The following is a 115,343-nucleotide window of genomic DNA, read 5'->3' on the forward strand; positions in this document are numbered from 1 at the left end:
TTAGAGAATTGATTAACCCTGCAATCACTTCGAATCGCATATAACCAAAAGTACGGGATTTATCTGCGGTGCGGCGACCAAAGCGAAAGGCTGCGTAAGCTAAGCCTAATGCAAGTGCATCTGTCATCATATGTCCTGCATCCGCAAGAAGTGCCAGTGAACCAGATATGATTCCTCCTGCAGCTTCGACGAGCATGAAACTAAAAATAATGAAAAATGAAATTAGAATTTTTTTTTCATTTCCACCATTCGCTTCAGGCGCATGGTCATGATCGCTATGGCTGTTATGGATATGATTGTGATTATGTCCCATAAGGACCTCTACATTATTAAATTGCTTACATATGAATATATGTTCATATGTTTATTTTGTCAAATATGTTTATGTTAACTGTTCTATTTTATTATTGATCAAAATATTTAAAGTCTGATGTACTTCTATCTATATAGTCTTTTATAAAAAAAACCACACATCCATGCCATTTTCATGCATGAATTGTGTGGATCTTTTACTATGGGTATATATTAGATTTTATCAATCAGATACATATACTCAATATCTAAAACATGAATTATTCAACAGTGACAGATTTAGCCAAATTACGCGGTTGGTCTACGTCAGTACCACGTAAAACAGCAACATGATAAGACAACAACTGTACTGGCACACTATAAACAATCGGCGCTAACCATCCGTTGACTGCAGGTACATTAACAACATGTTGGCGATCTTTATTGACGATTCCACTGTTCTCATCGGCAAACACAAATAATTCACCGCCACGCGCTTGAACTTCTTCCATGTTGGATTTGAGTTTATCCAACATATCATCATTCGGTGCAAGAATAACCACAGGCATATCATTGTCAACCAAAGCCAATGGACCATGTTTCAATTCGCCAGCAGCATAACCTTCAGCATGGATATATGAAATTTCTTTAAGCTTTAAAGCACCTTCCAAAGCGATCGGGAATTCTGTACCGCGACCCAAGAATAAACAGTGTTGTTTCTCTTTGAACAGGTCTGATAAACGTAAAATTTCTGCATCATTTTGTAAGGTATCAAGAATAACCTTTGGAATATGCCATAACGCAGAGGTAATTTGTTCAATAGATTCTGCACTGATGCTTTGTTTAACTTGACCCAGTTTTAGCGCTAACAACATCAAAGCTGCAAGCTGAGTGGTAAATGCTTTGGTTGAAGCAACACCAATTTCAGGACCAGCAAGGGTTAAAAGATGATGGTTGGTTTCACGAACCATTGACGATGTTGCAACGTTACAAATGGTCATGGTGCAAATATTTAAGCCTTTTGCCTGCGCGCGTTTTTGGGTGTCACGCAAGGCGGCTAAAGTATCCGCTGTTTCACCTGATTGTGAAATACAGATATACAGGGTGTTTGCTACAATCACTGGCGAGCGATAACGGAACTCGCTGGCAATTTCAACTTGGCATGGCAAATCGATCAGTTGTTCAAACCAATATTTTGCAATCATCCCCGCATGGTAGCTGGTTCCACAAGCAAGAATTTGAATTTGTTGGACATTTTTAAAATCAACTTCAGCATTTTGTAAAAAGTCTTCACGCAATGCATTGCCATTTAAGGCTTGAGAAATGGTTTGCTGAATTGCTTCAGGCTGCTCATAGATTTCTTTGAGCATATAATGTTTGTATTCACCTTTTGATGCATTGCTTACTGCGGCATCTAACTCCTTAACAGGACGCTTAACCAATTGATCTTTAACAAAAACCTCAATAGTTTCACGGGTTAAACGTGCAATATCACCTTCTTCAAGATAAATAAAACGATTGGTGACAGGTAAAAGCGCCAATTGATCAGAACTGATAAAGTTTTCGCCAATACCTACACCGATGACTAAAGGTGAACCTTCACGCACAGCGATCAATTCATCAGGAAAATCAGTATGTACGATACCCAATGCATAAGCACCTTTCAGTTGAGGAACAACCTCTTCAACTGCTTTCAGTAAACTTGGCGTTGATTTGAGTGCTTCAGAAATTAAATGTGCAACAACTTCAGTGTCTGTTTGTGAAGTGAATACATAACCAAGTGCTTCAAGATCATCTTTGAGTTCTTGGTAATTTTCAATAATACCATTATGTACAACAGCCACATGCCCAGAAATATGTGGATGGGCATTATTTTCAGTAGGTTTACCGTGAGTTGCCCAACGCGTGTGCGCAATACCCAGGGAACCTAAAATATTTGATTCAGAAATTGCCCCTTCTAAATTGGCAACTTTACCAACACGACGTTCACGCAAGATTTGACCTTGGTCAACAAGGGCAACACCAGCAGAGTCATAACCACGATATTCAAGGCGCTTTAGACCTTCAATTAAAATATTTGTAATGCTTCGTTCAGCAACGCCACCAACAATACCACACATATTAATATCCTCTTATTTCTTGACCTTTTGGGGACGTTGATAATTTTCTTTAGAAATTTGTTTTGCACGTTCAAATGCAAGACTGTTGTCAGCGACGTCATGGGTAATCACAGAACCAGCACCTGTGGTTGCGCCATGACCAATCTTGATTGGGGCAACCAGAGAATTATTGGTGCCGATAAAGGCATTATCACCAATGATTGTTTTGTGCTTATTGGCACCATCATAGTTACAGGTGATGGTACCTGCACCAATATTGGAGCCTGCACCAATTTCGGCATCACCTAAATAGGTAAAATGATTTGCTTTTGAGCCTAGACCAACTGTGGAGTTTTTAACTTCTACAAAGTTTCCAATATGCACTTCGTCTGCGAGTTGAGCGCCTGGACGAAGGCGTGCAAATGGACCAATCAATACATTCGAACCCACCACAGCATCTTCAAATACGCTATACGCTTGAACTTTAGTGCCTGCAGAGATTTGAGTATTTTTAATCACACAGCCTGCACCGATTTCAACACCATCACCAAAGCTACAATTGCCCTCGATAATCACATTGATATCGATACGAACATCATTACCTACACTGAGTTGACCACGTAAGTCAAAACGTGATGGATCGATTAAATGCACACCTTGTTGCATCAATTGTTTGGCTTGATGATTTTGGAATTCTCTTTCTAAAGCTGCAAGTTGGATACGATCATTAACGCCTTCAACTTCAAATGCCAATTCAGGTTGAATTGAGGCAATTTCCATTCCGTCAGTCAATGCCATTGCAACGATGTCAGTCAGGTAGTATTCACCTTGCGCATTGTCATTACTGAGTTGAGGTAACCATTCATGCAGTTTGGCATTGCTGACACAGTAAATACCTGTGTTAATTTCTTTAATCTGGCGTTGTTCTTCAGAAGCGTCTTTATGTTCAACGATTGCTTGAATTTTTCCATCTTTACGAACAATACGTCCATAACCGGTTGAATCTTCAAGCGTCAATGTAACTAAGCCAATACCTGTTGTCGTGGACACATCGATTAAACGTTGCAAGGTAATGTGTTGCACACAAGGTACATCACCAGAAAGGATTAACGAAATTCCATCTTTAGGTAAAACAGGTAAGGTCACTTTAACGGCATGCCCTGTACCCAATTGCTCAGTTTGTTCTACCCATTCAACGTTTTCTTGTGCAAATGCCTGTTGAACCAGATCACCGCCATGCCCAAAAATGGTAATAATATTTTTTGCTTGTAATTGTTTTGCTGTTTCAATTACATGACCGAGTAATGGACGTCCTGCTAAAGGTTGAAGTACCTTCGGTAAACTTGAGCGCATACGCGTTCCTTTACCCGCCGCAAGAATGATCACAGTTGTAGACATATCACACCTAACAGATCTGGCTTAAGCCATTTTAAAATATAAATAAATCATGATACATATTGCTGCCCAGACCCCTGCAATAATGTCGTCGAACATGATGCCAAAACCGCCATCGACTTTTTCATCAATAATGCGAATTGGCCAAGGTTTCCAAACATCAAATAAGCGGAACAATGCAAATCCAACCACCACCCATATCCAATTCATTTGTCCAATATAGATCAAGGGAAGAAATGTAATAGATTGCCCTGCAAACTCATCCCAAACGATTCGACCATCATCATGCACATGAATAATGTCTGCTGTTTTTCCACAAATCCAGATGCCGACCAAAGACATAATGATGATTGCCAATATGGCGCCATAAAAGCCAATTGCAAGCCAAATGGGGATAAACAATAGGGCAAAAGCAGAGCCAAAAGTGCCTGGTGCTTTGGGTGCTAAACCAGAACCAAAGCCTACACCACAGAACACAATAAAGCGTTCTGCCCATGTCATATTTTTAAAGACAATCGGAGGTTTATGCAAAGTGTTGGTACCCTTGAAGTTGCAATGAATGGTCTGAGCCATCTTTCTCAAATGCAATGCCACATTGTTGTGTAACTTTTCCAATAATTGTAGTGCTTACATTGGGTTGTAATTGCAAAAGTTTATCATAATTTTGCATACTTATTGTAAAGCATAATTCATAGTCATCTCCGCCAGCCAAAGCATATTTCCATTGCTGATTTTCACTTAAATCCCTTAAAGCAGGATTAATCGGGAGTTGATTTAAATTAATTTTAGCACCGACCTTAGAAGCGTCCAAGATGTGCCCAAGGTCTTGAGCTAAGCCATCTGAAACATCAATCATGCTTGACGCTAAACCTTTGAGCATTGCGCCAAGTTCACAACGAGGCGTTGGGTAGTCTAGACGTTGTTGAAGGGGATGCCCTAAATGTTGTAGTGCAAATGCGGCATCACCTATAGAACCACTGACCACAATCAGATCATTCACTTGTGCTTGCGCACGCGTCACAGCTTGACCAGTTTCAATCCAGCCAAGTGCGGTTACGGTGATGGTCAACTGAGGGCTTTGTGTGGTGTCACCACCAATTAAACGTACCCCAAATTGATCACAACAATCATATAAGCCCTGACTAAAATCTTTTAGCCAGTCATGATCGATTTGGGCTAAGCTCAATGCCAGAAGAATGCTATGCGGTTTTGCACCCATGGCAGCAATGTCTGAAAGATTGACAGCGACAGATTTCCAACCAATGGCATGGGCAGAAGTATCTAAGGGGAAATGCCGTCCTGCGACAAGTGTATCTGTGCAAATCACCAGTTGGTGATTTAAAGGCGGGGTGAGCAGGGCTGAGTCATCTCCAACACCTAAATCAACATCAGACTGTTGCTGACGATTGAAATAGCGTTCAATAATTGAAAACTCAGCCATGTAAAAACAACTTATTTCGCTTGTTGTTTTTCTGCTTCACGCAGGCTTGTTGCTAAACGGTCTAATACACCATTGATGTATTTGTGACTGTCCGCACCACCAAAGTGTTTTGCCAATTCAATGGCTTCATCCAGTACCACGCGATATGGAATTTCAAGATGATCTTTGAGTTCATATGCGCCTAAACGCAATGTAGCAAGTTCTACACCGTCTAATGCATCAATCTCACGATCAAGTACTGGAATGAGTAAAGCATCCAATGCTTCATGGTTTGCGATCACAGTAGTGAGCAACTCATGATAATAGCTCAGATCCACTTTATGCATAGCATTTTCAGCACGTGTACGTGCTTCGATTTCATGCACTGGGTTGTGGCTCATTTGCCATTCATAAATCCCTTGTACAGCAAAGCGACGTGCTTTACGTTTCGCTGCATAAGTAGCTTGGAGTGTTTGCGACATGCTTTAAATTGCCTTTAACAGGTTAACCATTTCAATTGCAGTAAGGGCAGCTTCACCACCTTTATTACCTGCTTTTGTACCAGAGCGTTCAATCGCCTGTTCAATACTATCCGTAGTCAATACACCATTAATTACAGGTAAACCAGTATCTAAACCAACTACACCTAAACCTTTGGCACATTCACCTGCAACGAAGTCGAAATGTGGTGTACTTCCACGAATCACTGCGCCAAGTGCGATCACGGCATCAAACTTACCTGAAGCTGCAAGTTTTTTAGCGACAACAGGAAGTTCCCATGCGCCAGGTGCATGAACGACAGTGATATTATCGTCGCTTACACCATGACGATGCAATGTATCAATTGCACCTTCTAATAAATGTTCAACAACAAAGCTGTTAAAACGACCAACTAAAATCGCGTAACGGTCTTCGCTCGCGAGATGTAATAAACCTTCAATTCGGCGAATCGCCATAGCAACCTCGATAATTTTACAGATAAGTTATTTTACAGATTTCTTTGATCAAATGCTTTCTTTCATGGAATCACCCAAATCAAAGAGGTCAATTGAAACAATTATGAATCAATCTCTTGTTCAGCGGTAATATACTCAACCACTTCCAGATTAAATCCTGATAATGCATTGAAACGGAGTGGCGAGCTTAGCAACTTCATTTTTTCTACGCCTAAATCACGTAAAATCTGAGCACCTACACCAATCGTTTGATATTGCTGAGAAAGTGCGGCATTTGATTTGGTCGGCTTTGGTTTGCCCAATGCTTCTAACGCTGGACCTAAATCAGATAAATGACGTTGCCCGATCCAGACCAATACACCACGATCACTATGGGCAATCGTTTTCAGTGCTTTATCTAGATTCCACGCAGGCTCACCATCTTTTTTATTCAGTTTAAGTAAGTCGCGAGCAGGATTGAAACCGTGTACACGTACAGTGGTTACACCTTGTTTAGGTTCACCTTTCACCAAAGCCAAATGAATATCTGGGTTACCGATTTCACGGTAACGGTAAAGATCAAATGTTCCATATTCAGTATCAATGTTTTGCTGATCCAAACGTTCTACCGTTTGTTCATTGGTCATCCGATAATGGATGAGGTCTGCAATCGTGCCAATTTTCAAACCATGTTTTTCTGCAAACACTTCGAGATCTGGACGACGTGCCATTGTACCGTCTTCATTGATGATTTCGCAGATCACTGAAGCTGGTTCTAAGCCTGCCAAACGAGATAGGTCACAACCTGCTTCGGTATGCCCAGCACGGTGAAGTACACCACCTGGTTGAGCCATCAATGGGAAAATATGACCTGGTTGTACAATATCAGAAGGTTTGGCATGTGCAGCAACCGCAGTCTGAATGGTATGTGCACGTTCTGCCGCGGAAATGCCTGTTGTAATACCGTTTGCCGCTTCAATTGAAAGCGTGAAGTTTGTGCTGTGTTGAGCACCGTTGTGATCGACCATCAACGGTAAATCCAATTGCTTACAGCGATCACGACTCAAGGTCAAGCACACTAGACCACGTGCATGTGTAATCATAAAGTTGATGTCTTCAGGACGTACATGTGTTGCAGCAATCACCAAATCGCCTTCATTTTCACGATCTTCGTCATCCATCAGGATAACCATTTTCCCTGCACGGATATCTGCTACAAGCTCTTCAACGGTATTGAGCGGCATCAACCTTCACCTTTTTGTTCTGTCGTGTGACATTTTCATTGGATTCATTCGGCACATAGTCTAACGCGTTTTTACGTATTTTGCCTATGCTTATCATCTTCCTTTACCGCTCATAGTTATACACAAGCTTATAGGGGTATGAAAAGAGAAGGAAAATTGATTTATGCAGATTTTGAACAAACATTAAACGCTTATTTCGAAAAAAATAAGATGAGCTTATGAGTATTAAAGCAAGTAAAAATAAAAAAGCGCTCTACCTTTATGGGTAGAACGCTTTTATGCTGATTTGAATCATAGGTCTGAAACAGGTTCAGAACTGACGTTTTGTTTTTTTCCTTTTAAAATTTCTGTACGAATATTTTGTGCAAGCTCAGCACACTCATTATTCATTCCATTAATCATAAAGGCGTGGCGTGTCAGTACATTGGTAGGATTTGGCAAAGCGACCAATTGATAGCAATCACCAATATGTTTGAGTTGATCATTGCTTAAGTATAGTGCCATTTCTTTAGCGATTAAATGATTCACCAAACGTTCTGCTGCATGTTTAGCATCCAACTGCATTGCTTCTACAGAAGTGGTCACGGCACAGCGTGTTTGTAAAACGAAGCGTTTGTCTTCGCGATAACGTTTGTACAGAACCTCAGACAGCAATTGGAACACTGAACCAATCATCAGTATGGATTGTGCAGCATCGGGCTTTTCAGCATCAATACTCAAGATCGCCCCGTGTTGATTAAACGCTTGATGAATGACGAAATCTTTAGAATTGAGTTTGAAATGTTGTGCACAAAGTTCAATGCTTTTATTCAGGAAAATCTGACATAAGTTAAAATAAGGTACAGATACAGATTGATTGACGGTATTCATCAATTGTTTTGGATCATAATACTGAATATTCAATGCAAGAATTTCTTGATCATCATCGACAGCAGAAGTGACCGCAACTTTAGGTTCAGGTTTAACTTTGTTTTGAGCCTGTTGCTGTGCCTGAGCAATTGCTAAGGTGCGATTGGCTTTTTCAGCCTCCAAAGCTTCTGTTAATTGTTGAATTTCGTGTTTTAAGCGCGCCTCATTATTGATACGTGCCAAATATTCACTACGCGTTGGGCGTGCAATTGCGCGATAAGCCAACCAAAGAAAAGCGTGGATCAAAAGTGAAACTAAAATCGCAAGCCATTGGGTCCGTAAAATTTCACCAATACTCGGTTTGATTAACGTAATTTCAATCGTTCCGACTTTTTTCTCGTTCTGCAATGCATCACGAACAAACACTTCACCTTGGCGAGTTTTTGCCATGCCACTGGTTGCAAGCACTTGTTTTTTAGCATCAAGTATTCGAATTGAAGCAACGCTTGGATTGGTCGCATAACGATTTGCCAACAGTGCCAATGAAACTGTATTTGCAGGTTCAAGCTCAGACAGACTGTCTGTGACCAGTTGACTGGTCATCAGTTGCCCTTGACTGGCACGGTTTTCATTTAACTGATGTGTTGTTGCAACTACCAATAAAAAGGTATGAAATGCAAAACTTACAATAAGTAGGCTAGCAAATAGCCCTTGTCTTGGCGCATTCAACGTAAACTTCCAAAGCAAAAAATTTCGATTTCGATTATGATTCTTCCAATTGTTGTAGCTCAGACCCGAGTCAATTCATGCGAGAAATCATTCTTATTTCATTTTTAGGACCTGACCAACCCAATCAGTTTACTCGATTAATGCAAGTGTTGTCCGTACATTCTTTGCAAATATTAGATGTAGGGCAGGCGGTCATTCACAATCAATTGACATTAGGTATTGTAGTGTCGTCAAACGACCAGACTGCAACAGCTTTAGCAATGAAAGACATCCTTATTTTAGCACATGATATTGGTCTTACCGTTCGTTTTAAACCAATTTCAGGTACAGAATATGACCAATGGGTAAGCGAAGGTGGGCGTACCCGCTATATCGTGACGGCATTGGCACCTGAATTAACTGCTGCACACTTACAAGCTGTAACAAATATTGTTTCAAGTCAGGGATTTAATATTGAAACAGTGACTCGTTTGTCTGGTCGTCCTGAGCGTGGTGGGCATCAAGATATACTCAAACGTTCATGTGTCCAATTTGGTTTAAGTGGACAGATGCTAGATGCACAAGCGATGCGTGCAGCATGTTTACGTCTTTCGGCTGAATTAAACATTGATGTCGCTGTGCAGGAAGACAATGCTTACCGACGTAATCGCCGTTTAGTTTGCTTTGATATGGACTCAACTTTAATCGAACAAGAAGTCATTGATGAGTTGGCGAAAGAAGCAGGTGTGGGAGACAAGGTTGCTGAAATCACCGAACTTGCCATGCAAGGTGAATTGGATTTTCAGCAAAGCTTCCGTGCACGTGTAGCCTTGTTGAAAGGCTTAGATGCTGAGGTTTTACCAAAAATTGCCGCACGTTTAACCATTACTGAAGGGGCGGAGCGTTTAATTTCTACCCTGAAGTCTTTGGGCTATAAAACTGCAATTTTATCGGGTGGTTTTCAATATTTTGCAGAATATCTACAAGAGAAATTAGGTATTGATGAAGTTCATGCCAATATCCTTGATGTTGAAAATGGTCAAGTCACAGGTGAAGTGAAAGGACATATCGTAGATGGTGCACGCAAAGCGTATTTATTGACTGAATTGGCTGAAAAAATGGGAATTTCACCAGAGCAGGCGATCGCTGTGGGTGATGGTGCAAATGACTTGCCGATGCTGTCTATCGCTGGTTTAGGCGTGGCATTCCGTGCTAAACCTTTGGTTCGTCAAAATGCCAATCAAGCCATTTCAAGTGTTGGTTTAGATGGTGTACTTTACCTCTTGGGTGTTCATGATAAAGACCTCACTCGTGCTTAAATGCTTTTAATAAGATTGCCGGAACATGAAAAATAGCGACATAATGTCGCTATTTTTGTTTGAAAATGAACCACTTTGCTGTCATCAAATCTAAATAATACTTTTTGAAAAAGAGATTCGTTTTAAAACTTAAATTTTTTTATTTCTATAGAAAAACAACATGTATTTTTTTGTAATGACACTGCATGATTGATGGCAATTAGATTTTGAGAAAAACAGGATTCTTAAAAAATGTAATGACAAATGCATGTTGCGACAAAGTGTGTCGTTTACCCGAAAAACAGCACTTTCCTTCTCATAAAAACCATACATAATGCAATGCATAAGCTTCTATAAGATGGTTAAAGAAAAATTATAAAGCTTGAACTTGTTGTGAAACACCACTTAGACGGTTTATGAGAGACATCATTTTGACGGAGGTTGTTATGGTATCAGCGACATTTGCAACATTGATTGGATTCGCTCTAATTGCTGCAGCGTTGGCTACTGTTTTCTTTTCCCCTTATCGTCATTGGTTAGGGTTTATGTTTGCGGGTATGATCTTCTGGGGCACTCTAGAAGCAATGCGTTACAGCGTACAGAATATTTTCGATCTTTCGGTAGCATATAGTTATTTAACAGCAATCATGCTTGCAATGTCTGCATTGATTGCGTTGTTATTACGTGAAGACAGCCGTGCCCAAAAAGCACTGGCAAATCGTCAATATATTGAACATACCCCAGTCTATGAAGATGAATAAGTATTGAGTGAACAGAATGACAACATGCAAACCAAGATAACAATAGTGACTTTAATTACACGAAAAAAATCAATTTAGACATTTTAAGGTATATCAAAATGGTATACCTTTTTTCAGTTTATACTTTGTTCTCAAAGCCATGTCTAAGAATTGACAAGTTATGCTAGGATGAGCAAATTCGGATCTAATTTAAAAAACAACAGGCTTAAATGTCATGAAACTTTCTGCAATTCCAGTTGTGAAGTTACCAATCGTTGATGCAAGTACAGATCCATTGGATTTACTTGTATTGGGTTTAGCGCTTCGTATGAAACAATTGGCGCGTACCAGCCCAAAATTTATTGAATTGACCCATGATCGTCAGTTCCGTATCCAGATTGGTACAGACTTAGGCGTGGCTCGCCAAATTATTGTCAATAACGGTCAAATTGATACAGTTTCAGGTGCTGAACAAAAAGCGGATTTCGTTTTACAGTTTGCTGACAGTGATCAAGGTGTGAAAACTTTGGTCAAAGGTGATCCAACTGCATTTATGACGGGTATGCAAAACGGCACGATTAAAATGGAAGGTGATTTTAGTTTGCTGGTGTGGTTTAACCAAGTTGCTAAGTTAATCCCACCGAAAGTACCAAAACCTGTCAAAGAAAAAATCAAATTGGCACGTCAGTTCTTAAAGGAAAAGACAGGTCGATAATTGTTTTTAAAACATTAAAAAAGCCCATTCGGGCTTTTTTAATGTTTTAAACAGTGATTTTGTGTTGTGTATGTGAGCTTATTCGACCTCTAGGTTGAAGGTCACAGGTCCGTCATTGACCAAATGCACTTTCATATCTGCGGCAAAGATTCCTGTTTGTACATTTTCAAATTGTGATTGCGCATATGTAACCAATTGTTCATACAGTGCTTTGGCTTCAGTGGGTGGCATTGCTGGTCCAAAGTCGGGACGCAAGCCTTTTTGCGTTTGCGCCATCAAGGTAAATTGCGAAACCAGCAAAAGTCCACCATTGGCTTGGCTGACGTTCCAACCCATTTTTCCTTGTTCATCATCAAAAAATCGATATTTTAAAATCTTATCAATCAGTTTTTGACCCTTTTCAAAGTTATCCTCTTTACCTAAACCTAAAAAAACCAAAATTCCTGTTTGGATCTCTCCTGTGACTTGACCATCAACCACGACTTTGGCTTCTAACACTCGTTGTAATAATGCACGCATAAGAACAATAAGACTAAAATATGATAAGACCATTCTAACAGTTATAGAACAGCAAGATTGTCTAAAACAGCCCAATTTTAAAACATTATAAATATTTGAATAAGCATGGCTTTTGTTTGATTATTCAGCATTTTTCGATATGAAAAAGACCTTGTTGTTCGATTTTTAAGCACTGTTAAATTGCAAATATAGCCATTCACAGCGAAATGATTACGTTATGCACTTCAAAAATATGCTTTAATAAAAAAAGCATAGCGAAATTACAAACAGATATGGCGCCAATCATTCAATCTTTGCTGGATACCGATTTATATAAATTTACCATGTTGCAAGTGGTACTGCATAAATTTCCCCAAACTCACAGTGTCTACCATTTCCGTTGCCGTAATCTGGATGATACCGTTTATCCATTAACGGATATTTTGGAGGATTTGAATGAACAATTGGATCATCTTTGCTTACTAAAATTTAAAGAAGACGAATTACAATATTTACGCAGCATGCGTTTTATCAAAAGTGATTTTGTTGATTATTTAGAATTATTCCAACTGAAACGCCGTTTTATTAAAGCGGGTATAGATGAAGAAGGTCGTTTGGATATTTGGGTAGAAGGTCCAATGGTTCAAGCGATGATGTTTGAAATTTTTGTTCTTGCGATCGTCAATGAGCTTTATTTTAGCCGTATTCGCAATGATGAGGTGTATGCTGAAGGCGAACGACGTTTACAAGCCAAAGTTGAGTTATTAAAGAAACTTGAACAGCAGCAACAGACGGATAAGCCCCCATTCTTGGTATCTGACTTTGGTACGCGTCGTCGTTATAGCTTGGACTGGCAGCGACATGTCATTCAAACGTTCCATGCAGCGGTACCCAATGTTTTCAGAGGAACCAGTAATGTTCTCTTGGCAAAAGAATTAAATATTTATCCAATTGGAACAATGGCACATGAGTTTTTGCAAGCTTTCCAAGCTTTGGATGTGCGTCTAAGAGATTTTCAAAAAGCCGCTTTGGAAACTTGGGTACAAGAGTATCGTGGAGATTTAGGTATCGCCTTGACCGATGTTGTTGGTATGGACGCATTCCTGCGAGATTTCGATCTGTATTTTGCCAAACTATTTGATGGTTTGCGCCATGACAGTGGTGATCCTTTTGAGTGGGGTGATAAGGCGTATCATCATTATCGTAAATTAAAAATTGATACCAAAGCGAAGATGTTAACCTTTAGTGATGGTTTAGATATCGAAAGAGCTTGGGCATTGTACCAATATTTCAAAGACCGTTTCCAAGTCAGTTTTGGTATCGGCACCAATTTGACCAATGATATGGGACAAACTCCATTGAACATTGTTTTAAAATTGGTGGAGTGCAATGGTCAGTCTGTCGCGAAAATTTCTGATAGTCCAGGAAAAACCATGACAGATAATGATACATTTTTGGCTTATCTGCGACAGGTCTTTGAAATACCAGAAGTTGTCGAAGCATAGAAAATTCTTATCTGATTTTTTGCTAAAAGAATGTGAAAAATCAGCTTATTGGGAAAAAACACTGTGCTAAGATCATGCATATTCAGGGTCTTAAAATAGAAAAACTTATGACTACACCTGCCTTTAATTTTGAATTACTCATCGAAGCAGAACAACTCGTGCCTTTTTTAGGACACGATAAGATTCGTATCGTCGATTTGAGTCGTAGTTCTGTCTACGAACAATTGCATATTCCTCATGCTTTACATGTTAAACCACAATTGTTGGTAAGACAGGAAGAACAAGCTTCAGGGCTTTTACCTGATGAAGACGGTTTAAATGCGTTGATTGAATATTTAAATATTTCGCCTGAGCATCATGTTGTGGTTTATGACGATGAAGGAGGCGCTTGGGCTGGACGTTTGATTTGGAATTTGCATTGCCTTGGCTTTTACAATACCAGTTTATTAAATGGCGGTATTCATGCATGGTTGGCAGAAGGTTTTCCAACCTCATCTGACGTTGAAGTGTTTGAACCAGTAGAAACATTGGTTCCAGTCAATTTAAATCACCTTGAGCAACATCGTATTGAATATGCAAAATTGTTGGAAAAGGTTCAGCAACAAAGTATTCAAGTCTGGGACTGTCGGACATCCGAAGAATATACAGGACAACGTTTGGCAGCTAGACGCGGCGGTCACATTCCAAATGCACAACATTTTGAGTGGAGTACTGCAATTAATCGTCAAAATCATTTAAAATTGCATCCTCTAGAGCGCACGCAACAACGTTTAGAACAATTAGGCTTTCAATTTGATCAACCTGTGGTGGTGTACTGTCAGTCGCATCATCGTTCAGGCTTGGCTTATATTTTAGGTCGGTTACTGGATTGGAATATTCAAGCCTATGATGGTGCGTGGAGTGAGTGGGGCAATCGCCTCGATAGTCCAATTATTACTGGAGAATCACCTGCGTGAGTCTTACATCAAACTTAAAAAAACAAATTTTTATCCAAGCTCAAAAAGTTGTTCCACAGCAACAACTCAGCCGTGTCGTAGGTAAAGTTGCAGCCAGTGAAAATCCGATTATTAAAAATATAGCGATTCAAGCGTTTAAAGCTCAGTACGGGATTGACCTGTCGATCGCTGAACAAACGGATGCATTGAAATATAAGTCGTTTAATGAATTTTTTACGCGTGCCTTAAAACAGGGTGTGCGTGAAATTGATACAGACCCGAGTAGTATTGTTTCTCCTGCTGATGGTGCAATTTCACAGTTGGGTAAAATTAAAGATGGAGATATTTTTCAAGCCAAAGGTCAGAGTTTTACTGTAGACCAATTGATTGGTGACCCAAAGTTGGCTGCACCTTTTGTGCAAGGTGAGTTTGCCACAGTGTACCTATCACCACGCGATTATCACCGTGTGCATATGCCATTCGCAGGAACACTGACAGAAACTTTATATATTCCAGGTGAATTATTTTCAGTCAATCAAACCACGGCTGAAAATATTCCGGGCTTGTTTGCACGTAACGAACGTATGGTGTGTTTGTTTGATACTGAACTCGGTCGTATGGCTGTTGTTTTAGTGGGTGCGATGATTGTGGCAGGTATTGAAACTGTGGCAACGGGTAAAGTGAAGCCAACTGGGCGCTTAGAATTAAATCATCATGAATTAGCACTAGAAAAAGGTGCTGAGCTTGGACGTTTCTATTTAGGCTCAACTGCAATTGTATTGTTTGAGCAAGATAAAATGAATTGGGATGCACAATTTAAAGCCAACTCTGTTGTTGTGATGGGTGAAGCTTTAGGGCATACACTTTAATTTGCTTTATTTATAAGGGGTTGTGTTTTTTCATGTAGGAAATACAACTCTTCTTAAATGTTACAGTTGCCTATATAAAACCAAACGTCAAAATAAGTTAACCTGAGTTCGATAAAAATCCTTGATGAAAGATGATGCAGTCAAACCGCCTGATTATTCATACAAGTGATTTGGATGATTCATTTATTTTGTACTTTTGAATCATAGATGGTCTTGCGATCGTGAGGCGACATGGATGTTGCCATGTTGAGCGGGGGTATGAGGATGTACCCCTCGCTCAACGAAAGATTTTTGTCACTTTTCTCACCCCTTTTTTTATTTAAGCACGTTCTTGTTCATATACCCCTGCTAAACATGGCGAGCCACAGGCTGATCCAAAAAATGGATGAAAACCCAGCAAGAATACGGCAAAACTTATTGTTTTTCAATGAGTTGATATGTGGTTGCATCGAACTCACATTATTTAAATTATGTCGAACTCACGTTAAGTGGATAATATTTATTGGTCTCATATAAAACTTGTTTTAGTTTTTAGAATAAATCAAAATCCATGTGCTTTTAAATAAGACAGTTTTAAAGCCTTTGCATCTGCTAAAGCGTTGTGTGGGTTTTGAGAAGGTACATGAGTTTCGATCGGATCTTGCATCCAAAGTTGCATGGAAAGTGGTGGTGTTCGTATACATTTTCCTGCTGAAAGCACTAAACTCCGCATAAATAAAGCGAAATCTTCAGGCCAATCTGCAATGATTTCAATCTGATCATATTGAAATAGAAAAATCTGCAAACGACTTTGGAATTTTTTGAATTGAATGGGTGGTTGGTTTAAACGTGGTATCACATGATCGTTTACCCAAGGTACAGGGTTTGGGCATTCTAAAACTTCATAAAAAGATTGATGCTGTTCATCGACCAATGCCAATGAAATCAGTTCACCACCAAAACCATTAAATTCACAATCTAAAAATAATTTCATTTGAATTAATCAAAAATCAGCCTGCAAAATCAAGGCGCTCTTTCGGGAACACCACTCTAAAAACTGAACCTTGGTTTTCTTTAGAATCAATTTCAAGATAAGCATTATGTTGCATTAAAACATGCTTTACGATCGCTAAACCTAGACCTGTTCCACCTGTTTGTCGACTTCTCGCACTGTCTACACGATAAAAACGTTCAGTTAGACGTGGAATATGTTTGGGATCAATCCCAATGCCTGTGTCTTCGACTGTAAAATAACCATGTTCAGTGTCATCATGCCAACCAATCGTCACAGTACCGCCTTTAGGTGTGTATTTAATGGCATTGGTGATTAAGTTACTGAAAGCACTGGCGAGTTCTGCATCTGAACCAATCAGGTCACAATGACTGTCAATATCCAGATTTAAAGTATGTCCATAATCGACGTTATAGGCTTGCGCATCATCAAAAAGCTGATTCATTAAATTGGGCATATCAATAATTTGATTTTTCGCGACCTGTTTATTGCCTTCTAATCGCGAAAGTAACAATAAATCATTCACCAAAGCATTCATACGTCGCGTTTGTGACTGCATCTGTTCAAAGGCGCGTTTCCAACGAGGATTTAGGTCTTCTTGGTCGGTAAAAGTTTCAATATACCCACTGAGTACAGTCAAGGGGGTACGAAGCTCATGTGAGATGTTATCGACAAAGTCTTTACGCATCTGCTCAAGATTATGCACACGGGTTACATCATAAGCGACCAACAAGCGACTTTCACTGCCAAAGCGAGTCAGTTTGATTTGTACATAATGTTCTTCATAGACCGAAGACTTTATTTTTATACCATCAGGTGATTGGTCAATATTATTAAAGTATTCAATAAAACTCGGCTGGCGGATAATGGTTAAAATATTACGACCACGATCTAAAGGTTGAATACCTAAAAGTTTTTCCGCAGCAGGGTTCCACCATTCGATTTGATGAAGTTCATCTGTTAAAACGACAGCTTCAGCCAAAGCCACTAAGGAGGATTGTGCACGATCAATCAAACCAACCATTTCAGCTTGAACAACGCGTTCTTGGCGTTGTGCGCGATAGACATTAAATAGAAGCGCTCCCCAAATACCTTCGAGATTTGGCGGAGAATCATAAGGACGGTTCGAAATCCATTCATTGACCAAATACAAAGAGCGCAATTGAAATATAAAAAAAACGGCAAAACCGATGGAAATACAAATCCAAAAATAACCGATCCCTAAACCAATAAATCCGCCAATCACCAGTAAAAAAGCCAACAGGCGTAAGTCTTGTTTTGCAAACTCCCATAAACTGCTGTAGCGAAACTTTTTATGTTCACGTGCAAGATCTGGGACGGGATAGGGTTCATACATAGAAATTTATTTACCTTAAGAGTGCTTAACCTATAGCGACATCTGCGCGCGTAGAGAAGCGATAACCTGTTCCACGAACAGTTTGGACATAGCGATCTGCGCCATAAGGTTCAAGTACTTTGCGTAAGCGACGGATATGCACATCGATGGTACGGTCTTCAATATAAACATTTCCACCCCAAACTTGGTCAAGTAATTGGGCACGTGTATAAGCACGTTCTGGATGGGTCATAAAGAAAGCCAACAAACGGTATTCTGTTGGTCCCATATCTAAAATACTGTCACCAAAACTTACTCGTTGGCTGACAGGATCAAGCACTAAGCCGTTCGCATCAATGGTTTTTTCACCACTCAATGCATTGGCACGACGAAGTACAGCTTTGATACGAGAAACTAATTCCCGTGTTGAAAATGGTTTGGTCATGTAGTCATCCGCACCTGCATCAAGACCTTGAACTTTATGGTCTTCTTCGCCACGTGCAGTTAACATAATCACTGGAATTTCTGCTAGATTCTCATCTCGTTTTAAGCGGCGACACAAATCTACGCCACTTACACCACCGGGCATCATCCAATCGAGTAAGATTAATGATGGTCGTTGGTCTACGATCATTTGATGTGCTTGTTTTGCATCTTCAGCTTGCAGGCATTGAAAACCTGCCATATCCAGTGAGGTATGGATCATTTCTCGAATCGGAAGCTCGTCATCGACGATTAATATATAGTCATCTTTCACAACGCAATATCCTATGTATGAACGGTGTACCGTCTTTTATTTATGACAGGCTTATTACAAAGATTAATTATGACAGTATCATTGCAAAAACAAGATGTAGACGAATTTTTGCAAAAAAATGTGACAAAAAATAGGCGATGTGATGAAAATTAGATGACATTTTTAAATAATCTTTGCAGCTTCAGCTTAAAAAGAACATCAAATTGGTGACTAAAAATGCAAATATGACAGTTTGATGACACTGTTATACTTACTTCACACTACTCAAATCAGTCTAGGGCTGAGGAGCAAAGGTATTAATCAATGACACAAAGACCACTTCACATGCTGAAACAATTTCGTCTAAGGACTGTTTAAAACCACCCATCACCCAACGCACAGCAATTTGTGTAACATAACCATTTAGACCAGTCGCAACCAGTGAAATTTCCTGTTCACTTCGTTCAATATGCGGCATCATCAGCGTCACAAAAGAGTGAATTAAGCGATCAAAACGTCCCATAGTTTCGTGAATAGTCGCATGATTATGTAATTCTTGAACCAGCATGGCATCGATATAAATAATACGAGCAACACGTGGGTCATTTTTTAACATGGTAAAAATCGCTATCAAACCGCCTTTGATCATGTTTTTAGGCTCGGGCGCACCTTGCATCACGCCTTGCATCACGGTTTGTTGTAACTGTTCAATCAATTGTAAAAAAATAACTTGAAACAGTTCCTCACTCTTTTTAAATGACTCATAGAAGTAGCGTTCAGTAAGTTTTGCTTCATTACAAATATCTTTAACAGTCACGGAAAAGAAACCATGTGTTCCATATGCCGCGATGCCTGCTTCAATCAATTTTTCGCGACGGGCGAGCTTTCTTTCAGACAAGGACATGCCTTTGAATTGGCGTTCTTTTGTGGTTTTATTTATGGTTTTCTTTTCAGTTAAGCGAGATTCAGTCATTGTAAAAAATTACTCGTGTCATGTTCGATTGTCACAAAGAAGTGGTTATTTTAGCAATAAAAGTCATTGAAACCTATTTAAGATTTTTTGTATAAAAAAACAACTGCTCATTCACAATATAATATTGACAATAGTTATTGTCAAAATTATATTGAGCAGGTGAGCTGCACATTATCAGTATTATTGTGTGCGGATTTTAATAAAGGATAGACAATGAAAAATTTTAAAAACAAAGTCGCTGCAATTACAGGTGCTGGCTCTGGTATGGGACAACAGCTTGCGATTTTACTGGCAAAAGCAGGCTGTCATTTATCAATCAGTGATGTGAATGAAAAAGGTTTAGCAGAAACGATCGAATTGGTTAAGCCTTATAATGTTCGTGTTACTTCAAAGAAAGTGAATGTGGCAAATGTTGAGGAAATGCGTACATGGGCTGCTGAAACCGTACAAAATCATGGCTCTGTGAACATGATTTTCAATAATGCTGGTGTTGCTTTAGGTTCGACGGTAGAAGGCGCGACCTATGAAGAGCTTGAATGGATTATGAATATCAATTTCTGGGGTGTGGTATACGGAACCAAAGAGTTTCTACCATATATCAAGAAAACAGGTGATGGTCATATTATCAATATTTCAAGCTTATTTGGTCTAACGGCTCAGCCGACGCAATCTGCTTATAATGCATCAAAATTTGCGGTACGTGGTTTTACTGAATCTTTACGTCAAGAATTAGATATCGAAAACTGTGGTGTATCTGCATTATGTGTACATCCAGGTGGTATTCGTACCAACATTGCCAATGATGCACGTATGAATGACAGTTTACGTTCTTTGGGCATGAATCCTGATAAGTCAGCAAAAGCATTTAATAAATTATTACGTATGCCTCCAGAAGATGCTGCTCAACAAATGCTTGATGCGGTGCTCAAAGATAAACGTCGTTTATTGATTGGTAATGATGCAAAAACGTTAGATTTGATTCAGCGGATTTTACCAACGGGTTATCAAAAATTGACAGGTTTTGCGACCAAATTTAGTAAAAAATTAGAACCAAAATAAACCTTTCTATAAAAAGCCGTCAAATTTGGCGGCTTTTTACTTTCTCAGGAAATGTGTCAAGTTCCTTGATTGATAAAAAAATCTTCATACTTTTACTGTACCGATCATCTACAGATTGGGATTGATAAAATAATTTGTTAGACTGACTCAGAAAATATTAAATTTTTTATTTTTATTATAAAGATAATTTGAATTGAGCATTTTATGAAAAAAGCCATTTTAAGCCTCAGTATAGGTATGATTTTATTTGCATCACATTTAGCCTATGCGTCTACTGATCAAGAGAATGCCAGTATTTTAGACAGCATTGCAGGTGTACCAGAGCATTCAAGCCCTGATCCAGCAGACGATAGAGCGCTTTATAGAGCAGAAGTGGAGCGACTCTATCCACAATATATCAAAGAGGACGAAGGGGATCAGTTATATTCAACTTTCTTAGCAGATTATCAATATAGAAAATTTTGGTCAGCATATTTTGATCGCTCTATACAATATTTAGATTTATATCAAAGCTCAATTCAACAAGAGCAATTGCGTAAAATCGATCCTGAGCTTTCTAAGCTGGATGCGATGTTATATGCAGATTTAACCCGTATTTATCAGTCACTTGATCAGATTCAAAATCACTTAAAACCCGTGATTGATTTTAACCGTGTGATTGTCGATCAGATTAAATTTGATCAACCTTATCCATTGCTGGACGAGGAACAAGGCAGTGCCTATCGTTCGGCATTACGTAACATGAATGATGTTCAGAACGCAGAGAAAAAACAACTCGTTTTACTCGCCCAAATGATCGACCAGTACCAAGATCGAGTAGATGAATTTGCAAAGATTGTGTCAAAACGCGTAAAAAAACAGCATCAGAAAAATATCGATGTGTTAAATCGAAAAGTGGCATTGATTGGGCATTATTTATCTGCCCAACTGCAAGGCTACGATGCATTTAAGGCGACTTATAGTGTATTAGATTCCTATGATGCTGAAGCGCATCCAGTCTATGCTAAAAAATACCAACATGCTGCGCAATCTGAGCAGAACTTAAAAAAAGTAAATGCGATCATGGCGGCGATTGCTCAAGAACAAAGTCCAGATACAGCGTCATCTGAAGCGCCAGATCAGGTCGGGGCTTTACAGGATTCTAGTCAATATTGTGATTATTTATGGAATGGTGAAGAAAGGGATGAGATTGCAGGTTACTTAGGAAAAACCCAACAGCAATATATTCGGGATTGTCAGGAACAAAAGACCAAGATTCAACAATTTTATAAAAGTCAGGTCTTTTTGGAAGCTGTCCCACAGCAAACTGTTACTTTACCCAATATGAATGCAATGGGAGATTTTCGTCGATATGGGGATGATCTTTACTATACCGAAACAGAGAAAAATGCAGTCTATCGATTTAATCTTGTTTCATTCAAAGAGGAACTGCTTTACCAATATGCTTTAGCTGATGATGAAAGTGGTTGTATGCACAATATGTGCCGTGGTGTGGGGGCAACCGATGTGGTGTTAAGCCACGATGGTCAAATTATCTATGTAGCATCTTTAGATTATGACCAAGTTTTTGCAATTGATTTAAAGACCAAGCAGATATTGCAAAAGTTTAAAGTTGAACGTTATCCACGCAAACTATTATTGGATCAACAGGGTGAAAATTTATATGTTTACAATGGTGTAGGGAACAGTATTTCACGCATCCAGTTGAAATCAGGCAAAATCACTACAGCCGCATTGCCAGCAAATTATCAGGAACACTTTTGTCGTGAAATCGATATGGTATTTGAACCAGACCAAAAAAGTATTCGTATTTTAGGTGATTGGGCAAATCGTCCTTTTATCTATATGAATACTGCCGATTTAAGCTTTTTTGAACTGAATTTTGATGTACCACAAAAAGTGCTCTATACAGTCGATGACTATCGTTCAGTGGTGGAGTTTTATCAAGACTCGGAAAATCAGATCGGAATTTATGACCAACGGATTGCAGATTTGGTCAGTGTGATCAATGTGCAGGATGCACCCTCTCAAGATCAAGATGAGCAAGAAGACAATCGCTATACTTATCGAGATGTCTATACCAGAAGCATACCAGTGATGATGGGATATTTAGCGGATCAATATTTTTATTATGCTGAGAAGGCAAACTTTAATCGATTTAATTCATTAAATAGTGCCTTAGATCAGCAAGACTTAGATATTTATCTGCTGAATCTTGTTGACCAAACTCAAGAAAATCGCCAAAAAGTAGCATTTAAACTGCCGAGCAAACCTCAGCACATCGAACTGCTGGAAAATGGCAAAATTTTAATCTTGTTTGCTGAAAGCTATCTCAATGATCAGAAAATTTTACCGCAAGCCTTAGTCTTTGATCCAAATGATCCTGCAACGCAACAAGTCTTTGCACGCAATAAAACCAAACGCTTAGCACAATCGGAACTGAAAGTGATCAAGCTTCATCAAGAAGATTAAAATCATTTTGGGGTGAGATCATCATGGCTGATTTAAATGCATGAGCACAGGGCTGATGCATTTAAATCAAAATTTCGATGGTTTTCTTTTTCCAGACGAATTGATAATACAGACCTTGCATTACACAGAGGCTGAAAAAGGTTAGCGCAAGTGCATACCAGATGCCTTGTAAACCAAACCACTGACTAAATAAATAAGCACAAGGCACTTCGATCAGCAAGATCGATAAAATGTTAAAAATCATCGGCACAGTGACCGTACCACTGGCACGCATGATGGAGGCAAAAATGGCACTTGCACCAAAAAATATAGTCGACCACAACACAATAAATAACAATTGCTGACCCAGTTCAATCACGGATGGATCGGTAATAAACAACGCCATCAAATATTTTGAACAAATATAGGCCAACAGTACCAATGAACCTGTAATCGCAATATTGCTGACCAGCGCTGTACGGGTTACTTTTGCCAGCAATTCGGATTTGCCTGCACCAATGGCTTGTGCTGCAAAGATTGAGCCTGCAATCGCAATGGATAAGGCAGGAAATTGAATATAGTTGAGCACTTGGTTGACTGCACCATAGGCGGCTGTGGCATGTGCACCATGTTGGTTGACCAGTCCGATCACCACCAAACCTGCAACAGAGTTGGTGACCATTTGAATACCTGTCGGTATGCCTAAACGTAAAATACTGCGACTAAACTGCGGGTGAAAGCGCACATGTTCGATTAATGCCACATCGGGCTTCAAAGCATGGTCTTTTTTATTTAAATAGACAATCAGAAACGCGAGGGTAGAAATAAAACCTAAACCACTGGCAATCGCTGGGGCAATAATTCCTAGTTTTGGCATACCCAAATAACCCCCAATCAATACAGGAGTCACGATCACACCGACAATAATGGTGAGGCTGGAAGCCATAAGAGGTGTGGTGCTGTCACCGACCCCACGCAAAATGGAGGTATAGGTGATATAGATAAACAAAAATGGGCTACTCATTAACATCCATTGCACATAAGGTAGTGCAAGATGCATGATTTTCGGGTCGATTCCCAATAACAATAAAATCTGCTTCGCGAAAAGCACGCCTAAAAAGGCAATAATGGTTCCGCCAATCAAAGTCATAAATAACAATGCGCCAACAATGGTACGCACTTTTTCAATATCTTTGGCGCCCCAAGCTTGTCCCACCAACACAGTTGCCCCTGTCGAGAGACCAATCACAAAAGCCAGCAATAAAAATAGGATCGGAAAAAAGACTGAAATCGCAGCAATTGCTTCAACACCCAGCATTTGCCCGACAAAAATAGTGTTAATTGTCCCTGACAGATTTTGCAATATATTGGTTAAGATCAATGGACCCAAGAAGATTAAAAAAACCTTCCAGAATTTGGGTTGGTGGAGCATGTCGGGACGAGCTGGCATCTTTTGTTCTACTGTCTATTTTCGAGTATCTTTATCTTATTGATAATATACAACTACTCAGTAAAAAGCCTGAGTATTTGAGTAACTCAAGCTTTATTTTATGAAAATTGAGAATTTATTCGGTTTAAATTCGATTTAAAATTTCACATGCATGTACTAAAGTTTGATCTTTTTTGGCAAAACAAAAACGAATTAAACGTAAGTTTTCAGGGGCTTTCTGATAAAAAACAGAGACTGGAATCGCCACGATTTTGTGTTCTTCCGCAAGGAATTTGCACATCTCGACATCATTTAAATCTGGACGAATTTGGCTGTAGTCAACATTTTGGAAAAACGTTCCTTTGGATGGAATAAAGCTAAATTTTGAATCTTGAATACCTGAATTAAATAGATCGCGCTTTTGTTGATAAAAACTGGCTAAGCTATCGATATGTTCAGGGTGCTGTTGCATAAAATTGGCAAGTGCCATTTGTACAGGTGTGACACCACAGAAGTTGGCAAATTGATAAATTTGACGAAACACCTTCATCAGCTCAGGCGAGGCAATGCAATAACCGGTTTTCCAACCCGTCACATGAAAGGTTTTTCCAAAAGAACCCACGACAAAACTACGATCTCTAAGCGCTGGAAATGACAACGCTGAATAATGCTTTTCGCCGTCAAAAATCAGGTGTTCATAAACTTCATCTGAGAGCACGATGATATTTTTATCTTGAATCAGTTCAATTAAATTCAGCCAGTCTTGTTTAGACCAAATCGCGCCTGTTGGGTTGTGCGGGGTATTTACGATGACCATTCGGGTTTTATCAGTGATTGCAGATTTGACTTGATCCCAATCTACAGAAAACTCAGGTGCGTTGAGTGGAATATGAACCGCTTTGCCACCAACCAATTGTACGCTAGGTGCATAACTGTCATAGCTTGGATCAAAAATAATCACTTCATCGTCTTGGTGGATGATGGCCTGTATGACACTGAAAATCCCAATCGTTGCGCCTGGTGTGATGGTAATTTCTGTGAGTGGATCGAGCTGTAATTGATCTCGCTTATGAAAAAGTTGCGCCAATTGTTGTCTAAGCTGCAGTAAGCCATCACCCGCTGCGTATTGGTTAAAACCATCTAATGTAGCTTGGCTCAGCGCCTGTAGTAATGCAGGCGGTGCATCAAAGTCAGGAAAGCCTTGTGATAAGTTTAGCGCATTGAGTCGTTGTGCCATTGCGGTCATGATACTGAAAATGGTGACGCCTTGAGCAGGGAGTTTGGAGTGGATTTCGATCATGACCAGACTGTTTTAATGAGGTTTATAGGTATGAGTGTAGCAGGTGATTTTTAACAGCAAAATAGGTTGTTGTGATTTGTGGTGGATCGGAAGGAGTTTGATAGAAGGTAAATTAGAACTAACTTTTGAAATATTTTATTACAATATATACTAAAAGAATTTAAGGTAATCTGAATAGTGGGAGGCCTATAATTTAAAGGGAGATGTAGACTTCGTATAAGAGATTTTATGTTAAATAGTTTTTTATCTTTTTGATAAGATATATTGAAATATAAATTTTTTTGCATGGTGATTGCTTGGTTTCTTCTTTAAAAGATTCAATTTCGAATTCTGGTTTTTTAATAATAGATAATGTTAATAGTATGGATGATGTTCTAGATATAACACAAAGTTTAGGCGAAATTCGTACTTTAAATAAAAAAGATATTCAGATAATACAACCATCTACAAAAGAGAAATCTAAATCTAAATCATTCAGCTATTTTTATGGTTTTGAAGACTTTCCTCTACATAACGATACTGTTTTTTGGGAGCAACCAGCAAGATATATCATTTTTTATATGCAAGAAAAATCAAATACAAGCACTATTATTTTAGATAGAAATGAAGTAAAGAGAATTTTAAATATTTTTTTTAATAAGAAACCTATTTTCCTGAAGAAAAAGGAAACAGGAATTTCTTATAGTTTTCCTTTACTTGGTAATAGTAATGAATATATTTGCTATGATCCATGTTACATGAAACCAATTAATGATGATGCTAAGCTTTTTGTACAAGAACTTGAAAATAGCGTCTCTAAAGCAGTACCTATTCAGTGGATTGGAAATCGATTAGTTATAATTGACAATTGGTATGTTCTTCATGGGCGAAAAGCAGTTGATTCTGCTAATTTTGATAGAAAATTATTTAGATTTTATAGAGCATAAAAATGAGTTGGGAAAAAGCTGATTTATGGCCAAAAGCTGTACTTTATATGGAATATGCTTCTGCTGTTGATAAAGATAGTCCTCAATTTGGATTATGGTGTGCTTTATCTTTAGAGATATTAGCAAGATCAGCTATTGCAAATATAAATCCTGTTTTACTAGCGGAGCCAGATAGGGATCATAAGCATTTACTAAATATACTTGGGCTAAGTAGCTTGCCAGGGCATTCTGCAAAATCAATCGGAACAGTACAAGTTTTATCACTTTGTAAAATATTAATCCCTAATTTTTTAGATGAGGATTTTAAATTTTCTACGTCATTTGCAAATATGAGAAATGAAGAGCTACATACAGGATCAGCAGTATTTGCGACACAAAAATCTTTTCAATGGGCTCATAGTTTTTATAGATGTTGCAAGATTTTAGCTGAAGCCCAATCTGAATCATTAGAAAGCTTATTAGGAAATGATGAGGCTTTATTTGCAGCAGAGATACTTAACAAAAAAGATGATGCTATTCTTAAACAAGTAAGACAATTAATTACATCTTATCAGACGGTTTTCGATGCTAAGTTACAAAGTGAAAAAGATGATTTGGCTAAAGCTGCTGAGGACAATAGTAATAAGCTGAGTTCACAAGGCCATCATCGAGTGACCTGTCCAGCCTGTAAATCAATGGCGACAGTGACAGGAAAAGCGTTTGGAGCAGAAAGAGTAATTAATGAGGAGGATAGTATTGTAACAAAGAGAACTGTTCTTCCAACTGATTTTGAATGTACTGCATGCGGATTAAAAATTAGTGGTTATGGGATATTAACAGCAATAGGTCTTGGTGATAGTTTTACTCATAGAACAGATTATACCCCACAAGAATATTATGAATTAGTTGATCCTAATGATTTCGATGCAATGAATTATTATGCTGAAGAACATGGATTTTATCATTTTAGTAATGATTAATAATTGCTAAAAAGGGAAGCTAATAACTCCCTTTTTATCGATGATTCTTTAATTCTTTCAGCATTGCACCCGAAGAATCTCATTCATACAAGTTTGATAGCCCTTACCTTAAATGTCTTTAAAGCAGAAAAAGAAGGAAAGGCATTAGCGAATGCTGCTCTTAATTTGTAATTTTGGGATTTAAGCCAAGAAATAAAAAATAATTATTTCTTGGCTTTTATTATTTATTTCAAAAAATCAGTTTTACGTTAACTTATGGAATATCAAAAATGGTTTGCCATTCAGAAGGATTACCCATAGAAAACTGATCATCTTCAGAATTAGAATCCCATGCACCAAAAAAGTCTTCAGTCATACCTTCAGTCATAGTGAAATGTAATGGTTGAGGGCTTGGCATTTTTCGCATTAAATAGGACAACCGATATGCATCTTCGTTGTCAAAAAAAGAAAAACCATCGATAGCTATGTGGGCTATTTGGGTTGCATGAGAATCATCAAGAATAACAAGGCTTTCTTTAGGGGCATATGTGTCTAAGGCTTGACGTAATAGCTCGGAGTTAAATTGGGCTACTTCTGCAAGGATTGTTAATATCTGTTCAAGATCGAGAGTGTTTGATAAGTTTGAATCACCACTTGATGGAATACGATAAGATATTAATTCCCGTTGAGCCTTCAATTTTAATGTTTTTTGTTTGAAGTCTTCTGCTACCTGAAAGTTAAATCGTCCTAACCAACCAAAAGCTAGGTTAATAGCTTGAGTATGTGAAATGGTAATAATTTTACCATCATTCCAACATTCCGTTGGTAAAGTATAAACTATAGCTCGGGCAAGAGATAAAACCGCATAATATTCAAAATATGAGTTTGCTAAACGCATGTTTTTTTCGGTAGAAAATTCTAGAGCTTTTAAAAGAGCTGTAGCATTTAAGATCATTTTTGTTGATAGATAATGTCGGCAAGACCATTCTGAATTTAATTCAGGCGTCCACTTTTTTGCTAAAGTATTTTCATATGCACTAGAAATTTGTTTTTTAACAGTACCCAATTTAGCGGATTCGCATAAGTCTAATAATTCACGATAATCATATAATAAATTCATTTCATACCTAATCTTTAATTTTATATTTATCAATTATATACAATTTACAATATGAATATCTTCATATAAAAAAATATAGGTAATAAAAATTAAGTTTCTCTAAAATTAACATAATACACCTTATACGAAATGCTTTAAATTTCTCTATAAGCATCAATATCTTAGTCAAAGCCGTTCTAGAGTTCAGCGCACTGGAACGGCTTTTTAGTGATTCTTCATGTTCTGCACTTTATTAGTCAAATTGTTACAATGTTTAAAAGTATTTAAATCTTTTATATTACTCAATATTTTCAGCATACGATGTCAAAACATTGAACTTTATAACGCCCATACTTATAACTTAGTGACCAGTCTTTTTACTTCTAAAGGCTTGTCCTGAGTATTAGGCACATGTCCAAAGAAATATTTCTCTTTACTTTGAAAGAAAACATCAAAGCTTTGGCTCATAAATGAATCACACTGGCTTTGTTTCTGATAAATCACTGCTAATCGATTGATGTAATGATTGATCCAATCCGCTTCATTACTAAAAGCTGAGTAGTCTTTGAAGTCTCTATTAAGATGTTGTAAGTCAGTCATTGTGCCATTGCGGTTATGATACTGAAAATGGTGACACCTTGAGCAGGAAGTTTGGAGTGGATTTCGATCATGACCAGAATGTTTTAATGAGGTTTATAGGTATGAGTGTAGCAGGTGATTTTTAACAGCAAAATAGACTGTTGTGGTTTGTGGCGGGGAGGTGACTGTCCAAAGTCTAAATTAACGGTGTTTACAAAATTAGTGGCTACTCAAGTCGAAAAAATGGAAGCTTAAAACTTCCATTTTTTATTTGAAACAAGACTTAAGCGTGTATCCAAAATAATAAGATTTACAGGGCAGTTTAGTATCTACGACCTTGCTTGAAGATTCTGAATACACGAAAAATTATTTTCAAATTGAGTCAATATCAACCAACAAGAAGTTGATAAATTTACTTTAGGATAAATTAGAAGTAATAGTGTTGTTGATACTCTAAAGTTTGTAAATCTAAACGATCACCACTACTAAATTGAATAGATTCAACCTGATACTGACTACCCTTAGCAGCATCTTTAATCGTAATTTGATCTGTAGATCCTTTTACTGAAATCACTTGATTTGAGCCAATATACGAAACAATTAAATCATCTATATTAATATCTTTACCGAATTTAATAGTATCGTTACCTCCAGTCTCCTGAATAATATCCTTACCAAAACCTCTTTCAAATTCGTAGGTTTCGTTACCTGCACTACCAATCAATTTATCATTGCCTGTTCCACCATTTAGAACATTAAATAAGCCTCCAGTAGCTTCTAGAGTATCATCTCCTCCAAATCCATAAAGATGATTGCTTCCAGTATTTCCTTTAATTATGTTATTCAATTCGTTACCTGAGCCAGAAATGTCTGTATTGCCTGCTAATGTAAGATTTTCCACATTTTTTGTTAGAAAAAAATGCTTAGCTGAACTAATGACAGTATCAATACCTTCATTATTATGTTCTAAAACAAAATCAGAGTTTGATTGAACATAATAGGTATCATTCCCCTTACCCCCAACCAAAACATTAACTCCTGATCCCCCATCTAGAATGTCATTACCCCAACCACCAAATAATAAGTCATCTCCTTTACCACCGTATAACTTATCATTGCCTATTCCACCATTTATGACATCATTACCATTTTTTCCAGTTAATGTTGCACCGAAAGGAGATAATGTAGAAATCACATTGGTATTAGGATTAAGGAAATTAGTCACTACAGCAACTGGTCCAGCTAAATCACCCACATATGCATAAGCAATTTGAGTAAGTGTATTGACCAATTGATCTTTAGAAGAAAAACCGTTTTGAAATACTTCTCCTTGTATTAATAAATCAATATAATTCAGACCTTCTTTTGTGAATTGACTGATTACATCAATTAAACTTGCTCCACTTTTTAGCGTTTCCTTAACCACATCACCTAATAATTCTAAATACCATGATATGGGACGACTATCTCCACCATTTAGTTCTGAAGTATCAACACCTAAGATGTGATCTAAAAGACCAAAAGGTGTAATCCCAGCCCAATCTGAAAGTGTGCCACCTAAATTTTGAAGTGCTTGAGTTGCATCCATATGTACAAGACCAAATGTTCCTGCTGCACTTGGAACATAACCAGCAGGAATTATAAGATTGCCATCTGTATCATTCACGCCATACAGTAAATTATCAGCAAGCGTTTTAACTAAAATATTCGATGCTTTATAAAATTCACCATCCGCAAAATAAATCCCTTTATCCCCTAAAGCTTTTTCAGTGCCTAATCGTACATATTGGTAAAGAATATTTGTCGGATCTGCTGTTGCAACAGCCTCAGCCACATGGAACCAATTGAGAGTACCTGGATCGATGCCTTCTTTGCCTTTTAGGTCATTAGCAATTAATGAATAAATTGGGCGCCATAAATTATTAACATATTGCGAAGGAGCTTGCTCAAATTGCTGATAGAGTTCAGCCACTTTGTTTAAAACATTGGAGCTTACTTGATAACTTGTTTGTCCATTTTTTTCGTATATTAGTACATGTTCAGCTTGGCTTTGATTTCCCCATTCATTTTCATAATGGTTCTTTTGAGCAGGTAAAGTTCCTCCAATAGCTTTTCCAGTATTAACAATAATATTTGAAATTTGATTAATAAAAGCATCACCAGCCTTATGTATGCTTTCGAAACCTTTACCAAATATATTATTACCAGCAAGACCTAATGGAGCGACTGTATTCAACAAATCATTCGCAAGATTAGTTCCACCAATTAAGGCATTACCAATTACTTCGCTAGGAACATTTAACAAACCTTTAGTTGTAAGCTCTTTATCTATCCATTCATTTTTGAAATGTGTATCAGTAGGTTTTACTGTTGCACCTAAAGAAACACCAATATTTGATACAACATTAGAAATTGAATCAATAACTTTATCACCCACTACATGAGCAATTTCAAATGGAGCACCGAAAATTTTATTTCCTGCTAAACCAATTGGAGATGTAATATCAAGAATAGTATTAATGGTATTTGCAGCAGTGACTAACCCATTGGCTACTAGTTGAAGTGGGATAGTAAATACTGAACTAAATTTGAAATTTGGTAAGTATTGATATGTATTAAATAATTTCATGTGATTACCTTTTATTAATTTTAAATAAACAAAAAAATAAAGCAGCACGATAGTCACATACATCTCAAAAAGGTGTTTTATTTCTGTAAGACAATTTGGATATAAATTTATATAGATGAAAAATTATAAATCGTAAGAATTTTAATTTTTTATATGATATATAACATAGTTATTGAACTAATATTTTATTTTAAAAATAATAGACATAAATGTATTTTAAAATAATATATCTTTAAGGTTGAAGCATTAAAATAGTTAAAGAAGTTCATAAGTTATTTATTAATTTGGAGTTTTATTTAAAAAAAACATCTAAAAAATTGGATGCTATTTGAAAAAAAAGCTTGGTGATAAAATTCAGAAGTTATTTTTCAGTTGTTTAATATCATCTTATTATAGTAAAAATTTTTCAATACAAAATCTACAATCTATTACGGATAAAAAGATTTTTTATAGAATTGGTATAATATGTTTCACATGAAATTTTTTAAATTTTATTTTATATATCAATTGATTGTTAAAAAATTTCTTTATAGTATTTAGTAAATTGAATCGGATTATTAGTTGATTTTTTATTTGAATTCTTAGAATTTCTAAAAATTCATAAATTCTTTTGTTACTAAATATTTTCAAATATACAATATCAAAACATCGAACTGTATAACGTCAATACTTATGGCTTAGTGACCAGTCTTTTTACTTCTAAAGGCTCATCTTGAGTATTGGGCACATGGCCAAAGAAATATTTCTCCTTACTTTGAAAGAAAATATCAAAGCTTTGACTCATGAGTGGATCACACAGGCTTTGTTTCTGATAAATCACTGCTATTCGATTGATATAATGATTGATCCACTCCATTTCATTGTTAAAAGCTGAGTAATCTTTGAGATCTCTATAGAGATCCTGTAAGTCAGTTGATATGTTTTCAATATTAGGGTGAAACAGCCAAACAGATATATCTAGTGGTTCAACGGCAACTAATTTGTATGGTTGTAATGGGTCAAATCGTTCGACTTTATAAAGTTGAGCGCCATTATTACTATAACTTGAACATAATAATTTCGTATTTTCCACTTGGTAATAATTTGTACCAATTTCTAACTCTCTCATCTGTCTTGATGTTTTAAGGCATTGAGGAAGTTTATGAATATCGGATTGAGCTAATTTTTTAAATAGCTCTACAGACCTATGAACAACATGAGCTTCGCCTGTACCTGTAATGATACCGTTATCCCACGAATAAATTTTTGAAGACATTTCTACATTCAATTGATTTTCCATAGATTCTTTCAAAATAACTTTTTTATTATCAGCAGCAATGACCACACTGTCATTTAATTGTATTGCGACGATAAAAGTCATACTTTTACCCTAAATTTTGAATTATTGATTTTTTATATTAAACTAAAATTATAAACTATTTTATAAAAACTTAATAAATGGTGGGTTTATGGCAGGTGGTTCACAAATTATTATCAATAAAAATGGCGTCACAATCATTACTCCAGCAAAGTTTGAAGTAAAAGCTGGACAGCATGTTTTTAAGAGTGGGGCTGAGGTTGGGGTAAATATTCAAGGCTTACCTGCACATGAGGTATATAACGAAAAGTTTAAAATACTTACACCTTCTGGTGAAGAGATGTCTAATGTTGAATATAAAGTTTCGAGTAATGATCAAAATTTTACATCAATAACCGATCGTAAAGGTTTTTCCAAACGTGTAAACACAACATCTGAGCAGAGTTTGGACGTAGATTTAAATTGGATTTCTTTAGAAAAAGAAGATGAAGAGGGCTAAATATAATGGGAAGCCTTGGGTGGGAAGGAAATACAAATACAGAAGAAAATAGTTGTAAGACACTACAGTGTGATTGCTTAACGTTCTGGGAAATACACCAACAAGAAGCAATGAAACGTGTTTCTAATTTACAAAATGGCAAAAGAAATTCATATAAAATAGAGCCAGGTTATGAGGCAAGGGCAAGGCGTATAGCTTCTGTTTATGCCAAGATATATTTAGAACAAGAAAATCATGGAAATAAACAATTGATTGGTCGGTACTATTGGATGGGGCTTGGCGCGTTCGCTTCAAAAACTGTTGCCGCTGTATTTAAACATGGCTTGACAACATGGGGCTATAAATGGGTTCCTATAGGTCTTATTCGTGATCCAGTGCATTCATTTGCAAAAGGCAATTTGTGGTTGTTCATGGATATTGCGCCTTGGCATTTTGCATGGAGTATGTCTTCAAAATCATTTGATGATTGTAAAGAAAAGAGAGATGTGGCGAAGTTTACTCATATCAAAGAAGAGGTTCTAAATATTCCTTGGTCAAATTGTTTGTCTATTATTCAGAATTTAAAGTGTACCGATGAAATAAGAACTGCTTTTTCACTACTTTTAAATATTGATGATGTTTTTAAAAGAAACGGAAAAACGAGGAAAGAAAATTTTAATAAAGCTTCTACGATTTTATTTGATCATCTTCTCGCGATTGCGGTACAGGAGCAGCGTAATATTTTACAAGAGTTGGTATGGAAAGACTGGAAGGTTGAAGCACAAGCGACTTTACAACGCTATACAAACTTACCTGATAGTACCTTAGTACTATCAAGTGATTATTCTGTGAATGCAGTTAAACCTATTAGGAAATCTCAGACTATTTTGCCTAGTGCGTATAATAAGCAAAGTATTGAAAAAACTTATCAAGGACGGCACGCTGGTGTGCTCGATAAATTGTCTGAAACTGTATATAGCGAGCCCTCAGCAACAACTAAAGTTGCAAATTATGATAGTCGTATGGATTGGATTAAAACCGCGGCAAGGAAATATCATCGTTTAATGCTGGATGATAAAGGACGTTCTTTTTTAGAAAATGAACTGGGAATTATTGCAGGATGGGGGGATAGTAAAGCCGACTTTATCATTAGAAGAGACAGTAATGATGGGAAAATTTAAACATTCTACTTATTCCATAATTATTATTTTTATATGTGGGTACTTACTCACGGCATGCCAACCAAAGGCAAAAGACATCGAGAATAACGCAATGAATCAAAAGACTTATATTTTACATTTTGGTCAACAAGGTGTTCAAGATTTTTCGAAATATAATGATGGACAGGTAGATCATCAACCAGCAGGCGCGAGCTTTAGAGAATTAGATTTTTCTCCTCCTAGTCTAGGTCAAATTAAAATAGAAAATGGAGCAAATAGCCTAGTCATTGACCATGTTTTTTCCGTACTAGGGACACAATGGAATACAACTGATGGAATTCAAATATTTGATATTGATGCTGGTTTAAACAAGGAAGAATTAGTAAGCCCTGAACAAGCATATCAAGGCTATGTTGAGTTAATGAAACGCTTAAATCAAGCCGAATGGAAAGTATATTTTTTAAGAGATGAAGCTAGAATAGCAAAACAAGATAATATTCCGTATTTGGCTGAAGGTCGTAATATTATTGATCCAACTTATATTTTTAATTTTGAAGAATGGACAAAAATAATTAATAGTATCCCTGCTAGTTCTTTAGGGTATCGTTTATATGCAAATGGTATTTACTTAGATATTAGTTTAAATCGAACGAAAAAAAATAAAGATGGTAAAGAGCAATACATTGTACGCTATAGCTTTCAAACAGTTCGTTACAATGAAAGAAATCTAATGTCTGATACTGATAAGATGACACCTCAAGAATTAGAGAATGCATTCAAACAAAGTTTAATTAAAGATAAGCGTTATAGAGAGCAAGAAGAAAGGAAAGCAATTTCCAAAGGTTATCATATAGATGAGAGTTATATCGATCCTGATGTTTGGTTGTATGTTAAATAGTTGATTTTATTCGTGTTAAAAAGTTTTATTTATGTGATCTTTATATTAATGTATTGGTCAGAATCGTTTGTAGGTCTAGTATAATAAACCCCTAAACGAATAAGGATTTAATCATGTTTTTTAAAATTCTTATCGTTCTTATCATAGTAGTTATAACAAATTCATGCTCAAACATATCTTCGCAGAATTATGAAATAAAAGTAGATGTTATCTTTGATAAATCCATAGATAATAAAGATTTAAAAGTTTTGGTGAATCCGTATGGATATCTCTTAGATGGATATGAGTTAAAAAAATATATAGGAAAAACTAACAATTATACTGTTTTATTTAAAGAAGGAAGAATGCAAAATTATAAAAAAGAAGATATAAATACTTTTAGTGATTATTATATCTACGCAAAATATAAAAATCAGTATGCAAAAATGAAATATACCAATAGTTTGGTAATGGGAAGTAATGAAACTGATATAAGAATTTTTATTAATATCTTTGATAACCTAGTGTATTTATCTTCAAGTGAAACTGTTTTAAGCCCCGAAGCTATTCATCAAAATTCATTTAAAAATAAACAAGATTTTGATCAAGTTGATACAAAATTTTTAAAAATTTTGGATGATTTAAATTAAGAAAGGTATTTAAGTTGTATGAAAATATTAATTTTGATAGTCATATTCTTATTAGGATGTTCAGAAGATATCAAAGAATCTACTCGCTTAAATTTTAACGTGGAAGATCAAGCAAGTTCAGAAAACTTAAATATAAATTTATATACGTATAAAAACTATTTAAATTCAAGGTGGTATGGTTTGGTTAAGAAAGAAACCATTATTAACCAAGGGAAATTGGTAAAAAATTCTTCACTAAATTCAAATATTTTTTATTATGAGTTTTATATATTTACACCTGAATTTAATAAAATTCAGCATACAGAAAATATTTTTAAAGACGTAAATGTCGAAAATGACTATGTTTTTGCAAAAGATCATTTAAGTTTTAAAGTTTATAAAAATAAAGAGTTATTTAGCGATGGTATTTTGTATTACAAAAACTTTGAAAACTCTGGAGTAAAAAAATTTACTTACTATGATCCGAACAAAGCAAAGTTTGAACTTACACAATTAGAGCCTGAGACAATTGCGACTCTAGAATCTATGACATTTGAAGAGTTGTTAGAAACAGACAAGCTATTAAATAAAGATATTTTAAAATTAAAAAATATATCTATGAATGAAAAGAAGAAATTAATAGAAGTACATAGTTTGAAAAAATTTGAAAATTGACATCTTAACTGCATTTATATAACACAGAAGTCTTTAATCATTTTAATATCACACTACAAATCAGCAAACACACTAAGCAATTTCAGTCTGTCCCACATGATGATAAGCACGATTAAAATAAACCAAGCTTTGATCATGTTGGCTCTGTTGAATCGCAACAATACGACAAATCAGGATCGTATGCGTGCCAACTTCTTGCATTTGCTCAATTTCACAATCGAAATTCACCAAAGCATCTTTTAAAACAGGTGCGCCGGTTTCTAACTCGGTCCAAACACCATGTTTAAACCTTTCTTCTGGGCTTAACTTAGACGAAAAAGCTTTAGAAATATGCTGATGATGTGCGCTGAGTACATTGACAGTTAAAATTTTATTTTCAATAAAATGTGCGTGTGAACTAGATGCCTTATTCATACATACCAGTAAGGTCGGTGGTGTATCAGTCACGCTACATACAGCTGATGCAGTGAATCCGTAACGACCCGACAAGCCCGTTGTTGTAATCACACTGACCGCACTGGTGAGCAAAGACATTGCATCTCTATAGTTTTTTGCTTCAATCATTACATCATTCCTAAATTGAACCGTACCACTTTTAGATTTAGCGATACCTTGCTATTGCGTCTTGTCGACCATTTTAACTGGATCAGATATGCGTAGGGCGGATAATTACACAGGATTAAAAATGGGGGTTATCAGTTTGCGTAGAAATATATATCCAAACAAACTGAAATGGTTCCCCTTTATACCGAATACTACGAATGAAAACTAGCGAGAAAGCTCTTTACGCACAATTTCTGTACCTGCACTTAGGGCATTCAGTTTACCTCGTGCGACTTGACGAGAGAGTGGTGCCATTCCACAGTTGGTTGAAGGATAAAGCTTATCCGCATCGACAAACTGCAGTGCTTTACGCAGTGTATTGGCAACTTCTTCTGGCGTTTCTATGTTGTTGGTCGCAACATCAATCGCACCCACCATCACTTTTTTACCACGGATCAATTCAATCAAATCCATGGGTACACGAGAGTTTTGACATTCTAAAGAGACAATATCGATTTTAGACTGTTGAAGTTTAGGGAATGCCTCTTCATATTGGCGCCATTCTGAACCCAACGTCTTTTTCCAATCGGTATTGGCTTTGATACCATAACCATAGCAAATGTGCACCGCTGTTTCACATTTAAGTCCTTCAAGCGCTCGCTCTAAAGTTGCAACACCCCAGTCGTTAACTTCATCGAAGAATACATTAAATGCAGGCTCATCAAACTGAATAATATCTACACCTGCGGCTTCTAACTCTTTCGCTTCTTCATTAAGAATCTTGGCAAATTCCCAAGCCAGTTTTTCACGGCTTTTATAATGCGCATCATAAAGCGTATCAATCATGGTCATTGGACCAGGCAACGCCCATTTAATCGGTTGCGAGGTTTGTTGACGTAAAAATTTCGCATCTTCAACGAAAACTGGTTTTTGACGAGACACTTCACCTACGACTGTAGGGACACTCGCATCATAACGATTACGGATACGAACAGTTTCACGTTTCTCAAAATCGACACCATTAAGGTGTTCAATAAAAGTCGTTACGAAATGCTGACGAGTTTGTTCACCATCACTGACGATATCAATACCCGCGTGTTGTTGCTCTTGCAATGACAAACGCAAAGCATCTTGTTTACCTTCAATTAATTGCTCATCTTGTAATTTCCAAGGTGACCAAAGTTTTTCAGGTTCTGCAAGCCAAGACGGTTTTGGTAAGCTACCAGCAGTTGAAGTCGGTAATAAAATTTTCATAATCGATATCTTGTCTATCTAGGTTATACAGCAACGTAGTTTGAAGACCACTGCTCAAGGATGCTTTTGTACGGCTTGATGAATTGTTCTTCAGTAAATTTGCCTTGCTTAATGGCCAACTGGCTGCGCTCTTCTCGGTCATACACAATACGGGTCAGTGAATAATCCTGATGCTTTAAGCTTGGTTGATAAGTCTTTCCAGCAACAGAGTTCGCATTGTAAATTTCTGGGCGATAAATTTTTTGGAAAGTTTCCATGGTGCTGATGGTACTGATCAACTCAAGGTTGGTGTAATCACTGAGTAAATCACCACGGAAATAGAATGCTAATGGCGCAACACTATTCGGCGGCATAAAATAGCGAACCTGCAAACCCATTTTTGCAAAATACTCATCTGTTAGAGAGTATTCATCTTGTTGATATTCAACGCCTAAAACAGGATGTTGATTTGCAGTTTGGTGATAGGTTTTGCTGCTAGAAACACTCAAACAAATTACTGGTGCTTTACTAAAATTATCTTTATAAGTATTCGAATGAACGAATGAATTAAAAATGTTACCGTGAAGCTCACCATAGTTGTCTGGAAGGCTAAATTCAGTTTTATCTTTATTATGTTCTAACAGAAGTACACTAAAATCATAGTCTCGAACATAAGAAGAAAAATTATTTCCAACAATACCTTCAATACGTTGATTGTTTTTGTGATCCACAATATTGGTTTTCAAAATTTCTATTGTTGGGAAAGTTTCACCATTGCCCTCAATATCAATATCCACTGAAATAATTTCAAGTTCGACAGCGTAACGGTCTGCTTTCGGGTTATCCCAATGTGCCAAAGCATTGAAACGATTGTTGATCATCTTCAGAGTATTGCGCAAGTTGTCTTGACGACTCTCACCTCTTGCCAAATTTGCAAAGTTGGTTGTAATGCGCGTACTGTCAGCTGGATGATAGTTTTCATCGAAACTAATGCGCTTAATCGTAAATGTAAACTCTTTACTCATTGTGATAACCCTAATTTCTGAGATAAAAACCTGAATTTATTTCATGCTCTTGTCGACTGCCTCAAAGTATTGTTGAAACTTATTCATCCATAGTTTTTCAATATTTTCTTATCTGAACTGCATGAAAAATTGAAAATCAATGCTGATACGGTCTGTAGCGAGGAGCATGGTGTAATTTATACCCCAAACCAGACATGAATAAAAATGATATTAATTCATAAAAAGTTGAATGAAATTCACGATTGGTAATTTTATTCAATTAAGAAAGACTTGCGTGATCAAATAGTCTTATCACATCTGAATATTTCACAGCTTAAAACAATGGAATCATTACAAATGAGTCATATACTGAACTGGGTGACTGAATATGTATACAATGATATTTGAGAGCTTTCTTTGCTGAGTGATTGAACGGTTGGTAATCCCCCCTCAAAATAATTGAACTCAAAAGTAGAAAATCGAATAATCCTGTAAAGGAGATTTTTTATGAAAACATCTAAATATTCAGACAGCTTAATCATAAGCATTTTAAAACAAGCTGAATCAGGAACACCCGTGCCTAACTTATGCCGTGAACATGGAATGAGTTCCGCTACATTTTATAAATGGAAAGCGAAATATGGAGGTATGGATATTTCAATGATGACACGACTTAAAGAATTAGAAGCTGAAAATGCTCGTCTGAAACGTATGTATGCTGACGAACGCCTTAAAGCAGATATTCTTCAGGATGCACTGTCAAAGAAGTTATAAAGCCTGCACAACGTAAATCTCTTGCTCAGCGAGCCGTTGAACAATTTAAGATTTCAGTGAGTAAAGCTTGCTTCATCTTTCAACTTAGTCAAACCTGTTATCGTTATAAAGCTCAATTAGATGAGCAAAATAAGATGATTGCAGACTGGCTACTGAAGCTTACCAATGAGAATAAGACTTGGGCTTTCAGCTTTGCTTCTTGTACCTACGTAATGTCAAAGGCTACTCATGGAACCACAAACGTGTTTATCGAATTTATAAGGAGCTTGAGCTTAACCTACGAATTAAACCAAACAAACGCATTCAGCGAATAAAGCCTAAACCGCTTACAGTACCATCAACACCAAATGAGTCGTGGTCAATGGACTTTATGCATGACCAACTGAGTGATGGTCGCAGTTACCGAATTCACAATATTATTGATGATTATAACCGTGAGTCACTGGATATATTGATTGATTTTTCTTTGCCAGCTCAACGAGTGCTGAGGGGATTAGACCAATTAATTGCATGGCGAGGTAAGCCAAAACGTATCCGTAGTGATAATGGACCCGAGTATGTGAGTGATTTGATGGAAGCATGGTGTACTCAACATGGAATTGAGCATGTATTTACTCAACCAGGTCATCCACAACAGAATGCTTATGTTGAACGCTTCAACAGGACGGTTAGATATGAATGTTTGAATCAATATTTATTTCGAGAGCTTGAAGAAGTTGAAGACTATACAACGATATGGCAACACTTTTATAATCATGAACGCCCACATATGTCAGTTGATGGTAAACCACCTAAATTTAAACAATGATAAGGACTTTGCCTTTCTACTTATAAAATCAATTAAAAATGGGAGTATTACCGGTTGATTAGGGGATAATAATTTAAGACCATTGATGCTCAGGATCTAAGTCAATAATAATGACATTTTGTCTCTGTAAAATGAGAACTGAAATAGAAAACATATACTTATAAAAGGAGGGTTGCTTCATGCATCTCGTTAAGCTATTGATGGGCTGTTTCATTTTTATCTTAGGTAATCTTGCTGTAGCTGCGGATTTTCCAATCTATCAGCTCAAAGCTGCACAAAATCTTCAAGATGGAATTTGGAGCTGGAAATCAACCATGCGACCACATAAGTCTACAGCAGCAGACCATTCTGAACGTGGTTGTATCAAGATTAAAGATTTCATCAAACAACAAACGGATGAGATGCGAGAAAGCATTCCTCAAGAATGTAAAACTCAAATTACCAGTGATCAGCCGAATGAGGGGCGTATGGCTTTACAATGTTCAGGTGCTTTCAGTGGATTTAAAGTCAATTATCGAGTACAGCGTGTTTCAGCAAATCATTTAATTGTTGAAGCGAAAATGCCATCCAATACAACATTAATTCATGAATATAAACGAGAAGGTGTATGTAAATAGTTGATGATTTGAATAAAGAATTTAATCTATCCAATCCATTACCTTAAAGAAAAATATAGTCATAATTTATTTGTTATTGCTTATATTGATGATGAAGGTGTTAATTATATACAGCCATTGATGTTTAAGATTCTTTAATCCAAGCTGAATCTGATTTTTAGAATAAACGTCAGATTCATGTATAAATCAATACAATTAAATTATTTTATCCAATGCATTAAAAATTCTTTTGAATTGGTTTCTAAATCGATACCTTCTTCTAAAATTTCAAAACCTAAAGTTTTATAAAATTGCACACTTTTTGGATTTTCTTGATAGACATTTAATTTTAGTTCAGTCCGTATGGCTTGAGCGTATTGGATCAGCCCTGTACCTATACCTTTTTCCTGATGTTGCGGTGAGACAAAAATTGCGGCTATTTGGGTGTCTAGTAAAGCAATAAATCCACAGATTTGTTGGTTATGTTCTGCAAGATAAACTTCGGACATAGGAAGATAAACATGCTGCATTTTGAGCTTATGCGCTTTCCAATATGCTTCTGGAATAAAATGGTGAGCGATTAATGATGCTTCAAGCCAGATTTCGGATAAAATATTAAAATCTTCAATATCGGCTTTTCTTATATTAATTAAACTCACTAATTTTCTCTCCGAATTTAAATAAGCATTTATTTTAGCTAGGATACAAGAAGACGATTTATTTAGTATCTTATTCAGTATCATATATGGTTGACTTAGTGCTCATTTATTATTATAAAATCTATATGATAATTTTGATGAAATTAGAATAATGAAAAATAAATCAATTACATATAAAACCTTATGGGTTTTTGCACTGATTCTGAGTTTAGGTTTTATTATTTCGGCAAGTGTATTGGGATATGCTTTTAAGCAATTTGGTGGTGAAAAAAATTCAATTATTGTGAAAGGTTTGGCAGAAAAACCTATCCAAGCAGATTCTGCACGTTGGGAAATCAACCTTCAAACCAGTCGTGCGACGGACAGTGTGACAGCGTCCTATCAATTACTTGATCAAGAAATAAAGACCTTACAATCGTTCTTTGTTGAACATGGTTTTAAAGCCACAGAAATGAAATTAGGCAATAAAAGCTCGCAACCCTATTATCAAGATGTAGATCAGGGTGATGGAAAAACAATTCGTGAATTTAGAGGTTATGTTGCGATGCAGTCGTTGGTGATCAATACCCGCGATATTCAAAAAATTGAAAAAGCTGCAAAAGATGCATACCTACTGGATGAAAAAGGTATTTCAATTGAACAAAAACCACAGTATTTGGTTTCGAATCTAGAAGAAATCAAGATGTCATTGATTGCCAATGCCACAAAGAATGCTCATAGCCGTGCCAATGAATTTGCAAAAGTGGGTGGTGTGAAAGTGGGTGCAATGCGTTCTGCAAGCCAAGGTGCGTTTTATATCTTGCCTGAAAGTGGCTCAGACGATGACAGTGACTATGGCGGTGCATATGACAAAAATACCATCAATAAAATTGCTCGTGTCGTCGTCACGATTAATTATTCAATTGATTAACCAACCCTTAAAGCTCAATTTGAGCAAATTATGTCTTAACATCATCAATGTTTAAGTAAAAAGAATGGGAGCTCAGCTCCCATTTTTAATTCATTTTATACGTGTGATTGAATGGATTTCATCGTATGCATTGTCATCGTTAGATCGCAAAATCAATGACAGCGCGAATAACACCTAAACTCAAACCAATAAATGCACCTACGACTACACCATTCACGCGTATCATGTGTAAGTCGCCACCGACTTCATTTTCAATTTTGGCAATCATCTCTGTAGAGTCCCATTCATGAATTCGTTGACTAATAAACGTAATCACTTTTTCACTATATTGATCGCTTAGATTAACAGCAATACCGCTGATTCGGTCGTTGAGCAGGTCACGAACCGAGTGGTTTTGTACGAGGTTTTCTCCCACTTGTTGAATTGCAACACGAAGGTTCATCGCAATACCTGAGTCTGCTTTAAGCAGGTCAGATTTAATCGCATCACATAAAATGACTACTGCGCCAGTAATAAAATTTAAAACAGGTTCACTGTCTAAAAGGGCATTTTTGGTTTCGTTTAAACGTATGCTGGCATTGCTATTATTATCTGCCAATTGCACCATCAGTTGATGTGCTGCTTGTTCTATTTTTTGGCGGATTGGATGCTCTTCATCTGCCAGCATCGACTCAACTTTTTCAATAATTGAATCAATGGTGCGTTGCTCAACATCAATCCCGATCCAGCTTGCACCTTTGGCAAGGCGTGAAACGCCCAGCTCTTTAAACAGAGTTTGAGTGAGTTCACGTGTTCTTTCAGGATGGGTCATCATCCATTCATGGGCAATGTCGAGTCCACGTTGTAACACATCTTGATGGAAATCATTGTCTAAAACTGCACGAAGCATTTCACTGGCAAGTTGGTTCATACGGGTATTGCGAACCCATTGCACGCTGTTATTTTGGATAAAACGTCCAATTTGATCTTGACCAACAAATTCAAAAATTTTCGGTACTGTTTGTTGAATCACATCCACCACTTGACCGTTATTTTTTGGATGTGCCAACCATTGACCTACGGCTAAACTCAGGTCAGTATTTTTTAAACTCCGTTCAACGATTTGGGGAGAAAGGAAGTTTTCCTGAACAAATTTACCCATCGATTCCGCAATACGTGCCTTATTACGTGGAATAATTTCAGTGTGATCTTTTAAAAACTTAGGAATAGGGATTTTCCCAAAGGGATTGCGGAACAAGACCGTAATTGCATACCAGTCGGCTAGACCACCAACAACTCCAGCTTCAGCACCTAACATGAGGATATGAATAAACCATGCATATTCAGGGAGCAACTTGGCACAAATGATTAAAGCAATCCACGCCACGACTGCCACAATCAATGCAATCGTGGCAAAGCGTTTGCTTCGATCTAGGCTGGGAATACTGTTGGCGATTTCACTGTGTTCAATTCCGCTCATTCATTTTCCTAAAACAAGTGTCTTTATCTTTATTGCTTTGATGTTACCGTATCAGGTTGTGGTTGTAGTACCTGTCCTGTCGGACTAACCCCATATTTAGGTCCTAAAGATTGCAAAATCAGACGAGCGTCAAAAGCATCGTTGGGTGATGATTTCTTATCTTTATAACATTCAATCGTATAGGAAATCTGTACGGGATCAATATTGACAACTTGTGGCATATCGTAAAATGGGTCATTCCAGAACATTGGGTGGCGACGATACCCCCAACCATATGGATAGTAGTTTGTGGATGGATAGACCACAGCTTTACGAGGAGGTTGCTGACTTCGATTGCTCGGATCATCTAGAACTTTAAAGTATGTAAAACCATTTAATAGGGTGGTTTGAGCAGCTTTGACGAGATTAATTTCTTCAGCAGTTCCAAAACTCATATTACTATTGCCTTGAAAACTAATGCGATAGCTATGATCATTGAGTGGAACTGTGGTGTATTGTCCAAGTTGGTCAAAGGTGCGTGGTTTGCTTGGTGTAGTGGCACAACCCGTAATGGTGAGTACAGCTACAATTGTCAGACCAATCAGTGTTTTTTTCATCTGTTGCTCCTTGTCCATTTTGTGGGATGGAAGTGAATAAATTTCTATATGCTATAGTGTTCTAAGTTGATGGACTGACAATGAATTTCAAGAAGATTTTTGTTAAATCTCCATAGAGAAGAAGATTGTAATTTGAAATTAGCTCAATTCTGAAATTGCCTTATGCGCCTATCAAAAGTTGAATATTAAACATAAATTATGTGTAGAGAATTAAATGACGATTCAAATGAGAGGTTATATTGCCGCTAGTGCAGATGGATATATTGCAACGCTTGATGGATCCGTGGAGCTTTTGACACCATTTCAAAGTATTGACTGTGGATATGATGATTTCATCAAGGAGATTGATATTATTCTGATGGGGCGTAAAACTTATGAGGTGATATGCTCTTTTGGTACAGAATGGCCTTACCCTAACCAAAAAGGGTTTATTGTAAGTTCCAATCCCCATTTAACCTTATGTGATTCATCTCTTTCAGTATGGACAAATGGAGTGAGTACTGTAATTGATCATCTTCAGCAGAATTATTCTGGCAATGTGTGGGTGGTTGGAGGAACTCAATTACAAAATACATTAATAGAACAAAATCTTATCAATCAGTTAGATGTTTTTATTATGCCTGTTTTATTGGGAAGTGGTATTCCTCTATTTCCTCGCTTTAATACAACTGAACGCCAATTAAAGTCATTACAGGCGGAAATGATTGAAAATAAAATCATTAAGCAAAGCTATGTTTTTTAGTGGCTGATGCAATATGAATTTTACATCAGCCACAGCGATTAAAAACTGCTATTCGGTTGTTTTAAAAACTCAATTTCTTCAGCAGTTGAGGTTCTTCCCAAAATTTGATTACGATGTGGGTAACGTCCAAAGCGGTCAATAATTAGTTTATGCTTTTTCTCGAAGTCCAAATTGATTGGATTACCCAACGTTTCAAAAAGCTGTAAAGCTTGAGCATGAATGATTTTCGATTCACTGTGCATAAATGGCATATATAAGAATGAACGTTGTTCAGGCTTTAACGCTTGATCTAATTTAAGCTGAATCGCTTCTTGTGCCAATGCGAGTGCCAAAGCATCCTGAGCAAATGCATTGGCTTGATCTCGATATAAATTACGAGAAAATTGATCTAGAACAATAATTTCAGCAAGGCGACCTTCGGCTGTTGCCCGCCATGTCCATAATTCACACTGTTTGGCTTGATCTAAGGTATGTGCAAAGCGCTCATCTAAGGTTTGATCAAATGCGTCACTTTTGGCGAACCAAAAAGGTTGCGTTTCTGCACTAAACCAAAAATCGATAATTTCTTGATAATTCATAATGTTTACAATTCTTTAATGGTGATTTTTCTATACAAACACAAATTTTTGATGTCTTGTAGTCGAACTTTGTGATAAAAACTTTTTTCGAAATAAAGTGAATAATTGATTTAAAACAACGATGGTTATACGTGTATATCGATAAATAACGTTATACTGCGCGCATCCAAATATTTTATTTTAAAAAATTCTTTAAGATAAGTGAGTAAGTATGAGTCAACCCGAAATGATTTCCCAATTTATCGTGCCAGATTGGGTGGATTCTACCTTATTCAAAGGGATGTTACGTGGCATTGAACGGGAAAGCCTGCGTATGCAAAATAATGGCTTTTTATCACAAGCCGATCATCCGCTGTCTTTAGGTTCTGCTTTGACGCATCCGCATATCACAACAGATTATTCGGAAGCGTTGATGGAATTTATTACGCCTCCAAAAGAAAGTATTGCTGAAGCGCTAAATTTTTTAACAGATATACATGCTGTGGTACATCGCCATTTAGAAAATGGTGAAAAGCTTTGGACATTGTCTATGCCATGCATGTTGGATGAAAAAGAAGAAAATATTCGTTTGGCACAATACGGCACATCCAATATTGGTAAATTTAAAACCCTGTATCGTCATGGTTTGGGTATTCGCTACGGACGCCGGATGCAGACGATTTCAGGCGTGCATTATAATGTCTCGTTTCCTGATGCTTTATTTGAACAATTACAACAACATGAACAAGACGATGCATTAAAAGCATTGAGTTTACAAGACTATCGAAGCCATCGTTACTTGGGTTTAATTCGTAATTTTATTCGTTTAACGCCGTTAGTGATGTATTTGGTGGGCGCGAGCCCGTCGGTATGTAAATGTTTTATGACCGGACGTGAGCACCAGCTATTGCCATTAATCAAAGGCACTTTGTTCTTACCTTATGCGACTGCATTGCGTATGGGGCGTTTTGGTTATCAGAATTCTGCTCAAAAACAATTAGGCATTCACTATAACAATTTAGACAGTTATGTGGCTGAATTGCAGAAAGCGGTGAATTCACCTTATGCGCAGTTTAGTCATTTGGGGCTAAACAATGCCGAAGGTGAGCCGATCCAAATCAATGATCATGTCTTACAGATTGAAAATGAATACTATAGTCTTGTTCGACCTAAGCAAGTTCCACGAGCAGGGGAAACCCCATCTCAAGCATTAGCAGATCGTGGTATTGGTTATGTTGAATTACGTGCTGTAGATGTCAATCCGTACAGCGCAATCGGGATCAATGAAGATACCGCAGGCTTCTTGGAAGTGGTTGCCTTATATTGTTTACTTCAAGATAGCCCAGATTTATGGGATGAAGAGCAAGATGTGATTGAACAAAACCAAACTGAGGTGGTCAATCGTGGACGTGCGTCGAATGCCAAAATTATTGAGGCAGGTGCTGAATATCCATTGTTAGAATGGTTACAACAACATCTCAATGCCATGCAACCGCTTGCAACTTTACTGAATCAAAGCTATTCAACCGATTTGTATCGTCAAGCGCTCAATGTGATGCAAACACGGATTGATGATGTTGATGAGACTTTATCAGCACAAGTGATTGCCGATACCATGGAGCAAGGTGGGACATGGAGTTTTGGCAGTTATATGGCAAATCAGCATATCGAAAGTTACGAACAACATGTATTAAGTCCTGAAACTTTAGCGTATTTTGAGGGTCTTACTCAAACTTCTCTCGCAGAACAACAGCAACTTGAACAAGATACAAGTATAAGTTTTGAAGATTATCTGAGTAAATTTAGATAAGGCATTGATTATATTAACGAGGAAGCTCCATGCAATGGCGTAGTTATCGCTTCGTAAGTGGTCTTTTATTTTTAGCAAGTGTGGTCGGGATGTCTTTTGCACTCTATTTAGAGCATGTGCAAGGGCTTGAACCATGTCCACTTTGTGTTTTTCAACGTATTGGGTTGATCGGTCTTGGACTGATCTCTTTAATCGCATTTTTACATCATCCTAAAAATAATGTATTGAAACGCATTTATAGTTTCTTGGGTTTAGTGACAATCTCTTGGTCAGTCGGTGTTGCTGCTCGCCATGTGTGGCTGCAAAACTTACCTAAGGATCAAGTGCCAAGTTGTGGTCCTGGTTTGGACTACTGGGTAGATACTTTGCCTTTAAAAGCTGTTTTTGAAAATGTTTTAAAAGGTTCTGGTGAGTGTGCAATGGTGGATTGGACCTTTTTAGGTCAGTCTTTACCTGTATGGTCATTATTGTTCTTTAGTGTTTTGGCACTGATTAGCTTATGGCAGTTGTTTAGAAAGTACTAAAAGCATGATAAAAAAGAGTTGGTATTGATCAGCTCTTTTTTATGATCTTATTTCATTACAATCACAGTCAATATCGTCTTATTAACTGATGTTACGCACTTGATTGAAATTAAGTAGGTGAAAAAGAAAAAGCTAAATTTACACGACGGAGTCTTACATCCAAAGTTTAAATTTATGGAATAGCCTTCGGCTCGAGGTACTTTTGTTTTGGCAAAAGTACCCAAAACCATTGTCATCCGCAGAACTCGTTCACTATCGTCAAAATATTCAAAGTTTCGCAGAAACTTTACTTATTAGAAGGAGTTCTGCCTCAAGCAATTGCGGATGACGTTTCCGCGTATCCACATTCTTCTAACTCCAAAATTTAATTTTAGAGTTACTGCGTAACATTAGTTATTAAAATGATGAAGTCTAAAATATATTTAAGTTGTCTAGGCACAATTGCGCTTTGGGTATCTACACCCGTTTTAGCCAAGACACCACCACTTGCCAGTCAAGATGTATCCTGTCACTTTAAATCCGAATTTGACGACACCATCCCAGCAGATGTTTCTTATGTCAAATTTGGCGCCCAACCTTTTAAAGTGTTTAAGACCAATCCTGATTATTTTTCGAGTCATGTTGAAGACTGCCAATTACATCATGGTCGATACTATGTGTTGTCTGTATCTCAGAGCCATCCAGCAAGAACATTGGCACAGTCTTTGATTGAAGTGACACAATTCGACTTAAACGGTAAAAAAGTTGATCAGAAATTTTATAATCAAGGTTGGACCTGTGAGTTAACACAAGGCTTGATTGCAAAAAATCAAAAATTATTCATTGATACACAATGTACAGAAAAATCAAATTTTGATGAATATGGTGAAATGCGTGATCCTAAGAAAACCAAGTCCTATCGAGTCGAAATCAAATAATCTAAAAAAAGCTGATTAAACATCAGCTTTTTTTAGGGCTAGGCTTTTTACCTTTATGTTTCTACAATGCCCTGCATGCTTTCTAATTTAATCAAATATTTACGGATTTGTTCTTCCGCCAATTCATCATGGCGTGGGTAGAACCACTTGGCGATCTGTTCTGAAACCAAAGGGTGATATTGAATATCAAAATGGTTAAGACCATAGAACACCGCTTTGTGCGATTCTGGCAGTTTTAATTGAAAGCGTGGATTAGGGTGTTCGCCTAAAGCACTCTTTACACTGACCAAATAATCGCCAATCACTTTTAAGGTTCGATTTTTACGATTCTCAAACTCTAATGTTCCTGCGATTAAAAAGGTGTTGATATGTGAGGGCAGTGGTGCAGGTTTACGGTTATCGTCCATTAAACCGATACGCGCATTATTATGTTCCCAATCATCATCACGAACACTACCATAGCGCAAGTCCAAAATCCCATTACTGCGAATATTCACAACATGGCTGATGATTTTGACGATGGGGAAATGTCCAATCTTTTCTTGGATTGCAAAACCAAAGCGTTCCAACACCGCGCCATGATGCGGAGAACCAATACATACTAGGTTTTCAACCATATGAAACCATTGGTGCATATTCTGCTTGCCATAGAATAAGGCACTACGACAAACCAAACCTCCCATACTGTGTCCAATCAAATCAATACTGGTAATACGTGGATTACGTTTGATGAGGTCTTCTAACAGATTGGCTAACGAGCGTCCATTGGCTGAAATTCTGCGCCCAGTATTGTAGTGAAAATAGAGCATGGTGTTGTTATCACGTTGTGCCAGTAATTTTTCTCCAATACCGCCATTGCCACGGTTGCTCCAATCCTGATAAGTCATACACAAACCGTGTGCGAAAATCACTACACGACCTGCCAGATCACCTTGTTGTAATGCACCGTAATGATCATAAAGTACAGGTGAAAGTGCCAATGGATTATGTGTCGCCAAAAGGTAATCGCCCAGCACACCATTTAAAGCACTGACTAAAAAAGTCATATGCGCATTAAGTGGTTTATCATGTAGATTTGGGAAACGTTCAATGGTTTTACGAAGTACAGGCGCCAACAGGTGACTACCATAATTTTGTAAAGCGTTATAACCGAATTTATAGAATTTATCGACGATTGGACGTGACTGAAAACGTTTAGCTTTTTGCTTACTTAAACCAAAAATACTCAGTAACATTTCACGCTGAATCGACTGGATGAAGTCCTGAACGACACCACTAAGCGGTGTACTCACTAACTGTGCTAAGCCTTCTAATACGTCTGCCTGACTCGGAGGCGAGCGATCCCACTTACAATAGGTTTCGTGTAAAGGGGTTAAACTTGGCATTGTTATTTCCTCATCCATATTGATCTGGAACAAAGACTTTATTTTTGCTCTAGATCCATGTATAAATTCTTAGGCAATCATCTTATCTTGTTCATCCTGAACACTATTTAAAATACCGATAATTGCATTAAAGTTTTAATTTTTTGTCGGACAAGATCCCCAAACATACAAATTAAAACAATTCTGTGATTTGAGTCACATTAAAAATTAAAACATTAGTGGTGAAAAAGCAATCTATTTTCAATGAATATTATTTATTTACATGGTTTTAAAAGTAGCTCGTTGTCTATTAAAGGGCAACAACTGAATGATTACTGTCGATGCCATTCATCGCATAATGTGCATTTACCTGATTTAAATCAACATCCAAAAGATGTGTTGACGAAAATTTCAGCATATATTGAACAATGGTCAGATGTAGTCTTAGTTGGGAGCAGTCTAGGGGGCTTTTATGCGACACAGTTGGTCGCAAAATACGGTGTACCCGCTGTTTTAATTAATCCAGCTATGCGACCATGGGAATTGTTTCGTCGTCTTTTTGGAACTGAGCATATGCCTTATCAGGTGACAGAACAATGGACACTGGATCATGCTCAATTGGCGTATTTGGAAGATATTGCTGTACCGTTTGTGCAAGATGCAGACAAAATAATGGTGTTATTGCAACAAGGTGATGAAGTTTTGGATTATCGTGAGGCTGAACGGTATTATAGTACAGCTCCACACACATCCTTGATCATGACAGAAATGCATGGTAATCATGCGATGGAAGATTTTGCAGATAAAATTCCCATGATTGTGGAGTTTTTATCTTACTCCGTAAAATAAAAGGAAAAACTTAAACGTGTCTCAATATACGGCTCAATCACTTGAAGTATTATCTGGCTTAGACCCTGTGCGTCGTCGTCCAGGCATGTATACAGATACCACGCGTCCAAATCATTTGGCGCAAGAAGTTATTGATAATGCGGTCGATGAGGCACTTGCAGGGCATGCCAACAAAATCACTGTCACGGTATATAAAGACGGTTCTTTATCTGTTGAAGACAATGGTCGTGGTATGCCAGTCGATATTCATCCTGAGTATGGACAAAGTGGCATCGAAATTATTCTGACCAAACTGCACGCAGGTGGTAAGTTCAGTACAGACAATTATCAGTTTTCTGGCGGCTTACATGGGGTCGGGATTTCTGTGGTAAATGCCTTGTCTGATCGTGTTGAGGTTGAGGTTCAGCGCCAAGGCAATCTCTATAAAATGGCTTTTGAGCGTGGTGAACCTGTCGCACCTTTAGAAGTTTTAGAAGGTAAAGTTGCTAAACGTGCAACAGGCACAACGGTACGTTTTTGGCCTGAAGCTAAGTATTTTGATTCGCCTAAATTTGCGCTTAAAGCGTTAAAGCACAATTTAAAAGCTAAAGCTGTTTTGGCTGCAGGTTTGCAGATTAATTATATTGATCAGATTAATGACGAGAAAATCGAATGGCAATTTGAAAATGGTTTAGTCGACTATTTGATGGATGAATTGCAAGATCGTGAAATTATTCCTGAACCTGCTTTTGTTGCAACAGGCGAAGCTGAGCGTGCCAGTGCTGAATTTGCAATTTGCTGGAATATCGAAGGTGGAGAGCAGATTCAAGAAAGTTATGTCAATTTGATTCCAACAGCACAAGGCGGTACACATGTGAACGGTTTACGTTCAGGTGTTACCGATGCGATGCGTGAATTTTGTGAATTGCGTAACTTATTGCCACGTAATATGAAATTGTCAGCAGAAGATGTTTGGGATGGTGTAAATTTCATTCTCTCACTTAAATTCCAAGAACCACAATTCTCAGGTCAAACCAAAGAACGTCTTTCTAGTCGTGAAGCATCCAATATTGTCTTGAATATTGCTAAAGATGCTTTTGCCCTGTGGCTCAATCAGAATGCCGAAGTTGCCATGCAATTGGCTGAAATCGTGATTGCCAAAGCTGGTCGACGTTTAAAAGCAGCAAAGAAAGTTGAACGTAAAAAAATCGTTGCTGGACCTACACTACCTGGGAAATTATCAGATTGTGTTGGACATACGCTTGAAGAATCAGAACTTTTTATTGTGGAAGGGGATTCAGCTGGCGGTTCTGCCAAACAGGCGCGTGATAAAAACTTCCAAGCCATTATGCCGATTCGTGGCAAAATCTTAAATACATGGGAAGTGTCTTCGGATGAGGTTTTAGCTTCTCAAGAAGTTCACAATATTGCGATCGCGATTGGTGTGGATCCGGGAAGTGACGATCTTTCAGAATTACGTTATGGCAAAATCTGTATTCTTGCCGATGCGGATTCTGATGGTTTACACATCGCAACATTGTTGTGTGCTTTATTCGTGAAACATTTCCCAGCAATGGTGGATGCAGGGCATTTATATGTAGCGATGCCGCCTTTGTATCGAATCGATGATGCTAAAGATGTTTATTATGCATTGGATGATGATGAGTTAGAAGCTATCTTAAAGAGAGTAAAGTCTAAGAACCCGCAGATCACCCGATTTAAAGGATTGGGAGAGATGAACGCAAGCCAATTGCGTGAAACAACTTTAGACCCAAACACTCGACGTTTGGTTCAGTTGGATTTAGATGATGCACATCATACCGCAGGCTTATTGGACAAATTACTGGCAAAAAAACGTGCCAGTGATCGCAAAGACTGGTTAGAGCAAAAAGGTAATCTCGCAGATTTAACTGTTTAAACAGCATATGCTTTGATAAAAGTTCTTGTAAAAAGATGAGGTCTAGAAGACCTCATCTTTTTTATCCGCTTTTAAATCCATATTGCCCAACCTATAGTCAAACTGCTTGATTATTCATAAGCGCTAAAGCGTGGCAATAAAAGCTTTAGATCATTCAACAATAAATTCATCGCATTGATTTTATTGATCAAGAGAGGTTCTATTTTACGGTATGAGTTTTCAACAGATTGACGATATTGACTTTTTAAAAGTACAGGAATTGTCCGTTTTTATCCTAGCTTATCACACTCAATCTGCACTCTCTTTGCTCATTTTTAAGCGGAAAAATCGCACTTAATTTGATCAGTGTGGACTTTAATCTCGCATTTTTAGATTCACTACCTCTCCTTTTCTATCCTATTGGATAGGTATTTGTAGAGCATAATTCATCCGCTTTAGAGAAAAAAATAGCACTGATAGTTTTATTAATTTTCAATATGTTATTGCTTTAAGAAAGCTATTCAAAAAAATTAAATTTTCCACTTGGCATAGAAATTGAATCCAGCCTGTTAGGTATAAACAAAATCATGCATTTAAAAATGCACCAAAAGGTTTGGAGAAAAAATCATGTTCCAACAAAAAATGTTTTCAAAAACACTGTTAGTTGCTGCAATGATGGGGAGCATGGTATTGACGGGATGTTCAAAGCCTGCTGATAAAACTGACGCGAAACCAACTACCGCTGAAAGCAAGGCACCTGCTGCAAGTGGCGATACGATCAAAGTGGGTATTTTACATTCACTGTCAGGAACTATGGCGATCTCAGAAACTTCGCTTAAAGACACGGCATTGATGGCAATCAATGAAATCAATGCAAGCGGTGGTGTGATGGGGAAAAAACTTGAACCTGTCGTGGTTGACCCAGCATCAGATTGGCCACTATTTGCTGAGAAAGCGCGTCAGTTGATTACCCAAGATAAGGTGGCGGTGATCTTTGGATGTTGGACATCCGTTTCACGTAAGTCGGTATTACCTGTTGTTGAAGAGCTCAATGGTTTGTTGTTCTATCCTGTGCAGTATGAGGGTCAAGAGCAATCTAAAAATATTTTCTATACAGGCGCCGCACCGAATCAACAAGCGATTCCAGCGGTTGAGTATTTGATGAGTGATGAAGGTGGAAAGGCGCAACGTTTTGTTCTGTTAGGTACTGACTATGTTTATCCACGCACCACCAACAAAATCTTGCGTGCATTCTTAAAGTCTAAAGGCGTCGCCGATGCAGACATTATGGAAGAATACACACCTTTTGGTCATAGTAACTATCAAACCATTGTTGGAAATATCAAAAAATTTGCTGCGGGTAAAAAAACCGCTGTGATCTCAACCATCAATGGCGATTCCAATGTACCGTTTTATCGTGAATTGGGCAATCAGGGAATCAAAGCTTCGGATATTCCAGTGATGGCATTCTCAGTCGGAGAAGAGGAATTACGAGGTATTGATACCAAACCTTTGGTCGGGCATCTGGCATCGTGGAACTACTTCATGTCGGTGAAGAATCCAGTAAATGCAGAATTTATCAATAAAATGAAACAGTACGCAGTGGAATACAAACTACCGAATGCAAGCAAATTAGTCACCAATGATCCAATGGAAGCAACTTATGTCGGTATCCATATGTGGAAACAAGCCGTTGAAAAGGCTGGAACAACGGACGTGGATAAAGTGCGTGATGCAATGGCAGGTCAAACTTTCAAAGCACCTTCTGGTTATACATTAAGCATGGATGCCACCAATCATCACTTACATAAGCCCGTCATGATTGGGCAAATTCGCGCCGATGGGCAGTTTGATGTGGTGTATAAGAGCCCTCAACCGATCAAAGCGGAGCCGTGGAGTCCGTATATTCCTAAATAGGCATTTTACAACCCCAAAGCTTGCTGTGTTTCAGCAAGCTTAACCCATGACCAAGATCAAGCGTCATTGTATTTCAACAAGAATAGGGGGAGTTGCGTATGTCGATCAGACTAAGTTTTGCAACACTTTTTTTTATGATTTCCCAGTTGTTCCTGATTCAAACTATTTCTGCTGAATCCTCACATACAGCGCCAACGGGAGCTGCATTAACCACACAAAAAGCTGCATCTCATGATGATGCAATTCAGCAATTTGTACGCGGAGATTTCGCCAGTCGCCGTGCAATGCTCAATCAATGGCCTGCCAGTATTGAACAACTGGACCAGTTGGTTGCTTATGTTGAAAAAGATCAACTCTACACCGATAGTTCAGGCAATACTTATTTGATGAAAGAGGGGGATAAATTATTCAGTTATCCCGATGAGCAAGCAATAACGGATTGGCCGGGTGATTTAAATCAAGTGACTTTGGTCAATACCCTACACAAAGCCTTGAGCTTTGCTCAAGCAAAAATCAAATTACAGTCTACAGATGTTTCACAGCGTCTTGCCGCGATTGATATTCTAGAAAACAACTTAGATGAGCTGGATATAAAAATGATCAATCAGCTTTATCTAGATGAAAACAATAATAAAGTCAAAGCACGTTTAGCACAGCTAAAGGCCAGAATGGATTTTAATAGCCCTGATACTTTGACCAAAATTCAAGCTGCAAAAACCTTAAAAGATTCTAATCGCCCTGATGTTTTAGCCATCGTTGAACAAGCGCTGACACAACCAAACTTAAACCCAGAATTAAAATCAGTATTAGTCAGTGCACAAAGCAGTATCAAAACACGAATCCAGGTCAGTGAATGGACTGGACATGTTTTTTCAGGTTTAAGTACCGCAAGTATTTTACTGCTTGCTGCTCTTGGGCTTGCGATTACCTATGGCTTACTGGGTGTCATCAACATGGCGCATGGTGAGTTGATCATGATCGGTGCTTACACCACTTATGTGGTGCAAAGCTTTTTTAAAACACATTTAGGTGCATATCTGGATTGGTATTTGATTGCTGCCATTCCTGCGGCTTTCCTTGTTAGTGCCTTGATTGGCATGTTGATAGAACGAACCGTGATTCGCCCCTTATATGGTCGTCAACTGGAAACATTATTGGCAACTTTTGGTGTAAGTCTCATCTTGATGCAATTGGTCCGAATGATCTTTGGTGCTCAGAATGTTGAAGTATCAAATATTTCATGGCTTTCAGGCGGTATTTCAATCACACCAAGTTTAATGCTGCCATACAACCGTATTGCGATTATCGTCTTTACCATTGCTGTACTGCTGTTACTGGTCTATCTACTCAATAAAACTCGGTTTGGCTTATTTGTTCGTGCAGTCACGCAAAATCGTCAAATGGCACGGGCTGTCGGGATTCGCTCGGCACGTATCGACATGATGGCATTTGGCTTAGGTTCAGGGCTTGCAGGACTTGCAGGCTGTGCTTTGGCACAAGTAGGTAATGTTGGTCCAGATTTGGGGCAAAACTACATTATTGATGCTTTCCTTGTCGTTGTGGTTGGTGGCGTCGGGCAGGTTTGGGGAGCGGTTTTGGCGGCGCTGGGACTTGGTGTCAGTGGAACAATTCTCGAAATCGGCATGGGTGCTGTGCTGGCTAAAATTATTCTCTTGGTGCTTGTGATTTTGTTTATTCAAAAACGTCCACAAGGTTTATTTGCCATCAAAGGTCGTTTTGTGGAGTAAATATATGAAAATCACTGCATTACTTTCAGATAAACCCTACAGTGCAATCGCGATCGCAATATGCTTTGCAGTGATGTTGATTTTACCGTGGTTCCATGTACTGCCACAGGATTCAAGTCTACATCTTTCAGCGTATTGGGTCACTTTGATTGGCAAAATCATGTGCTTGGCTTTGGTCGCACTTGCATTGGATCTGGTGTGGGGTTATGCCGGCATTCTAAGTCTGGGGCATGGGCTTTACTTTGCTTTGGGCGGATATGCTTTTGGTATGTACTTGATGCGAGAGTCGGCAGGGGATCAACTTCCCGATTTTATGCGGTTTCTCAGTTGGACTGAATTGCCTTGGTATTGGGTTGGGACTCAACATTTTGTTTGGGCCTTGGTGTTGGTTGTTTTAGTCCCGGGTGTAATTGCCTTTATTTTCGGATTTTTTGCTTTCCGTTCCAAAATCAAAGGGGTGTATTTTTCAATTATTACCCAAGCCATGACCTTTGCAGCAGCATTGTTATTTTTCCGCAATGAGACAGGGTTTGGTGGCAACAATGGTTTTACTGGTTTCAAAACGATTCTCGGAATGGATATTACCTCCGCTTCTATGCGAGCTAGCTTATGCTTCCTGACGGCTGTGGTATTACTCCTGAGTTTTATAGGTTTACGCAGTTTAATGAATAAACCTTATGGTCGAGTACTGGGTGCGATTCGTGACAGTGAAAACCGTTTGCAATATCTAGGTTATCGAACACTTTGGTATAAATTGTCTGCATGGGTCATTTCAGCAGTTATTGCTGGAATTGCAGGTGCATTGTATGTACCGCAAGCAGGCATTATTAATCCAAGCGAAATGAACCCTGTCAATTCAATTGAAATGGCAGTCTGGGTTGCCGCAGGTGGACGGGGTACTCTGATTGGTCCGATTCTCGGTGCAGGATTAATTAATGGGGTAAAAACCTATTTTACAGTTGCCTATCCAGAAGCATGGTTATTGATTCTAGGTGCATTGTTTATTGTTGTGACTATTTTCCTCCCGAAAGGTGTGATCGGATTATTTGAACGCTTTAAAAAAGGAGATCACTAATGTCAGCGCTCTTATCAGATTTAGGTTTAAATGCTCAACATGGTGGTCAAATTGGTGAAGGTTACGGTCGCCCTAAAGCCGAAGGCGCCGATTTTAGCCATGGTATTGCACTGTATTTAGAAAAAGTCAGTGTGTGGTTTGATTCCTTTCGTGCCTTAAATGATTTGTCTCTTTATATTGAAGAAGGTGAATTACGCTGCATCATTGGTCCAAATGGTGCTGGCAAAACCACCTTGATGGATGTCATCACAGGCAAAACACGTCCAACAGAGGGTTCGGCTTTTTTTGGTCAAAACTATGATTTAGCCAAAATGAGTACCGAGCAAATTGCTGAAGCTGGGATTGGTCGTAAGTTTCAAAAACCGACTGTATTTGAAAATTTTACGGTCATGGAAAATCTGCTCCTTGCTGCACCTAAAGATAAAACGGTGAAAAAAAGTTTCTTCAGCAAACTAAGCCCTGATGCACAGTTGGCATTAGATGAATCTTTGCAGCAAATTCGTTTACAAGAGTTTATTCAAAAGCCAGCAGGTTTATTGTCACATGGGCAAAAGCAGTGGCTTGAAATCGGGATGCTATTAATGCAACGCCCAAAACTGATTCTGCTAGATGAGCCTGTTGCAGGTATGACCGATGCAGAAACTGAACGTACTGCTGAATTATGTTTGGAGTTAAAAAAGAATCATACTTTGTTGGTGGTTGAACACGATATGAGCTTTATCGATACCATCAGTGAAAAAGTCACCGTGCTTGCACAAGGTGCAATACTCGCCGAAGGCACATTGGCAGAAGTTCAGGCGAATGAAGACGTGATTGAAAAGTATTTAGGGCGCTAAGGGGGGACGTATTATGTTGGAAGTTAAAAACATCAATCAATTTTATGGCGGAAGTCATATTCTCCGTGATGTTAGCCTCAATGCGCCAATCGGTGAATGCTCGGTGGTTTTGGGCAGAAATGGTGTAGGAAAAACCACCTTATTAAAATGTTTGATGGGGATCTTACCCATTAAGTCAGGACAGATTCTTCTAGATGGTCAAGATATTGCCAAAATGAATCCTGAACAACGGGTGAGAGCAGGGTTGGCTTATGTTCCACAAGGGCGGGATATTTTTTCTACACTGACTGTGGAGGAAAATATTTTGATCGGCATGGCAAAATTTTCTGGCGCAAAAACCCGTAAAGTTCCTGAGCACTTATATGAAATTTTTCCAGTTCTCGATGAAATGAAACATCGCCGTGGAGGCGATTTATCAGGAGGACAGCAACAACAATTAGCCATTGCACGTGCTTTGGCTTCCGAACCTAAAGTGTTGATCTTAGATGAGCCTACGGAAGGTATTCAACCCTCAATTATCAAAGACATTGGACGAGTGATTCGAAAATTAGCGGATCGTGGAGAAATGGCGATTGTATTGGTCGAGCAATTTTATGATTTTGCTGAGGAGCTGGCGGATAATTATACGGTGATGGCACGTGGTCAGGTGGTGGCACAAGGTATTGGGGAAGAAATGCCTGAAAAGGGGATTCGAGATTTAGTTGCCATTTAACAAAATCTAGAAAACATTTTCCCCACCTCCCTAAGTGAAGAGAGGTGGGGATTAAACCCTATATTATCGAGGTTCAACTTTCTGATAATAGCCCGTTGATGAAACATTCATCCCAAAGCCACAATCGGTCTGTTCAGTTAATTGTTCCACTTCAATAAAATTTCCTAAAGACGGGCTATAAGTAAAATTGATGGCAATTCGACAATTTTTATAACGATAGCTTGCTTTCTTCGCTTGAAGTGGCATTTCTGTTTCAAACTCACCAATATTAGGACCATAAATTAGGCTTCGAGGTCTCATCCATAAACCAGTGAATTCGATGTGATATTTCTGATCACGCTTTTTAACATTAACCCGATTCCACTCACCAAAACCAGCATAACTGACATATTCTCCGGTAAAGTCACTATTTGCTTGAGGGACTGCTAACTTTTTTAAATTAAATTGACTGGTTTTTGTGGGTTTAATTTGAAACCATGCTCTTGCCCATAAGGGTTGATTGAGTTTGCTATAGGTTAAACCCACATTATTATTGGCAATGTCGATGTCATTGTCTGAAACTTGGATGCCAGTTTCTTCTTGACCAACCGACTGACAAAAATCGCTCCAAGATGCTTGCTTTTGAAACTGATCAAGTGCTTTTTTATAATTTTTCTGGTCGTAAAATTTTTGTCCTAATTTACGATATTGACTAAGTTTGGCACACCCTTGTTTGACATTTGGGTCAACATAATCAGCAGCGTAGCTTGATGTATGCAGGATCAGAGCCAATGGTGCCAGTAGGCTGATTATAATTTTATTCATAAATGCTCGGAAAGTAGGCAATATTATTCATTGTTATACAACAGATTTTGGAAAAGCCAAAAACAAAATGTGTGATTTTTCATCTTGAATTAACATCCAATTCTAATCAAGCGCTTTGACTATAGAGATATATTTAGTTTGCAAGAAACTTATTTTTTAATTTCACCCGCTTAATGCTTCATCAAAATTAAGTTGCATCCACACCAAATCACGCCACATGCCAAATTTCTGACCAACCTGAGGCATATAGCCAGTTTGGATGAATCCGAGTTGTTGATGTAGATAGATTGATGCTGCATTTTCGTGATCGATTGCAGCAACCATGACATGTATGCCTTGTTGTTGCGCATGTTCAATGAGTTTGATCATCAGGCGTTTACCCAGTCCTTGCCGTGCATAGCTTGGATCAATATAAACAGAATGCTCTACAGTTTGTTTATAGCCATTGATTGCTCTGAAACTTGCATAATCGGCATAACCTGCAATCGCGTGAGTAGAGGTTTCTTCTGCCACAAACACGGGGAATCGATTTTGTTCCAGTTCTAAAAACCATTGTTGATAATCTTCTAAGGTTTTTAATTGACTATTCCAAGTGGCTAGACCTGTTTTAATTTCTTGATTATAAATATGCATGATCTCAGTCAGGTCTGAGGTTTTCGCAGGGCGGATCTGAAAATTCATGAATCTTAGGTCAGAGGCAAATTTGTCTGTTTATTTTAGAAAGATTTATTTTTAAGGGCAATAAAAAAGCAAGGTTGAAACCTTGCTTTTTCATCTATCTATTCAATATCAATTAAAAGTGATATTTCACAAGTGCACTGACGTTATTTTCATCTTTGCCAGGAACGCCATATTTGTTATGCCATACAGAATGTTCAACACCAAGATATAGGCGAGTATCTGGAGAAATGTGTTTACCAGCGTTCCATTTCCATTGTGTTGTCCAGTTTAATTCACTTGAGTGAGCAACTTGATCTTTTTCTGCAGTTGACCAATCTAGAAAACCATCTACTAAGAATTCTTCAGAAGCAATTTTGAATGGAATTCCATAAGTGAATGTCAATTGATAGTCATCTTCTTGGATTTCGTTATTGGCACGGTAGAAGTTTAATTGTGCATATTGGAAATATGGAATCGCTAAATCTACGCCAACACCATAGAGGTAGTTGTTCATATCTTTACCACCTTCCCAAGTGGTTGCGATCAATACATCTTTGATTGGACCAAGTTCAAGTTTTTTCCCTGAAACTGCACCTAAACTGAGGCGTGGTGAAACTTCAAAATAAGTGTCTGATTGACCACCACTGTTAGTACGGTCTGCAAATGCAAAAAAATCGCCGTATTTTAGCTTTGCTGCATACTCAAACGTAATTGTAGATTGTTTTTCATCTGGCGTTAATTCATAGTTTTCACCATAAAGACCGGTAATACTAAAATCTTGCCAAACTGGCGCAGCTTGAGCCATAGTTGCAGTTGAAGCGATTGCACAAATCGCAGCGAGATGTGTAAGTTTCATGAAAAATCTTTCCCCCAAGAAAAGCGCTTCAAGGATACAGATTCCGCGATAAAAATAAAGCTAAAAATAGATGGAATGTAAATAAATATGTAAACATCAAGTAGGGAAGTGTGTTGAAAAAGTGAATCTAAAAATAAATTAGAAAATGAACTTTTATATTCACGCAATCATCATCCTTTTATATAGAGTTGATTGATTTACTCAGGATTAATGCTAAAAAATTTAAAAAAATCATTGAATTATAAAGTAAAGTAACAAGATGTCATTTTTCATATTGTTTTCATAAAAAAGTTAAAAATCCGCTTGCATATTTTTCAATATAGCCTGATATTGAAGATATAAGAACACCTATCTGCAGATCATTAAAAGTGTTCATCTTTGCAATAGAGGAGTTAAGGTTCCAATTTATTGAAGGTGAAAAGCTGTTTTAAACAGTAGGCTTTGAATGAGCCAAAAATATAAGTTTTGCACTGTTTTAGATGAAAAAAGAGGTTTTTTTATGAATATTGAAATCCGTACAGATAAAAATATTAGAAATAGTGATCGTTTAATTACTTATGTACGCGACGAGCTAAATCAAGAATTCCAACGTCATAGTGAGCGTATTACCCAATTTTCAGTTCATATCAGTGATGAAAATGGGGACAAAGGTGGGGATGATGATATTCAATGCATGATCGAAGTGAAAGCAGCAGGTCTAAAACCGGTGGTGGTAAAACATCGAGCTAAAAATATAGATCTCTCATTACATGGTGCGATCGATCGCGTAAAACGTAGTTTAGAGCATGTTTTGGAGAAAACTGAAAATCCACGTGGTGGTAAGTTAGAACTTGCAGATGCGGATGAAGCATGAGTAGAAAAAAGGCCTTAGGGCCTTTTTTTATGAATCAAAACAAAAAATGCGATGCACTTTGTCATAAGTTAACAATAAATGCCATTTAAACCAAAAAAATGAAGTATTAAATTTTTTCAAAGCTATTTTTAAAATATTCGTCATAATGTTGATAGGAATAGAATAGTGAGATCAAAATGTTATCAGCACAACAACAAGTCTTTATACAGGCTTTAGAAGATTTAGACCTTGCTCAAGTGAAACGTTTGCTCGCAGATGGGTTTGACCCTAACTTTATGGAGCCAGAAAAAGGTCCAGCAGTATCTATCTGGTCAGATGGATTATTTAAATGGTGGGAAAAAATCTGTGATGCTTATGAAGCAGGGCAGCCCCTAAGTGCGGAACAAAAAGCTCAAGATTTACAACCACATTTAGACATTTTAAATGCTTTGATTGATGCTAAAGCAAATTTTTATTTGTGGGATGCAGAAGAGTGTTATGGTCCTTTATGGGATGCAGCAAGCGCAGCGTGTGTGCCGGTAATTCAAAAGCTGTTAGATCATAAAGTTGATCCTAATACCAAAGATGATGAAGGTAAAACCATTTTGTCATCGATCAGTGATTTGTTTTTTGATTGTGAATTTGATCAAATAGATTGGTCTCAGGCTTTACCTGAAGAGAAAGAATCTTTAGAGTTACTACGTAGTCGCGGTGCGAAAATGTCCAAAGAATTACCTTAAATTTTGAGTCTTCATATGGCAATTTTAAATAGAATCACATTAGCCCTTGCTTCGAGCCTAAGTATAAGCGCAATGGCAGCAGAATTTTCTTTTGATCGTCCTGGATCAGGTTTTGGAACAGGAATTACTCCAGTAGGTCAGTTGGCTTGGGAGCAAGGTTTACCAACTGCAACCTACACTGAAACCCGAGTAGATGGCGCAAAAGCAAAAACTGTAACCCTCAATGGCGATATGCTACTTCGTACAGGTTTAACCTCAAGTATGGAATTGCAGTTAGGTTGGCAAGGTCCAGCTTGGACACAAACCAAGTATAGAGGCGTTAAAGACGATGACTCCGGTTTGGGTGATGTTTCTATTGGGATTAAAAAAGCCATTGATTTAAAAGATGATAAGTTGTCTATGGCGATCTTGGCAAAAGCATTGATTGCAACGGGCAATGAAGGTTTTTCTGAAGAAGACGATATTTACAGTATTGGAACATCTTTAGCTTACCAGTATAACGATTTGGTTAATACGGGTATCACTATGGACTATGCGGTGCAAGATGGTCATTGGTCAGTCACAGCTATTCCTACAGTAGGCTATAAAATTGCAGGCAATCTTTCAGGTTTTTCTGAATTCGTTTATTCAAAAACTGAAAGCAAAAATTATGAATATGGTCTAGGTTCAGGTTTGATCTATGCTGTGAATGAACGCACTCAGCTTGATGGTAGTGTCGGTGTTGATTTAAACGGTCGCGATCGTAGCTATAAAGCAGGTTTTGGTATTTCCTATTTATTCTAAACCAGACCGTTCAGAAAAAAGGAGCAGTTAAACTGCTCCTTTTTTTGTTGCTGAGTTTTTATGCTTTTAGATAGGCAAAAACTTGGTTATGCTCTTTTTAAAATGTAAATAAATAGAGGAGGATAAAAATGTTAGAACTCTTTATTGGTGATAAAAACTATTCAACTTGGTCTATGCGTCCTTGGCTTGTGATTCAACATTTTAACATTCCGTTCAAGGAGCGTTTAATCCCGTTTGATCACTTCGACATGGACAGTCAATTTAAGCAAAGTATTTTAAAAATTAATCCTACAGGCAAAGTGCCTGCTCTGGTTGATGATGGCTTTTTAATTTGGGACTCCTTGGCGATTTGTGAATATCTTGCTGAGAAGTTTCCTGAAAAACAGTTATGGCCACAAGAGATCAAACAGCGCGCACGGGCTCGGTCGATGTCTGCGGAGATGCACAGCAGCTTTACTGCGCTACGCAGTACATGCGATATGAATATTGATGCGGATTTAAAAGATATTGGTTTAAAACTTTGGCAAGATCATCCAGCACTACAGCAAGATGTGCATCGTATTGTACAACTGTGGTCGGAGCGTCCACAGTTGGATGGTTTCTTATGTGGGGAGAGTTTTAGTATTGTGGATGCATTTTATGCGCCAGTAGTGATGCGTTTTATGACCTATGGAATTCCTGTAACAGACAACAGCCAGCGCTATATTCAAAAAATATTGACTGTACCAGCGGTGCAACAATGGATTGCTGAAGCGCAGGCTGAGTTTAGATTTGTGGCATGTGAAGAACAATATCGAACATTGTCTGACTAAATACCAAAGTTAAGCGATTTCATTGATCGGCGCATGATACAAGTGCACTTGATTACGCCCAGATTGTTTTGCGCGATATAATGCTTTGTCTGCCAGATGAATAATTTTACTGATATTGTCATCATCTATAGAGGTGGCAATCCCAAAACTTGCAGTCAGTTGCACATAATGATGATCAAGTGACTCAATGACTTGATTTTGGATCGCCAATCGACAACGTTCAGCAAATGCTTGAGCGCTGTCCAATGTGGTGTCAGGTAAAGCAATAATAAATTCTTCTCCACCATACCGCGCCACGATATCGGAATGGCGAATTTGTGAAGAGAGCAGTTTGGCAACTTGGCATAATGCTTCATCACCAAAGTGGTGCCCATATAAGTCATTGATATCTTTAAAATGATCAATATCAATTAAAATAATGGCATAGTGGGTTTTTTTGCTTTGCATTGCATCGAGTTTTTCATTAAAAAAACGACGATTATATAAATTGGTGAGTGGATCCGTTTCGCTGAGTTTTTTGATTAAAGACTCTCTATGTCGCCACTGTGACAATAAAATTTCACATAAAATTAAACACGCCATTAAAATGGGAACAATAAAATATACCATCGTTCCTACCCAGAACAGATTGTCATGACGATTATTCTCTAATATGCGTATGCTAAAGATGGGTGCATAAGGAATGATGTGCCAATAAGTAAATAACATCATTGAAATATAAATCACTAGTGCCGTGATGAGTTGAATATATATAATTTTTCGATTAAATAAAATGAACCCTACACCTGAAATACACACGAATGCAAATATCGTTGCAGGGCTATAAATTCCGACTAAAAAACCATCAGTCAGCATTAACATAATAAAAATACTGATGACGATATGGGGCAAGATGGTGTTCGCCCATGTTTTATGTTGGAAAAAATGACAAAATAGGATCAGTAAAAAAAGCAGTAGTGTTGAACCAAGATTGACCATCAACTGCAATTGAATCAAGCTGATATTGACCCATTGCCAAGTTTCTGGGGTTAAAAGGATAAAAACTTTCCATGCAATCCAGGAAAGATGCAGCGCCATAGTGAGGATGAGAATCAGAATACACTTATGCAAACTGCTCCAATTCATAATGATGTTTGAATCAAATTGTGTTTTCAGTTTTTTAAAAAAAAGATTAATGCCTAAATTTGATTCTGCCATCCATATTTATTCCTCTATTTTGTTAGTCAGTCATCATTGTATATTGATCATATTTTCTAAATTATAATGACTAAAATCTAGGTTAACAAAACATTATTATGCATGATTTGTTAAAAATTTTTTATAAAAATACACACATTAAAAGCAGTGCTTCGATGATTTAAAAACCTTTTGTTAAGATCGAACTCCTGTACTTGAATAAAATTGATGGCGATTGGTTTTTGCCATGTAGAGTGCTTCATCAGCCTGTTGTAAGACTGTACTGCTCATACTGTCTCGTCCCGAGACGGAAACACCACAACTGGTTTTAAGCGACAGGACTTTGTTGTTAATTTTAAACTCATGATTGTTAATCAAATCTGTTAAACGCAATGCAATTTGTTGCGCCTGCGTTTGATTGACATCACTTAAAATTAAAATAAATTCGGACTCACTATAGCGACCGATCAAGTCTGTTTCACGGATATTTTGTGATAGTTCATTAGCAATCGCAGCCAAAGCTTTATTTGCTGTCTTTAAATTATATTGAGTTTTAATCGTATTTAAATTATCGACGCTCAGCAAAATAATCCCATAATAAGATTCACTTTGTGGGTGCAATTCTTTTAAATAGCTATTAATGGCAAATTGGTTATATATGCCTGTTTGTGAGTCAATTTCTAAATCATGATTGACTTGGTTTTTGTGAATAAGCTTGGCAATAAAAGAGTGTTTCAACACTTGATTGAATAATGAGTGAATTTTACGCCGTCTTTCAGAATAAATTTTATTACGCATCATTTAATCCATCCGTGCTTGGATTTTTATTGTGTGATTCTGAGAATGTAGCAATTTATTCAGCCAAACTCAAATTTAAGTTGATGTAAATAATTGATGAATATAAACATAATTTATAAAAGGGTGATTGATTTTGCAGTAAAATTTAACAATATAGTCAAACTATCTGATTATTGATACGAGTAATTTGATTTCAATCATGCATATTCAATATATTTCAGGCTTTTATAAAAATTATTAGAAGCGTTTAGAAATACATTTAATTTTGTATTTTTGAATCATAGATGGTCTTTCTATCGAGAGAAGGCATGGATATCGCCATGTTGTGTGGGGGATATAAAAAAAACAAAGCACTGCTTTGTTTGCAGCGCAAGAATATGGTTAAACAAAAAATGGTTGAGCAATGAGTCTCATTACCTACGCAAATCTATTTAAACTCTAAATATAAAGCATGGCAATGAAAACTTTAAATCATTCAATGATATATTCATCGCATTGGTTGTATTGATCAATAGAAATTATATTTTTACTGTATACTTTTTAAGCAGATTGGCGATAAAAATAGTGTTGAAGCTGTTTGGGTAAGGCTTAAATTTCGTGATTAATATAAATAAAAAAAACAACAGTGAATTCTGCATATTCTCTGTTGTTCTTGGTCTGAGGCAGGGGGTTAAGGGTTAATCTTGATCAATTTTATGTGCAAATTCTGCGAGATCTGCTAAAGATTGCTTCGCTTCCTCAAACCATGGACTAAACATCTGAAAATTGTGCCACATGCCGGTATAGAGTTTGTAATTAACCTGAACATTTGCTTCTTTGGCTTTTTCTTCAAAACGTTGTGCATCCGAAAGCAAAATTTCTTTGGAACCAATTTGTACAAGTGTTGGAGGAAGACCTTCAAAATCGCCAAAAATTGGGGATAGCGCTGGCAAAGAACGATCTAGATGTTTCGGAACATAAAAATCAATGCCAGATTCAAGCGCTTCTATAGACAGCAGTGCATCATGCTTTTGGTTATAACGCAAAGACTCTCCTGTGAGCGTTAAGTCTAGAAATGGAGACATCAGGATTAATGCGCTTGGAAGTTGTTGTTTATTTTCTGCTTTAATTCTTAACGCTAATGCCAGAGCTAAATTTGCACCACAAGAATCACCTGAAATGATGATGTCTTTGGGTTGAATACCTTGATCCAAAAGTTGTTGATAAACATCATAAATGGCGTCACCCGCTTCAGGGAACTTATTCTCAGGTGCGAGAGGATAATCCAGATGTAGCACTTGCATTTGTGTTCGTGCTGCAACTTCGGAAAGAAAAGCACGATGCGTTTTAAGCGATCCTACAAAAAAAGCGCCACCATGGATATGTAGAATCATTTGAGTTGATTGTGCTTGAGGTTTGATCTCTTCTGCTCGAATCCCTGCAATCCGCAAAGGACGTATTTGTACATCTTTACGTTGCGGGAAAACGCGTGCAAGTTGTTCTATCGCAAAGCGCGCTGTAGCTGGAGGAAGATTAAAGCGACTTGGAAATTTGAAGCTGGATTTAAGAATAGATTCTGTAAGATATTGTTTCAGGGCTGAGTTCATCTTCACGTTTATTCCATATTGTTAAATTTTCGACTTTATTTTTGTTGATTTACCAACATTTGTTACAAGGGTACACTATATAGTCACATAGAAGAATTGCTTAATTGACGCAAGTTTTTGATACTATAGATTGTCAATTAGACTAGGGAAAACAAAACAATGAAAAAAATTGTACTCGCATTAGGCGTATTATCGGCAACAGTTCTTGCAAACGCTGCAGATCCACTCAATGGAACAGTTTGGAAAACAATTGATGATACGACGAAACAACCAAAGGCAATTGTAAAATTCACTGAACAAAAAAATGGAACATTGACGGCAACGATCCAAAGTGTTTTAACACCAGGTGAAGAAAACTCGTGCAGCAAATGTGAAGGACCTTATCACAATAAATCATTGAAAGGCGTGACCATTGTTCACGGACTACAAAATGTCGGTGGTAAGAGTTATGACAATGGTACGATTCTTGATCCTAAAAATGGCAAAACCTATAAACTGAAAGGCGAACTCGCTGGGAATCAATTAAAGTTACGTGGCTATATGGGCATCTCGGCTTTAGGTCGTAACCAAACATGGGTGCGTGCAAACTAAGACGGACGTTTCTATCATCTAAAAAGCCTGATCAATCGATCAGGCTTTTTTATAGTTTAGCGTAGAAGGTTTATACAGTAGTTTTTAAGGCTCTAATTTGGTCTTCATCATAACCCACCACAAATTGACCATTCTGTTCAATCACAGGACGTTTAATTAAACTGGTATGGGTTGTGAGTGCATCAATTAAATTTTGATCACTGGATAAGGCAAGCTGTTGCTCTTGTTCACTGAGTTTTTTCCATGTTGTTCCCTTTTTATTCAGCACCACATCTTTTCCTAACCGATCTAGCCATAACTGAACCGTATCTTTGTCGATACCTTGCTTCTTATAATCATGAAACTCATAACTCAATCCAAGTGTTGTGAGCAAATCAAAAGCTTTCTTCATTGAGTTACAATTTTTGATCCCGTAAATTTTCAACATGTCTTAACCTAACTTACAATTGTGTGATTTAACTGAAAGAGTAACAAAATTGTCGATCTAGACTGTATAGAATAGATAAAATATTTTAAAGCAGAGGGTGTTCTGTCATAAAAAATTAATATAGTAGGATTAATCTTTTGATTAAGTTGGCATGAGATCGACTGAGATAAAGGATTTTTAAAATAACTCAAAAACAAAAAAGCAAAAATAAAAAAGAGAAAACCCGCATCTAATCATCCTGATTATGCGGGTCTCATTACAACGTCCAATGTCACATCCTTGCAAAATAAATATTCAACATATTTATTTCTTTTCGTCCTACGGCGTCCTATCCCTTTGCTGTCATCCTGACAATGTCCCTGTGCCGTGGAAGGTATAATGCGCTTATTGCAGTGAAGAAAATATACGATAACACGACAAATTTTGTAGGTTTTTACCGCATATTCAGTGCACAATTGTAAACTTATTGAGTGGATTTTGAAGAAAAACCACTCAACTTGGCTTAAATTTTGTAGTCAATCACCACTGGAGCATGGTCGCTATACCATTCATCTTTATACACCCAAGCATTCACGGTACGCTCTTTCCAGTCAGGTGAGCAAGCATGATAATCAATTCGCCACCCGACATTTTTTGCCCGAGCTTGTCCGCGATTGGACCACCAAGAATATAGTTCAGCTTCTTTACGTACTTCTCGGAAGGTGTCGACATAACCTAAATCATCATAAATATGATCAAGCCAAGCACGTTCATGAGGTAAGCATCCCGAAGATTTTTGATTACCCGACCAATTTTTAATGTCGATACGTTTATGCACAATATTGTAATCACCACAAACAATGATTGATCTGTCTTCATCACGCCATTGTTTTAAAATTTTTGCATATTCTTCTAAGAAATGGTCTTTACGCGCCTGAGCTTCATCACCAGATGAACCTGAAGGGAGATACAATGAGCAAATTTGTACTGGTTTATCTAAACCAAGATCAAATTCAGCTTGGATAAAGCGACCTTGACTGTCTGCAAGCTCAAAACCTAGACCATTGCTGATCGATTTAAAAGGCAAACGACTATAGATTGCAGTACCTGCATAACCTGATTTTTGCGCAGGAAATAGATGGGTAAACCAACCCTCTGGTTTAAATTTATCTGTCCATTGCTCGTGTGTAATGCGGCTTTCTTGGATACAGATTACGTCGGCATCCGACTTTTCCATCCATTCGAGTAAGCCTTTGGTGACGGATGAACGTAAGCCATTTACGTTAATTGAGACAACTCTTAAAATTTTTTGATCACTTGGATAGCTACTCTTTGGTATCATGCGCAGTCATAACCTCAATGTATGAATTTTGGAGCACCTCATGTCAACGCCAGCTCAGTTTAACCCACAAGCTTTTATCGAACTCGCATTATCACGTGGTGTGCTTAAATTTGGTGAGTTTACTTTAAAATCAGGTCGTGTGAGCCCTTATTTTTTTAATGCAGGTTTACTCAACGATGGTGAAGCATTATCGCTTTTAGCTCAAGGTTATGCAGATAAATTAACACAATGTAACAACGTCGAAGTAATTTTTGGACCAGCGTATAAGGGGATTCCTTTCGTTGCTGCGACTGCTGTAGCGCTATCTCAAGTTCACAATCAGAGTGTACCTTGGGGATTCAATCGCAAAGAAGCAAAAGATCATGGTGAAGGTGGTGTTTTGGTGGGTGCTTCAGTTGAAGGCAAAAAAGTTTGGATTATTGATGATGTGATTACCGCAGGTACTGCGATTCGTGAAGTTGTCACGATTCTTAAAAATGCAGGTGCAACAATTGCAGGTGTATTGGTTGCACTTGATCGCCAAGAAAAAGGTCAAGGTCAGTTGTCTGCGATTCAAGAAGTTCAGAAAGAGCTTGAGATCCCAGTTCATGCTTTAATTACCATGAAAGACTTGATGGATTATCTGGATGCGAAAGGCGACAAAGATGCTTTAGCGAAAATGGAAGCTTACCGTGTGAAATATGGCATATAAGCTGAAAAATTAGATAAGATAAGGAGCATCAGCTCCTTATTTTTATGGTCAATGAAGGATTAGGTACCATATTCAATGTTAATTCTTGTGATAATCGTTGTTGTGGCTGTATTAGGCATTATTTTTGCCAAACAGATCGACCAACGACGCTGGCAACGATACCAATTTGAAAGAGATATTTATTTTCGACAATATCCTTTTCAGTGGAAAGGTTTAGAACAGTTTGAACTGGTTCTAAATATCAATGCGCAAGCGCAAAAAAAATTGATCAACCAACTGATGTTAAGACCGTCAAATGACAGCTATATCAGAAAATCATCCATACAGCGTGAACCAGAATATCCAAGACAACATTATACGATCAAAGTGATGGTACAAGATTTCACGATTGGCTATTTAGAAACAAAATACGCTGAATTATTCGGAGCGAGTCTCGAGCAAACGGATTTTGAAATTGGTCGCCCAATTGAATTAAATGCTGAAGTTATTGTTTTTGAAAGGGATAATGAAGTTTCCTGTCGTGTAAAACTAGATTTGCCACGTAATCCAAAAACTGCATATCAATATTTAATTGAAAATAACCAACAACAATTTAAAGAAAAAAATTAAAAATAAAAACAGAGGAAAAGAAGCATCGGGCTGTGACCACGACAGTCCTGCATCACACTCTTTAATTTGAAACAAGATTTTTTGATTAATGCAAGGATTTCTATCTGTGTGATTAAGCTCGCACATGGCCTCTCACTGCTTGTAAGGCTCTATTTCGCACAGATAAAGTGTTGGCATGAGCTAGAGAGATTATCTCTCATCATCCATATGTGAATTGAGCAAATAAATACTTTGAACAATATGTTTCTGATTTTGAAAGGTATGGGCGACACGGTGTGTCTGAAACTCTTCAATGGTGAAGTTTAATGTGTATTCTTGAATAGCGTCTAAACTCACCAAGTGCGTGATCAATTGATTGTGTTGTCTTAAAACTTGGATTTGAAGAGGAATGTTGAGATTGTTTTGGAACTGCAAATCCTTGTATCCATAGACCACAGTGGCATCACTGCCTAAAGGTGTAAAACGTTCATGTTCTTGATAAATATCTATAGAATGTGAATGCCTTTCTACAATCACTAAACCAGCTTTTAATGCACTGATATAGAGTGAAGACGAAATTTGGCAAATTCCACCCCCAAGATCTTCTGAAATGATTCCATTCACTAGATTGCGTCCTGCTTTATAGCCATTTTTTAAGGTGGGTGCTTTCACCAAATGCCAAAATGAAAAAATCTGCTGTGGCTGAATGATCACGCCATTTAAAGTTTGGATGGCAAGATCAATATTGTGGATTTTATTTGCGAAATAAGCATTCGATTTGATTTCCTGCGATGTTGAAATTTGGTATTCCGATAGCCATAAATTTTGTTGTGTCAACGCAAAATTTGCTGAGGAAAATAGATGTTCTCGGCTATACCTTCGCAACTGCTGATAACGTAATTTCCATGATTTAGGTAAATATTTTTTCATGTAGAGTTATGCTATTGGGTGGGGTTAAAGAGAGGATTGTTTTTCTAAAACAACAACCAAGTAAGACGCATATTCTTTTAAAAATGAACGGCAGAATAGATTATCCAAGCTTCTGAATAGTGGACGCAAGCGTTTGGGAATACGATGAATGGGGAAGAATAAGAACCCTTGACTGGCAATCAGTTTCCACTGGGTGCCTGCAATTTTTTTTATTTCCGACAAAGTCATTTGATGTCCTGCATGCCAGTTTTCTTGTTGATGCTTGACCACTTGTCTACGCTTGGCGGAAGGGAAGTCGAAAATAAGCTGACCTTTTGATTTTAATTTTTGATGTGCCTCATTTAAGAATTGGATAGTGGTTGCATGATCTTGATGCATGATCACATGAAAGCTATAGATGGCGTTTAAGCTGTGGTTAGCTATAGGTATTTCAGTTAAACGACCTTCGAGCAAGTCTTTGTTTGGATATTTTGCTTTAGCAACTTTAAGCATTTCAGGGCTAAAATCCACGCCATAATGGGCATAATCCAATAAACGACCTGTACCACAACCCAGATCCATACACTGTTCAGGTGGTGTAGTTTTAAGTATTCGATTGAGAAAATCTCGTTCCTGTTGGTCTAAATACTGCCCATAACTGTTGTTAAAACGATTGTTGTCATAGTCTTCAGCGAGTTTGTTGTAGTAGGTTTTTATTTCTAATTCAGAATGATTCGACATGGGTAGCTCTTTTTATTCGGCGAATAAATAAATTTATAAACTATTTTTGGGGAAATCACACTGTTTACAATCTATAGGCGTTGCAATTTTTTCCTGACGACCTTGTGTACTCATTACCCAAGGTCGATTTTGCCAAGGCGGAAGATGGCGCATATGTTGGCGGTGCCCACAAGAAAGCAAAGCAACATAATGATATTCTTCATCTATTTCAAAACCAAGGATAGTTTGCAACATTTTGATGGTCTTATTCACAATTATTGCCAATAGTTTAGCGAAATTTCGAAAAAGAACGGCATAATCTCCGCTATACTGCATGCAATCCAAAAATTTATCAGAGTATCAAAATGCGTGTACTTGTTGTGATGGATCCCATCGAAAGTGTAAACCTCAAAAAAGACTCAACTATGGCGATGCTGTGGGCTGCAGCACGTCGTGGACATGAATTGGGTTATGCATTGCAACAAGATTTGTATATTGATCAAGGCAAAGCATTTGGTTTGATTTCACCCCTTAAAGTTTTTGAAGACTACAATCATTATTATGAGTTGGGTGAAAAAACCAAAGAGTCTATCGCTGCTTATGATGTGGTGTTGATGCGTAAAGACCCACCTTTTGACATGAACTTTGTTTATACCACGTATATTTTAGAGCAGGCAGAACGGGAAGGTGCGTGGATCATCAACAAACCACAAAGTTTACGTGACTGCAATGAAAAACTTTTCGCAACACAATTTCCTGATTTACAAGTACCAACCTTAGTCAGCTCACAACAGCGTTTAATTCGTGAATTCTTAAAGGAACATGGTGATGTGATCGTTAAGCCTTTAGATGGTATGGGGGGAATGGGGATTTTTCGTTTATACCAAGATGGGGTAAACATTGGTTCAACCATCGAAATTTTAACTGAAAATGGTACACAACCGATTATGGCGCAACGCTACATTCCTGAAATTGTAGAGGGCGATAAACGCATTTTAATGATCAATGGTGAACCAGTACCTTATTGTTTGGCACGTATTCCACAAAATGGCGAAGTACGCGGAAATTTAGCTGCTGGCGGTTTAGGTGAAGCGCGTCCATTAACAGAAAATGATAAAGCCATTGCTGCAAAAGTTGGTCCATTTTTAAAAGCAAAAGGTCTAGTCTTTGTTGGCTTGGATGTGATTGGTAATTATGTGACTGAGATCAATGTGACCAGCCCAACCTGTATCCGCGAGATTGATACTCAATTTGGTACTTCAATCGCAGATGATCTGTTTGATGTACTGGAGGCAGGTAAATCTGCTTAAACATCATATTTAGTGGAATGACATTTTGTAGTGAGATGATCGATTTATTTTTAAATGATGCTAAAAAATAGAGTCTAGAGAGACTCTATTTTTTTTGGGGTTGAACTGGATAAATCATGCAAAAATAAAAAAAATAACATTGAATTCTACTTTTTTTAGCAGATTAATGACAAAAGTAGTTTAAACTTTCAAAACAGTAGAAAAAAACAATGAAAGGCTTGGTGAAAAAAAGTAAATAAACTTTTCCCCATAGCGGATTGTGATTACAATTGGTTGTTTAAAATATTCGTTAAACATTTATTTTTGCATTGAAGAATTAGACCGTGACCAAACCTCAGCAAAGCACACCGAAACACGTCATGATGATGGCGGCGGGTACAGGCGGACATGTATTTCCTGCACTGGCAGTTGCAAAAGAATTGCAGCAACAAGGCAGCCAAGTGTCTTGGTTGGCAACACCAACAGGTATGGAAAACCGACTTTTAAAACAACACGATATTCCAATTTATCAAATTGATATTCAAGGTGTACGCGGCAACGGAATTGTACGTAAACTGGCTGCGCCCTTTAAAATTTTAAAAGCAACCTTAAGCGCGATGCGTTATATGAAACAGCTCAAAGTTGATGCTGTTGCCGGTTTCGGTGGTTATGTGGCAGGTCCAGGCGGTTTAGCTGCACGCTTATTGGGGATTCCAATTCTGATCCACGAACAAAATGCTGTTGCAGGGTTTACCAATACCCAATTATCACGAATTGCTACGACGGTATGTGAAGCTTTCCCAAATACATTCCCCCAGAGTGCGAAGATTGTGACGACTGGAAATCCTGTACGTGCAGAGATTACGGGGATTTACAATCCATCTTTTCGTTATAAAGAGCGAGAAAATGCGCATGAACCATTACATATTTTAATTGTCGGTGGCTCTTTGGGAGCGCAGGCATTGAATGAATGTGTGCCTGAAGCATTGAAACAGCTCAATGTGCCATTAAACATATTTCATCAATGTGGTCAAAATAAACAAGATACTACCCAAGCGTTATATGCCAATGCCCCCGATAATATGCAGGTTGAGGTTCAACAATTTATCGAGGATATGGCACAGGCTTACAGCAATGCAGATTTAATTATCTGCCGTGCAGGAGCGCTAACAGTGACTGAGGTAGCAACAGCAGGTGTGGCAGCGATATTTGTTCCATTGCCAAGTGCCGTGGACGATCACCAAACTGCCAATGCCAAATTTTTGGAAAAAACGGGTGCTGCGAAAATTTGTCCGCAAAGTACCATGACACCAGATTCCCTAAAAGATTTACTCACGCCGTTGATGAACCGTCAGTTATTGATGGAAATGGCAGTTAAAGCCCGTCAACAAGCTCAACCAGATGCGACACAACGTGTGGTTGGTTTAATTCAAGATTTGTAAGTTAGAGTTGATTATGTCTCCAACAAGCCCAGCTGATAAAGCAAAGAACCTGATTAAAATTCCAGAAATGCGCCGTATTAAGCATATCCATTTTGTGGGTATTGGTGGTGCAGGTATGTGTGGTATTGCAGAAGTATTAAAAAACCAAGGTTATAAAGTTTCTGGTTCTGACATTAAAGCATCCAAAACGACAGTACAGCTTGAAGAGAATGGTATTAAAGTTTTTATTGGGCATGCAGAAGACAATATCAAAGGTGCAAATGTACTGGTGGTATCCACAGCAATTGATCCTGAAAACCTAGAAGTCAAAGCAGCAATTGAAAATCGCATCCCTGTGGTGCGTCGTGCTGAAATGCTGGGTGAGTTAATGCGCTATCGTCATGGTATTGCTGTTGCTGGTACACATGGTAAAACTACAACGACAAGTTTGGTCACTTGTATGTTGGCAGAAGAAAACATGGACCCAACCTATGTGATTGGTGGTTTGTTAAATCGCACAGGCGTGAATGCTGCATTGGGAGCAAGTCGTTTTATCGTTGCTGAAGCCGATGAATCAGATGCTTCGTTCCTTCATTTAGAACCAATGGCTGCGATTGTCACCAATATCGATGCAGACCATATGGACACTTATGGCGGTAGTTTTGATGTATTGAAAGATACTTTCGTGAAGTTCTTACAAAAAATGCCGTTCTATGGTTTGGCTGTGGTGTGTGGCGATGATGCCAATATTCGTGAAATCATGCCACGGATTGGTCGCCCTGTGGTGACCTATGGTTTCAATGAAGATAATGATATCCGTGCGATTGACATTGACCAAACGGGTATGCAGTCAAGCTTTACCGTGTTGCGTAAAGGACGTGAACCTTTACGACTAACAATTAACCTTCCTGGTTTACACAATATTCTCAATGCATTGGCTGCGATTGGTATTGCCACTGATGAAGGTGTATCAGATGCGGCGATTGCACGCGCATTAGAAAGCTTCAGTGGGGTAGGTCGCCGTTTTCAAGTTCAAGGCGAATATCCACTCGATGAAGGCACCGTGAAACTGGTAGATGATTATGGTCATCATCCAAAAGAAGTAGAGGCAACGATTAAAGCCGCTCGAGCGAGTCATCCAGATCGTCGTTTAGTCATGATGTTCCAACCGCATCGTTTTAGTCGTACCCGTGATTGTTTTGATGATTTTGTCGATGTGTTGTCACAAGTCGACCAATTGTTATTATTAGAAGTATATCCTGCAGGTGAGAAGCCAATTGTTGGGGCAGATAGTCGCTCTTTGGCACGTAGTATTCGTTTGCGTGGTGAAGTTGAACCGATTTTAATTGACCCTGTAGAAGGTAATTTGCAGAACGTGATACAAAAAGTGTTACAAGCGAATGACTTGTTATTAACACAAGGTGCAGGTAACGTGGGAGCAATTTCTGTAGAATTGGCTCAAAACCAACTGTATTTAAAATAATTGATTTGGCTTTGTTTAAATTTGGATTTGAATAAGGCCTTAAAAATTGAAATTGACTAACTTATAAGTTTAAGGATTTAAACGTGTCAAATGCTTCTAAATTCGGCAAAGTAGCGGTGTTGCTTGGTGGTAAATCTGCTGAGCGTGAGGTGTCATTAGATAGTGGTAAAGCTGTTTTAGAAGCATTATTACGTTCAGGTGTGAATGCAGAGGCTTTCGACCCGCAAGAGCGTAGTGTGACGGAACTTGTGGACTATGATCGTGCATTTATCGTATTGCATGGTCGCGGTGGTGAAGATGGTCAAATCCAAGGTGCCTTGGAATGGATGAATGTACCTTATACTGGGACAGGCGTACAAGGTTCTGCGATTGGTATGGATAAAGTCAAGACCAAACAGATCTGGCAAGGTTCAGACTTGCCGACCGCACCATATCGTATTATTTCAAAGGATTCTGATCTCAATGAGGTGATTGAGAGTCTTGGTTTACCTCTGATCATTAAGCCCGTTCACGAAGGTTCAAGCGTGGGAATGAGTAAGGTTGAAAAAGCAGAAGACCTTATTGCCGCAATTGAAAAAGCCACTGTACATGACGCAGTCGTGATGGCTGAAAAATGGATTACAGGGCGTGAATATACCATTTCCTTCCTGAATGGTTTGCCATTACCCGTGATTCGTTTACAACCTCCAGCAGATGTAGCATTCTATGATTACGAAGCCAAATACAATCGTAATGACGTGGAATATGGTATTCCATGTGGTTTAAGCGAAGCTGAAGAAAAGAATCTTCAAGCGCTCTGTTTACGTGCTTTCCAAGCTGTAGGTGCTAGCGGATGGGGGCGTATTGATGCGATGTTGGATGAGCAGGGTAATTTTTGGTTATTAGAGGTGAATACTGTTCCAGGGATGACCAGCCACTCTCTTGTACCTAAAGCGGCAAAAGCAGTTGGTTATAGTTTTGATGAATTGTGTGTTGCGATCTTAGCGCAAACACTCACGGAACAAGCTCACTAATTTATGGCTCAACTTCCTGCTTCGATGCGTCGCAAACGTGCGGCGATTACATCAATACACGATAAGCCACCGACACGTCAGGATAAGCTTCTGAACGTGGGTAGCTGGTTGCTTATGGTTGTTGCTATAGCTGTATTATTTGCAGGAATCTATGGTCTTTATAAAGTGATCACCGATGCGCGAGTTGCAACACTTGAAGTGGTGGGGACGAGTTCATCGGTCGAATCGCAAGCGATTACACAACACCTAAAACCTGTTGTGAAAGATAATTATTTCACCTCGGATTTGGAGCAAATTCGAGATAAAGCACTGGAAGTATCATGGGTAGACCGTGTTGTGGTATCACGCGCATGGCCAAATGGTATTCGAGTGCGCGTTATGCCGCGTCATGCAATCGCACGTTGGGGAACAGGGCGATTACTCAGTGATGCTGGAGATGTCTACAGTGAAGCAGTGGTGACCAATCATTCCAATTTGCCATTGCTTCATGGACCACTCAGCCAATCCAAAGTCATGATGCGTCGCTATAATGAAATTAACCAATTATTTCACCCAGTCAATTTACGTTTAAAAGAGCTTTATCTCACTGAACGGATGACTTGGTTTATGCAGTTTGATTCAGGTCTACGTGTGATTGTCGACCAAGATCAAACGATGAGTAAGCTACAACGTCTCAGTCACTTGGCACAAACAGACTTAAAACCCGTGTGGTCGAATATTTCTGCAATTGATTTGCGTTACCGAAATGGTCTGGCAATTCAGTGGAAAAATTCAGTTTCACCCAAAATTACCAACGGTCAGTTTGTTGTAACCAGTAATGACATAGGCGTTGCAGGTGGGATGGTTGCACAGCCATAATATGTGGCTTGAAAAAGAGGCGTAGAGCCAAACATAAACAATGAAGATAATGGTAGCAAAGCGATGAATGAAGCTGTTCCCTCAGTTGTTGCAATTGACATTGGGACACATAAAGTTTCAGTACTGATTGGTAAAGTACATGCCCCTGATAATATTCAGGTTATTGGCATGGCAAGCGCACGTAATAAAGGAATGAATAAAGGCAAAATTGTGAGCCTTGATAAAGTCACAAATGCAATTAAACAAGCCGTTCAAGAAGCTGAAGATATGGCTGAATGTCGTATACATTCAGCATGGGTGTCGATTCCAAGTACTGAATTACAAAGCCATTATGCAATTGGACGTACCCCGATTTCAAACGCAGAACGTACGATTACCACAACTGAGGTGGTACGTGCTCTAGAGTTGGCAAAAGCCAGTCATATGGCAGCTGATCACTATTTGGCGAGTGCTGTACCTTTAGGATTTGAGTTGGATGACTCAACTGAATGGGTACAAAATCCGATTAACTTATCTGCCAATAGTATGACTGCACATTATCAATTGATGATGATGCCGATCAGTACCATGCAGAACTTAGATCGCGCTATGAAAGGTGCCAATATTTCTGTTGAGAAAATGGTGGTTTCGTGTTTGGCAACTGCTGAGGGCAGTTTGCTGAAAGATGAAAAAGAATATGGTGTTTGCCTACTCGATATTGGTGCAGGTACCACCAATATTGCTGTTTATATAGAAGGTCATTTGGCTCTAGCCAGCACCATTCAATGTGGTGGTGAAAATGTTACACGTGATATTGCGACAGTGTTGCAGACCACCACTGAAGAAGCTGAACGGATTAAGTTGCTTCATGGCTGTGTCGATATCCATCAAGTCAAACCTGATCACATGATCCAGTTTGAGGCAATTGATGGTCCGCAAACCATCAGTCGCATAGAACTTGCTGAAATCATTATTGCACGTTATGAAGATATTTTAACTAAAGTGCGCTACGAACTAGAGCAGCGTGGTGCCTTGCAAAGCTTGTATCATGGTGTTGTACTGACAGGTGATGTTTGTCAAATTGAAGGCATGGTGACTTTGGCGCGTCGTATGTTGGGCGTTTCTGCACATCTAGGCAATCCACCTTTACAGGTGGTCACTGACGATCAGAACTTACCTTCATTACGTCGTTCAATGTATGCTACAGCGGCAGGCTTACTTTTATTTAGTCAAAGTGACATGCAAGAGGCGATTGAGGAGCCTGAAGTTCAAGGGGGAAGACCATTCTTTGACCGAATTGTGAATGGTTGGAATGCCTTGAATAACAAATTAAAAGGTATTTTTTAGGTGTATTTTTTTTGGGAATATTGTTAGGAAGTTGTAAGTGTTCTATCCAATACTTGACAAGCTCTGTAATGAACAGCATCCTAAAAACAATTTTTATTATTGAAGATCAAGGCAGTATACGGGCTTAAGTGACTGCCACATTATATTAGGAAATCTAAAGGTCATGGCCTCATTTGAATTTTTAGACGATGGACAAACCGATAACAACGGTCAAGCCCGTTTTACTGTGTTTGGTGTTGGCGGCGGCGGTGGTAATGCTGTACAACACATGGTGCAATCTGACATTAAAGGGGTGAAATTTGTCTGTGCAAATACAGATAAACAAGCCCTGGATCGTATGAATGCACCTTTTAAAATGCAACTTGGTGAGCAAAGTACGCGAGGTCTAGGTGCAGGTGCGAATCCAGATGTAGGTCAAATTGCTGCTGAAGAAAGCCGCGAGCAAATTCGTCAGCACCTTGAAGGTGCAGATATGGTGTTTGTCACTGCCGGTATGGGTGGTGGTACGGGCACAGGCGCTGCACCAGTTGTTGCTGAAATTGCTCAGGAAATGGGAATTTTAACTGTAGGTGTTGTGACTACGCCATTCAATTTTGAAGGTCGTCGCCGTCAGCGTTCAGCTGAAAAAGGCATCGAAGCATTAGAGCAGCATGTTGATTCTTTAATTATTATTCCGAACCAACGTCTTCTCAGCGTATATGGTGACATCTCGATGCAAGATGCTTACCGTAAAGCTGATGATGTATTGTTGAATGCGGTTCGTAGTATTTTTGATTTAGTGGTACGTCCAGGTCATATTAACCTTGACTTTGCTGACTTAAAAACTGCAATGAGTACCCGCGGTTATGCCATGATGGGTGAAGGCAAAAGCAGTGGTCCAGATCGTGCTGAAGAAGCTGCACGTTTGGCGATTCGTAGCCCATTGCTTGATAACGTCAACATCATGAACGCTAAAGGTGTGTTGATCAATATCACTGGCGGTGCAGATGTGACATTACGTGAAACAGAAGTGATCACGGATGTTGTCAACCAGATCGTTGACCTTGAAGAAGGTGAAGTGTTCTTTGGTACTGTGTTTGATCCCGATGCGCGTGATGAAATTCGTGTGACAGTGATAGCTACAGGTTTGACGCGTAACGCAAGTGACGCGACTGAAGCGAAACGTAGAACACATGTAAATAGTGCTGCTCAAGCTCATTTACAACAAGCACAACATCATGCTGTAGATGAAGATGATATTCCTGCGATCAATAAACAGCGTCAGGAAGAGGGTGCACCTGTGACGGCGCCGAGTTCAAATGGTCGTTCTACGCCAATGAGTATTCAAGATTATTTGAAAAATCAACAGCGTAAATAATTGATAAATATTAATAATATTTAATATTGTCGAAAAAGGTAGTGAGATTCATTACCTTTTTTGTTTTTTATCAATGGCTAAATGTGCTAACGTATAGCGGATTTGAGAACGAAGACCGAATTAGCATGTTGAAACAACGTACCCTGAAGCGAGTCGTTAAAGCGAGTGGCATCGGACTACATAGTGGACAAAAAGTCATGATTAACTTTTTGCCTCATGTGGCGGATGGGGGTATTGTATTTCGACGCATCGATTTAAATCCACCTGTCGATATCCCTGCGGATGCCATGCTGATCCAAGAAGCATTTATGTGTTCAAACTTGGTCAGTAAAGAAACTAAGGTGGGCACGATTGAGCATGTCACCAGTGCGATTGCGGGATTGGGGATTGATAACCTGATTATCGAAGTCTCAGCGTCTGAAATTCCGATTATGGATGGAAGTGCAGGTCCATTTATTTACTTACTCATGCAAGGTGAGTTGGTTGAACAAGATGCACCAAAGAAATTTATCCGAATTTTAAAACCTGTTGAAGCACTGATAGACGATAAGCGTGCAATTTTTTCTCCTCATGATGGGTTCCAAATCAACTTTACCATCGACTTTGATCATCCAGCCTTTGCTAAAGAATATCAATCCGCAACCATTGATTTTTCAACTGAAACATTTGTATATGAAGTTAGTGGTGCGCGTACCTTTGGCTTTATGAAGGATTTAGATTATTTAAAAGCCAACAATCTAGCATTGGGGGCAAGTTTGGATAATGCTGTGGGTTTAGATGATACTGGCGTCGTCAATGAAGAAGGTTTACGTTTTGCTGACGAGTTCGTGCGTCATAAAATTTTAGATGCCGTTGGTGATTTATATTTGCTTGGACATCAAATTATTGCCAAATTTGATGGTTACAAATCGGGTCATGCACTAAATAATCAACTTTTACGCAATGTGAAAAGTGATCCAAGCAGCTATGAAATTGTAACATTTGATGACGAGAAATTGTGTCCAATTCATTTCGTCAATGTGACATAAGTCATTGTGTTCTCTAGATTGTGTTATAGTGTAACATTAATAAATGTGAATTGAGTCATATTTTAAACAGTTTCAAATCTTAATTTTATCTATTCTGTTTACTTTTTATTGCTTGCCAAACGTAGTAGAGCTTGGCTAAGCTTAGGGTCGTTCACAAAACTAGCGGCATTTTGTAACATTTCGGATGTTGCGGGTTGCATCGAGCTTACCGTTTTATGGGGTTGTAAGGACGTTTCAGTATTGGTATTTTCAATATGTAATCGGACTTGTAGTTTTTGTAAATCACGTAGTTCATTGATTTGTGATAATTGAGAAATATACTGCTTTTGAAGATAACCGAGTTGACTAATCATGGCTTGATTTTCACCGGTAATCGTCAAAATACCGTATTGATAACAGACAACTCGCCAATTCTCAGGTTGAGGAAGTAGCGGTTGAATTAATTTAGTAAGTTTTTGCCATTCAGCAACTTGCTTTGTAAGAAACGATAAGTTTCCTGTTTTTAAGTGTTGTCTTGTTGGTTGGAAGACGTTTTTGGGTTCAGACATACATTGTTCCTACATATTTATGTCCTATCTTAAGCGCTCGTTTCACCAGATATCAAGGATGAGATCACACAAGAAACTTGACTAAGAACAGTTAAAGAGGTTTTTATGCACACGCGACGTATTTTATTAGCTTTTACACTAGCTGCTTCAGCTGCTACTGCGACATTTGCAGACTTGATTCAAACTCCAGATCGTTTAGAAAAATTATCCAAGACACTTTCTCAAGGTTCTTACAATCCAGATGATTTAGACCTTCCTGCTTCAGCAAAGATGAATGTCACGCTACGCAGTTCAGATGCTCCAATCGAGTTAAACAACGCAAGCATTGCTAAAAAATACGGTTCTAGCTCAAATTCCACTTCTCGTTATTCAGCAAGTTCTCCATATTCATGGTTAGTCACGCATCCTCTTCCAGACATGAAGCGTGTGAGTTCTGATTTCGGTGGTCGTACCATGGGTGGTCGCGCTGAACATCATTCAGGTTTAGACCTTTCTGCACCAAGTGGTACACCAATCTATGCTACAGGTCCTGGTATTGTAACCAAATCAGGTTGGGGTACAGGCTATGGTCAATATGTTGAAATCAACCATGGCAATGGCTATATCACACGTTATGCACATGCCTCACGTCTGATTGCGCGTGTAGGTGATCAAGTCAAAGCAGGTGAGCATATTGCCAATGTAGGCTGTACAGGTCGTTGCACAGGTCCACATTTACATTATGAAGTTGTAAAAGATGGTCAACGCAAGAACCCTTCTTCTTACTTAGCGATGTTGCCATAAAACAATCACGTAATTCATTGAGTGTCTATGTTGGATATTGAGGATGATATTCAGTGTCGCGTTGAATTAAATCCTGTATTCAGACTAGCATTAAATTGAATTTATATTGTGTAAAAAACCGCCATTATTGGCGGTTTTTTGTTATTTTAAGTGTCATTTAGTCAACAACTATTTAGTTCCTAAATAATACCTACAATCTGCATTCGTCTGTAACGATAACTTAACAGGGCTAAAACATGATACATATAATATATAGAAAATTATTCAAGGAGTAAGTGGAAAATGGCGTATTACGGTGATAGCGACGCTCAGGAAACACAAGAATGGCAAGATGCCTTTGATTCAGTGCTCCAGCATATGGGGACTGAACGTGCTGCGTTTTTATTAGAAAAATTATATCAGCAAGCCATTTCAAAGCATGTTCCCATTCAGCGTCTAAATACTCCTTATTTAAATACCATTCCTGTAGAAGAGTCTCCAGCAATGCCGGGCGACCAAGATATGGAACGTCGCATTCGTGCATTGATCCGTTGGAATGCCTTGGCAATGGTATTGCGTGCCAATAAAACAGGTGATGACTTAGGTGGTCACTTGGCAAGTTTCGCTTCATCTGCAACTTTATATGATGTTGGTTTTAACCATTTCTTCCGCGCCAATAGTGATAGCTTTGGCGGCGATATGATCTATTACCAAGGGCACTGTGCGCCTGGTATTTATGCGCGTTCATTCTTGGAAGGTCGCTTAACTGAAGATCAATTGAGTAACTTCCGTCGTGAAGTCGGTGGTCAAGGGCTTTCAAGCTATCCGCATCCTTATTTAATGCCTGACTATTGGCAGTTCCCAACGGTTTCGATGGGTCTTGGTCCAATCATGTCGATCTATCAAGCACATATTCAAAAATATTTAATGAATCGAGGTTTGATCAAGGAAGAAAACCGTAAGGTTTGGGCTTATCTTGGCGATGGTGAAATGGATGAGCCAGAAAGCTTGGGTGCGATTTCGCTGGCAGGTCGTGAAAAACTCGATAACTTAATCTGGGTGGTTAACTGTAACTTACAACGCTTAGATGGTCCTGTTCGTGGTAATGGTAAAATTATTCAAGAGCTTGAATCGTTATTCCGTGGCGCTGGCTGGCGTGTGATTAAAGTGGTTTGGGGACGTCATTGGGACCCTCTACTTGATAAAGATACTTCTGGTGCTTTAAAAGCATTAATGGATGAAACTTTAGATGGCGAATATCAACGTTACCAAGTAAAAGGCGGTGCGTATACTCGCGAAAAATTCTTTGGCAGATATCCAGAAGCTGCGGAATTAGTGAAAGGCTTGAGCGATGAAGATATTGATAATCTAAATCGTGGTGGTCATGACCCATATAAAGTTTATGCAGCTTATGCAGCAGCAATGACCAGTAACGGTCAACCTACAGTGATCTTGGCGAAAACTGTAAAAGGTTATGGTTTGTCTGATGAAATCGAAGCAGTTAACAAAACGCATCAAATCAAGAAAATGCAACTTGATTCATTAAAATATGTGCGTGATCGCTTCAATTTACCATTCAATGACGAACAGCTTGAAGAATTACCATTCTATCGTCCTGGTGAAAACTCGCCTGAATTGAAATATATGAAAGCTCGTCGTGAAGCTTTAGGTGGTTATCTACCTGCACGTCGTAAAGAAAGCGAAGCTTTGGCGATTCCTGAACTTTCAGTATTTGATGGTGTATTGAAAGGCAGTGGTGGTAAAGAACAATCTACGACGATGGTGATGGTGCGCTTGATTGCAGCATTGTTAAAAGAAAAAGCCATTAAAGACCGTGTTGTTCCAATTGTACCTGATGAAGCTCGTACTTTCGGTTTAGAAGGGATGTTCCGTCAGTTGGGTATCTACGCTGCACACGGACAAAACTATACGCCTGAAGACCAAGAACAGCTCATGAACTATCGTGAAGCAAAAGATGGTCACATGTTACAAGAAGGGATCAATGAAGCAGGTGCGATGAGTGCTTGGTCAGCATTGGGTACCAGTTATTCCACCAATAACTTGCCAATGATTCCAATGTATATGTACTACTCTATGTTTGGTTTCCAACGTATTGGTGATATTGCATGGGCTGCAGGTGACTCTCAAGCACAAGGTTTCTTGTGTGGTGCAACAGCAGGTCGTACAACTTTGAATGGTGAAGGCTTACAACACCAAGATGGTCATTCACATATCTTGGCAGCAACTATTCCAAACTGCGTGGCTTATGATCCTTGCTTTGGTTATGAGTTGGCTGTGATTGTGCATGATGGTTTACAACGCATGTATGTCAATCAAGAACGTGTGTTCTATTACTTGACACTCATGAATGAAAACTATGATCAACCTGCATTGCCTGAAGGTGCTGAAGAAGGCATCAAGCGTGGTATGTATTTATTCAACCAAGATGAAAAAGCCACAGTTCAGTTGTTGGGCTCAGGTGTAATTTTACGTGAAGTTATCAAAGCGGCACAAATTTTACGTGATGAATACCAAATTCATTCTAATGTGTGGAGCGTAACAAGCTTCAATGAGTTAGCACGTGATGGTATGGCTGTTGAAGAATACAATCGCTTGCACCCACTTGAAGATGGTAAAGAATCTTGGGTGTCTCAGCAGTTACGTGATACCGATGGTATTGTCGTTTCAGCAACAGATCATATGCGCGCATATAGCGAACAGATCCGAGCTTACCTTCCAGATAGCCGTCCATATGTAACTTTAGGTACAGATGGTTATGGTCGTTCAGATACACGTGGCAACTTGCGTAGCTATTTCGGTGTAGATGCTGCTCATATCGTGGTTGCAACATTGAAAAAACTTGCCGATGAAGGTGAAGTGGACGCACGTTTAGTAAAAGATGCGATCTCTTCGTTTGAACTTGATGTTGACCGTCCAGTTGCATGGTTACCTCAAGCACATCCATCTGTGCAAGAAGTTGCAGCTTATACTGAATCTACTGAGGAGAAATAATGATGCAAATTACAACTCCTGATATTGGTGTAGATAAGGCAACGGTTGCCGAAATCCTCGTCAAGGTCGGCGATACCATTGCTGTAGATGACAGTATCGTTTTGCTGGAATCTGATAAAGCCTCTGTTGAAGTGCCTAGCACTTCAGCAGGTGTAGTAAAACGTATTGCGGTTGCTGAAGGTGACGAAGTTTCAGAAGGTGCAGTATTGATTGAAGTTGAATCTGCTGATGCAACTGTGACAGAAGCCGCTGAAGTACCTGCTCAAGAGCCAGCAAAAGCAGAAGCTGTTGCAGAAGTTAAAACTGAGTCTGTGGCGCCTGTGGCAAATTCAGCATCTACAAATACGACATCACAAACAGTTGAAGTGAAAGTTCCAGATATTGGTGTGGAAAAAGCTTTAGTAGGCGAAGTGTTAGTAAAAGTTGGTGATGAAATTGTTGTGGACGATAGCATTGTTGTTGTCGAATCAGATAAAGCCACAGTTGAAGTTCCAAGTACAGTCGCAGGTACAGTTGAAAGTGTTGTCGTTAAAGAAGGCGACAGTGTAAAAGAGGGCGTGCTACTCATTACGGTGAAAACTGCAGGTGATTCCGCAACGTCAACGACACCGTCTGCTGAAAAGTCTCAGCAAACAACTACAGCATCTGCTCAAGTCCCAGCACAAGAACAGTCCGCTGTGACTCAATCAGGTAAAGTTGAGGTCACTGTGCCAGATTTGGGCGTGGACAAAGCGACTATTTCTGAAATCTTGGTCAATGTGGGTGACCGTGTTGAAAAAGATCAAAGTCTTTGTGTTGCGGAATCTGATAAAGCATCTGTAGAAGTGCCAAGCACAGTTGCAGGTGTGGTCAGTGCTATTCATGTGGAATTGAATCAGTCTGTGACTCAAGGTACCGCTTTGGTGACCATTGAAGCAGAAGGTCAAGCAACACCAGCTCCTCAAGCGAAGCCTGCAACTCAATCATCGCAAGAAACAGCACCAGTCGCAGCTCAAGCACCGACTACTGCATCTGCAAAAGTTGAGACGCTTACTGCTGTAGACTCGGGTGAGAAATTATCAAAAGCACAGCAAGCTGAAAATGCCAAAGTCTATGCGGGTCCAGCTGTGCGTAAACTTGCACGTGAATTGGGCGTTATACTTTCTCAAGTTCAAGCTTCTGGTCCACATGCACGTGTGATGAAAGACGATGTTTTTGCTTTTGTTAAAGCGAAACTGACTGCACCACAAGCAGCGCCACAAACTACAGTTGCTCAGGTTGCTTCAGGTTTACCTGCTTTACCAGACTTCAGCGCATTTGGTGGTAGTGAAATTGCGCCAATGACACGTTTACAGCAAGTGTCTGTACCGCAGTTGTCACTGAACAATTTTATTCCGCAAGTAACACAATTTGATTTGGCGGATATTACTGAGCTTGAAGCTTGGCGTGGTGAACTCAAAGGTAAGTTTAAGCAAGACGGTATAAGCTTAACCATTCTTGCTTTTATTGCGAAAGCTGTAGCGTTCTTGTTGAAAGAAGAACCTTATTTTGCAGGTCATCTTGCTGACGATCAAAAGTCAGTGGTGTTACGTAAGGAAATTCATATGGGAATCGCAGTGGCGACACCAGATGGATTAACTGTTCCTGTATTGCGCAATCCTGACCAAAAATCAATTAAGCAAATTGCGATCGAATTGGGTGAGTTGAGTAAAAAAGCACGTGATAAGAAACTTTCTCCGAAAGATCTGCAAGGTGCCAACTTTACAATTACCAGCTTAGGTTCAATTGGTGGTACAGCGTTTACACCTTTGGTCAACTGGCCACAAGTTGCAATCTTGGGAATTTCACCTGCCACCATGCAGCCAGTTTGGAATGGTTCAGGTTTTGATCCGAAATTGATGTTGCCACTGTCATTGTCTTATGACCATCGTGTGATTAATGGTGCGGATGCGGCTCGATTTACCAATAAATTGACCAAGTTGTTATCGGACATTCGTAACATCTTGCTTTAAGTTTTAAATTTAAGAAAACCTCGCTTTATGCGGGGTTTTTTTATATTTAAGCCGATCAAATCTTTTGCTTTGATTGGTGTTTAAGATATTGAATAGTAAAAATTGAAAATAAACTGAAAAGCATTGTAGAATAGTTGTACTTCATTGGGGAGTAGCCGCTGTTTGTTATCAATACGATAATAAATGGGTGATGATCAACATAATTACTCAACAGAGTATGGTCATCATAGCAAAGAACCAATTTAGCTGAAGGCATGTACTCAGCTATCTTTTGTTGGCAAGACCTTTGATTTATCACTCCGCGTTGGATAGGTGACTATTCATATTGGCTAGCAGGAGGGGTAAGTCATCGGTAAATATTGCTAGCCAGAGACTTTGACATGTTAAATGCCTTCCTCATCTCTTTGGTGGTTGTTGCTTTATCCGAAATGGGCGATAAAACGCAACTACTCGCATTACTTCTTGCTGCACGTTTCCGTAAACCTATTCCGATTTTATTCGCGATTCTGATTGCGACATTGGTCAATCATGGCGTGTCAGCTGTGCTGGGGCAATGGATTACCACAGTACTCAGTCCAACTGTTCTGTTATGGATCGTTTCACTCGGCTTTATCGCCATGGCAGGTTGGATGCTGATTCCAGACGAACTGGATGATGAATCTGAAAGCATCAATAAATGGCAGAAATATGGGGTCTTTGGTGCAACATTTGTGTTGTTCTTCCTGGCTGAAATCGGTGATAAAACTCAAATTGCGACAGTAGCACTTGCTGCACGTTTTGACAGTATCGGATGGGTCACTCTAGGGACTACACTGGGCATTATGTTGGTCAATGCACCTGCTGTATTTATTGGTAATAAGTTGGCAGATAAATTACCAATTTCTTTAATTCATAAAATTGGCGCAGCGATATTCTTTATCATTGGTGTTGCCGCATTGGTACAACATTACTTTTTTTAAGGCTGTTTTTTCGATGCAGCTTTAAGCTGTGATTGGATCAGCACCTTTTCAAGATAAAAAAACTCAACCTAGTGTTGGGTTTTTTATTATTTTGAGAATAATCACACAAATAATCATAAAACTTAGGTTGTATATTTATTGTAACTTTGAAGAAAACCTTATATGTTGTATGGGATAAATAAAGATTTATTTTAAAAAAGGTTTTGGGGTTCTGGGTATGGCTTTAGATCGCACCACATCGCAAGTTTTGTTTGATAATGGCACACATAAATGTATTAGTTTTACCAGTTTGGTGAAAGGCGAAGGTGTACAAGCCAATCAATTTTTGATTCTCAATAATGAACGTGCAGCAGTTTTGGATCCAGGTGGTGATTTAACTTATGTACCTTTAACTATGGAATTAAATAAATACACACGTTTGCAAAACCTAGACTATGTGATGGCATCTCATCAAGACCCTGACATTATTACCTCAATGCCACGTTGGTTAGTGTATACCGATGCTAAAGTGGTCGCTTCTAAGTTGTGGGCGCGCTTTTTACCTCACTTAAATTCCGCTTTTATGAGTGACCGTATGAAAGGCGGTTGGTTAGAACGTTTGATTGAGTTACCTGATCAAGGGGGTTCAATTCCTTTGGGTGAAACTCGAATTATTGTCGTTCCTGCACATTTCTTACATTCAGTAGGGAATTTTCAGTTTTACGACCCCATCTCTAAAATTTTATTTTCTGGGGATATGGGGGCATCTATTGTTGATGATGCATCTACACCGATAGATGATTTTAATAGTCATATTCCAAGTATGCGTGGTTTTCATCAACGGTATATGTGTACCAACAGAATCATTCGCTTATGGGTGAAAATGGTGCGTCAGATGGATATTGAGATGATCGTACCTCAGCATGGCAAACCTTTTATTGGAAAGGAAATGATCAATCAATTTTTAGATTGGATTGAAAATTTACAGTGTGGTGTTGATTTGATGGATGAGACCGTGTTTACCTGTCCTCAATAAAAAAACTCAAAAAATCTATTGTGTTTGGATACGACTTTTTTTAGGATTTTCTTGCCAAAATCTTAAACTGATAACGAGAATCTTAAAAAAATGTTGTCACAAATCTCAGCACAGGATGCGTGCTTAAACTGTGGGGCGTGTTGCGCCTTTTTCCGAGTCTCATTTTATTGGGCGGAGGGAGAAGCAATGCCTTCAGATTATGTAGAACCGTTAACTGCAGTATATTCATGTATGCAAGGGACCAATCAAAAACAACCCCGTTGTATTGCATTGGATGGTGTTGTTGGACAGCAGGTCAGTTGTACCATGTATGAACAACGCAGTTCATCTTGTAAAGAGGTGCAGGCTGGGGATGCACAATGTGCCAAAGCAAGGCAGGCACATAATTTAATTCCTTTGATTGATATTGATGTCATGACACCCAGTAATGATGAAGATTTTGATCAGGTGTGCTAATGCTGCAATGGAGAAGTTTAGGATACGAGAAGATTTTTTTACAAGAGATACAAGCTCTAATCATATATTGAGTCGTTTTTTGACAGTAGCCTAGAGTTGTTTAAAAAGCAGAGACTGTCAGCTGACAGTTTGCTGTGGTGTTAAATCCACTATAATTTTATATTCAAAGCCCATTTTTATTTCAATAAGATACTGAAAAATAAAGGGTGATCGAGAATAAGATAAATCCGCACAATAAAAAATGAAAATTGAACGGAAATTTGTATATAATAGCTCACGGAAATTACCAGCGAGACTGTTATGTTGACCATCGTTCAAGAAGCGTTAACCTTCGATGATGTCTTATTACTCCCTGCCTATTCTACTATCCTCCCAAAAGATGTCTCTCTAAAGACACGCCTCACACGCGGCATTCAACTGAACATACCTATGGTTTCAGCAGCAATGGATACAGTGACTGAGTCACGTATGGCGATTGCAATGGCGCAAAATGGTGGTATCGGTATTTTACATAAAAACATGGATATTTCTGCGCAAGCTGCAGAAGTTCGCCGTGTGAAAAAATTTGAAGCAGGCATGGTGAAAGATCCTATCACCGTGACTCCTGAAACGACGATTCGTGACTTGATTGCGATTACTCAAGCCAACAATATCAGTGGTGTACCTGTTGTTAAAGACGGCAAGGTTGTTGGAATTGTGACAGGACGAGATACTCGTTTTGTGACCAATTTAGAGCAACCTGTAAGTAACATCATGACCGGGCAAGATCGTCTTGTGACTGTTCGTGAAAATGAGTCTAAAGAAAATATTCAAGCATTGTTACAACAACATCGCATTGAAAAAGTGTTGGTGGTGGATGATAACCATGCCTTAAAAGGTTTGATTACTGTCACTGATTTCCGCAAAGCAGAATCTTATCCAAATAGTTGTAAAGACGAATTAGGTCGTTTACGTGTTGGTGCTGCGGTGGGTACTGGTGCAGAAACGCCAAGCCGTGTTGAAGCTTTAGTAGAGGCAGGTGTCGATGCGATTGTGGTAGATACTGCGCATGGTCACTCTGCAGGCGTGATTGAGCGTGTACGTTGGGTCAAAGCCAATTTCCCACAAGTTCAAGTCATTGGCGGAAATATCGCAACAGGTGATGCGGCATTGGCATTGCTTGACGCGGGTGCAGATGCTGTAAAAGTCGGGATTGGTCCTGGTTCAATCTGTACAACACGTATTGTTGCGGGTATTGGTATGCCGCAAATTTCAGCAATTGATAGTGTTGCAAATGCACTGAAAGATCAAATTCCGTTAATTGCTGATGGTGGTATTCGCTTCTCTGGCGATATGGCGAAAGCGATTGGTGCTGGTGCAAGTACCATTATGGTGGGTTCACTCATGGCAGGTACTGAAGAAGCACCTGGTGAAGTTGAATTCTTCCAAGGTCGTTACTACAAAGCTTACCGTGGTATGGGTTCTTTGGGTGCAATGGCAGGTGCAACAGGTTCTGCAGACCGCTATTTCCAAGACTCTAAAGCAGGTGCTGAAAAGTTAGTTCCAGAAGGTATTGAAGGTCGTGTACCTTACAAAGGACCAATGGGTAACATCGTACATCAAATGATGGGCGGTTTACGTTCATCAATGGGCTATACAGGTTCCGCAACCATTGAAGATCTTCGCCAAAATGCAAAATTTGTGAAAATTACTGCAGCAGGTATGCAAGAGTCGCATGTGCATGATGTCACGATTACTAAAGAAGCACCGAACTATCGAGTGGGTTAATCTTTTGTAATATTTTGATTGAAAAAAGCCGTCAGTTTATGACGGCTTTTTTATTTTGGTGTAAAGTATAAACGTGAAAAATTGATTGTTATACAACGCATAATAAGTGGGTAAAAAATGAGTTATTTCGGTACAGATGGGATTCGTGGAAAATTTGGTGAACTCCCAATTACCCCTGAATTTGCACTTAAACTGGGGTTTGCTGCGGGTAAAGTATTAAAGCAAATTAGCCCAAAAACAAAACCTATTGTGGTTTTAGGTAAAGATACACGTTTATCTGGTTATATTCTTGAAGCAGCATTACAGGCAGGCTTAAATGCAGCAGGTGTTTATGTGCACTTGTTAGGACCGTTACCTACCCCAGCGATTGCCCATTTAACGCGTGCATTGCATGCCAATTTAGGGATCGTCATTTCTGCATCACACAATCCTTATTTTGATAATGGCATTAAATTTTTCTCAGATGAAGGCAAGAAACTACCTGATACGATTCAAGAAGCGATTAACCGTGAATTAGAAAAAGATATAGTCATTGAAGACACCGCTAACTTGGGTAAAAGTGTACGTGTTAAAGATGCCAATGGGCGATATATTGAATTTTGCAAATCGACGTTCCCGTATCATTTCAATTTACGCCATTTAAAAATTGTTGTGGATTGCGCCAATGGTGCAGCTTATAGCGTGGGTCCTGCGGTGTTCCGTGAATTGGGTGCCAAAGTGATTGCACTTTATAATGATCCTGACGGTTTAAATATCAATAAAGATTGTGGGTCAACACATCCTGAAAACTTACAAAAAGCTGTTGTGGAGCATCAAGCAGATTTAGGCATTGCTTTTGATGGCGATGCTGACCGTGTTGTTTTGGTTGATCGTCATGGAAAGCTGGTAGATGGTGACCATATTCTTTATATCTTAGCCACACAGTCCTCACAGAAACCAGCAGGTGTAGTGGGTACAGTGATGAGTAACATGGCTTTGGAATTGGCATTGGAAAAGGCAAAAGTACCTTTTGTGCGTGCTAAAGTGGGTGACCGCTATGTTTTACAAAATCTAGAAGAAAACAACTGGGTCATTGGCGGTGAGCCATCAGGTCATATTTTGACTTTAGACAAGAGCACCACAGGTGATGCCATTATCGCGGCACTGCAAGTATTGACGGTGTTGGTTGAGCAAAATAAAGCTTTGGATGAATTGGTCGCCGAGTTTAAAACTTTGCCCAATGTTTTGGTCAATGTACGCCTTGAACAAATGTTTGACCCATATGCAGTGCCTGCCTTGGTTGCTGAATTTGATAAAGCAGAAACATTACTCAAAGGGCGTGGTCGAATTTTAATTCGTAAATCTGGGACTGAACCGATTATCCGTGTTATGGTAGAAGGTGATGATTTGCAAGAAGTCACTGATTTAGCAAATCATTTAGCAGATGCTGTACGCAAAAATGCTGCCTAAAAATAGTATCTAATCTGTAGAAGGTTTGGGTTCATGAGTGATGTGATTAAAGATTTAAGCGAGCTTCGTTTAACCTATCAGAAAGGTGAACTGCATGAGGAACAGGTGGATGCCCATCCACACCAACAGTTTCTCAATTGGTTTAATTTGGCTTTAGAAGCCAAGCTTCATGAACCTTATGCAATGTCCCTGGCGACTGCAAATGCACAAGGTCGCCCGCATGTGAGGACAGTGTTATTGCGTGGTGCAACCGAAGCTGGTTATGACTTTTATACCAACTATGACAGTCAAAAAGGTTTGGATTTAGCTGAAAATCCTTTTGCAGAACTTCTCTTTTACTGGCCGGAGTTGGAGCGCCAAGTCCGTGTTAGTGGTCAAGTCGAGAAAATATCTGAGCAAGAGTCTACTGATTATTATCACAAGCGTCCACGCGATAGCCAAATTGCAGCGCATATCAGTACACCTCAAAGTGGGGTGATTGCGAATCGTGAACAACTTCAACAACGCTTTCAAGCACTGTATGATCAAGTTGCGGAGAAAGACCAACTGGTAAAACCTGAGTTTTGGGGAGGCTATCGTTTGCAACCCGACTATTATGAGTTTTGGCAAGGTCGTCCAAATCGTTTACATGATCGTTTAACGTATGAAAAAACAGATGGATTTTGGAAATTACAACGTTTGATGCCATAAATGCAAAAAATACAAATTAAACAACGACCACTGTTGACACGCCCTGATCATTTTCAGGGCGTATCACCGTTTATTGCTGAACTTTTGGCAAGACGTGGAGTGCAGTCGGAACAAGAACTTGATTTAAAACTGAAATATTTACTTGCACCCAAAATGAAAGGTTTGGAGCAGGCGATTCAGATCATCGACCAAGCCATAGATGAACAGAAAAAAATCGTCATTGTGGGGGATTATGATGCCGATGGTGCGACCAGTACAGCACTGATGATATTGGCTTTAAATGAAATGGGAGCAAATGTTCAATATCTAGTGCCTGATCGTTTTAAATATGGTTATGGTCTCACCCCTAAGATTGCCGATTTAGCTTTTGAAAAATTTCAACCCGATTTATTGGTCACTGTAGATAATGGAATTTCCAGTCATGCAGGAGTTGATCAAGCGCATTTACTGGGTATGCAGGTCATTATTACCGACCACCATTTGACTACCAAGCAAACACCTCAAGCTGAAGCTGTGGTGAATCCGAATCAACTGGGATGTGAGTTTCCAAGCAAGGCATTGGCGGGTGTGGGGGTTGCTTTTTATTTATTGGCGAATTTAAGCAGTCATCGTGCAAAACTTGCTAAATCGACTGCAAAAATGCAGCAATATTTAGATTTGGTTGCTTTAGGCACTTATGCCGATGTGGCAAGTCTGGATTATAACAATCGGATTTTGGTCGATGCAGGTGTGAAGCGAATTCAGCAAAATCAGTGTCGTGCTGGAATCAGTGCATTGTTGGATATCGCAGGGCGTGATCCAGCTGAGTTAAAAGCTTCTGATTTAGGGTTTGTCTTAGGTCCTCGAATTAATGCGGCAGGACGTATGGAAACCATGGATATTGGGATTGAATGTCTATTGGCAACTGATATGCAAACTGCCTATGCATTGGCGCGTCAGTTGAACGATTTAAATTTGGAGCGCCGTCAAGTTGAATCACAAATAAAGCAAGAAGCACTGACTGAGCTAGAACAACTTGAATTAGACCAAGACAATTTACCCGCTGCGTTGGTGATGTTTGAAGAGCATTGGCATCAAGGCGTGATTGGTATTGTGGCAGGGCGTTTAAAAGAACAATTTCATCGTCCGAGTATTGTATTTGCTGCCGATAAAGATGGCATTCATATCAAAGGATCTGCTCGCTCAATAGAGGGTATCCATATTCGAGATATGATTGAAAAAGTGGCAGAACAGTATCCTGATTTAATTAGCCATTTTGGTGGTCATGCTGCTGCGGCAGGTTTGACCATTCAAAAGCAAGATTTTGAAGCATTTAAGCAGCGTTTTACTGAACTGGTTGCTCAATCAGATGAATCTCTGTTTCAAGCGGTGTTATGGACAGACGGTGAATTACCTGCTCAAGCCTTTCAACTGCAAACGGTTGATACACTCGAACAATTGGGTCCTTGGGGGCAAAAGTTTCCTGCCCCTGTGTTCGAAGGGCAGTTTAAGGTGATTGACTACCGCTGGCTGAAAGATGCTCATTTAAAATTGCGTTTGGCTTTAGCAGATGGGCAGGCTGTGGATGCTATTGCATTTAATGTTCGTGATAAATTCAATTTTGATCCGATGCAGGATCGTGTTCGTATCGTCTATGAGTTAGATAAAAATCAATTCAATGGCAATGTGAGTTTGCAATTGCGAATGTTGCATTTGGAACAGTAATTTCAAATGAAAAAGCGCTGATGTAGGCGCTTTTTTATTGGCATATGATTAAAAAATAATGAGTTAACTATACGAATAAAAACAAGCCATGTGCTGATTCAATCGGCAAAGGGATTCAAATCTGCTGATATTTCTGAATTGATCATGTCCACTTTAAAAATTGAAAAGAATGTATTTTTCATATCTTAAGCAATATCTCCTTATAGAATTAATTTAATATAAATCAATTGATTATTATTTATCATAAATATTTTATTGTATTAAGATACATTAAGATATATCTTAATATGTATAAATTAATCAATTTGAGAAAAATAAAGATGAAATCAGCTCAGCATGATCATTCACAACATGACTTTGAACATCGTGGACATCATCCAGAAAAAGGCTATGCTGGACGTAGAGGTCGCTTATTTGAATCGGGAAAAATGAAGCTTTTGGTACTTCATTTGATTGAACAGCAAGCCAAACATGGTTATGAAATTATCAAGGACATTAGTGAACTGGTGGGTGGCGGCTATACACCCAGTTCAGGCACTATTTATCCCACACTGACCTATCTTGAAGAAATAGGCTTTGTTCGGGTAGAGAGTACGGCGGATGATCGCAAGCAATATCATCTTACTGACGCTGGAAAGTTACACTTAAAAGAGCAACATCAACACATTCAACATTTATTAGCGCGTTTAGAAACGCGTCGTGAAATTCATGAAAATGACCAATATCTGGATGTGCATCGCGCCATGGAAAATTTAAAAACGGCGTTGCGTTTAAAGCTCAAAGGTAAAGATTTTAATGCAGAACAGGTCAGACAAGTTGCTGAGATCATTGATCAAGCAGCTGTAAAGATTGGGCGTTTATAGCATGACATCCAAAAGGTGAGACATGAATATTGAAATCCAACAGAAATTACGTCACGCAAACTTAAAAATTACTCAGGCACGAGTGATTGTATTCAAAGCCTTATCAGATCAAAAAGCACAACTGACAGCTAAACAAATTTATCAGCAGTTATATCTGAACAATCAGCAGATTAGCTTATCCACCATCTATCGTGTAGTGAGTGACTTAGAAAGGGCGGGTTTGGTGAGTCAAAAATTGAATGGTAGAGATGAAGCACGCTATGCCTTGATTAACAAGTCCGAAGCTGAATTTCTCAACATTCATTGTGCTGATCTGAAACAGATCAATAAATCCTCTTTGATTGAATCACTGGAAAAGGTTTTCCAACAATTCAATATCGATATTTTAGAGATTGAATTTAACAACACATTACACTAGAAGGTTTAGAGAAAGAGTATGAAACAACATCAATACCACGTGAGCGTACAGCATCTTGCAGATGCCAAAGGTCAACCATCAAACTACAGTGAAAATATCGAATTTAATGTGGGAAACCACGACGATATTTTTGAAATTGTTGAACGTTTAAAAAAAGCTGAGTTTTTTGATGATGAGACAACAAAGGCATTTGCAGTAGGACTCAAATTGTTTTTAGAAGTGATGATTACCCATCGTGATCATATTTTATTTAAAGACTTTGAACCCGCAGTAAAACAATTTATGAAAAATTTAAAGCAAAATGTAAAGAAAGAGGCATGATGATTAAAACAGATACATTTAGAGTGTTGGTATAATACAAGCAAAATCTACAATGATCGTGGGTAAAATTCCCAAATTACCCGCAAAATATGCCAATTGGTTGATGCCATTTTTCCTTTCAGGATTAATGAGTGCCACTATTTCTATGATTAATTTATGGAAAAATGTGGGATGGTTTGATGCATTTTTTACAAAATGGTTCGATGTCTGGCTATTTTCATGGATGATTGCCTTTCCAACGGTATTGACATTTTTACCGATCGTCCGTCGATTTACTGGACTATTTGTAAACCTAACACCGCCGCCAACACCTTAAACAAAAAGTTCTGAAAATGGATGGTGTTGGATGGAGATTAGGTGTAGAGCATTTTAAGCGCAAGCCTATATCAGAAAATACAACATCATCAGTTGAGCATCACCATCCTCATAACAAAAACCACACTATTATTGTCCTATTCATAGTATTCAGCGTATTAAGATAGCTATAGGTTGATGGATATAAAACCGCTAGGCTAGATATATTGAAATGGCAGATGTTGAAAGAACATCCTGAGCTGATGAACAACTTTAGGATAACAAAATGACCAATACCAACTATACCGAGATTTCTAATTCTGACGATTGTGAAAAATACGTGAATCAATTTATTCAAGATTTTCCAATTCGCTCAGCAGAAATAGGCAGAGGCACCGTCATTAAACGTGCATTACCAAGTCGTCAGAAACGTATGATAGGAGCATGGTGCTTTTTAGATCACGCAGGACCAGTGACATTTCCTCAAGGAGATGGATTGGATGTTGGACCACATCCACATATCGGGCTACAGACTTTTACGTGGATGATTGAAGGCACAATGATGCATACAGACAGCATTGGCTCAAAACAATTGATTCGCCCAAAGCAAGTTAATTTGATGACGGCAGGTTACGGAATTTCTCATACAGAAGTTGCACCTGATACCGAAACCCGAATGCATGCGGCACAACTGTGGATCGCCTTGCCTGATGATAAAATCAATATGGCACCTCAATTTGACCATTATCCTGTATTGCCTGTGGTCGAAAAGGACAATATTGAATTCACTGTATTAGTTGGTGAATTTATGAATACCGTGTCTCCAGTCCAAGTTCATACAGAATTATTGGGCATTGATTTTTTTGCCAAAGAACAGACCAAAACCCGTATTCCGCTCAATCCTAAATTTGAGTATGGATTTATGGCTTTAGAGAGTGATGCAATCGTCAATGGTCATGATTTAAATAGTGACAATATGGTAGTGCTGGAACCAGGAATCTCCCAGATTGAAGTGGAACTTCCGAAAGGTTCTCGTTTGTTGTTGATTGGTGGAGAACCCTTTGAGTCACCTATTTTATTGTGGTGGAACCTTGTGGGGCGTACTCAAGAGGAACTGAAAACAGCGACAGAGCAATGGATCAATCAAGATGCCCGTTTTGGAACAATTCCTGATTATGATGGTCCACGTTTAGAAGCCCCAGCATTTCCAGATAAGATGCGACCATCGAAGTAATCGGTGCCATGATTGATTGCTGATCTTGAGACAAGAGCTTAAATTAAACAATTTGCGTTAAAGGCTCATCCCTTAGCGCAAATACTGAGCTTACAAAGTTCCATCTAAACGAAGGTTAAATAAAAATTTCAATATTATAGGAAAATAAAATGGCAATTATTGCAAATGCAAAAGTAAAAACTTATCCAGAACCATGGTCAGGTGAAGTGCTCAGTGGTAAGCACCAACTGATTACTGATAAACCTGAATCTTTTGGGGGGCAAGACAAAGGTTTAGCACCTTATGATTTTGTTTGTTCGGGGTTGATTTCCTGTACGATGATTACGTTACGGATGTATGCGCAACATAAAGGCTTTGATTTGGGCGAGTTTACAGTAGAAGCAGATTTTAATGTCAACAAAGAAGGTAAAGAATGGATTGAACGCCGTTTATCATTTGCCAATGCTTTATCAGAAGAATTGCATCAAAAGGTATTAGACATTTGCCAAAAAACACCCGTCACCAAAACCTTGTTACGTAGTGTAGAAATCAATACCTCGATTATTTGAGTGATATTGAAAAAACAATTTGATTTGGAAAAGACATTTTGTTGAGCAACAAAGTGTCTTTTTTTATCTGGTCAATATTGCTGATGACTTATTTACAACTGATGTTATAAATTTGTGTATAAAACTGAGCTTGATCTAAGGGCTTAAAATCTAAATCATCAAAAGAATAAAACGCAGCTCCAGTTTCGCCATCATGACTCAACGTAATGTCATCAAATTTTTTTACGAGTTTGCTGTTTGAGGTTTGTCCTGCAAAGTAATCAGCACCTCGAAGGGCGATGGTTTTCCCTTTACAGTCGACAATAAGTTGTTTAATCACAGATTGATAAGGCAGATCAGTGTTTCGTTTGATTGGCGTAGCATATTTTTCGTAGATCACCGCTTGTTTAAATGAATCACGAATCACTTTATTTGCCTTGCTGTCAATAAAGGCTTGACCTTGAGGCTCAATAGCTCCCAGCAAAATAAGTTTGGGATGATAAGAATATGCATTGGCGCATGCCAATAATAGAGTTAAACCGAGTAAATGCTTCATTTTTATTTTTCAGTATGGCTGATATTCAGACAGATTATAAACACAGTCATTCCAGAGCACACTTAAAAAAGTGTTAAAAATAGAGTAATTCAATTGTTGAAAAGCCAAGATCAATCTATAGTCAGAACACAATAATTGAGGCAATAAAAATGATTACATTACATCATCTGGATCAATCACGCTCGTTACGGATTATTTGGGCTTTGGAGGAGTTGGGGCTTGAATACCAAATTAAGCATTATAAGCGTTTGCCTACCTTAGCTGCACCGCCAGAGTTAAAAGCTGTTCATCCACTTGGAAAGTCTCCTGTGTTGACGGATGGTGATTTAACAATTGCTGAATCTGCGGTAATTTTAGACTATCTTCAAACGACCTATGATAGCAAAAATCAGTTTAAGCCTCAGAATCCTCAAGATCTCATGCAATATAACTATTGGATGCATTATGCAGAAGGTTCTTTAATGCCTTATTTGGTGATGACTTTGGTGATGACCAATATGCCGAAACATGTACCATTTTTGATTCGACCGATAGCAAAAAAAATCTCCGAAGGGGTACGTGGTGGTTTTATCAATCCACGTTTAAAAGAGCATTCTGCATTCTTGGAAGACTATTTTAGCCAGCATGATTATGCGGCAGGGGAGTTCTCTTTTGCTGATATTCAGATGAGCTTCCCTGTGATAGCAATGCAGCAACGTACTCAAAATAAGATGCCTCAAATTGCAGCTTATGCGGAACGCATTCAGCAGCGACCTGCTTATCAACGTGCTAAAGCAAAAAGCGGTGATTAATTGTTTGAGAGCTCAAAGTGAAGTCTAAATGAATTTGATCTTTTTACCGGGTGCATCTGGAAGTACTGAATTTTGGCAACCTGTGATGCAAAGCTTGTCGATGAATTATGCAAAAACCGTGATTGCCTATCCAAGCTTTGGGGGATGCCCAGATCATCCTCAAATTCATAGTTTTGAAGATCTACAAACTTATGTCCTCAATCAGATTGAACAACCATCGATATTGATTGCGCAGTCTATGGGAGGCATCTTTGCTGTCCAAGCAGCATTACAAAAACCAGAATGGGTTAAGGGACTGGTATTGGTTGCAACTTCAGGAGGAATCAATTTAGCTCCATTTCATGTGGCGGATTGGCGAGAAGACTATCGTCAAACTTTTGCTGTTCCAAGTTGGTTTATGGATCATCGATCTTATTTGGATGATGTATTAACCCAGATTTCTTGCCCTGTTCTATTAATCTGGGGTGATTCAGATCCAATCAGTCCAGTTAAAGTCGGTGAATATTTGCAGGACAAAATCAAAAATTCAATATTACATGTCATTCCACAAGGTGAGCATGATTTAGCCCATGTTTTTGCAGATCAAGTGACAGAATGGGTTGAAGATTTTCTTTCCGAACATGAATGTACTTTACCATAATGACAATTGTGACTCGTCTTGTAGATCTGTGAGTTGGTATAGACCCACGCCAATTAAACGGAATTGAAAATGCTCAGGAATCTGCATTTCATTCAATAAGATTTGAACCACTTGAGTCATTTCTTGTGGTGATTTAAGTGCAGTCTTAAAACTCTTACTGTGTTGTAGTACCTGAAAATTCTTTAATTTCAGTTTGACGGTCACACCTCGTGCTTGCATCTGTTTCTTTTCTAAACTGAGCCAAACCCTTGAGATTAAATTGTCCCAATAGATTGCACATTGTTCGAGATTAAAATCGTCATCAAATGTGGTTTCTTTTGAAATTTGCTGACGTTGCCGTTCTGCTTGTACAGGTCGATCATCTATGCCTTGAGCATATAAAAACAACTGTTTGCCATATTTACCGAAATGGTGAATTAAGATATTTTCTTCAATTTTTTGCAAGTCGCCCAATGTTTCTAAATTTAAACTTTTGAGTTTTTCTTGAGTAACTTTACCCACGCCAGGAATTTTTTTTAGGGCTAAATCTTGAATAAAATTTTGCACTTGGCTGGGTTTAATGATGCAAATCCCGTTGGGCTTGTTCCAATCTGAAGCGACTTTGGCAAGGAATTTATTTGGTGCAACGCCTGCGGATGCAGTAAGACCCGTTTGTTGGAAAATATCAGCACGAATTCGTTCAGCGACTTCTGTGGCACTGGGAATATTGAGTAAGTTTTCAGTCACATCAAGATAAGCTTCATCTAAAGACAAAGGTTCAATGAGTGATGTATATTTTTGAAAAATTTCATGAATTTGACGAGAAACATCACGATATTTTTCAAAATTAGGTTCAATCACATAGACTTGTGGGCAACGTTTTTTCGCTTGTGACATCGACATGGCAGAGCGTAAGCCGAACTCACGGGCAGGGTAAGATGCCGCAGCAATCACCGCCCGAGGGTGATGTGAAGAAATCACCACAGGTAAATGCCTTAATTCAGGACGTTCAAGTAGTTCCACAGATGCATAGAATGCATCCATATCGATATGGATGATTTTTCTCATGAATGACACAGTGTTACAGCGCTGTGTGTTTATTCTAACCGATCTTGATTTGTTGTAAGTGGTGAATTTGGTGTTTGGTAGCGAATCTGCGACAGTCTGTGTCGAGATGATGGTTGGCTAATTTAACTTATTCTGTTGTAAAAACTGTTTCCACTGTTCAGCATCTCCATAAAAAACATTTAAATCAACATTTTTAGCAATGCCTTGAATTGTTCCCTGATTGGTATTTTGCCAAAAAGTCCATTCACGACCATCTTTTAAATCAGGCTTATCTTTATACTCACGAATCCAAATCGGTGTGTCCTTAAATTCGCCTGTAAGAACCATGTTATAAAATACTTTGGACGTGTAAAAAATGGGTTGTTTAGCATAATGTTGATGCAACTGATCATGTATGATTTTGATTTGTTTCAGTAATTGCTCTTTGGTGTAAGTGTTGATACAGGCACTGTCATATTCCAAATCGATGACAGGGGGCAAGGCATTACTTTTGTTGGGTACTGTTTTGATAAAGTTTTGTGCTTGAATTGCGCCGTCTCGACACAAACGGAAAAAGTGATATGCACCTACACGCATACCACGTTCACGTGCTTCTAACCAGTAATCCTGAAATTTATCATCTTGATAATCTCCGCCTTCAGTGGCTTTGAGATAAACAAATTGATACTGCTGAGGAGAGATTTTTTTCCAATCGATCTCACCTTGATGATGTGATACATCGAAACCACGAATAACATAATCTTGAGCACCAGCATTTTGTGGATAAAACACAGCCAAGTAACTGGCGATACCCAATAAACTGATACATCCGATACTGGTGAAGATAGAACGATATTTAGGTTGGTGTTTCACAAAAATCATCCTGTTGCCAATGTTATGCAATTTCTAGATTAATCGTCGCGTTGCAGTATTGATCATGTGTTGATTGTACGCGTTTCGCTTTAGGGTGCGTCATTTGACTACCCAATTGTTCAATAAATTTACATGACGCATATTTTTTGGCACGTGCTTGATATTCAGTAATCCATCTGTCTCGGTCAAGCATACGGTTTTCTTGAACTGGCCAAACCCCTAAACGTAAGGCATCTATACCAATTCTCCACGGTTTCGGACTAATCCTTGCTCGGAAACAGTTTTGGTTCTTACACATACGCACATAGTTTGGATCGGCTTGTAGTGCAATAAAAAACTGTTGAGTTTCTTCACTGCGAGGTTCAAAGAGCTCATGCATGACCAAGACCCGATAGCCTTTTGGGGTTTGATAGACACGTAAATGCCAAGTTGGATGTTGCATAGAAAATTGACGAATGGATTTTAAGGCTTGTTGCTCAGGTGAACCCTTCCATTTATTTTGAATACTCAACAATATTTCGGCAGTTTGTTTGCTGAGTACAATGGAAAAAAACACGCCGAATAGCAACACCCACCATGTTTTAAGTAATACAGTACAGACGATACTGATGAAAAAGAGCAATATAAAACTTAAAAAATACAGTCGACTATTCGGCGCATAATTAAAATCAATGTCTGCAAATAAAACATCGGGCGTATTGAGACAGAGTGCACCATAAGAATTACGTGTGATCACCACATCATCGTGTTGTTGAATAATTTCTTCACGAATGGGCAAACCTTCACTGCCATTATAAGGAATTTTATGGTCAAGTTTGCGAATGTTCTGTCCTGATCTAAGTTGCTCAAGTGCCTCTTTAACACGTGTTTCTGCATGTATTAGTGCATCATGCATACTCAAATCTGACCAACCAAATCGTTTGATGGTGACTTGGCGTTTTTCGTACTGTGTTGTTATTTTTGCTTCCGCCCAATATCTTGGAATGATCATATGATGTGTCCTTATTCTTTATTCAGTTTTATTTTGAACAGTTTAATCTCGGGTATCTTTTGGGATCTGAAAGAAAATTAAAGCAGTGATGATATTGATAGCACCTAAGCAGATCAGTGTATAGTGAAAAGCTTGAGTAATATGTGTCTCTGTAAAATAGACGGTAAAAGTATTCAACAATGTGCCTGCTAAGGCAATACCAATACTCATTGAAAGCATCATAATCATCGACAAGAAACTGTTACCACTACTGGCATCTTGTTGAGTTAAATCTTTCAGCGTCAACGTATTCATGGTCACAAACTGCAATGAATTGAGTACACCAAAAATAAAGAAGTGTAGAGTGCGCAGCCAAAGTGGCGTATCGACGGTATGCAAGGCAAAGCTGGCAATACATGCACCAATCAACAGGGTATTGACCAATAAAAATGGACGATAGCCTGTGCGTTGTAAAATAGGGCGGATGATGGGTTTGGAAAATAATGAGCCTAATACAATTGGCGTCATCATGATTCCTGTCATCAAAGGCTCCATTTTAAAAGCCACTTGTAACATGAGCGGTAAAATGAAAGGCACTGCGTTGCCACCAAAACGAGCAAAGAAATTTCCCAATACACCGATGGCATAAATTTTATTTTTAAATAAACGGCTACGAAATAGTGCATTCTGATGCGTATGGGCATGATAAGCATAAATACATGCTGAAATGATGCCGATAGAAAGTAAGCCGATACTGAGGTTTCGAGAGATTTCTTTACTGGCAATATTTTCAATACCGAGAGCCATACCCACCATCGCGATGGCTAAAAGAACAAAACCGCTGAAATCGAAAGATTTCACTGAAGCGTCTTTGACATTGGGCATGGCTTTAAAGGTGACAAATGTCCCTAAGATTCCGATCGGTAAATTGATCAAAAAAATCCAATGCCACGAGGCATATTCAACCAGCCACCCTCCTAAAACAGGACCCATCAATGGTCCGAGTAGCCCTGCCAAACTCATCAGACTCATTGCTGAAAGAAATTGTTCACGAGGAATAATTTTTAACATGGCTAAACGACCTACTGGAACCAGTAGTGCACCACCTATGCCTTGAATGACTCGGAATGCGATCAGCAAATTAAAATTGTTGGATAGCGCACAACCCAAAGAGGCACTGGTAAAAATCACAATTGCGATAAAAAAAGTATTCCGTACTCCAAAGCGATCAGCCAACCAGCCACTCAAAGGAATACAGGCGGCAACAGCCAATACATAGCTGATGACAATACCATGCATTTTTAATGGATTTTCTTGCAAACTTTCCGCCATTGCAGGCAAGGCTGTATTGATAATGGTGGTATCCAAGCCTTGCATGAAAAAGCCGATCGAAACTAAAAAAACCAATAAATAAAATTTAGACTGTAATTTGCTGTGCGATGGCGTTGCAGTCATAGAACTGAAATAAGTCAATTTTGTGAATAGTTTAAAACAATGCTCAGCTTAAATCTGTATGAAATCGTTGTTGAACCAGCGAGATAAATGAGCTTTGGTACATGAGTCAAAAAATGAGGCATTGTACAGTTGATCTGAATGCACTGATTTCTGTGCAAAGTTAAAATGTGATCACTGAGTAAGCTTCCCCGCATTTAGAATGCTTTTGCCAAAGATACTGTGTCAAAGGTCAAGAAACTGCAATAAAAGTGTAATGTGTTGGTCATGAAATTTACACCCCTAATCCTTATAGTGGTGAAAATTTAAACTACAACGGATTGGCGCATGAACTTAAAGATTTCTGCATTGTGTTTAGCAATGCTTTCTGTGGGACTGGTGGCATGTAATGATGACAATGATCAATCAACACCACCAGTGGTTGAGGAAGCAACACCTGAAAGTATTAGCCTAAGTCTATTAGGTCGTTATGAGACAGGTGTTTTTGCTGAAAGCGCAGCAGAAATTCCTGCTTATGATGCAAGCACCAAACGAGTATTTGTGGTCAACGCCAAAAAAGGTTTGGTCGATGTACTTGATGTGTCTAAGCCAGATGCACCTGTGCATATTGGCGAGCTCTCTGCACGTGAAGCCTTGGCAGAGTCAGAAGTAAATTCTGTGGCGATCAAAAATGGTATTGTTGCGCTTGCCGTTCAAGCCAAGCAAAAAACTGACAAAGGGATGGTGGCATTTTTTGATGCTAAGGATTTAAAACTCATCAGTAAAGTTGAAGTGGGTGCTTTACCAGATATGCTGACTTTTACCCCAGATGGTAAAACAGTTTTGGTTGCCAATGAGGCTGAACCTAATGATGATTATAGTATTGATCCTGAAGGCTCAATCAGCATTATTGATATCACGAATATTCGTCAGCCAACCGCAACTGTTGCAGACTTCAAAGTATTTAATGATAAAAAAGCAGAGTTGATTAAATCAGGTGTACGAATTTTTGGTCCAAAAGCGACAGTCGCTCAAGACTTAGAACCTGAATACATCGCAGTTAGCCAAGATGGAAAAACTGCTTGGGCAAGCTTACAAGAAAATAATGCCATTGCAAAAATTGATATTGTCGCAAAAAAAGTGACTGATATTTTACCATTGGGCTATAAAGATCATGGTCTGGCAAATAATGCTTTAGATGTCAGTGATAAAGATAAAAAAATTAATATTCAAGCTTGGCCAGGTTTGAAGGGAATGTATCAGCCTGATTCAATTGCCCACTATCAAGCCAATGGTACCAGTTACTTAGTGACCGCAAATGAGGGTGACTCACGTGAATGGTTAAATGACACAACTGCATATTATGCTGGAGACCAAAGTAAAGGTTTTGCAGAAGCAATTCGAATGAAGCATTTATTCAATGTCAAAGGTTTTAATAATAAAGGGGATTATCCTGCTCATTTGACTCATCTTGTTGCTGGGGTAAAAGGAGCCAAATTGGATGCTACAGTCTTTGCATATTGTGGAGCAACAGCAACTGGTCCAGGTTTATGCCGTGAGGACGACCAATTGGGGCGTTTAAATATTGCATGGAATATGGGGTATGAAACCAATACCGATGGTTCTCCGAAACTAGATGCCAACGGATTATTGACCTATAACAAACTGTATAGCTATGGCGCACGCTCATTTAGTATCTGGGACACACAAGGTAAATTGGTTTGGGACTCAGGCAGTGAGTTTGAACGTAAAGTTGCTGAGTTATTTCCAAATTACTTTAACAGTGATCATGAAGCGGCAGCTTTTGATGACCGTAGTGATAATAAAGGACCTGAACCCGAAGGTTTGGCTTTAGGGACGATTGGTAAGAAAACCTTTGCCTTTATTGGCTTAGAGCGTCAAAGTGGGATTATGGTTTATGATATTAGTAATCCTCAAAAACCTGTTTTTGTGCAGTATTTTAACAACCGCACTTTTAAACAAGATCAGGTTTATAAAGATGCAAATGGTCAGCCAATTTTAGACAAAGAAGGTAAACAGATTCTCATTGAGAAAAGTGACTTAGGACCTGAAGGACTGACGTTTGTTTCTGCGAAAGATTCACCAAACGCTAAACCAATGTTGATTGTGGGTAACGAGGTGAGCGGTAGTACAGCAATTTATCAGATTAATTTAAAGTAGAGTTTTAAATTAATCCCTTCGTTTTAAAGAGTGCTTTGGCACTCTTTTTTATTAGATTTTCAACACCCACTGTCCCTAAACTTAATATGTATAAGGGAGAGTGGGAAGCATTATATCTATAAATTATTGATCTAAGCCTAACCATTGTCTTTGATGATAAGCACCATCCCAAAATAACCATTCTAACTCAGCACCTCTGGTATAGGCCTTATGCATTTTCTCAAGTGTTGCGGCATCACAATGTTCAGCAATACGGTCAATAGTTGCTAAAACATTTTTAACCGCTTCATTAAACTCTTCACCAGAATAAGTATCAATCCATGCTTGATAAGGATTGTTGGCGACAGATTTGTTGACAATATCTTTACCGACTTCAGCATAAATCCAGAAACAAGGCAGTAATGATGCCAATACAACAGGGTAGCTTTCTGACCACGCTGTCGCTGTTAAGAAAGAGGTATAGTGATGGCAAGCAAGCGTTAGTGGTGTGTTTTCAAAATCAGCTTTGCTAATGCCGAAGTTTTGCATAAATCCATCATGCAAACTGCGTTCAACCACAATGGCTTCTTTCGCACCTTGTGTAAATTGAATGATATCGTCAGCATCAAAGGCTTTTGCACCACAGATAGCCAATGCACGTCCATAAGCCACTAAATAATGGGCATCTTGGATCACATAATGACAAAAAACGTCTTTGCTTAATGTGCCTGTAGCAAGTTCTTGATTAAATGGTAAAGCTAATGTTTTGTTATATAAGGCAAGATTACGTTGCCAAAGCTGTTGAGAAAAACTCATGTTATTTTCCTATGCGATCATTCAAGCAATTAAAGTCATTTTGAACTGGCAAGACTATAACAACTCTAGGTTGGTTTAGGTATTTGAATGCAGAAAATTCAACTGAGTTTGCATAAAAATATGACAAAGAACTTTTGGAGAAACCTAAAAAAGTCGTCATAATGTGCGCATTAAAAACCCAATTTTTATTTCAGTGTTCTGATTAAAAAACTATTCTCCGTAGGTCGTATTCTCATGATGAAACATTTTGGTTTCTCAATTTTTTTTACGGTTGTGTGTTTGGCTATATCTGCATATTGGGGCTTTACCCATGGTCCCAATGCAGGTGTCCAAGCCATGCTGTCTGCACTGACGATTACAGCGATTTTGGCTGTGATGGAAGTGTCTTTGTCTTTTGACAATGCTGTGGTCAATGCCTCTGTATTACGCAATTGGGATCATTTTTGGAAAATGATCTTTTTAACGGTTGGGATCTTGATTGCCGTATTTGGTATGCGACTGGTTTTTCCTGTTGTGATCGTTGCAGTGACCGCAGATATGGGCATGGTTGAAGTTGTGAAAATGGCTTTAAATGATCCAATCCAATATTCAGCAAAATTATTAGCGCATCATGCAGAAATTGCTGCTTTTGGTGGAGCATTCTTATTGTTGGTTTTCTTAAACTTCTTCTTGGATGAAGGTAAAGACACTCACTGGTTTAAGTGGCTTGAAAAGCGTTTAGCAAATTTAGCCAATGTGCCTGCGATGTCGGTTTTCCTTGCACTCATTGCTTTGTTGGTGATGGCAGCTAATGTTGAAGAGGCAAAACGTCTTGTAGTGACCATGGCAGGTATTTGGGGTATTGTCATTTATATTGGTGTACAAGTGCTGAGTCATTTATTGGGTGGTGAACCTGAAGTTGATGAAGAGGGCAATGCCGTAGGACACGATGCCAATGGTGCTCCAACAGGCGTCATCAAAGCAGGTATCGGTGGTTTTATTTATTTAGAAGTCCTTGATGCCTCCTTCAGTTTTGATGGTGTGATTGGTGCTTTTGCAATTACCTCTGATGTGGTCATCATCATGTTGGGCTTGGCCATCGGTGCAATGTTCGTTCGATCAATGACGATTTATCTTGTTGATAAAGGTACGCTGGATGCTTATGTCTACCTTGAGCATGGTGCACATTATGCGATTGGTGCTTTAGCTTTTATTATGATTGCAAGCGGCACTGGACTCCATGTACCTGAAGTGGTGACAGGATTAATTGGTGTTGCCTTTATTGTCTGGGCTGTGATTGCATCAATCCAATATAACAAGCGAATTGAACAACAAGATTAATCCTTTTTTAATAAAAGAGATTACAATGGGAGAGCACTTTGAAAGTGCTCTTTTTTATGCGCAATGTTTCCACAAAGTTGCCACAATATGCGATGATGTGTTTGAAAATTAGCTCGCCAGTTTTGATAAGCCAGTAGATATGATGAATCCTTTAGAACGCCGCTCGACCTTTGCATTAAGTAGTATTTTTGCTTTACGCATGCTGGGGCTGTTCATGATTATCCCTGTGTTTTCCGTGGTGGGGCAGTCTTATCAATATGCGACACCAGCCTTGATTGGTTTGGCAGTGGGTGTCTATGGTTTAAGTCAGGCAATTCTGCAAATTCCTTTCAGTTTATGGGCAGACCGTTTCAGTCGAAAACCATTGATTGTATTTGGGTTACTGTTATTTGCTTTAGGTGGTGCAATTGCAGCCATGTCTGAAAGCATTTATGGTGTGATCCTTGGACGAGCGATTGCAGGGGCTGGCGCTGTATCAGCGGTTGTCATGGCATTGCTTGCAGATGTGACTCGTGAAGAAAACCGCACCAAAGCCATGGCTGTGATGGGTATGAGTATCGGCTTATCTTTTGTAGTCGCGTTTAGCCTTGGACCTTGGCTAACCAGTTTAGTCGGTATTTCAGGACTTTTTTGGGTCACGACCGTGATGGGGTTGTTGGCAATTTCAATGTTGTTTTTGGTGCCAAAAACTACTCGTCATCATAAGAACTTTAAACAAGGCTATCTCAATCAGCTCAAACAAGTGTTAAAAATGGGTGATCTGAATCGTTTGCATGTTTCAGTCTTCGCGTTGCATTTATTGCTCACTGCCATGTTTATTTATGTGCCTTCACAGTTGATTAACTTTGCAGGTATTCCTTTAGCCAAACATGGCATTGTGTATTTACCACTGTTGGTGATTAGCTTATTTTTTGCTTTTCCAAGCATTATTCTTGCTGAAAAATATCGCAAGATGCGCAGTATTTTTCTGACAGCGATTGCAGGCATTATTGCTGGTCTGGTTATTCTTATATTTGGTTATGAATCCAAATATGTTTTATTGCTCGGTCTGGGCTTATTCTTTATTGCTTTTAATGTGATGGAAGCCTTATTACCTTCATGGTTGTCCAAAGCTGCACCGATTCAGTCCAAAGCAACGGCAATGGGTGTCAACGCAAGTGCTCAATTTTTAGGTGCTTTTTTTGGTGGTACACTCGGTGGGCAATTAATTTTGCTCAATAATACAACAATGGGTTGGAGTGTTTTAGCAGCTATTGCTATACTTTGGTTGCTCATTAGTTTTGGGCTGGCTCAACCACGATATTTGACATCAATCGTTTTGCGATTACCTGAGGATAAACAAACCGATAATTGGACTTCTCAGTTATTGTCAATTCGTGGTATTGAAGAGGTCGTGGTGATGTCTGACCAGCAAGTGGCGTATATAAAGGTTGATAAACAGCAGATTGATGATGCTGCGCGACAACATTTAACGCAGTTGTTTGGGAAAGAGGTAGCCATTTAAACATAACTCTTATAAAGTAAAACATAGAATCGAATAGGAAGATAACATCTAATGCGTGGTGTAAATAAAGTTATTTTAGTTGGTACTTTGGGTCGTGATCCTGAGACGAAAACATTCCCAAATGGGGGGTCTCTCACTCAATTTTCAATAGCGACCAGTGAATCTTGGACAGATAAAAATTCCGGAGAAAGAAAAGAACAAACGGAATGGCATCGTATTGTGTTGCATAACCGCTTAGGTGAAATTGCACAGCAATATTTACGTAAAGGCTCGAAAGTTTATATTGAGGGTTCTTTACGTACACGTCAGTGGACAGATCAAAATGGTCAAGAACGCTACACAACGGAAATCCGTGGTGAGCAAATGCAGATGTTGGATAACAACCGTCAGCAAGGTGAAGCAGGTGAAAACGGGGGCTATAACCAACCACGTTTCAATAACAATCAACAAGGTGGTTTTAATAACAACCAAGGTGGTGGTTATAATCAAGGCAACCAAGGTGGCTATGGTAATGCAGCTCCACAAGGTGGTTATGGCAATGGTGGAAACAATGTTAATCAGGGTTTCCAGTCGCCTAAACCACAACAAGCGCCTGCAACTGCTCC

The 115,343-nt window shown here is 38.5% G+C and carries 111 protein-coding genes, 1 pseudogene and 1 riboswitch (2 of these 113 cut by a window edge); of the genes and pseudogenes, 66 read left to right on the top strand and 46 right to left on the bottom strand.

All coding sequences use genetic code 11. The features are described from left to right. From TOL5_RS00495 to TOL5_RS00535, 9 genes are all read right to left on the bottom strand, one after another. A protein-coding gene (locus TOL5_RS00495) for a cation diffusion facilitator family transporter (RefSeq protein ID WP_121774016.1) crosses the window boundary here: on the bottom strand, positions 1-313 show its 5' portion. The gene continues 653 nt to the left of window position 1, outside the view; the window shows 313 of its 966 coding nt (coding positions 1-313); its start codon is at positions 311-313; its stop codon lies off the left edge, out of view. Between the two features lie 259 nt (positions 314-572). After that, positions 573-2,411 carry a glutamine--fructose-6-phosphate transaminase (isomerizing) gene (gene glmS / locus TOL5_RS00500; RefSeq protein ID WP_009585381.1) on the bottom strand — a complete coding sequence of 613 codons (1,839 nt, stop codon included), beginning with the start codon at positions 2,409-2,411 and terminating at the stop codon, positions 573-575. A gap of 12 nt (positions 2,412-2,423) precedes the next feature. Continuing rightward, a complete protein-coding gene (gene glmU, locus TOL5_RS00505) occupies positions 2,424-3,788 on the bottom strand; it encodes a bifunctional UDP-N-acetylglucosamine diphosphorylase/glucosamine-1-phosphate N-acetyltransferase GlmU (RefSeq protein WP_121774015.1) in 1,365 nt (454 codons plus the stop codon). 21 nt (positions 3,789-3,809) lie between these two features. Then, the gene (locus TOL5_RS00510; protein ID WP_162987661.1) at positions 3,810-4,358 is read right to left on the bottom strand and encodes a phosphatidylglycerophosphatase A; all 549 of its coding nucleotides are present in this window, start codon (positions 4,356-4,358) and stop codon (positions 3,810-3,812) included. Continuing rightward, the gene (gene thiL, locus TOL5_RS00515; protein ID WP_121774013.1) at positions 4,309-5,226 is read right to left on the bottom strand and encodes a thiamine-phosphate kinase; all 918 of its coding nucleotides are present in this window, start codon (positions 5,224-5,226) and stop codon (positions 4,309-4,311) included. The genes TOL5_RS00510 and thiL overlap by 50 nt, the downstream gene beginning before the upstream one ends. 11 nt (positions 5,227-5,237) lie before the next feature. After that, positions 5,238-5,687, bottom strand: coding sequence for a transcription antitermination factor NusB (gene nusB / locus TOL5_RS00520; protein ID WP_004825937.1), 450 nt, complete (start codon positions 5,685-5,687; stop codon positions 5,238-5,240). A gap of 3 nt (positions 5,688-5,690) precedes the next feature. Beyond that, on the bottom strand, positions 5,691-6,161 hold the full coding sequence (gene ribE / locus TOL5_RS00525; protein WP_004718750.1) for a 6,7-dimethyl-8-ribityllumazine synthase: 471 nt from the start codon (positions 6,159-6,161) through the stop codon (positions 5,691-5,693). Positions 6,162-6,262: 101 nt separating this feature from the next. Further along, positions 6,263-7,384 (bottom strand): bifunctional 3,4-dihydroxy-2-butanone-4-phosphate synthase/GTP cyclohydrolase II, encoded by a 1,122-nt coding sequence (gene ribBA / locus TOL5_RS00530; protein ID WP_121774012.1) that lies wholly within the window; start codon positions 7,382-7,384, stop codon positions 6,263-6,265. A gap of 291 nt (positions 7,385-7,675) precedes the next feature. Continuing rightward, positions 7,676-8,980: a hypothetical protein gene (locus TOL5_RS00535; protein ID WP_100886185.1), complete on the bottom strand. Its 1,305-nt coding sequence runs from the start codon at positions 8,978-8,980 to the stop codon at positions 7,676-7,678. Between the two features lie 59 nt (positions 8,981-9,039). Here TOL5_RS00535 and serB point away from each other — a divergent pair, with 59 nt between their 5' ends. From serB to TOL5_RS00550, 3 genes are all read left to right on the top strand, one after another. Continuing rightward, positions 9,040-10,260: a phosphoserine phosphatase SerB gene (gene serB / locus TOL5_RS00540; RefSeq protein ID WP_009585400.1), complete on the top strand. Its 1,221-nt coding sequence runs from the start codon at positions 9,040-9,042 to the stop codon at positions 10,258-10,260. A gap of 425 nt (positions 10,261-10,685) precedes the next feature. After that, positions 10,686-11,000, top strand: a complete 315-nt coding sequence (aciT, locus tag TOL5_RS00545; protein ID WP_004825944.1) for a ciprofloxacin tolerance protein AciT — start codon at positions 10,686-10,688, stop codon at positions 10,998-11,000. A 214-nt stretch (positions 11,001-11,214) separates the two neighbouring features. Continuing rightward, complete coding sequence (locus tag TOL5_RS00550) at positions 11,215-11,694, top strand: SCP2 sterol-binding domain-containing protein (protein WP_004825947.1); 480 nt, start codon at positions 11,215-11,217, stop codon at positions 11,692-11,694. Between the two features lie 78 nt (positions 11,695-11,772). On the opposite strand, the gene dtd is transcribed toward TOL5_RS00550, so the two are convergent. After that, positions 11,773-12,213 carry a D-aminoacyl-tRNA deacylase gene (gene dtd / locus TOL5_RS00555; RefSeq protein WP_121774011.1) on the bottom strand — a complete coding sequence of 147 codons (441 nt, stop codon included), beginning with the start codon at positions 12,211-12,213 and terminating at the stop codon, positions 11,773-11,775. Positions 12,214-12,485: 272 nt separating this feature from the next. Here dtd and pncB point away from each other — a divergent pair, with 272 nt between their 5' ends. From pncB to asd, 3 genes are all read left to right on the top strand, one after another. Then, positions 12,486-13,697 carry a nicotinate phosphoribosyltransferase gene (pncB, locus tag TOL5_RS00560; RefSeq protein ID WP_004825951.1) on the top strand — a complete coding sequence of 404 codons (1,212 nt, stop codon included), beginning with the start codon at positions 12,486-12,488 and terminating at the stop codon, positions 13,695-13,697. 107 nt (positions 13,698-13,804) lie between these two features. After that, a complete protein-coding gene (locus TOL5_RS00565; protein WP_010590830.1) occupies positions 13,805-14,653 on the top strand; it encodes a sulfurtransferase in 849 nt (282 codons plus the stop codon). Continuing rightward, a complete protein-coding gene (gene asd / locus TOL5_RS00570; protein ID WP_005035058.1) occupies positions 14,650-15,501 on the top strand; it encodes an archaetidylserine decarboxylase in 852 nt (283 codons plus the stop codon). The genes TOL5_RS00565 and asd overlap by 4 nt, the downstream gene beginning before the upstream one ends. Before the next feature lie 541 nt (positions 15,502-16,042). Here the strand turns inward: asd and TOL5_RS00575 are convergent. The 4 genes from TOL5_RS00575 to TOL5_RS00590 all read right to left on the bottom strand — a co-directional run bounded on the left by TOL5_RS00575 (position 16,043) and on the right by TOL5_RS00590 (position 19,537). Further along, complete coding sequence (locus tag TOL5_RS00575) at positions 16,043-16,474, bottom strand: hypothetical protein (protein WP_121775703.1); 432 nt, start codon at positions 16,472-16,474, stop codon at positions 16,043-16,045. Between the two features lie 16 nt (positions 16,475-16,490). Further along, on the bottom strand, positions 16,491-17,849 hold the full coding sequence (gene phoR, locus TOL5_RS00580; RefSeq protein WP_004825958.1) for a phosphate regulon sensor histidine kinase PhoR: 1,359 nt from the start codon (positions 17,847-17,849) through the stop codon (positions 16,491-16,493). 25 nt (positions 17,850-17,874) lie between these two features. Continuing rightward, positions 17,875-18,585 (bottom strand): phosphate regulon transcriptional regulator PhoB, encoded by a 711-nt coding sequence (gene phoB, locus TOL5_RS00585; protein ID WP_004825961.1) that lies wholly within the window; start codon positions 18,583-18,585, stop codon positions 17,875-17,877. Positions 18,586-18,859: 274 nt separating this feature from the next. Continuing rightward, positions 18,860-19,537 carry a TetR/AcrR family transcriptional regulator gene (locus TOL5_RS00590; protein WP_058967387.1) on the bottom strand — a complete coding sequence of 226 codons (678 nt, stop codon included), beginning with the start codon at positions 19,535-19,537 and terminating at the stop codon, positions 18,860-18,862. A 213-nt stretch (positions 19,538-19,750) separates the two neighbouring features. Here TOL5_RS00590 and TOL5_RS00595 point away from each other — a divergent pair, with 213 nt between their 5' ends. Together TOL5_RS00595 and TOL5_RS00600 are read left to right on the top strand one after the other, a co-directional pair. Then, complete coding sequence (locus TOL5_RS00595) at positions 19,751-20,596, top strand: SDR family NAD(P)-dependent oxidoreductase (protein ID WP_004825964.1); 846 nt, start codon at positions 19,751-19,753, stop codon at positions 20,594-20,596. A 204-nt stretch (positions 20,597-20,800) separates the two neighbouring features. Next, a complete protein-coding gene (locus TOL5_RS00600; RefSeq protein WP_121775702.1) occupies positions 20,801-23,068 on the top strand; it encodes a YncE family protein in 2,268 nt (755 codons plus the stop codon). A 61-nt stretch (positions 23,069-23,129) separates the two neighbouring features. Here TOL5_RS00600 and TOL5_RS00605 read toward each other — a convergent pair whose 3' ends face one another. Together TOL5_RS00605 and TOL5_RS00610 are read right to left on the bottom strand one after the other, a co-directional pair. Then, complete coding sequence (locus TOL5_RS00605) at positions 23,130-24,497, bottom strand: MATE family efflux transporter (protein ID WP_121775701.1); 1,368 nt, start codon at positions 24,495-24,497, stop codon at positions 23,130-23,132. Between the two features lie 124 nt (positions 24,498-24,621). Beyond that, positions 24,622-25,776: a methionine aminotransferase gene (locus tag TOL5_RS00610; protein WP_121775700.1), complete on the bottom strand. Its 1,155-nt coding sequence runs from the start codon at positions 25,774-25,776 to the stop codon at positions 24,622-24,624. A gap of 296 nt (positions 25,777-26,072) precedes the next feature. On the opposite strand from TOL5_RS00610, the gene TOL5_RS00615 reads away from it, so the two are divergent. Continuing rightward, positions 26,073-26,702, top strand: a complete 630-nt coding sequence (locus TOL5_RS00615; protein WP_151781608.1) for a TauD/TfdA family dioxygenase — start codon at positions 26,073-26,075, stop codon at positions 26,700-26,702. A 2-nt stretch (positions 26,703-26,704) separates the two neighbouring features. Further along, positions 26,705-27,661, top strand: coding sequence for a hypothetical protein (locus tag TOL5_RS00620; RefSeq protein WP_121775698.1), 957 nt, complete (start codon positions 26,705-26,707; stop codon positions 27,659-27,661). 253 nt (positions 27,662-27,914) lie between these two features. On the opposite strand, the gene TOL5_RS00625 is transcribed toward TOL5_RS00620, so the two are convergent. The 4 genes from TOL5_RS00625 to TOL5_RS00640 form a co-directional block, all read right to left on the bottom strand. Then, a complete protein-coding gene (locus tag TOL5_RS00625) occupies positions 27,915-28,760 on the bottom strand; it encodes a hypothetical protein (RefSeq protein ID WP_121775697.1) in 846 nt (281 codons plus the stop codon). Between the two features lie 333 nt (positions 28,761-29,093). Further along, a complete protein-coding gene (locus TOL5_RS00630) occupies positions 29,094-29,339 on the bottom strand; it encodes a hypothetical protein (RefSeq protein WP_046760656.1) in 246 nt (81 codons plus the stop codon). Between the two features lie 406 nt (positions 29,340-29,745). Next, complete coding sequence (locus TOL5_RS00635) at positions 29,746-31,947, bottom strand: calcium-binding protein (protein WP_199995560.1); 2,202 nt, start codon at positions 31,945-31,947, stop codon at positions 29,746-29,748. Between the two features lie 670 nt (positions 31,948-32,617). Then, positions 32,618-33,307, bottom strand: coding sequence for a hypothetical protein (locus TOL5_RS00640; protein WP_121774577.1), 690 nt, complete (start codon positions 33,305-33,307; stop codon positions 32,618-32,620). Between the two features lie 88 nt (positions 33,308-33,395). On the opposite strand from TOL5_RS00640, the gene TOL5_RS00645 reads away from it, so the two are divergent. The 5 genes from TOL5_RS00645 to TOL5_RS00665 all read left to right on the top strand — a co-directional run bounded on the left by TOL5_RS00645 (position 33,396) and on the right by TOL5_RS00665 (position 37,063). Continuing rightward, complete coding sequence (locus TOL5_RS00645) at positions 33,396-33,743, top strand: hypothetical protein (RefSeq protein ID WP_046760654.1); 348 nt, start codon at positions 33,396-33,398, stop codon at positions 33,741-33,743. A gap of 2 nt (positions 33,744-33,745) precedes the next feature. Then, complete coding sequence (locus tag TOL5_RS00650; protein ID WP_171428651.1) at positions 33,746-34,903, top strand: DUF2515 family protein; 1,158 nt, start codon at positions 33,746-33,748, stop codon at positions 34,901-34,903. Then, the gene (locus TOL5_RS00655) at positions 34,887-35,780 is read left to right on the top strand and encodes a hypothetical protein (protein WP_121774575.1); all 894 of its coding nucleotides are present in this window, start codon (positions 34,887-34,889) and stop codon (positions 35,778-35,780) included. Before TOL5_RS00650 ends, TOL5_RS00655 begins: the two co-directional genes overlap by 17 nt. A gap of 113 nt (positions 35,781-35,893) precedes the next feature. Then, complete coding sequence (locus tag TOL5_RS00660; protein WP_199935002.1) at positions 35,894-36,409, top strand: hypothetical protein; 516 nt, start codon at positions 35,894-35,896, stop codon at positions 36,407-36,409. A gap of 18 nt (positions 36,410-36,427) precedes the next feature. Next, positions 36,428-37,063 (top strand): hypothetical protein, encoded by a 636-nt coding sequence (locus TOL5_RS00665; RefSeq protein WP_121774573.1) that lies wholly within the window; start codon positions 36,428-36,430, stop codon positions 37,061-37,063. 72 nt (positions 37,064-37,135) lie between these two features. On the opposite strand, the gene TOL5_RS00670 is transcribed toward TOL5_RS00665, so the two are convergent. The 3 genes from TOL5_RS00670 to TOL5_RS00680 all read right to left on the bottom strand — a co-directional run bounded on the left by TOL5_RS00670 (position 37,136) and on the right by TOL5_RS00680 (position 39,864). Next, positions 37,136-37,627 carry a flavin reductase gene (locus TOL5_RS00670; RefSeq protein ID WP_004825996.1) on the bottom strand — a complete coding sequence of 164 codons (492 nt, stop codon included), beginning with the start codon at positions 37,625-37,627 and terminating at the stop codon, positions 37,136-37,138. A 204-nt stretch (positions 37,628-37,831) separates the two neighbouring features. After that, entirely contained in the window at positions 37,832-38,860 is a 1,029-nt protein-coding gene (locus TOL5_RS00675) for a methionine synthase (RefSeq protein WP_121774572.1), read from the bottom strand. Positions 38,861-38,883: 23 nt separating this feature from the next. Continuing rightward, positions 38,884-39,864: a DUF1852 domain-containing protein gene (locus TOL5_RS00680; protein WP_100886171.1), complete on the bottom strand. Its 981-nt coding sequence runs from the start codon at positions 39,862-39,864 to the stop codon at positions 38,884-38,886. 486 nt (positions 39,865-40,350) lie between these two features. On the opposite strand from TOL5_RS00680, the pseudogene TOL5_RS00685 reads away from it, so the two are divergent. Together TOL5_RS00685 and TOL5_RS00690 are read left to right on the top strand one after the other, a co-directional pair. Beyond that, a pseudogene (locus TOL5_RS00685) lies at positions 40,351-41,425 on the top strand (IS3-like element ISAbe6 family transposase). Between the two features lie 179 nt (positions 41,426-41,604). Continuing rightward, entirely contained in the window at positions 41,605-42,042 is a 438-nt protein-coding gene (locus tag TOL5_RS00690) for a hypothetical protein (protein WP_100886170.1), read from the top strand. 200 nt (positions 42,043-42,242) lie between these two features. Here the strand turns inward: TOL5_RS00690 and TOL5_RS00695 are convergent, their stop codons facing one another. Further along, a complete protein-coding gene (locus tag TOL5_RS00695) occupies positions 42,243-42,680 on the bottom strand; it encodes a GNAT family N-acetyltransferase (RefSeq protein ID WP_121774571.1) in 438 nt (145 codons plus the stop codon). A 151-nt stretch (positions 42,681-42,831) separates the two neighbouring features. Here TOL5_RS00695 and TOL5_RS00700 point away from each other — a divergent pair, with 151 nt between their 5' ends. Continuing rightward, entirely contained in the window at positions 42,832-43,590 is a 759-nt protein-coding gene (locus tag TOL5_RS00700) for an SIMPL domain-containing protein (protein ID WP_121774570.1), read from the top strand. A gap of 139 nt (positions 43,591-43,729) precedes the next feature. Here TOL5_RS00700 and TOL5_RS00705 read toward each other — a convergent pair whose 3' ends face one another. Further along, positions 43,730-45,049 carry a DUF445 domain-containing protein gene (locus tag TOL5_RS00705; RefSeq protein WP_121774569.1) on the bottom strand — a complete coding sequence of 440 codons (1,320 nt, stop codon included), beginning with the start codon at positions 45,047-45,049 and terminating at the stop codon, positions 43,730-43,732. A 29-nt stretch (positions 45,050-45,078) separates the two neighbouring features. Then, positions 45,079-45,645 (bottom strand): CC0125/CC1285 family lipoprotein, encoded by a 567-nt coding sequence (locus TOL5_RS00710; RefSeq protein ID WP_004826010.1) that lies wholly within the window; start codon positions 45,643-45,645, stop codon positions 45,079-45,081. A gap of 214 nt (positions 45,646-45,859) precedes the next feature. Between TOL5_RS00710 and TOL5_RS00715 the strand changes: the two genes are divergently transcribed. Beyond that, entirely contained in the window at positions 45,860-46,387 is a 528-nt protein-coding gene (locus TOL5_RS00715; RefSeq protein ID WP_121774568.1) for a dihydrofolate reductase family protein, read from the top strand. Positions 46,388-46,425: 38 nt separating this feature from the next. Here the strand turns inward: TOL5_RS00715 and TOL5_RS00720 are convergent, their stop codons facing one another. Next, positions 46,426-46,965 carry a DUF924 family protein gene (locus TOL5_RS00720; protein ID WP_004826015.1) on the bottom strand — a complete coding sequence of 180 codons (540 nt, stop codon included), beginning with the start codon at positions 46,963-46,965 and terminating at the stop codon, positions 46,426-46,428. A 211-nt stretch (positions 46,966-47,176) separates the two neighbouring features. Here TOL5_RS00720 and gshA point away from each other — a divergent pair, with 211 nt between their 5' ends. The 3 genes from gshA (at position 47,177) to TOL5_RS00735 (ending at position 50,195) form a co-directional block, all read left to right on the top strand. Then, positions 47,177-48,754 carry a glutamate--cysteine ligase gene (gene gshA, locus TOL5_RS00725; RefSeq protein WP_121774567.1) on the top strand — a complete coding sequence of 526 codons (1,578 nt, stop codon included), beginning with the start codon at positions 47,177-47,179 and terminating at the stop codon, positions 48,752-48,754. A 29-nt stretch (positions 48,755-48,783) separates the two neighbouring features. Continuing rightward, on the top strand, positions 48,784-49,278 hold the full coding sequence (locus TOL5_RS00730; RefSeq protein ID WP_042087820.1) for a disulfide bond formation protein B: 495 nt from the start codon (positions 48,784-48,786) through the stop codon (positions 49,276-49,278). A gap of 401 nt (positions 49,279-49,679) precedes the next feature. After that, entirely contained in the window at positions 49,680-50,195 is a 516-nt protein-coding gene (locus TOL5_RS00735) for a hypothetical protein (protein WP_227543983.1), read from the top strand. A 53-nt stretch (positions 50,196-50,248) separates the two neighbouring features. Here TOL5_RS00735 and TOL5_RS00740 read toward each other — a convergent pair whose 3' ends face one another. Then, entirely contained in the window at positions 50,249-51,580 is a 1,332-nt protein-coding gene (locus tag TOL5_RS00740; protein WP_004826023.1) for an alpha/beta hydrolase, read from the bottom strand. Between the two features lie 243 nt (positions 51,581-51,823). Between TOL5_RS00740 and TOL5_RS00745 the strand changes: the two genes are divergently transcribed. From TOL5_RS00745 to urtE, 7 genes are all read left to right on the top strand, one after another. After that, positions 51,824-52,408, top strand: coding sequence for a YqiA/YcfP family alpha/beta fold hydrolase (locus TOL5_RS00745; RefSeq protein ID WP_121774566.1), 585 nt, complete (start codon positions 51,824-51,826; stop codon positions 52,406-52,408). Positions 52,409-52,424: 16 nt separating this feature from the next. Next, positions 52,425-54,305, top strand: coding sequence for a DNA topoisomerase IV subunit B (parE, locus tag TOL5_RS00750; RefSeq protein ID WP_046760646.1), 1,881 nt, complete (start codon positions 52,425-52,427; stop codon positions 54,303-54,305). Positions 54,306-54,911: 606 nt separating this feature from the next. Then, complete coding sequence (urtA, locus tag TOL5_RS00755) at positions 54,912-56,201, top strand: urea ABC transporter substrate-binding protein (protein WP_009585460.1); 1,290 nt, start codon at positions 54,912-54,914, stop codon at positions 56,199-56,201. A 98-nt stretch (positions 56,202-56,299) separates the two neighbouring features. Continuing rightward, positions 56,300-57,949, top strand: a complete 1,650-nt coding sequence (gene urtB / locus TOL5_RS00760; protein WP_009585466.1) for an urea ABC transporter permease subunit UrtB — start codon at positions 56,300-56,302, stop codon at positions 57,947-57,949. A gap of 4 nt (positions 57,950-57,953) precedes the next feature. Beyond that, the gene (gene urtC / locus TOL5_RS00765; protein ID WP_005035138.1) at positions 57,954-59,024 is read left to right on the top strand and encodes an urea ABC transporter permease subunit UrtC; all 1,071 of its coding nucleotides are present in this window, start codon (positions 57,954-57,956) and stop codon (positions 59,022-59,024) included. Further along, positions 59,024-59,860, top strand: a complete 837-nt coding sequence (urtD, locus tag TOL5_RS00770; protein WP_004826035.1) for an urea ABC transporter ATP-binding protein UrtD — start codon at positions 59,024-59,026, stop codon at positions 59,858-59,860. Before urtC ends, urtD begins: the two co-directional genes overlap by 1 nt. A 13-nt stretch (positions 59,861-59,873) precedes the next feature. After that, complete coding sequence (urtE, locus tag TOL5_RS00775; protein WP_005035141.1) at positions 59,874-60,572, top strand: urea ABC transporter ATP-binding subunit UrtE; 699 nt, start codon at positions 59,874-59,876, stop codon at positions 60,570-60,572. Between the two features lie 63 nt (positions 60,573-60,635). Here the strand turns inward: urtE and TOL5_RS00780 are convergent, their stop codons facing one another. From TOL5_RS00780 to TOL5_RS00790, 3 genes are all read right to left on the bottom strand, one after another. Next, positions 60,636-61,376 carry a hypothetical protein gene (locus tag TOL5_RS00780; protein WP_221260634.1) on the bottom strand — a complete coding sequence of 247 codons (741 nt, stop codon included), beginning with the start codon at positions 61,374-61,376 and terminating at the stop codon, positions 60,636-60,638. Between the two features lie 162 nt (positions 61,377-61,538). After that, positions 61,539-62,057, bottom strand: a complete 519-nt coding sequence (locus TOL5_RS00785; RefSeq protein ID WP_009585467.1) for a GNAT family N-acetyltransferase — start codon at positions 62,055-62,057, stop codon at positions 61,539-61,541. A 112-nt stretch (positions 62,058-62,169) separates the two neighbouring features. Further along, positions 62,170-62,892, bottom strand: a complete 723-nt coding sequence (locus TOL5_RS00790; protein ID WP_004826043.1) for an outer membrane protein OmpK — start codon at positions 62,890-62,892, stop codon at positions 62,170-62,172. A gap of 499 nt (positions 62,893-63,391) precedes the next feature. On the opposite strand from TOL5_RS00790, the gene TOL5_RS00795 reads away from it, so the two are divergent. The 4 genes from TOL5_RS00795 to TOL5_RS00810 all read left to right on the top strand — a co-directional run bounded on the left by TOL5_RS00795 (position 63,392) and on the right by TOL5_RS00810 (position 66,059). Next, entirely contained in the window at positions 63,392-63,745 is a 354-nt protein-coding gene (locus TOL5_RS00795; RefSeq protein ID WP_004826046.1) for an HPF/RaiA family ribosome-associated protein, read from the top strand. A gap of 176 nt (positions 63,746-63,921) precedes the next feature. Then, on the top strand, positions 63,922-64,464 hold the full coding sequence (locus tag TOL5_RS00800) for an ankyrin repeat domain-containing protein (protein ID WP_005035149.1): 543 nt from the start codon (positions 63,922-63,924) through the stop codon (positions 64,462-64,464). 15 nt (positions 64,465-64,479) lie between these two features. Next, on the top strand, positions 64,480-65,247 hold the full coding sequence (locus TOL5_RS00805) for a transporter (RefSeq protein ID WP_009585528.1): 768 nt from the start codon (positions 64,480-64,482) through the stop codon (positions 65,245-65,247). 128 nt (positions 65,248-65,375) lie between these two features. Continuing rightward, positions 65,376-66,059, top strand: a complete 684-nt coding sequence (locus TOL5_RS00810) for a glutathione S-transferase family protein (protein ID WP_121774565.1) — start codon at positions 65,376-65,378, stop codon at positions 66,057-66,059. A gap of 9 nt (positions 66,060-66,068) precedes the next feature. Here TOL5_RS00810 and TOL5_RS00815 read toward each other — a convergent pair whose 3' ends face one another. The 3 genes from TOL5_RS00815 to TOL5_RS00825 form a co-directional block, all read right to left on the bottom strand. Then, entirely contained in the window at positions 66,069-67,256 is a 1,188-nt protein-coding gene (locus tag TOL5_RS00815; RefSeq protein WP_121774564.1) for a GGDEF domain-containing protein, read from the bottom strand. 174 nt (positions 67,257-67,430) lie between these two features. Then, positions 67,431-68,036 (bottom strand): GGDEF domain-containing protein, encoded by a 606-nt coding sequence (locus TOL5_RS00820; protein WP_046760640.1) that lies wholly within the window; start codon positions 68,034-68,036, stop codon positions 67,431-67,433. A 674-nt stretch (positions 68,037-68,710) separates the two neighbouring features. Then, on the bottom strand, positions 68,711-69,619 hold the full coding sequence (locus TOL5_RS00825; RefSeq protein WP_004826058.1) for an alpha/beta hydrolase: 909 nt from the start codon (positions 69,617-69,619) through the stop codon (positions 68,711-68,713). A 159-nt stretch (positions 69,620-69,778) separates the two neighbouring features. Between TOL5_RS00825 and TOL5_RS00830 the strand changes: the two genes are divergently transcribed. Further along, complete coding sequence (locus TOL5_RS00830; RefSeq protein ID WP_004826060.1) at positions 69,779-70,210, top strand: DUF2147 domain-containing protein; 432 nt, start codon at positions 69,779-69,781, stop codon at positions 70,208-70,210. 70 nt (positions 70,211-70,280) lie between these two features. Here the strand turns inward: TOL5_RS00830 and TOL5_RS00835 are convergent, their stop codons facing one another. Both TOL5_RS00835 and TOL5_RS00840 read right to left on the bottom strand, forming a co-directional pair. After that, positions 70,281-70,637, bottom strand: a complete 357-nt coding sequence (locus TOL5_RS00835; RefSeq protein WP_042087833.1) for a Spx/MgsR family RNA polymerase-binding regulatory protein — start codon at positions 70,635-70,637, stop codon at positions 70,281-70,283. Between the two features lie 502 nt (positions 70,638-71,139). Further along, positions 71,140-71,958, bottom strand: coding sequence for an exodeoxyribonuclease III (locus TOL5_RS00840; protein WP_004826064.1), 819 nt, complete (start codon positions 71,956-71,958; stop codon positions 71,140-71,142). A 40-nt stretch (positions 71,959-71,998) separates the two neighbouring features. On the opposite strand from TOL5_RS00840, the gene pyrE reads away from it, so the two are divergent. Both pyrE and TOL5_RS00850 read left to right on the top strand, forming a co-directional pair. Beyond that, positions 71,999-72,649 (top strand): orotate phosphoribosyltransferase, encoded by a 651-nt coding sequence (gene pyrE / locus TOL5_RS00845; protein WP_004826066.1) that lies wholly within the window; start codon positions 71,999-72,001, stop codon positions 72,647-72,649. Between the two features lie 75 nt (positions 72,650-72,724). After that, positions 72,725-73,258, top strand: coding sequence for a hypothetical protein (locus TOL5_RS00850; protein ID WP_121774563.1), 534 nt, complete (start codon positions 72,725-72,727; stop codon positions 73,256-73,258). 189 nt (positions 73,259-73,447) lie between these two features. Here TOL5_RS00850 and TOL5_RS00855 read toward each other — a convergent pair whose 3' ends face one another. Genes TOL5_RS00855 through TOL5_RS00865 form a run of 3 tightly spaced genes read right to left on the bottom strand, consistent with a single transcriptional unit; the run spans position 73,448 to position 75,121 of the window. Beyond that, positions 73,448-74,167, bottom strand: a complete 720-nt coding sequence (locus TOL5_RS00855; RefSeq protein WP_004826070.1) for a VanW family protein — start codon at positions 74,165-74,167, stop codon at positions 73,448-73,450. 24 nt (positions 74,168-74,191) lie between these two features. Beyond that, positions 74,192-74,887: a class I SAM-dependent methyltransferase gene (locus TOL5_RS00860; protein ID WP_042087838.1), complete on the bottom strand. Its 696-nt coding sequence runs from the start codon at positions 74,885-74,887 to the stop codon at positions 74,192-74,194. Between the two features lie 33 nt (positions 74,888-74,920). Beyond that, a complete protein-coding gene (locus TOL5_RS00865; RefSeq protein ID WP_034708110.1) occupies positions 74,921-75,121 on the bottom strand; it encodes a DUF3565 domain-containing protein in 201 nt (66 codons plus the stop codon). A gap of 110 nt (positions 75,122-75,231) precedes the next feature. Between TOL5_RS00865 and gshB the strand changes: the two genes are divergently transcribed. From gshB to lpxC, 8 genes are all read left to right on the top strand, one after another. Beyond that, positions 75,232-76,176, top strand: coding sequence for a glutathione synthase (gshB, locus tag TOL5_RS00870; protein ID WP_004826075.1), 945 nt, complete (start codon positions 75,232-75,234; stop codon positions 76,174-76,176). 323 nt (positions 76,177-76,499) lie between these two features. Next, the gene (murG, locus tag TOL5_RS00875) at positions 76,500-77,597 is read left to right on the top strand and encodes an undecaprenyldiphospho-muramoylpentapeptide beta-N-acetylglucosaminyltransferase (RefSeq protein ID WP_009585475.1); all 1,098 of its coding nucleotides are present in this window, start codon (positions 76,500-76,502) and stop codon (positions 77,595-77,597) included. 13 nt (positions 77,598-77,610) lie between these two features. Beyond that, positions 77,611-79,059, top strand: a complete 1,449-nt coding sequence (gene murC, locus TOL5_RS00880) for a UDP-N-acetylmuramate--L-alanine ligase (protein WP_004826079.1) — start codon at positions 77,611-77,613, stop codon at positions 79,057-79,059. Between the two features lie 83 nt (positions 79,060-79,142). Next, complete coding sequence (locus TOL5_RS00885; RefSeq protein WP_004826080.1) at positions 79,143-80,072, top strand: D-alanine--D-alanine ligase; 930 nt, start codon at positions 79,143-79,145, stop codon at positions 80,070-80,072. Positions 80,073-80,075: 3 nt separating this feature from the next. Beyond that, positions 80,076-80,930: a cell division protein FtsQ/DivIB gene (locus TOL5_RS00890; protein ID WP_004826081.1), complete on the top strand. Its 855-nt coding sequence runs from the start codon at positions 80,076-80,078 to the stop codon at positions 80,928-80,930. Between the two features lie 63 nt (positions 80,931-80,993). Continuing rightward, entirely contained in the window at positions 80,994-82,256 is a 1,263-nt protein-coding gene (ftsA, locus tag TOL5_RS00895; RefSeq protein WP_004826082.1) for a cell division protein FtsA, read from the top strand. 163 nt (positions 82,257-82,419) lie between these two features. Beyond that, entirely contained in the window at positions 82,420-83,613 is a 1,194-nt protein-coding gene (gene ftsZ / locus TOL5_RS00900) for a cell division protein FtsZ (protein ID WP_004826084.1), read from the top strand. Between the two features lie 125 nt (positions 83,614-83,738). Continuing rightward, a complete protein-coding gene (lpxC, locus tag TOL5_RS00905) occupies positions 83,739-84,641 on the top strand; it encodes a UDP-3-O-acyl-N-acetylglucosamine deacetylase (RefSeq protein WP_009585483.1) in 903 nt (300 codons plus the stop codon). A 98-nt stretch (positions 84,642-84,739) separates the two neighbouring features. Here lpxC and TOL5_RS00910 read toward each other — a convergent pair whose 3' ends face one another. After that, on the bottom strand, positions 84,740-85,189 hold the full coding sequence (locus tag TOL5_RS00910) for a hypothetical protein (protein WP_004826088.1): 450 nt from the start codon (positions 85,187-85,189) through the stop codon (positions 84,740-84,742). A 105-nt stretch (positions 85,190-85,294) separates the two neighbouring features. Here TOL5_RS00910 and TOL5_RS00915 point away from each other — a divergent pair, with 105 nt between their 5' ends. The 16 genes from TOL5_RS00915 to TOL5_RS00990 all read left to right on the top strand — a co-directional run bounded on the left by TOL5_RS00915 (position 85,295) and on the right by TOL5_RS00990 (position 102,672). After that, positions 85,295-85,972, top strand: coding sequence for a M23 family metallopeptidase (locus TOL5_RS00915; protein WP_004826089.1), 678 nt, complete (start codon positions 85,295-85,297; stop codon positions 85,970-85,972). A gap of 282 nt (positions 85,973-86,254) precedes the next feature. After that, positions 86,255-88,963: a pyruvate dehydrogenase (acetyl-transferring), homodimeric type gene (aceE, locus tag TOL5_RS00920; protein ID WP_005035172.1), complete on the top strand. Its 2,709-nt coding sequence runs from the start codon at positions 86,255-86,257 to the stop codon at positions 88,961-88,963. A 2-nt stretch (positions 88,964-88,965) separates the two neighbouring features. Then, positions 88,966-90,954, top strand: a complete 1,989-nt coding sequence (locus tag TOL5_RS00925; RefSeq protein ID WP_406935506.1) for a 2-oxo acid dehydrogenase subunit E2 — start codon at positions 88,966-88,968, stop codon at positions 90,952-90,954. A 134-nt stretch (positions 90,955-91,088) separates the two neighbouring features. Further along, positions 91,089-91,245: riboswitch (yybP-ykoY riboswitch) on the top strand. 89 nt (positions 91,246-91,334) lie between these two features. Next, on the top strand, positions 91,335-91,913 hold the full coding sequence (locus TOL5_RS00930; protein ID WP_004826097.1) for a TMEM165/GDT1 family protein: 579 nt from the start codon (positions 91,335-91,337) through the stop codon (positions 91,911-91,913). Between the two features lie 217 nt (positions 91,914-92,130). Then, entirely contained in the window at positions 92,131-92,928 is a 798-nt protein-coding gene (locus TOL5_RS00935; RefSeq protein ID WP_004826099.1) for an MBL fold metallo-hydrolase, read from the top strand. A gap of 90 nt (positions 92,929-93,018) precedes the next feature. After that, positions 93,019-93,384, top strand: coding sequence for a YkgJ family cysteine cluster protein (locus tag TOL5_RS00940; protein ID WP_026040289.1), 366 nt, complete (start codon positions 93,019-93,021; stop codon positions 93,382-93,384). A gap of 300 nt (positions 93,385-93,684) precedes the next feature. After that, the gene (gene guaB / locus TOL5_RS00945; protein ID WP_004826103.1) at positions 93,685-95,151 is read left to right on the top strand and encodes an IMP dehydrogenase; all 1,467 of its coding nucleotides are present in this window, start codon (positions 93,685-93,687) and stop codon (positions 95,149-95,151) included. 117 nt (positions 95,152-95,268) lie between these two features. Continuing rightward, positions 95,269-96,600, top strand: a complete 1,332-nt coding sequence (gene glmM / locus TOL5_RS00950; protein WP_004826105.1) for a phosphoglucosamine mutase — start codon at positions 95,269-95,271, stop codon at positions 96,598-96,600. A 33-nt stretch (positions 96,601-96,633) separates the two neighbouring features. Then, entirely contained in the window at positions 96,634-97,290 is a 657-nt protein-coding gene (pdxH, locus tag TOL5_RS00955; RefSeq protein WP_009585520.1) for a pyridoxamine 5'-phosphate oxidase, read from the top strand. Then, on the top strand, positions 97,291-98,994 hold the full coding sequence (gene recJ / locus TOL5_RS00960; protein WP_009585474.1) for a single-stranded-DNA-specific exonuclease RecJ: 1,704 nt from the start codon (positions 97,291-97,293) through the stop codon (positions 98,992-98,994). Between the two features lie 320 nt (positions 98,995-99,314). Beyond that, complete coding sequence (locus tag TOL5_RS00965; protein WP_121774561.1) at positions 99,315-99,857, top strand: PadR family transcriptional regulator; 543 nt, start codon at positions 99,315-99,317, stop codon at positions 99,855-99,857. Between the two features lie 22 nt (positions 99,858-99,879). After that, on the top strand, positions 99,880-100,275 hold the full coding sequence (locus tag TOL5_RS00970) for a Fur family transcriptional regulator (protein ID WP_004826112.1): 396 nt from the start codon (positions 99,880-99,882) through the stop codon (positions 100,273-100,275). A gap of 18 nt (positions 100,276-100,293) precedes the next feature. Further along, complete coding sequence (locus tag TOL5_RS00975) at positions 100,294-100,596, top strand: DUF3861 domain-containing protein (protein ID WP_004826114.1); 303 nt, start codon at positions 100,294-100,296, stop codon at positions 100,594-100,596. Positions 100,597-100,648: 52 nt separating this feature from the next. Then, the gene (locus TOL5_RS00980; protein ID WP_162987682.1) at positions 100,649-100,912 is read left to right on the top strand and encodes a DUF2798 domain-containing protein; all 264 of its coding nucleotides are present in this window, start codon (positions 100,649-100,651) and stop codon (positions 100,910-100,912) included. A 264-nt stretch (positions 100,913-101,176) separates the two neighbouring features. Next, positions 101,177-102,124 carry a pirin family protein gene (locus tag TOL5_RS00985; RefSeq protein ID WP_121774559.1) on the top strand — a complete coding sequence of 316 codons (948 nt, stop codon included), beginning with the start codon at positions 101,177-101,179 and terminating at the stop codon, positions 102,122-102,124. 149 nt (positions 102,125-102,273) lie between these two features. Continuing rightward, positions 102,274-102,672, top strand: coding sequence for an OsmC family protein (locus TOL5_RS00990; RefSeq protein ID WP_121774558.1), 399 nt, complete (start codon positions 102,274-102,276; stop codon positions 102,670-102,672). Between the two features lie 88 nt (positions 102,673-102,760). Here TOL5_RS00990 and TOL5_RS00995 read toward each other — a convergent pair whose 3' ends face one another. Then, on the bottom strand, positions 102,761-103,207 hold the full coding sequence (locus TOL5_RS00995) for a surface-adhesin E family protein (RefSeq protein ID WP_121774557.1): 447 nt from the start codon (positions 103,205-103,207) through the stop codon (positions 102,761-102,763). Positions 103,208-103,356: 149 nt separating this feature from the next. Here TOL5_RS00995 and TOL5_RS01000 point away from each other — a divergent pair, with 149 nt between their 5' ends. Both TOL5_RS01000 and TOL5_RS01005 read left to right on the top strand, forming a co-directional pair. Then, positions 103,357-103,998 carry a glutathione S-transferase family protein gene (locus TOL5_RS01000; RefSeq protein ID WP_009585462.1) on the top strand — a complete coding sequence of 214 codons (642 nt, stop codon included), beginning with the start codon at positions 103,357-103,359 and terminating at the stop codon, positions 103,996-103,998. A 28-nt stretch (positions 103,999-104,026) separates the two neighbouring features. Beyond that, positions 104,027-104,638, top strand: a complete 612-nt coding sequence (locus tag TOL5_RS01005; protein WP_121774556.1) for an alpha/beta fold hydrolase — start codon at positions 104,027-104,029, stop codon at positions 104,636-104,638. On the opposite strand, the gene dinB is transcribed toward TOL5_RS01005, so the two are convergent. From dinB to mdtD, 4 genes are all read right to left on the bottom strand, one after another. After that, positions 104,630-105,685: a DNA polymerase IV gene (gene dinB / locus TOL5_RS01010; protein ID WP_121774555.1), complete on the bottom strand. Its 1,056-nt coding sequence runs from the start codon at positions 105,683-105,685 to the stop codon at positions 104,630-104,632. The genes TOL5_RS01005 and dinB overlap by 9 nt on opposite strands. A 117-nt stretch (positions 105,686-105,802) precedes the next feature. Further along, positions 105,803-106,546, bottom strand: coding sequence for a GH25 family lysozyme (locus tag TOL5_RS01015; RefSeq protein WP_009585484.1), 744 nt, complete (start codon positions 106,544-106,546; stop codon positions 105,803-105,805). Between the two features lie 13 nt (positions 106,547-106,559). Further along, positions 106,560-107,528, bottom strand: coding sequence for a hypothetical protein (locus TOL5_RS01020; RefSeq protein WP_121774554.1), 969 nt, complete (start codon positions 107,526-107,528; stop codon positions 106,560-106,562). A 42-nt stretch (positions 107,529-107,570) separates the two neighbouring features. Then, complete coding sequence (mdtD, locus tag TOL5_RS01025; RefSeq protein ID WP_199934875.1) at positions 107,571-108,962, bottom strand: multidrug transporter subunit MdtD; 1,392 nt, start codon at positions 108,960-108,962, stop codon at positions 107,571-107,573. A 324-nt stretch (positions 108,963-109,286) separates the two neighbouring features. Here mdtD and TOL5_RS01030 point away from each other — a divergent pair, with 324 nt between their 5' ends. Then, entirely contained in the window at positions 109,287-111,119 is a 1,833-nt protein-coding gene (locus tag TOL5_RS01030; RefSeq protein WP_199934876.1) for a choice-of-anchor I family protein, read from the top strand. A 123-nt stretch (positions 111,120-111,242) separates the two neighbouring features. Here the strand turns inward: TOL5_RS01030 and tenA are convergent, their stop codons facing one another. Then, on the bottom strand, positions 111,243-111,914 hold the full coding sequence (tenA, locus tag TOL5_RS01035; RefSeq protein WP_121774551.1) for a thiaminase II: 672 nt from the start codon (positions 111,912-111,914) through the stop codon (positions 111,243-111,245). Positions 111,915-112,151: 237 nt separating this feature from the next. On the opposite strand from tenA, the gene TOL5_RS01040 reads away from it, so the two are divergent. The 3 genes from TOL5_RS01040 to ssb form a co-directional block, all read left to right on the top strand. Beyond that, entirely contained in the window at positions 112,152-113,234 is a 1,083-nt protein-coding gene (locus TOL5_RS01040; RefSeq protein WP_171428649.1) for a DUF475 domain-containing protein, read from the top strand. A 139-nt stretch (positions 113,235-113,373) separates the two neighbouring features. After that, a complete protein-coding gene (locus tag TOL5_RS01045; protein WP_121774549.1) occupies positions 113,374-114,738 on the top strand; it encodes an MFS transporter in 1,365 nt (454 codons plus the stop codon). 51 nt (positions 114,739-114,789) lie between these two features. After that, positions 114,790-115,343 carry the 5' portion of a single-stranded DNA-binding protein gene (gene ssb, locus TOL5_RS01050; RefSeq protein WP_004826134.1) on the top strand. The gene runs 31 nt beyond the window's last position, so only the first 554 of its 585 coding nucleotides appear in the window; its start codon is at positions 114,790-114,792; its stop codon lies off the right edge, out of view.

The organism is Acinetobacter sp. Tol 5, from assembly GCF_019702905.1.
GTDB classification, from domain to species: domain Bacteria; phylum Pseudomonadota; class Gammaproteobacteria; order Pseudomonadales; family Moraxellaceae; genus Acinetobacter; species Acinetobacter bereziniae.

Bases quoted from the DNA above. Each gene is read 5' to 3' on its own strand.
- TOL5_RS00975 (WP_004826114.1), top strand. From the start codon at position 100,294: ATGAAACAACATCAATACCACGTGAGCGTACAGCATCTTGCAGATGCC.
- TOL5_RS00635 (WP_199995560.1), bottom strand. From the start codon at position 31,947: ATGAAATTATTTAATACATATCAATACTTACCAAATTTCAAATTTAGT.
- gshA (WP_121774567.1), top strand. From the start codon at position 47,177: ATGAGTCAACCCGAAATGATTTCCCAATTTATCGTGCCAGATTGGGTG.
- TOL5_RS00660 (WP_199935002.1), top strand. From the start codon at position 35,894: ATGTTTTTTAAAATTCTTATCGTTCTTATCATAGTAGTTATAACAAAT.
- TOL5_RS01020 (WP_121774554.1), bottom strand. From the start codon at position 107,528: ATGATCATTCCAAGATATTGGGCGGAAGCAAAAATAACAACACAGTAC.
- TOL5_RS00735 (WP_227543983.1), top strand. From the start codon at position 49,680: ATGATGAAGTCTAAAATATATTTAAGTTGTCTAGGCACAATTGCGCTT.
- TOL5_RS00595 (WP_004825964.1), top strand. From the start codon at position 19,751: ATGAAAAATTTTAAAAACAAAGTCGCTGCAATTACAGGTGCTGGCTCT.
- aciT (WP_004825944.1), top strand. From the start codon at position 10,686: ATGGTATCAGCGACATTTGCAACATTGATTGGATTCGCTCTAATTGCT.
- TOL5_RS00995 (WP_121774557.1), bottom strand. From the start codon at position 103,207: ATGAAGCATTTACTCGGTTTAACTCTATTATTGGCATGCGCCAATGCA.
- urtA (WP_009585460.1), top strand. From the start codon at position 54,912: ATGTTCCAACAAAAAATGTTTTCAAAAACACTGTTAGTTGCTGCAATG.
- ftsA (WP_004826082.1), top strand. From the start codon at position 80,994: ATGAATGAAGCTGTTCCCTCAGTTGTTGCAATTGACATTGGGACACAT.
- TOL5_RS01015 (WP_009585484.1), bottom strand. From the start codon at position 106,546: ATGATTTTTGTGAAACACCAACCTAAATATCGTTCTATCTTCACCAGT.
- TOL5_RS00625 (WP_121775697.1), bottom strand. From the start codon at position 28,760: ATGAATTTATTATATGATTATCGTGAATTATTAGACTTATGCGAATCC.
- urtE (WP_005035141.1), top strand. From the start codon at position 59,874: ATGTTGGAAGTTAAAAACATCAATCAATTTTATGGCGGAAGTCATATT.
- phoR (WP_004825958.1), bottom strand. From the start codon at position 17,849: ATGTATGAACCCTATCCCGTCCCAGATCTTGCACGTGAACATAAAAAG.
- glmS (WP_009585381.1), bottom strand. From the start codon at position 2,411: ATGTGTGGTATTGTTGGTGGCGTTGCTGAACGAAGCATTACAAATATT.
- ftsZ (WP_004826084.1), top strand. From the start codon at position 82,420: ATGGCCTCATTTGAATTTTTAGACGATGGACAAACCGATAACAACGGT.
- pdxH (WP_009585520.1), top strand. From the start codon at position 96,634: ATGAGTGATGTGATTAAAGATTTAAGCGAGCTTCGTTTAACCTATCAG.
- gshB (WP_004826075.1), top strand. From the start codon at position 75,232: ATGCGTGTACTTGTTGTGATGGATCCCATCGAAAGTGTAAACCTCAAA.
- TOL5_RS00740 (WP_004826023.1), bottom strand. From the start codon at position 51,580: ATGCCAAGTTTAACCCCTTTACACGAAACCTATTGTAAGTGGGATCGC.
- TOL5_RS01005 (WP_121774556.1), top strand. From the start codon at position 104,027: ATGAATTTGATCTTTTTACCGGGTGCATCTGGAAGTACTGAATTTTGG.
- murC (WP_004826079.1), top strand. From the start codon at position 77,611: ATGTCTCCAACAAGCCCAGCTGATAAAGCAAAGAACCTGATTAAAATT.
- lpxC (WP_009585483.1), top strand. From the start codon at position 83,739: ATGTTGAAACAACGTACCCTGAAGCGAGTCGTTAAAGCGAGTGGCATC.
- nusB (WP_004825937.1), bottom strand. From the start codon at position 5,687: ATGTCGCAAACACTCCAAGCTACTTATGCAGCGAAACGTAAAGCACGT.
- TOL5_RS00550 (WP_004825947.1), top strand. From the start codon at position 11,215: ATGAAACTTTCTGCAATTCCAGTTGTGAAGTTACCAATCGTTGATGCA.
- thiL (WP_121774013.1), bottom strand. From the start codon at position 5,226: ATGGCTGAGTTTTCAATTATTGAACGCTATTTCAATCGTCAGCAACAG.
- pncB (WP_004825951.1), top strand. From the start codon at position 12,486: ATGGCGCCAATCATTCAATCTTTGCTGGATACCGATTTATATAAATTT.
- TOL5_RS00640 (WP_121774577.1), bottom strand. From the start codon at position 33,307: ATGACTTTTATCGTCGCAATACAATTAAATGACAGTGTGGTCATTGCT.
- urtD (WP_004826035.1), top strand. From the start codon at position 59,024: ATGTCAGCGCTCTTATCAGATTTAGGTTTAAATGCTCAACATGGTGGT.
- TOL5_RS00780 (WP_221260634.1), bottom strand. From the start codon at position 61,376: ATGAATAAAATTATAATCAGCCTACTGGCACCATTGGCTCTGATCCTG.
- dinB (WP_121774555.1), bottom strand. From the start codon at position 105,685: ATGAGAAAAATCATCCATATCGATATGGATGCATTCTATGCATCTGTG.
- TOL5_RS00800 (WP_005035149.1), top strand. From the start codon at position 63,922: ATGTTATCAGCACAACAACAAGTCTTTATACAGGCTTTAGAAGATTTA.
- TOL5_RS00575 (WP_121775703.1), bottom strand. From the start codon at position 16,474: ATGAAATTATTTTTAGATTGTGAATTTAATGGTTTTGGTGGTGAACTG.
- TOL5_RS00600 (WP_121775702.1), top strand. From the start codon at position 20,801: ATGAAAAAAGCCATTTTAAGCCTCAGTATAGGTATGATTTTATTTGCA.
- TOL5_RS00820 (WP_046760640.1), bottom strand. From the start codon at position 68,036: ATGATGCGTAATAAAATTTATTCTGAAAGACGGCGTAAAATTCACTCA.
- TOL5_RS00985 (WP_121774559.1), top strand. From the start codon at position 101,177: ATGACCAATACCAACTATACCGAGATTTCTAATTCTGACGATTGTGAA.
- TOL5_RS01040 (WP_171428649.1), top strand. From the start codon at position 112,152: ATGAAACATTTTGGTTTCTCAATTTTTTTTACGGTTGTGTGTTTGGCT.
- TOL5_RS00645 (WP_046760654.1), top strand. From the start codon at position 33,396: ATGGCAGGTGGTTCACAAATTATTATCAATAAAAATGGCGTCACAATC.
- TOL5_RS00965 (WP_121774561.1), top strand. From the start codon at position 99,315: ATGAAATCAGCTCAGCATGATCATTCACAACATGACTTTGAACATCGT.
- TOL5_RS00630 (WP_046760656.1), bottom strand. From the start codon at position 29,339: ATGACTGACTTACAACATCTTAATAGAGACTTCAAAGACTACTCAGCT.
- TOL5_RS00655 (WP_121774575.1), top strand. From the start codon at position 34,887: ATGATGGGAAAATTTAAACATTCTACTTATTCCATAATTATTATTTTT.
- TOL5_RS00990 (WP_121774558.1), top strand. From the start codon at position 102,274: ATGGCAATTATTGCAAATGCAAAAGTAAAAACTTATCCAGAACCATGG.
- TOL5_RS00830 (WP_004826060.1), top strand. From the start codon at position 69,779: ATGAAAAAAATTGTACTCGCATTAGGCGTATTATCGGCAACAGTTCTT.
- TOL5_RS00795 (WP_004826046.1), top strand. From the start codon at position 63,392: ATGAATATTGAAATCCGTACAGATAAAAATATTAGAAATAGTGATCGT.
- TOL5_RS00790 (WP_004826043.1), bottom strand. From the start codon at position 62,892: ATGAAACTTACACATCTCGCTGCGATTTGTGCAATCGCTTCAACTGCA.
- TOL5_RS00825 (WP_004826058.1), bottom strand. From the start codon at position 69,619: ATGAACTCAGCCCTGAAACAATATCTTACAGAATCTATTCTTAAATCC.
- TOL5_RS00805 (WP_009585528.1), top strand. From the start codon at position 64,480: ATGGCAATTTTAAATAGAATCACATTAGCCCTTGCTTCGAGCCTAAGT.
- TOL5_RS00610 (WP_121775700.1), bottom strand. From the start codon at position 25,776: ATGATCGAAATCCACTCCAAACTCCCTGCTCAAGGCGTCACCATTTTC.
- aceE (WP_005035172.1), top strand. From the start codon at position 86,255: ATGGCGTATTACGGTGATAGCGACGCTCAGGAAACACAAGAATGGCAA.
- pyrE (WP_004826066.1), top strand. From the start codon at position 71,999: ATGTCAACGCCAGCTCAGTTTAACCCACAAGCTTTTATCGAACTCGCA.
- TOL5_RS00670 (WP_004825996.1), bottom strand. From the start codon at position 37,627: ATGATTGAAGCAAAAAACTATAGAGATGCAATGTCTTTGCTCACCAGT.
- TOL5_RS00930 (WP_004826097.1), top strand. From the start codon at position 91,335: ATGTTAAATGCCTTCCTCATCTCTTTGGTGGTTGTTGCTTTATCCGAA.
- urtB (WP_009585466.1), top strand. From the start codon at position 56,300: ATGTCGATCAGACTAAGTTTTGCAACACTTTTTTTTATGATTTCCCAG.
- TOL5_RS00665 (WP_121774573.1), top strand. From the start codon at position 36,428: ATGAAAATATTAATTTTGATAGTCATATTCTTATTAGGATGTTCAGAA.
- TOL5_RS00835 (WP_042087833.1), bottom strand. From the start codon at position 70,637: ATGTTGAAAATTTACGGGATCAAAAATTGTAACTCAATGAAGAAAGCT.
- TOL5_RS01000 (WP_009585462.1), top strand. From the start codon at position 103,357: ATGATTACATTACATCATCTGGATCAATCACGCTCGTTACGGATTATT.
- urtC (WP_005035138.1), top strand. From the start codon at position 57,954: ATGAAAATCACTGCATTACTTTCAGATAAACCCTACAGTGCAATCGCG.
- TOL5_RS00705 (WP_121774569.1), bottom strand. From the start codon at position 45,049: ATGAGCGGAATTGAACACAGTGAAATCGCCAACAGTATTCCCAGCCTA.
- TOL5_RS00915 (WP_004826089.1), top strand. From the start codon at position 85,295: ATGCACACGCGACGTATTTTATTAGCTTTTACACTAGCTGCTTCAGCT.
- TOL5_RS00620 (WP_121775698.1), top strand. From the start codon at position 26,705: ATGAGTTGGGAAAAAGCTGATTTATGGCCAAAAGCTGTACTTTATATG.
- TOL5_RS00605 (WP_121775701.1), bottom strand. From the start codon at position 24,497: ATGCCAGCTCGTCCCGACATGCTCCACCAACCCAAATTCTGGAAGGTT.
- TOL5_RS00745 (WP_121774566.1), top strand. From the start codon at position 51,824: ATGAATATTATTTATTTACATGGTTTTAAAAGTAGCTCGTTGTCTATT.
- guaB (WP_004826103.1), top strand. From the start codon at position 93,685: ATGTTGACCATCGTTCAAGAAGCGTTAACCTTCGATGATGTCTTATTA.
- TOL5_RS00890 (WP_004826081.1), top strand. From the start codon at position 80,076: ATGGCTCAACTTCCTGCTTCGATGCGTCGCAAACGTGCGGCGATTACA.
- TOL5_RS00815 (WP_121774564.1), bottom strand. From the start codon at position 67,256: ATGGCAGAATCAAATTTAGGCATTAATCTTTTTTTTAAAAAACTGAAA.
- ribBA (WP_121774012.1), bottom strand. From the start codon at position 7,384: ATGCCGCTCAATACCGTTGAAGAGCTTGTAGCAGATATCCGTGCAGGG.
- TOL5_RS00690 (WP_100886170.1), top strand. From the start codon at position 41,605: ATGCATCTCGTTAAGCTATTGATGGGCTGTTTCATTTTTATCTTAGGT.
- glmM (WP_004826105.1), top strand. From the start codon at position 95,269: ATGAGTTATTTCGGTACAGATGGGATTCGTGGAAAATTTGGTGAACTC.
- TOL5_RS00910 (WP_004826088.1), bottom strand. From the start codon at position 85,189: ATGTCTGAACCCAAAAACGTCTTCCAACCAACAAGACAACACTTAAAA.
- TOL5_RS00730 (WP_042087820.1), top strand. From the start codon at position 48,784: ATGCAATGGCGTAGTTATCGCTTCGTAAGTGGTCTTTTATTTTTAGCA.
- dtd (WP_121774011.1), bottom strand. From the start codon at position 12,213: ATGCGTGCATTATTACAACGAGTGTTAGAAGCCAAAGTCGTGGTTGAT.
- tenA (WP_121774551.1), bottom strand. From the start codon at position 111,914: ATGAGTTTTTCTCAACAGCTTTGGCAACGTAATCTTGCCTTATATAAC.
- TOL5_RS00865 (WP_034708110.1), bottom strand. From the start codon at position 75,121: ATGTTGCAAACTATCCTTGGTTTTGAAATAGATGAAGAATATCATTAT.
- TOL5_RS00785 (WP_009585467.1), bottom strand. From the start codon at position 62,057: ATGAATTTTCAGATCCGCCCTGCGAAAACCTCAGACCTGACTGAGATC.
- glmU (WP_121774015.1), bottom strand. From the start codon at position 3,788: ATGTCTACAACTGTGATCATTCTTGCGGCGGGTAAAGGAACGCGTATG.
- TOL5_RS00840 (WP_004826064.1), bottom strand. From the start codon at position 71,958: ATGATACCAAAGAGTAGCTATCCAAGTGATCAAAAAATTTTAAGAGTT.
- TOL5_RS00510 (WP_162987661.1), bottom strand. From the start codon at position 4,358: ATGGCTCAGACCATTCATTGCAACTTCAAGGGTACCAACACTTTGCAT.
- TOL5_RS00860 (WP_042087838.1), bottom strand. From the start codon at position 74,887: ATGTCGAATCATTCTGAATTAGAAATAAAAACCTACTACAACAAACTC.
- TOL5_RS00850 (WP_121774563.1), top strand. From the start codon at position 72,725: ATGTTAATTCTTGTGATAATCGTTGTTGTGGCTGTATTAGGCATTATT.
- TOL5_RS01045 (WP_121774549.1), top strand. From the start codon at position 113,374: ATGATGAATCCTTTAGAACGCCGCTCGACCTTTGCATTAAGTAGTATT.
- TOL5_RS00680 (WP_100886171.1), bottom strand. From the start codon at position 39,864: ATGAGTAAAGAGTTTACATTTACGATTAAGCGCATTAGTTTCGATGAA.
- ribE (WP_004718750.1), bottom strand. From the start codon at position 6,161: ATGGCGATTCGCCGAATTGAAGGTTTATTACATCTCGCGAGCGAAGAC.
- TOL5_RS00810 (WP_121774565.1), top strand. From the start codon at position 65,376: ATGTTAGAACTCTTTATTGGTGATAAAAACTATTCAACTTGGTCTATG.
- recJ (WP_009585474.1), top strand. From the start codon at position 97,291: ATGCAAAAAATACAAATTAAACAACGACCACTGTTGACACGCCCTGAT.
- TOL5_RS00710 (WP_004826010.1), bottom strand. From the start codon at position 45,645: ATGAAAAAAACACTGATTGGTCTGACAATTGTAGCTGTACTCACCATT.
- TOL5_RS01030 (WP_199934876.1), top strand. From the start codon at position 109,287: ATGAACTTAAAGATTTCTGCATTGTGTTTAGCAATGCTTTCTGTGGGA.
- TOL5_RS00565 (WP_010590830.1), top strand. From the start codon at position 13,805: ATGACTACACCTGCCTTTAATTTTGAATTACTCATCGAAGCAGAACAA.
- mdtD (WP_199934875.1), bottom strand. From the start codon at position 108,962: ATGACTGCAACGCCATCGCACAGCAAATTACAGTCTAAATTTTATTTA.
- TOL5_RS00675 (WP_121774572.1), bottom strand. From the start codon at position 38,860: ATGAAAATTTTATTACCGACTTCAACTGCTGGTAGCTTACCAAAACCG.
- TOL5_RS00590 (WP_058967387.1), bottom strand. From the start codon at position 19,537: ATGACTGAATCTCGCTTAACTGAAAAGAAAACCATAAATAAAACCACA.
- TOL5_RS00970 (WP_004826112.1), top strand. From the start codon at position 99,880: ATGAATATTGAAATCCAACAGAAATTACGTCACGCAAACTTAAAAATT.
- TOL5_RS00925 (WP_406935506.1), top strand. From the start codon at position 88,966: ATGCAAATTACAACTCCTGATATTGGTGTAGATAAGGCAACGGTTGCC.
- TOL5_RS00940 (WP_026040289.1), top strand. From the start codon at position 93,019: ATGTTGTCACAAATCTCAGCACAGGATGCGTGCTTAAACTGTGGGGCG.
- TOL5_RS00980 (WP_162987682.1), top strand. From the start codon at position 100,649: ATGATCGTGGGTAAAATTCCCAAATTACCCGCAAAATATGCCAATTGG.
- TOL5_RS00715 (WP_121774568.1), top strand. From the start codon at position 45,860: ATGACGATTCAAATGAGAGGTTATATTGCCGCTAGTGCAGATGGATAT.
- TOL5_RS00720 (WP_004826015.1), bottom strand. From the start codon at position 46,965: ATGAATTATCAAGAAATTATCGATTTTTGGTTTAGTGCAGAAACGCAA.
- serB (WP_009585400.1), top strand. From the start codon at position 9,040: ATGCGAGAAATCATTCTTATTTCATTTTTAGGACCTGACCAACCCAAT.
- TOL5_RS00935 (WP_004826099.1), top strand. From the start codon at position 92,131: ATGGCTTTAGATCGCACCACATCGCAAGTTTTGTTTGATAATGGCACA.
- TOL5_RS00855 (WP_004826070.1), bottom strand. From the start codon at position 74,167: ATGAAAAAATATTTACCTAAATCATGGAAATTACGTTATCAGCAGTTG.
- TOL5_RS00700 (WP_121774570.1), top strand. From the start codon at position 42,832: ATGAAAAATAAATCAATTACATATAAAACCTTATGGGTTTTTGCACTG.